Raw genomic sequence first — 115,343 nt, forward strand, 5'->3', positions numbered from 1 at the left:
AGCACCGCATCACCACGATCATGCAGCAGCTGGGGGAGCCGCTCTACGCTGCACTTGGCATTGCGCGCGACGAACTCTACGCAGGCGACGCCGAGTCCTTGCCCGATAACCCGGCCTATCAGGCGGTCGAACGGATGCTCGATGACGCCGCGGCGCTGCCCGAAACGCTCGAAGCGCTGGCCCCTCAGGCGCGCGAGTACGCCCAGCGCTTGAGCGATACGCAGGAGAACGAGGCGCTTCTGGCAGGGCTTGCCGGGCGTTTCGTCGCGCCCGGCGCCGGGGGCGACCCCATTCGCAACCCCGAGGCGGCGAGCGGGCGTAACCTATACGCCTTCGAGGCCGACAAGCTCCCCACCCAGGCCGCCTACGCCGCCGGTGAGCAGGCGTTCGATCAGCTGGTCGACGCGTTTCGAGCCGAGCACGCTGGGGAGTGGCCGCAGAAGCTGGCGTTCAGCCTCTGGTCTTCGGAGGCGATTCGCCATTTGGGATTGAGCGAGTCGCAAATTCTCCATGCGCTGGGGCTCAAGCCGGTATGGGATGCAAGCGGCCGCGTCACCGCTCTCGAGATCATCCCCCGCGAAGAATTGGGTCGACCGCGCGTCGACGTGGTGATTCAGGTCACCGGGGTCTATCGCGACCAGTTCGATAGCTTCATGCGCCTGCTGGATGATGCCATGGAGCGTTTGGCGCAGTTGGACGAGCCAGACAATCCCATCGCCGCCAATACCCAGCGCATTACCCACGCGCTCGAAGCGCAGGGCCTGGCAGCTGATGAGGCGAGACGCCTAGCCGAGCGGCGCCTTTTCAGTAACGCGCCCGGCGCTTATGGCACCGGCGTGACCGAGATGGCGTTGCGCTCCACCGAGTGGGACGACGATGGCGTGCTGGCCGAGCAGTTTTTGACCAGCAGCCGCTACGCTTATGGCGCCCAGGGGTGGGGCGAAACCCCGGCTGAGGCCAACCTGCTGGCCGAGCAGCTACGTGGAACGCAGGCCGCGATCATGTCGCGCTCCTCCAACGTGCACGGCGTGCTCTCCACCGATCACCCCTTCGAGTTTCTCGGCGGGCTCTCTGCGGCCATACGCCATCTGGATGGCGCCGCGCCGCAGCTTTTGATCACCGACGCGCGTGAGGGCGTCACGACCACGGGGCTTGCGCGCTTTTTGAGCGACGAGATGCGAGCGCGCTATCTCAACCCGCAGTGGATCGGTGCCATGCAGGCCGAGGGCTACGCGGGCACGCTCGAGGTGCTCGATGCCACCAACAACCTCTTTGGCTGGCAGGTGATGGACCCCTCCACCGTGCGCGATGACCAGTGGCAGGCGCTGTTCGATACCTACGTCAACGATACCCGCGAGCTGGGTACCAACGAGTGGTTCGAGACGCATAACCCAACCGCTCAGGCGCAGGTGCTCGAACGGATGGCCGAAGCGATTCGCAAGGGCTACTGGGAGGCCTCCGAGCAGACCCAGCAGGCATTGGCCGAGCGCTTTGAAACGCTGGAAAGCGAGTTCGATGTGGCGACGGGGGCTGCCGTCACGCGTGAGTTCATCGCCGAACTGGCGCAAGGCTTTGGCCTGCACGCAAGCGAGCCTGCCCCCTTTGAAGCGAACGCAGCGCCCGCTGAGCCCAGCGCCGCGCGTGCTGACGCTTCGCAGACCGTGGAGGGCCAGGTGCTCGAAGCCGTCGAGGTCGGCCAGCAAGAAGACGATGCGCGCCGCTGGTGGGCCATGGCGCTCATGCTGGCGCTAGTGTTGCTGGGTAGCGCCTGGCAGGCCGTCATCCCCCTTCGTCGACCCGAACGGGCGCGTGACTAATTCATCGATAAGAGCTTTGTATGCCGCTGCTAAGTGATATGGAAACCTTGTTGTACGACGCCTCGCGCGTCTTTCTCGGGCCGGTGTGGCTGCTGATCGTCGCGGCGCTGGCCTACGCGCTGGTCATGCTCGGCGCCTTTGTGGTCGAGTCCTGTCAGCGCCGCTTGGGCGTTTCGCCGCGCGCGCTTCGGCGTTATTGCGAACGCTGCTGTGAACAAAGCACCGAGCAAAACGCTGCAACGGCGTGGGTGGCCAGCGACGATCTGGAGCTTTGGATCATGCGTCGGCTCGAATGGCTGCGCATCGTATCGCGCACAGCTCCCATGCTTGGCTTGATCGCGACCATGATCCCCATGGGACCGGCGCTTCTAGCCTTAGGCGCCAACGATGCAGCCGCCGTGGGCGCCAACATGGTGGCGGCCTTTTCGGCGGTGATTTTGGCGCTGCTGGCCGCTAGCATCTGCTACTTCATCCTGACCGTGCGCCGCCGCTGGTTGCTGCAGGAGCTGCGCGACATCGAGCGTGAGCGTTCACGGGAGGTCGTGTAATGCGCTTTCTCGATGAAGAGGACAACGACCCCATGCTCTCGGTCGTCAACTTGATCGATCTGTTTTTGGTCATCATCGGCGTCTTGATGGTGGTGATTGCCCAAAACCCGCTCAACCCGTTTTCCCAGGAGCAGGTGGTGGTGATCGAAAATCCCGGCGAAGAGGACATGCGCATCACCATCAAGGAGGGCCAGGAGCTTACCCGCTACGAAGCCAGCGGTGAGGTCGGCCAAGGGCAGGGTGCACGCGCCGGGGTTACCTACCGCATGGACGACGGGCGGATGATCTACGTGCCGGAGTAGGGAGCGGTCGGGAACCTCGGCTATGCACCGTCATATCTCCTCTAGCGCGCTGGCGACGGTATCGCGGGCGTGCTGGAGCACCGAGCGCCACTCTTGAGGCGTAGGGGCAGCAAGGCCGATACCGCGTAGCAGGAATACGCCCTCAACGGCCAGAATCGCTTGGCGAATCTCCTTGCCTTTACGACTGTCGTCCTCGAAGAGGTCGAAAAGTGAACGGTAATACTCCCGCGCGGGCAGCGATTTTTCGGGCGTGTGTAGCAGCGCCGTCATCAGAAACGAGGCGCGGCGAATCAGCCGCTCGTCTTCGGTCAATGCCTCGTCGAGATAGGCCAGCAGGCGCTTTCCCTTGTGGTTCCAATTGGTACCTGCACGGCTGCGCACGGCTACTTGAACCCGATCCATTTCACGCTGAAGGGCTGCTGCGACCAGATCATCCTTGGTTGCGAAGCTGTACACCAGCCCGCCTTTGCTGATCCCGGCGCGCTCGGCCACGGCGTCCAGCGTAAAATGACGACCAGCGCTTTCCATGATCACGGCGTCGGCGGCGTCGAGGATGCGCTCCAGTGAAATTTCCTTTTTACGCGCCATCTAATCTCTCCCTTTTGCGAGCGTGCAGTCTTGGTAAGTGGCGATAGGGTGTCAAGGCCCTCTTCGCCGTGCTCACGGCGGATATAGCGTGGCTTTTTATTTTCCGACTGATCAGTCATAATTGCTCGCTCTTCCGCATAGGGTCGTTTTCAACAGCGCCCTGGCGCTATTCAAAAGGTGACGCGATGAAGATGTCGAGGCGCGGTTTTCTCTTGGCCGCCGGTACGGGTATTGCCGGTGGTGTGGTGGGTGGATTTTTGGGAGCGACGTACGGCGCCCGCCCGGGGTGGCGGCTGGAGTCGCAAATTCCGCGTGCCGAAGGGGTGGCGACCTCGACCACGTTGCCAGCCGAAGCGGACGTGGTGATCATTGGTGGAGGCATTGCCGGTATCTCCACGGCGCTGTTTTTGAACCAGAAGGGGCTTAGCACCGTCGTGCTGGAAAAGGGCGTCGTGGCGGGCGAGCAATCTAGCCGGGCATTTGGCTGGGTCTACTCCAACGGCTGGGATCTGGGCAAACTGGAACTCGCCAATCGCTCCAAGACCCTTTGGCAAGGTTTTGCGGGGCGCTTTGGTGAGGATATTGGCTTTCGTCAGACGGGTAATACCTCGCTATTGGCAAGCGACGAAGAGGTCGCCCATAGCCAAGAGTGGCTGGGTGAGGCCTTGCAGGCTCAGCCGCAGATGGACGCTCGACTGCTCACTGGGGCCGAACTCGACGCCTTGATCCCCGGTGCCGGATCGCAGTACAAGGCGGCATTACACCAACCCAGCGACGGCACCGCCGAGCCGCGCTATTCGGTGTCGCGCATCGCCCGTGGCGCCATGAGCGAAGGCGTGCACATCGTTGCGCCCTGTGCCGCGCGAACCATCGAGCGCGAAGGCGGACGCATCGCCGGAGTGCATACGGAGATGGGCTACATCCGTACGCCGAGGGTGGTGTTGGCAGGCGGTGCCTGGTCGTCGCTGTTTGCTGGCAATATGGGTGTGCACCTGCCGCAGTTGACCATTGCCTCCTCAATGCAGCGTTTGAGCCGTATCGACGCGGCCTTACCGGGGGCGGGCTACGGGCCCGATTTCGCCTGGCGCCAAATGGCTAATGGCGAAACGGCGGTGGGCGTATCGTCCAACGTAGCGCCGATCACTACCCAGAGTTTCCGTATGCTCATGGATTTCATGCCCGCGCTGAGGCATTCGGGAGATTTGATCAAAGTACGCCTGTCGAGCGATTTCTTCGCTTCACTGAGCATGAAGTCGCGCTGGTCTGCCGAGGAAACCACTCCCTTCGAAGAGGTGCGCATGTTGTCGGGTAGCGTCGACCACACTGAGGTGGACAAGGCCCTGGCCCATCTGCGCCGTGCCTATCGGCAGTACGAGCAGGCCGAGATCAAAGAGCGCTGGGGAGGGATGATCGATGCCACGCCTGACTCCACCCAAATCATCTCCGATGTACCCGATATCGAGGGGCTTTTCGTGATCACTGGGTTCTCGGGCAATGGCCTGACCACGGCACCGGCTTCGGGCGAAATGCTCGCCGAGATGATCGCAGGCGAAACGCCGACCTGCGATCCGTCTATCTATCGGTTCAGCCGTTTCACTGATGGCTCGGAGTTCGTCTTCCGCCACTAAGGCGTATCCCTTACGCCGTGACCACAGGCGCTTATTGAGTCTCTTTTGAGACTCGATGAGCGCTTTTTTCGTTTTTGGACATGCTAGCCTTTTGCACCGCTAGGCATTAAGCCGCTGTTTTATGACATGATCGGCGCCTTACACTAATGTCTAAAATGTGATCAAACCCCTTTAAAATCATTCGAGTGGCGATGATTTTCACTATGTTCGAATGTGTATGGTGTTTTTTTCGATAATGGCGATGGGATGTCGAAAAGGAAAATGGTATTTTCGCAATGGAAATTGGATCGTTGCCACGTCTTCATCGGTCAGCCCGGGCTTCGGCAGGGCAGGCGTGGAAAACGCCGCTAAAAATTAAGAAAACTTGGTTAAAAACCTCGTTCAACAGCTTAGCTAAAAACCAAAAGTCAAAACCACGGTTGGGAAACCATGCTTGGAACCATTTTTCTGCACGAAATCGCCGGTACGGCCATTCTGACGCTGCTTGGCTGCGGGGTGGTGGCCAACGTGCTGCTTAGCGGCACCAACGGTCGCGGCAGTGACAGCATCGTCATCTTCTTTGGCTGGGGGCTTGCGGTGTTCTGCGCGGTGTATGTCGCCTACGACACTGGGGCGCACATCAATCCGGCGGTCACCATTGCGCTATTGACCAGCCCCGCTACCGAATATGCCCCCGGCATTCCCATTACGCTGGCAACGACCCTCGCCTATCTGAGTGCGGAGATGATCGGCGCCTTTCTGGGGGCGGTGGGCTGCTTTCTGGCGTATAAAAAGCATTACGATGCCACCGAAGATGCTTCGTCCGTGTTGGCGACGTTTTCCACCGGCCCGGCCATCGCCTCCTACGGCTGGAACTTGGTCACCGAGATCATCGGTACCTTCGTGTTGATCTTCGTCATCATCATGTTCGGCCATACGCCTTCGGGGCTTGGGCCGCTGGCCGTGGCGCTGCTCGTGGTATCGATTGGTGCTTCTCTGGGGGGGCCGACCGGCTATGCGATCAATCCCGCGCGGGATCTTGGGCCGCGTATCGCGCATGCGCTCTTGCCCATCAAACATAAACAGGGCAGCAACTGGGCCTACGCCTGGGTGCCGATTGCCGGGCCGCTGATCGGTAGCGTGTTGGCCGGTCTCGTCGCCCATGTTTACTGATATCGTTCGATCGTCACCTTTTTGTTTTTTCCTTTAACAGCCACCGCTGGAGAGGCATTTCATGAGTCAGAAAAAATACGTTCTCGCGATCGACCAGGGCACCACCAGCTCGCGGGCAATGCTATTCGACCATGAGGGGCGCGTTGCAAGTATGGCGCAGCGCGAATTCGAGCAGATTTTTCCTCAGCCGGGCTGGGTCGAGCACTGTCCGCGCGAGATCATGACCAGCGTGCTCTCTACGCTCACCGAGGTGATCAACAATAGCGGCGTCGATGTAGCCGAGATTGCCTCCATCGGTATCACCAACCAGCGTGAAACCACGGTAGTGTGGGACAAGCACACGGGCCAGGCCGTGAGCAACGCCATCGTCTGGCAGTCGCGCCACTCGGCCGAGATCTGCGACGAGCTGCGCGAGGCGGGCCACGCCGAGATGATCCGCGAGAAGACGGGACTGGTCATCGATGCCTACTTCTCAGCCACCAAGCTCAAGTGGATCTTCGATAACGTCGCAGGGGTCAAGGAGAAGGCCGAGAAGGGCGATCTGCTCTTCGGCACCATCGATTCCTGGCTGGTGTGGAACCTTACCGGCGGTAAGGTGCACGTCACCGACGTCAGTAACGCGTCGCGCACTATGCTCTTCAACATCCGCGAACGCTGCTGGGACCCGGAGCTGCTGGCGCTGTTCGGCGTGCCCGAGTCGATGCTGCCCGAGGTCAAATCCTCGAGCGAAGAGTACGGCTGCATTCTGCCCAAGTTCTTTTTCGGTCAGGAAGTACCGATTGCCGGTATCGCCGGTGACCAGAACGCCGCTCTTTTCGGCCAAGCCTGTTTCACGCCCGGTATGGCCAAGAACACCTACGGCACCGGCTGCTTCACGCTGATGAATACCGGCACCAACGCCACGCCTTCACAAAATGGCTTGCTGACCACCGTGGCCTGGGAAGTGGACGGTACGCTGGAGTACGCCCTGGAAGGCAGCGTGTTCGTGGCGGGCTCGGTCATTCAGTGGCTGCGCGATGGCCTGCGCATGTTGGGAAAAGCCTCCGACTCGGAAGCCTACGCCGAGCGTGCCAAGGACAACGACGGCGTCTACATGGTGCCCGCTTTCACCGGCCTTGGCGCCCCCTACTGGAACTCCAACGTGCGTGGGGCCATGTTTGGGCTGTCGCGCGGCACCCAAAAAGAGCACTTCATTCGCGCGGCGGTCGAGTCGCTGGCCTACCAAAGCGCCGACGTGCTCAAGGCGATGCAGGCCGATGCCGATATCGCCCTGGCTGAGCTTCGCACCGACGGCGGCGCGATCAGCAACGACTTCCTTGCCCAGTTCCAGGCGGACATTCTTGGCGTCGATGTGCTGCGCTGCGAAGTCAACGAGACGACCGCGCTAGGGGCGGCCTATCTCGCTGGCTTGGCCGTAGGCTTCTGGAAATCTCGTGAAGAGATCACCACGCAGTGGGCCATAGAGCGCCGCTTTAGCCCCAAAATGAGCGAACAAAAGCGTGATGAGCTCTACGCCGGTTGGAAGCAGGCGGTAAACGCCACCATGGCGTTTCGCGTCGAGTCTTAAGTATTAGAGATTAGTATTAGAGATTAGTCCGCTGACTACCCCGAGGCCGCCTGCTGGGCGGCCTCGTTACGTTGTGCCGCGCGTGGGTTGGTGGCCATGGTCTTGGCCAGGCGTTCGAGCGAGAGGGCTAGTCGCTGGACGAGCCCCATCAGAAGCTCGCGCTGTTTTTCCGGCGTTTGCGCGTGGTTAGCGAGCGCTTCGTCGAGCCGGTTGCCCGCCTCGAGCACGCCGTCGGGCGCTTGCCCGCGCGCGCTCTGCTCGAACCCGGTGGCCAGAGCGCTCAGTAGCTGGCGGTGCGCACGCCGCACGAGCGGGTGCGGGGCGTCGTCGAGGCGGTCGCGCAGGCGCAGCGTCGCCGTACCCACATCGAGCCCGGTCAAGCCGAGTATGAACAGATGCCGCTGCTCTTCGGGGAGCATGTCGTCGTGCTGGGCCAGCTGCAACAGACGGTCGGCCATGCGCCCGCTAAAGCGCGTTTCGGCGCTGCGAATCGAGCGCTTGCGTAGCCCGTAAATATCTTTCGAGATGGCATCGATCAGCCGCCGTCGGCGCAGCCCAGCGCCGAGTCCTGGCAGCAGGCGAAAGCTCATCGCCACGCAGGTCAAGCCGATGATTACGGCGACCACGCGGTTGGCAAAGCTATCGAACGAGAAATCCATGCCGTTGCCGGGCATGGTGAGCAGAATGTTGAAGATGGTGAACGCCAGGCAGTAGCCCATGGTGGCGGGGTTGGTGGCGCCCATTAGCCCCAAGAACAGCGGCGTGCCGAAGACCACTGCGAGCAGGGCGAAATCGTGAACTTGGGAAAGCAGTACGTGACCGAAGAAAAAGGCGCTGGGAATGGCCGCAAGCATTCCTTTATAGAACATCATCGTGACCATGACGGGGTTGTCACGGCTGGCGAAGAACGCGGAAAACAGCGTGCCGAGGAGCATGGCGATCATGGCGCTGTTCCAGGCGGTGAGCACCCAGAAGGTGGCCAAGGCGGCAAAGACCAGGCCTGCACGTAGCGCATTGATGCCTGCGGCTAAATGATCGCGGTGCCAGGCAAGCGGCGATGAGCGCAGGCTATGGGCGCCAGGGGCGGCGATTGCCTCGCGCGCGTCGAGCATGACCATGGCATGCCCCAGGGTCTCGCGCAGGCCCAAGCGCAGGCGGCGGTCGAGCGGGGCTTGGTCCTCTTCGTCGGCACAGGCATGAACACGGTGGCGCAGGGCTTGAAGCTGCTCCCGCGCAATGGGGACGCCGGTGGCGTCTTCGGCGGCGCGAAACCCATCGGCGATCTCCTGGGCCAGGGCAAGGCTGGCCGGGGAGAGGCGCTCGGCGTGATCGTGCAGCAGCTGATGCAGGGCGTGTAGATTGGCCAAAAAGCGCAGCGTACGCCGGGTCAGCACGTGGGTGGCACGTACGCGCCCTGGCCCCTCGGGGCCTTCGAAGCGCGCGGCTTGGCTGTCGGTTTCCAGCAGCGTCAGCGCGCCTAGACTCGCACGCAGGGCCTTTTGCATCGCCGGAATGTCGTCGCTAGCGCTAAGGCGAAGCGCGGCGTGGGTCAGCGCTTCGTTGATCACGGTGTCGGCTTGGGTGGCCAGGTGCCCGCCTACATGCGAAGGCCATAGCAGGGAACTGACCAGCGTAGCGCAGATGGCCCCTAGGCTGAGTTCGGCCAGGCGCGCGACGGCAATGTCGAAGATGCCCGCCGGGGTGCTGCCGTTGGCGATCACCACGATCAGCATGGCGGTGACGGCGGCCATCAAGCAGCCGTAGGTGTAGTTATTGCGCCACAGCGAGCCGACGTAGGTGCACAGCATGATCCATAGCGTCAGCGTGATCAGCGCAGGAATTCGCGCCTGAGCGAACAGCGCCATGATGACGATACCCATCAGCGCGCCGATGAAGGTGCCGCCGAGCTGGCAGATACCTTTCTCGATGACCATGCCACTCATCGGCCGAATCTGCAAAAACGCCGCAGAGATCAGCGCCCAGTAGGGGCGTTCGAGATCGAAAAAGAGGGCAATGTAGAGCGCCAGGATCATCGCCACGGTGGTCTTGATGGCGAATTTGACCGCCGTGGCCTCGGGCATCAGGTAGGTCTTGACGAACGGGTTCATGCGCTACTCGGGCTGTTCGGGGCGAACGCGGACGGTCGCGGTCATGCCCACGCTAAGCAGCGTCTCGTCGGGGATGTGGTCGAGGGCGATGCGCACCGGTATACGCTGCGCCAGGCGCACCCAGTTGAAGGTAGGCTGTACCTGGGGCAGCAATTGCTGGTTGAGCGTGGTGTTGGCATCGGCGATGCCGCGCCCGATGCCTGCTACGCGGCCATCCAGATGCACGTCGCCGTTCATCAGAATCACCTCGGCCGGATCGCCCACGCGCACCGAGCTCATCTTGGTCTCCTCGAAGTAGCCCACCACGTAGTAAGAGTCGTCGCGAATCAGCGCCATTACTGGGGTACCGCGATTGACGAAGTTACCCGCCGAAAACTGGACGTTGAGGATGTGCCCGCTGGCGGGGGCGGTGACCAGGGCGCGTTCGAGGTCGAGCTGGGCGGCGGAAAGGTCCGCTTCGGCCTGCTGCAGGTCGGCGGCCGCTACGCGCGAGTCGACCTGGGCGATTTGTTGGTTCTCGGCACTGATTGCCCGGCTGTTGCCCAACTGATTGCGCCGATTGGCCTCGGCCTGGCTGAGCTCGAGCGTTGCTTGGCGGTGTGCCACCGTGGCCTCGGCGCTGGCTACGGCGGCAGCAAAGCGCGCATCGTCGATGGTGAACAGCGTATCGCCTTGGGCTACGTGGTCGGTGTCGGCCACGTCGAGGGTGCGCACCCAGCCCGAGACGTCTGGCGCGATGGTGATCACATCGGCGTGTACCCGGCCGTCGCGGGTCCAGGGGGTATAGAGGTAGTAGTTCCACAGCCAGATCCCGGCGGCAACGGCCAACGCGACGATGATCAATGTAAGCAGTATGCGTAGCGAGTGGCGCATCAGTAACTCTCGAGCAGTAGCGTGAATACGAAGGTGATGGTGGCGGTGAGAATGACGAACAGCGATATATCGAACCAGGCCTCGTACCACAGCGCCCGCTGGCCTACGGCCCAATGCAGCAGCGTGCGCACCACGAAGGTGGCGATGAAGCCAAGCAGCGCGTAGACCAAAAGCGGGCTGATGAAGATGCCGCCAAACGCAATTTCCTGAAGACCCATGGTGCTCCCATAGCGTTGTCAAGGCACGCACCAAGAGAGTGCGGATACGAAAAGGCTCCGCGTAGCTACAGCCACGACGCCTATATGACGATGACAGTATAGTAGGTTATCGGTGTGTACTTAATGTAAGTGGATATTACATAAGTAATTATGCGGGGTTTGCTTTTTTGCCTAGGCTTAGGTGGTCGAGTATAAGCGGTGCTCGCAGGCATATAGGCCATTGGCCCACTACACGGTAAGACGTATGCAAGCAAAGGATTCATGGTGTTGGCGAGCGGCTCTGGCGGTCGTACTGATGCTCGCTGGTTTTTCGATGGCGCTGGCGCAAGAGGAGGAGACCACCCAGTGGTTTAAGATTGACGCGCTAAACCCAGGGCTTGGGGAGGTGCCCGATGAGGTCAGCCGTGCCACCCCACGCGAAGCGGCCAGAAGCTTTCTCGATTTGACCGAGGAGGGCGACTACGCCGCTGCGGCCCACTTGCTCAATCTTTCCGAGTTGAGTGAGGCCGAGCAACAAGAAAAGGGTGGCACCCTAGCGCAGCAGCTGGCCGAAGTGTTCCAACGTGGCGACCAGCTCAACCCTTCCAACCTGCCGAGTCGCCAGGACGCCATCATCGTAGATAGCTCGGGTGAGAACCCCATGGCGGGTATGACCCGGCGCGACATCGAACTCACGTCGCTGCGCGTCGATGGTCAAGCTTACGATATACGTCTTGGTCGCTATAAGGCCGAGAACGAAGATCCGGTATGGCTGATCACGCCTGAGAGCGTCTCGGCGATTCCCCTCCTGTTCGAAGAGTATGGCCCCTCCATGCTCGAGGAGCACATTCCCGAGCGCTATAAGCAGATGCTCGGCGCCTTGATGATCTGGGAGTGGGTAGCGCTACCGCTCTTTTTACTGCTGATCGCAGGGTTTGGCTGGGGGGTATATGCTCTGGTCGGGCTGCTTGCCAAGTGGCTGCCGCCCGGTATGCGCAGTATTTTCACCGGGCGAATCAAGATACCGGTCTCCTTGATCGTCATGTCGCTGGTCACCCAGACCCTGCTCGACTACGTGGTATCGTTTTCGGCGGTGGCGACGACGACGTTTCGCGTATTGCTGATCGCTGTTGCAGCCTGGGGAGTGGGCACCATCGCCCTGCGTCTCGTCGATACGCTAATGCTCAACATGGCCAGACGGCTGGCAGGTGAGATCGACGACACCAAGCCCAAGGACGAGCGGCGCTTTCTCACCACGCTCTACGCCACACGTCGTGCCATCATCTTGGTCATGGTTTCGGCGGTATCGATCTACGTACTGAGTCAAATCCAGCTGTTCGAAACCCTGGGGCTTTCGCTACTCGCTTCGGCAAGCGTACTGGCGGTGCTGGTGGGTATTGCCGGGCAGGCGGTGCTTGGCAATATTTTGTCGTCGTTTCAGCTCTCGCTGGCCAAGCCCATCCGGATTGGAGATCTGGTCATCTTCGAGGGCGAGTGGTGCTACGTGGAAGGGATCTTCTACACCTTCATTCGTCTGCGCGTCTGGGATGAGCGGCGCATCGTCGTGCCGGTGACCTACTTCGTCTCCAAACCGTTCCAGAATCTGTCGGTCAAGAGTGCCAAAATGTATCGGCAGATGGAGGTGATACTGCACCTAAGCGCCGATATAGCGCTTTTGCGTAAGAAGTTCATGGAGTACGCCAAGGAGGAGGAGTGTGTCGTCGAGCACCACAAGCTATTGTGCTACGTTACCGGGCAAACGGCGACGACGCTGGTGGTCACCGCCTACTTCATGGCCTCTGACCCCATTTCGGGCTGGACTGCGGAGATGCAGATTCGTGAAAAACTGCTCACCTATATTCGCCGTTATCATCCCGACTGGTGGCCGCGTGAGGTGATGGTCTTGAGCCACGAGGACGTGGCCCGCGCTGAAGGCATCAAACCCCACCATAGCGTGACGGCGACGAGCGAACCCAAGCCGCCAAGCGGTGAATGAAAAGACAATGAAAGCGCGAATACAACCGCGCCCGCAGGGCTAACCTGCGGGCGCGGTTGTATGTCGAAGTAACGCCTGAACTAACGTCCAGGCGATACTCGATGTAGGACGAAGATGGCTTAGGAGAAAACCATGAAGCGCTGTTCGTCGTCGATGAAGGTCTTTTCACCGAAGGGGGCTTCGTTAGAGCCGAACGGCATTTGCGCGCGCAGCTTCCAGGAAGCGGGAATGTTAAAGGTCTCGGCAACGGCGTCGTCGATGATCGGGTTGTAGTGCTGTAGCGTCGCGCCGATGTTGGCCTCGGCCAGCGCCGTCCACACCGCGAACTGGGCAATGCCGGTGGAGTGCTCGGACCAGACCGGGAAGTTATCGGCGTAGAGGGCAAACTGCTCCTGCAAGCCTTTGATCACGTCCTGGTCTTCAAAGAACAGCACGGTACCGGCACCGGCGATGAAGCTATTGACCTTCTTCTCGGTCGGCGCGAAAGAGTCGGCGGGAACGATCTTGCGCAGCGTCTCCATGACGATCTGCCAGAACTTGTCGTGCTGCTCGCCAAACAGAATTACCGCACGCGAGCTTTGCGAGTTGAACGAGGAGGGCGCCTGACGTACCGCTTCCTTGATCAGCGCCGTGGTCTCTTCCTGGCTGATCGGTAGATCGTTGCCGATGACGTATTGGCTACGACGCTTGGTGTAGATTTCAATGGCTTTATTGGACATCAAACGCTTCCTCTTCGCTGGTGGTACTCAATCGCTGACATGGCGGGCGACGCCCGCAGGGTGAAATCGAATGTAATACAGTCAAGGGCATGAAACCACGTAGAAAAATACGTAGCTAGCGTGAAAAAAATCCTTTCGTCACTGCCCTGACGGTCGCCATTTACGACACGCTAGCGGCCTAGCCGAGTCAGACAGCGGTCGAGTGCGCCCACCAGCCAGTCGATATCCGCCTCTTGGAAGGCAAGCGGAGGACGCAGTTTGAGCACGTTGCCGTGGGGGCCCGCGACCGATGTCAACACGCGCTCCTGGCGCAGCGCCTCGATCACATCCAGCGCCAGCGCCTTGTCTGGGGTCTTGTTCTGGCGTTCGCTGACGAGTTCGAAACCGATGAAAAGTCCCGCGCCGCGCACATCGCCCACGCACTCGTGGGTCTTCTGCAGCGCTGCCAGTTCTGCCAGCACCTTGGCGCCGACCTTCTGGCTGTGCGCCTGTAGGTTTTCCTCCTTGATCGTCGTCAGCACCGCCTGGGCCGCCGCCATGGCGACCGGGTTACCGCCGAAGGTGTTGAAGTAAGGCACCTGATCGCTAAAGGCCGCGAGCACCTCGCGTTTGGCTAAAAGCCCCGAGACCGGAATGCCGTTCCCCATCGGCTTGCCGGTGGTGACGACGTCCGGCACTACGCCGTGGCGGGCGAAGCCCCAGAAAGCGTCGCCGGTACGCGCAAAGCCCGGCTGGACTTCATCGGCGATGAAGATACCGCCATTGGCATGCACCACGTCGATCGCCTGCTTCAGCACGCCCGGTGGGCCGGGCAGCACGCCGTCGGATGAGAAGATCGAGTCGGCGAGAAACCCGGCGAACTTGATGCCGTGGGCCGCCAAGTCATCGATCTGGCGCTGGATTTCGTTGGCGAACCAGGCGCCGAGATCCTCGGCATCGACGCGGTAGCGATCCGGCGGCGAGACTAAGCGGGTGGTGGGCGCCAGCGGCTGGCCGCTACCCAGCGCCGGTGACGCGCCGGACGTCAGATAGCTGGTGCCGTGGTAGGCCTCCTGACTCACGATGATGCCGGTACCGCCGCTATAGGCGTAGGCCACGCGCATGGCCAGGTCGTTGGCTTCCGAACCCGTGCACATGTACATGGCCCGGTCGATCTCGGCGGGCAGGGTAGCCAGCAGCTCGTCGGTGTAGTCGAGAATGCGCTCGTGCAGGTAGCGGGTATGGGTATTGAGCTTCTGCATCTGGTCGTGCACCGCAGCGATGACGGCAGGGTGGCAGTGGCCGATGCTGGCGACGTTGTTGTATACGTCCAGGTACTGCTTGCCCTCGGCGTCCCATAGATACTGCCCCTGGCCTTTCACCAAATGCACCGGCTCGCGGTAGAACAGACGGTAGGACTCGCCCAGTACGTCGCTGCGCCGCTGAGTCAGGCGACGAATGTCGGCGGGTAGCGCCTCGGCGTGCTCGGCGCGAAAGCTGTTGGTATCCATGATGGTCGAACGTACGGGCATAACTCCTCCTAAGCGTGGGCGCCTTACCGGCGGTGGCTGCCTCGATGATGCCACCCCCTGGCAGCGCACACTTGACCGTAGGGCGTACCCCCGCGCTTGCTTGGGTCAACTCGGCGCCGATGGCGCCGACACTGCGCGCTTGGGTCAACTCGGCATGGTGCGGGGTCAAGCGCTGCCGACTGGCGCGCGCCATGCTAGTGCCATCCAAGGACAACACAAGGAGTGACCCATGAGCGCCGAGCAGTACGACACCCTGGACGATGCCACCCTGACCCGGCTGGCCGAGCACGCCATGACGCGCTATGCGCCGCCCTTTCAGGGCGAGGTCGCGTTATTGTGCCGGTCGGAGAATGCCACCTTCGTCATTACGGCGGCGGGTAAGCGCTACGCCCTGCGCCTACATCGCGCCAACTACCACCAAAAAGCCGATATCGAAAGCGAACTTGTCTGGCTCGACGCCCTGAGCGACACCGGTATCCAGGTGCCCGAGGCGATAGCGGATGCCAGCGGTGAGCGCGTACTAACGTTGAGCCTGCCCGATGGCAGCGAGCGTCACGCGGTGCTCTTTCACTGGATGGAGGGCGAGATGCCAACCACCGAGGTGGACCCGCGCTCGTTCCACCAGCTTGGTCGCATTACGGCCAAGCTGCACGAGCACAGCCGTGGTTGGACGCAACCCGAAGGGTTTCAGCGCATCGTCTGGAACCACGCCACCATGGTGGGCCCCGAAGGGCACTGGGGCGACTGGCGCGACGCTCCGGGGCTTTCGCTCGATGATAAGCGCGTGGTCGAGACGGCCTTGCGCTACATCGACGAGGCAATGGCCGGGTTTGGCAAGGACGCCTCCCGCTATGGGCTGATCCACGCCGACCTGCGCCTGACCAACCTGCTGATGCACCAGGGCGAAACCCGGGTCATCGACTTCGACGACTGCGGTATGGGGTGGTACCTGCACGACTTGGCGGCCGCCATTAGCTTCGAAGAGCATCACCCCAACGCCGAGGCCTGGGTCGAGCAGTGGCTGAAGGGCTATGAAGACGTCATCACGCTTAGCGAAGAGGAGCGCGCGATCATTCCTAGCCTGCTGATGCAGCGCCGCATTCAAATGACCGCTTGGGTGGCCTCTCATGCCGATACCGAAATGGCCAAGAGCCTCGGCCCCGAGTGGGTGGGCCATACCGTGCGGCTGTGTAAGCGCTATCTGGAGGGCACGCGGCTCCCGATTGGTGCGTGATGCACCAGAGCTGAGCAAACGCTGAAAGGCGAGGCTTTTTAACAAGGCGTGAGAGACGAGGTTGAGCGGCGGAGGCTTCGCCACGTAAGCGAACAGATGGAGTGGCGCGAATATTGCTCGGCATTGCCATTTACTCGTTTACGTTTCAGAGGCCGCCATGTTCACCTCTTCGCTTCATCCAGCACTGATGGACGCCGCTCCCGCCACGGCTACCGGCAATCGTGGCGTGCTGTCGGCGGCGGCTTCAGGGCTTGGCAGTTTCATCACCCGTCACGGCGGGGATATCGATCACGTGTTTGGGGTCAGCGGCATTGACCCTGCGCTATTGGCGAGCCCAACGCTGAGCCTTGGGCTCGCCAACTACTGCCAGGTCATGGAAGAGGCTGCCAGCCACGCCCACTTCGATAACTTCGGCCTGCACTACGGCAAGCAGTTCAAGCCTCAGGCGCTTGGGTTGATTGGCTATATCGGGCTTTGCTCGGCCACCTTGGAGCAGGCGCTGGCCAACGTGGTCGCGGCATTTCCCTTTCATCAGCACGATACCCTGACCCGCTGGGTCGATACCGGTGAATGCTGGCGCTTCGACTACCAGGTGCGCCACGGTGCCATTCTGTGCCGCCGCCAGGACGCCGAGCTAACGCTAGGGATGATCCTCAATCTGATACGCCATGCTTTAGGACCGCACTGGGCGCCGCGCGAGGTCTACTTCGAGCATCCTCGGCCCGAACAGTGGCACGAGCACTGCAAGGTCTTCGATGCGCCGGTCTACTTCGAGCAGCCGGTCAATGCGTTAGTGATTCCCAAGCAGGATGTGCGCTGCGCCATGCCCGAAAGCGACCCCGTTCTCTTGATGGTGCTGCAGGACACCATTCGGCGGCTAAATAGCGTCACTCCCCATCAAGGCATCGTCGAGAAGACCCGCAGCCAAGTGCAGCTGATGCTGAGCGAAGGTGAGCCGATGCTTGAGCGCGTGGCCGAGCGGCTGGGGATGTCCGGTGGGTCGCTGCAGCGGCGCCTGCACGACGAAGCCGTCAACTTCTCTAGCGTGGTGGATGGTGTTCGCCGCGAGCTTGCTGCGCACTATCTGCAGCAAAGAAAGCTCCCCGTTTCCGATATGGCGCTGCTGCTGGGCTATTCCGAAACCAGCGCCTTCTCCCGCGCGTTCAAACGCTGGTTCGGCGCAAGCCCCCGCCAGTGGCGTAAGGCCGAGGAGGCTTCTCTCGCAGGTTGAGGTGGTTCTAGCGTGCATCATTAGCCAAGCGTTCCTGCGCAAGCGCCTTGGCACCGGCAATATCGACCTTGCCCGAGCCCAAGCGCGGAATCGCCTCCACCGTGAACCAGTCGCTGGGGACCATCAGCGCCGAGGTCTTGGCGTCGCGCAGGGCGGCCTTGAGCGCGGCGGCGTCTAGCGGTGTATCGCTCAATAGGACGATGCGCTCGCCCTTACCGGCATCGGGAACGTTGACCGCCAGAATATCGATCTCGGGATCGGGCAGCACCGCTTTGACCGCCGCCTCTACTTGGCCCAGCCCCACCATTTCACCGCCCACTTTGGCAAAGCGCGAGTAGCGGTCGACGATGGTCAAGAAGCCATCCTCATCGAGGAAGCCTTTATCATTGGTCACGTACCAGCGCTGGCCGTCGGCTTCATATAGCGCCTTGGCCGTACGCGCAGGGTCGTCCAGGTAGCCCTGCATTACCTGTGGGCCGTTGATCAGCACCATGCCAGCCTGATCGGTGGGCAGTTCGTCGAAGCTTTCGGGGTCGACGATCTTGACGCTGGTGCCGGGCAGCGGCATGCCGACGCTACCCACCTTGGCGCCGCGCTGCACCTGAAGATAATTGATATCCAAGGCGTCCGGCAGGTTCACCGCTGCCACCGGCGCGGTTTCGGTGGCGCCGTAGCCCTCGAAGATCGGCTTGTGGAATTTCTCCAAGAACGCTGCGCGCACGCTATCGTCGACCTTTTCCGCCCCGGCGACGACCACGCGCAAGCTGTCGAGCATTAACGGGTGCACTTTGGGGTTGCGGGCGAACAGACGTAGAAAGGTCGAGGTGGCGCACATGATGGTGGCGCGGTGTTTGGCGACCATCTTGGCGATCCCGGCGGTGTCGGTCGGGTCCGGGTGGCACACCAGCGGCAGCCCCTCGATCAGCGGCAAGAACTGATTCACCGTCATACCGAAGGCGTGGAACAGTGGCAGCGATGCCATCATCACGTCATCGTGCTCGGTATTGAGCGCATCGGACGTCTGCATGACGTTGGCCATTAGGTTGCGGTGGCTCAGCATCACGCCCTTGGGCTGCCCTTCGCTACCGCTAGAGAAAAGAATCGCAGCCGTCGCCTCGGCGTCGTGGGCGCGGCTAAAGCACAGGCGCAAGAGGGCGGTGGGCAGCAGGCGTACCGCCAGCCACGTCGCTACGCGCTCGACGCGGCCTATCGCGCTCATCAGCGTTTCCAGCTCGATCACTTGGCGCCCGGCAAATAGCGCATCAATGTCCACGCCGCGGGCGGTGAGCTTCTCGACGAAGCGTTTGGAGGTGACGATGGTATCGATCTCGGCCTGCGCCAGTGCCGCACTCAGCGCGTCGCGGCTAGCGGTGTAGTTCAGGTTCACCAGGGTCTTGCCTGCCAAGAGCGTCGCCATGTTGGCCAACACCCCGGCACTGCTGGTGGGTAGCAATAGCCCCAGGTTCTGGGTATGGCACTGATGGCGCAGACGCTTGGCAAGCATGATGCTGCCCGCCAATGCTTTGGCTGCGCTCAGCGGGCGGCTGATCGAATCCACCAGGGCAAGCTCGCCGGGGCGGCGTTTGACGCTGCGAATCCAGGCATCCGGCAGGGTGTGAAGCTCCTCCACGGCGTATTCCCAAGAGCGCGCGGCCTGCTCGAAGATGCGCCGTTTGAGCACGTCGGCTGGGGTTTGCTTGGGCAGCGCCTTACCGAAGACGACCACTACCGAGCGGTGCAGCGGGGCGTTACGCAGCGCCTTCAACTTGCTCGACGACCGCGAGAACTGGCTTCCCCAGAGCCCGCGCAGGTAGAAAGGCACGATCTTGACCTCGGGGTTGGCCATTTCGCAGGCGCGCTCGAAGCCGCGACGAAACTCGCCCAACTGCCCGGTACGGCTGATCGCCCCTTCGGGAAAGAGGCACACCACTTCGCCCGCGTTCAGCTGCTCGGCCACGGCGGCAAGCGACTGCTGGGCGTTGCTGCCACGCTCGATGGGAATGCAGCCGAGTGCCTTGAAAAAGCCGCGCAGGTACCAGCGCTCATAGATGCTCTTGAGCATGACGAAGCGCACCGGGCGCGGGCTTGCGATCTGTACCATCGCCCAGTCTACCCAACTGATGTGGTTGCCGAGCAGCAGCACGCCGCCCTGCGAGGGCATGTTCTCCAAGCCATGCACGTTCACCCGGTAGTGGCGGGTGAGCAGAAAACTGAGTAGAAAGCGCACCAAGCTTTGCGGCAGCTTGGCCACGGTATAGAGCCCGCCGACGAACGCCACCACGGCGATCACCCCGAGCAGATAGCGGCTATCCACCCCCGCCAGGGCAAAGAGCGCAGTGAGCAGCAAAAAACCTAGCATTGCCAGGTTCTGCACCCAGTTATTGGCCGCCAGCACCGTACCAAGCGTCTTTTCCCCAGCGTGGAACTGGATCAGCGCGTTCAAGGGCACGATGAAAAGCCCGCCCATGGCGCCGATGAAAACGAAGTTGAGCGCCTGGGCGACAGGCGAGGCGAACAGCGGCAGCATCCAGAGCCCCAACGATACCCCCAGTGCACCGACGGGAATCAGCCCGGTTTCGATGCGATTACGCGAGAAGCGGCTGGCTAGCATCGAGCCCAGCGCGATGCCGATACCGCTGGCGGCGAGAATACCTTGCAGCACCAACACGCTCTCGATACCCAGCGCGCCCTTGGCATAGGCGGGAAACGCCGCCAGCAGCACTTGGCCTACCGACCAGAAAGTGGCAAGCCCGATGATCGAGAGCTTGAGCACCGGGTTTTTGGTGACGATAGCGAGGTTGGTGCGCGTCGCCTTACCGTGCAGGTAGTGCGAAAACGAGAGTTTCTTCTCTGGCTCGGCGGCGCGATCCAGCGGCAGGCGGTAGAGCAGCAGCGCTTCGAGCAGGCTGTTGGCGACCAGCAGCCACCCCAGCGGCGCGATACGCCTAAGAATGTCGTCAGGCGAAGCGTTTGGGGTATCGAGGCGTAGTGCGAATAGCGCGGTAAAGGCTAGGGTGCCGGCGAGTATGGCGACGATAGTGACTGCTTGAACCAGGCCGTTGGCCTCGGCTAAGCGCGACTTACCGAAAAGCGTTTTGATCAAGCCGTACTTGGCCGGTGAGTAGAACGCCGACTGCACCGCCAAGAGCAGAGTCAAACCAAAGGCCGCCCAGAACCAGCCCGCGTAGTAGGCACCAGTGATGCCCAGGGTTATGGCCACCGCTGCCCAGGCAGAAAGGCGCAAAATGCGCACCTTCGGGTACCGGTCAGAGGCAAAGCCCGCTGGAGTAAATAGGGCAATGAAAGGCAGTAGGATCAGCGCGTTCACCAGCGCCGTCAGCGTTATCTGGGTAGTGCCATCGAAGCTTTCGAACAGGGTGTTCTGAATGACGATCTTATGACCCAAATCGATGAAGGCGTTGAGAAAGATGGCCGCCAGATACGCCCAGGCGCCGGGTAGTCGAAGCAGTCGTTGCATAGAGGTTTCGCCTTGATGGTGTGCTTGGGTCGAACTGTCGGTAATGGGAGCAAAGGATGCAACCTTGAGCTCTAAAGTAGCGCTATAGGCATATTTAAGTATCGTTATGTGCTACTTTTCATCGTCTAGCCTTTATCAGGAGAACGTCGTGTCGCAAACGGCCTCGTTACTCGATACGCTCAAGCGCCAGCTGCGTGCCCAAGGGAAAACCTACGCCGACGTGGCCGCCTGGCTCTCGCTCAGCGAAGCCTCGGTCAAGCGCATGTTCGCCGAGCGTCACGTTACCCTGGCTCGGCTCGAGTGCCTCTGTGACCACTTAAATCTCGCTTTCGTTGAGCTGGTACAGGCCATGGAGACTGAAGAGCGGCGTTTGCAGGAGCTCACCGACGCCCAGGAGCAGAGTATCGCCGACGACCACGAGCTCTTTCTGGTCGCCGTGTGCGTTATCAACGGTTACAGCTTCGACGATATCCACCGTCAGTACCAGTTGAGTGAAAGCGAATGTACCCGGCAACTGCTCAAACTCGAGCGTTTGCACCTGATCGAACTGCTGCCAGGCAACCGCATCAAGCGCCGGGTTGCGCCCAACTTTCGCTGGCGCCCTGGCGGCCCCATTCAGCGCTACTTCCAGGCGCACATCGCCAATGAGTTCTTCCGCTCGCGCTTCGATAGCGAAAGCGACAAGCTGCTGGTGCTCAATGGCCTGCTCTCCCGCGCCGGTAACGCCGAGTGGCAGCAGGCCATACAGCGCCTGGCCAAAGAGTTTCACGAGCTATGCGAGCGCGAAAGCGTCCTTCCCATCGAACAGCGCTTCGGCACCACCTCAGTGCTGGCGGTGCGCCAGTGGCAGCACGGGCTCTTTCGCCACTATGCGCGTAAACAGTGATCAGGGCGCGTTAGTATCGAGGCTTGCAGCCTGGGCGATTAGCCACTGGTGGAAACGCTCCACAGCCGGTGGCGCCTTTTCGTTGATTGGTAGGATAAGCGCATAGGAAAGCCCCGATACGAGCGGGTAAAGCTCCCCGAATGGGCGCACCAGTACACCGCTTTCCAAGCGATCTACAATCAGCGGGTAGCTCGCCAATACAACACCATGCCCCGCGATGGCTTGGTCCAGTGCCATACTGTAGAGCGAGTAGCGGCGCTGTTGGGGAAGAGCGGGCTGTGGCTTGCCTGCCTGATGAAACCACTCAGGCCAGCCCGTTGCTCCATCCGAGTTAGAAGTGCACCAGTCGACAGTCAGCAGGGTTTGAAAAAGTAAGTCTTCGGGAGCTTTGATATGCTGGGTTTTAAGAAGCTCGGGCGAACAGACCGGATAAAGTACGTCCTGGCACAGGGGGGCACTGTTGACGCCGGGCCAGGGCGGGCGGCCGTAGCGTAGTGACAGCTTTGCTCGGCTGGATCGCCACGAAGAAGGCGTTAGACGCGCATCAGCATCCAAAGAGATACGAATAAGGGGTTCGCTCTCTTCGAACGCGGCCAAGCGTGGCAAAAGCCACAGTTGCAAGAACGACGGTGGCGCGCTGATCAATAGCTCGAAATGTTCCCCAGGGCGCTGCGTTGCCTGCTCAACGCCGCTCGCGATACGTAAAAGCCCGGCTTCGACCTCCGCCGCCAACAGTTGCCCTGCTGGGTTGACTACAACACCGTTTGCTTGACGTTCGAATAGCGCCACTCCCAGGCGTTGTTCGAGTTGCTTGACCTGACGGCTGATGGCTCCAGGGGTAACGTTGAGCTGGACTGCTGCCCGCTTGAAACTCTGCTCCTTTGCGGCTTGATAAAATGCACGAAGAGCGTTTAGAGGAAGTCTTTCTATTCGCATAGGCTGATTTTTCCTGAGCCTCTGGTTGATAACTAATCGTTTGTACGACGCTGAATGCCTTGTTGCAATGGCCTTTTATTGCAGGGAGGAGAAGCCATGGGCTTCAAGCGTTCCGTTTTATCATCGAATAGCTCGCCATCTAGTCTTGTTTGCGAGCGAAAGTCGGTCGATATTCAGGCCGCTTCACTGATGGTCGTGTTTTGCCTCGTGTTAGGTTTTCAGCAGGTGGCTATCAAAGGCGTGGCTGAAGAAATATCGCCCCTAGTGCAAATTGCCCTGCGTACCTCAATGGCAACACTCATCATCATTGTGTTTGCGTGCTTCAAAGGTATTGGATGGAGAGATGTCCGTTGCCATTGGCGGCCTGGCGTGCTGGTTGGTTTGGGCTTTACCGGCGAGTTTGCTTTTCTTGCCTGGGGTCTTGGTCACTCCCTGGCCTCTCATATGTCGGTGTTTTTATATACTGCGCCTATCTTTGCCGCCTTAGGGCTTCACGCCTGGGTACCCGGTGAACAGCTTGGTAAGCGCCAGTGGTGGGGTGTTGGCCTAGCCTTTATGGGCATGGTGATCGCCATGGCCCCAGGGCAAATATCGCAGGAGCAGTGGCGAGACATTCTCTTTGGCGACTTCCTGGGACTTTTAGCCGGGCTTTGTTGGGCCGCCACTACTGTGATCATTCGTAAAAGTTCACTGTCCGAAGCTCCTGCCGAGTTGACCCTAAGTTATCAACTTAGTGTCACTGCACTTTTGCTTCTGCCCATTGCACTGTTGTCGGGCGAACTGATGGCTGCGCGATTCACCCCGCTAGCACTTTCCAGTCTAGGGTTTCAAACGCTGGTCATCTCTTGTGCCGCATTGCTACTTTGGTTCTCTTTGTTGCGTCGCTATCGCGCCTCGCAGCTTGGCGTATTCTCGTTTCTAGCACCGCTTTTTGGCGTGCTATTTGGTACGCTACTGCTCCAAGAGCCGCTGAGTGCCAATTTCTTGATAGGTGGTAGCGCCATTTTATTCGGTATCGTACTGGTTATGCGCTAAGCGACTCGAATGCGTTTCGTATTTTTCCTTTAAGAATTTTCCCTAAGAGTGTTTCTATGTCGTTATCGACGCTGTCGTTGTCGAGCTCGTTCCAGGCGTTGGTCTGTCCGTTGGATGGCCAGCCGCTCACCCTCGGCGATGGCGCCTGGCGCTGCTCGGCGGGGCATAGCTTCGATGTGGCAAAGCAGGGCTACGTCAATCTATTGCCGGTACAGAACAAGCGCTCAACGGATCCGGGGGATAGCAAAGCGATGGTGGCGGCGCGCCAGCGATTTTTAAGCGCGGGCTTCTATGCGCCGATTGCCCAGAGGGTGAGCGAGATGACGCTGCAAGAGGCGCCTCCAGCGCCGCTTCGCTGCCTGGATGCAGGCTGTGGGGAAGGGTATTATCTACGCCAGTTGGCATCACACGCCGCCAATACGCCGCTCGAGCTCGTTGGGCTGGATATCTCCAAGTGGGCGGTACTCCAAGCCGCAAAGCAGAGCCGCCGGGCGGCTGCCGAGAGCGAGCGAAGCGCCTGCTGGCTGGTAGGCAGCAACGCCAATTTGCCCATCCAAACGGCGAGTCTCGACCGGCTCTGGTGCCTATTCGGTTTCCCCGTGGCCGAGGAGTTCTCTCGCGTGCTTGCCCCTGGCGGCGTTTGGCTTCAAGGAGAAGCCGGGCCGAATCACCTGCGCGAGCTTCGGGAAATCATCTACCCGAGCCTCAAGGCCGAGCGCGATACACCCGCCACGCCGCCGCCAAGCTTTCTCTTGGGCAACGCCGAAACCCTTAGCTATCGCATCACTCTCGACACCCGCGAGGCCATCGCCGATTTGCTGACCATGACCCCGCACCTCTACCGCGCAAGCCCCGAAGGCCGCGCCCGCGCCCAAGCGCTGGATACATTAAGCCTAACGGTAGAGGTGCGTTTGACCGAATGGGTGAAGGCGGCAAACTGATGGTATTAGGCGCCTTCGTTAATGTTGGCGCCGGATGTGCCATTGTAGAAGTACGCCTGCCAAGGCGATCGCTGCGGCTAATAGAGGAAGGACACTTGGGCTTGCCTCTAGGGAAAGCCAGAGCCCGCCTAGAATAGCGCCGAGTGCGCTGCCAAGATAAAGCGCGGACTCGTTGAGCGCCACGGCTAGGTGTCCATCGCCCTGCGCGCGACGAGTGTCGAGCAGCGCGCTATTTTGCGGCACCTGCAGCGCCCAGCCTGCGCTACCCCAGAGCGCAATGGGCACTAACGCCAACCAGGGGTGCAGTGAGGCCATGAAGGGCAGTACTGCGAGGCTAATGGCCAGCAGCGCCATGATGGTTAGAGCTATGCTGGCATCGCGATATCTATCCGCCAGCGGGCCGATCAGCACACTGCCCGCAATGCCACCGAGCCCCCACACCCAGAGATAGAGCGTGATCGACACCATCGGTTCGATGTCGAACATGAACGGTGCGATGAACGTATACATGCCAAGGCTTGCCACCGCTGCCAGTAGCGATACCGAGAGAATCGACAGTGTCGCGGGGTGCTTCAACAGCGCCATTTTATGCGCCAGGGGTACCGACGCTGGGATAGGCAGGGCGGGAAGCTTGAGCAGTAGCCCGACAAACGCTATCGCGCCAAGCGTGGTGATTAGCCAAAACGCTACAGCCCAGCCCCAAAGGCCCGCTAGCTCCAGACTCAGTGGCACGCCAAGCACGGTGCCGCTGGCCATGCCTCCCATCACCAAAGCGATCGATTTACCCTGTCCCATCTTGCTACCGAGCGCCGCGCAGGCGGCGATACCCAGCGCAAGATAAACGCCAGCGCCAACACCGGCCAGCGCTCGCCATGCCATCAATAGAGGGAAGCTCGGAGCGAGGGCGCTTGCCGCGTTGGCCAAGGCAAATAACAAGAGCGCCCCTAGAAGCCCCGCGCGCTGATAGTGGCGAGGCAGTAGCGCGACCACTACCGGTGACGCAAGCCCGTAAGCCAGAGTGAACGCGGTGACCAGTTGCCCTGTTGCCGCTTGTGAAACGTCCAGCGCTTGGGCAATCAGTGGCATGAGCCCGGCGGTAGCGTAGGAAGCCATACCAAGCGCGAAGGCGCCCAGAGCGATCAGTTGAACGGAAATACGCGCCGTCTCAGAAGACGAGGAAGGTGTCATGAAGCCTCTCCATGAAGAAGGAAAGGCGTTATTCTGGCGAGGTGCTATAGGGGGTACAATTTAACCCTTTATACTATTACTAGGAGCAATGCCATGGGGGCAACGCGCGCTTTGGAGCGCACCCGCAGTGAGCTTTCCGAGTTTCTCAAAAGCCGTCGGGAGCGGATCACTCCGCAGGAGGTAGGTTTGCCCGCCGGTACGAGGCGCCGTACTCCTGGGCTCCGTCGCGAAGAAGTCGCGGCCCTGGCCGGGGTCGGGCTGACTTGGTACACCTGGCTCGAGCAAGGCCGCGAGATTCGCGCCTCGAGCGCTTTTCTCGATCGCCTAGCGAGCACGTTGAAACTGGACGCCGCCGAGCGGCGCCACCTTTTTTTGCTCGCCCACCAGCGCTTGCCTGTCGAGCCTGGCAAGACCCGCTGCGACGTGCCCCCTATCTTGCGTAATCTAATGGATGACCTGCCCCATCGGCCTGCCTATTTGCTCAATTTGCGCTGGGATGTATTGGCCTGGAATAACGCCGCCGATCGCCTCTTCGAGTTTTCGGCCAATCCAGCGCAAGAGCGCAATCTCCTCTGGTTGCTGTTTACCGATGAACGTGTCAGGGCATTGTTCGACCCCTGGGAAGCTCAGGTGAAGCAGATGCTGGGAAGCTTCAAGCGCGACGCTGCTAACGCATTCGACGATGCCCCTTTCCAATCCTTGATCGCGCTATTGAAAAATGTCTCCCCAGACTTTGCGCGCTGGTGGCCGAGCCAGGACATCGACGGCCCGTGTCTTGGTGTGCGCCATTTGCGCTTGCCTGGGGCGGGCGTCATCGACGTTGACCATACCTCGCTGATCACCGATGCCGACCGCCATTTGCGCTTGGTGTATTACGCCCCGCGTGGTGCAGCATTCAGGGCGTGGTTTGAAGATGTGTAGTGCGTTATCGACGGCTGAGCTAATGTTACGTGTCTGTAAAATCGATGTATGCGTGAGTAGGCTGCGTCAGCACCTGGGCGGCAATCCGCGCTCGCCTACGCTACTGCATACAGTGCGCCATCAGGGCTATCGGCTGAGTGTCGAACACGTGGAAAAACTATGAGGCAAGGTATTCGGCGCTGCTTACCGAAAACGCTCTACTGGCGGCTGGTGCTGATTTTGATGGTCGGGATGATCGCCGCTCAGGTATTGACTAGCAGCGTCTGGTATCAGGTGCGCCACACCGAAGCGATGGAGATTCCGCTGCGGGTGGCTGCTGCCCGTTTGGCCGATCTTCAGCGTCTGGCTAATCGCAATCCCGAGCTTTTCCAGGCCAGAATCGAGACGTTCGACCGTGACGGTTTTCATCTTTCTCTCGGGTTGCCAAGCGATGACTTCACGGGGTCTGACACCACCGCCCAATCACTTTTGAAACGTGCCTTCGCCGGACAGGGAGGCAACCCCGACGCCGTTACACTTAGGCGGGCCACGCTGATCACGGAAGATGAAGAACCGATAGGCTGGTGGGGGCTGGCCAGCAATGCCGCCTCCGAGGTGCGCTTGGAAATGACGCTGGTGCTGGATGCCGACCGTGCGTTAAACGTCGACATGCAAATGGGCCAGGGCTGGAGTAGCCGCTCGATCTTCGATGACGCCTGGGACTATTTGCTGCGCCTTTATATCGTGCGGATTGCGGTGTTGATGCTGTTGGCGTTAGTGGCGGTACGCCTCGCCGTAGGGCCAGTGAATCGCCTCGCCGAAGCAGCGCAGCGCTTGGGGAACGACATCCGCCAGCCACCGCTGCCCGACCGAGGGCCCATCGAAGTACGCCGTGCGGCAGCGGCGTTCAATACCATGCAGCAGCGGTTGGTAAAGCACCTGGCCCAGCGCACGCGCTTTCTAGCGGCCATCTCCCATGACCTACGCTCACCCATTACCCGGCTGCGCCTGAGGACCGAAATGCTCGCCGACGAGACGCTCAAGGCAAGCTTCAGGCGTGACCTGGAGAGCATGGAGTCGATGGTGGCGGCAACGCTGGATACCCTGCAGCAGCAGGGTCTGGACGAGGCATTCGAAAAAACGGACGTTGCCTCGATTCTGCGCGGCATCCAGGCCGACCAAGCCGAGCAGGGCAGGCACATCGACCTACGCGGCGAGGTGAGCCGCCCCCTCTATGCGCATCCGCAGAGTTTGCAGCGCGCGGTCAACAATCTGGTAGAAAACGCCCTGCGCTATGGGCTTTCACCCGGCGCCGAGACGAGCGTGACGATCGCCGTCGAGCAGACGCCGATGCTGCTTTGCATCAGCGTGCTCGACCGCGGCCCGGGTATCGAGGAGGAGGAACTCGGCCGCGTCACCGAGCCCTTCTATCGACTGGAGGCATCGCGTAACCGCAGCACCGGCGGCTACGGGTTGGGGTTGAGCATCGTACAGACCGTCGCCGAGGCACACCATGGCACCCTCATCCTGCGTAACCGCAAAGGCGGCGGGCTCGAAGCGCGCCTCGAACTACCCTATGGTGATCATGCTTGAGAGGTTTTAAGGATTAACCAGATGACGACACTATTGAAGGGATATCTACGCGCTTCGCTGATACTGCGCATCACCATTGCGCTGGTGCTTGGCGTTGCGGTTGGGCTCGTGGGCGGCGAGTGGGTGGACACGTGGCTTTCGCCGCTGGGCGATCTGCTGCTGCGCCTGCTGACCTTTTTGATCGTACCGATCGTGCTGTTTACGTTGATGGTGGGGGTGAACCAGACCCAAGAGGGGAGTGTGGGGCGTATCAGCCTCAAGGTTTTGGCCTACTACCTGACCTCATCGGCCTTCGCCATCGTGGTGGGGCTTTGCGTGGCCACGCTGTTGAACCCGGGGAGTAACACCACGCCAGATGAAAGCGCGAGCTTTTCGGTACCCGAGAACCCAGGCGTGGTCAGCGCGCTTTTGAACATCGTGCCCGATAACCTCTTTGGCGCGTTCACAGAACTCAACATGCTGGGCATCATCTTCACCGCGCTGGTGTTCGGTATCGCGCTTGCCAAGATGCGCCGCTCGGCGGCCCAGCGTGACGCCGGTGAGCGCCTCTACGGCGTTATCGAGGCGCTCAATGATCTAACCCTCAAGGTCATGTCCGGTGTGCTGCACTACGTGCCTATTGGCGTGTTCGCCATCGTCGCGGGAACGGTGAGTCAGCAGGGGCTGGGCACCCTGCTGGCGCTGGGCGACATGGTGCTGGTGCTTTACGCAGCGCTCGCCGTGCAGCTTCTCCTTTACTGTGGCGCGCTGCGTCTGTTCGGTGTGGGCGTGCTGGGCTTCTTTCGCGAAGCGCGCGCACCTCTGGCCACGGCCTTCGCTACGCAAAGCAGCTCCGGCACGCTGCCGCTAACGGTGAACGCGGCGCAGCGCCTGGGGATTTCGAAAAGCATCTACGGCTTTAGCCTACCGCTGGGCGCGACCATGAACATGGATGGTGCGGCGATCCGTATCGCCATCTCTGCCGTGTTTGCCGCCAACGTGATCGGTATGCCGCTCGATTTTACCAGCATGGTGCAGATCGTTTTGATCGGCACGCTGGTGTCGGTCGGCACCGCAGGCGTGCCCGGAGCGGGCATCATCATGATTGCGACCGTCTTCACCCAGGTGGGGCTTCCCATCGAAGTGGTGGGGCTCTTGACGGCCATCGATGCGCTAGTCGGCATGGGGGCGACGGCGCTCAACGTGACCGGCGACCTTGTCGGCACCGCCATTATCGACAAGAGTGAAGAGAGGCACCAGGGCTTAGCGAACGGAAGAAGCATATAAGCGAGGGAACCGTGTTCAAATTTCTTATACCGTTATCTTCGGCGGGTCTAATGGTAGGCAGCAGCGCCTGGGCGCAGGCGCCGCTGCCGAGCCAAAGTCCGCTGCCGAGTGAAAGCGCCGTTCGTGAGTATCGGGCCGAGGATGGCCACGTCAGTGATCACCAAGTCTTGCCGACGGTCTCGGTTAGCGCGCCGCGTCTGGCGCGTGAGCTTTACGCGACCCCGGCGGCGATATCGACCGTCGAGCGCGAGAGCATCGCACGTGGCCAGCAGCGCGTGCGTCTCGATGAGTCGCTGGCGGGCGTGCCGGGGGTGTATCTACAAAACCGCGACAACTTCGCCCAGGGACAGCGCATCGCCATTCGGGGTTTTGGCTCGCGCGCAGCCTTTGGCGTGCGTGGCATCACCGTTCGAGTCGATGGTATTCCCTATACGCTGCCGGATGGTCAGGCGCAGCTGGATGCCATCGATCTTGAAAGCGCCGAGCGTATCGAGGTGATTCGGGGGCCGGCGGCCGTGGCCTACGGCAACGCTGCCGGTGGGGTAATCGACATCACCACGGCGCGCGGCGATGACGCCGAAGGTTGGTACGCGCGCGCTAGCGGCGGCAGCGATGGCTACCGAAAGGCCTCGTTGCGCCACGGCGGAAGCGTTGGTGACTGGTCGCACCATATCAGCGTGTCGGCGCTGGGCGTCGATGGCTATCGCGAGCGCAGCAGTACCGAAAAGTACCTGCTCAACGCCAACGTGCGTCGCGAGCTTGGCAGCGCGCGTGCGCTCACGCTGATGCTTAACCTGCTCGAAAACCCGCGCTCACAGGACCCCGGCGCGCTGACGCTTGCCGAAGTGAGCCGCGGGCGCGATCAGGCGGCGCCCAATGCCCTGGCGCTGGATGCGGGGCAGCGCGTCGACCAGCAGCTTATTGGCCTGCACTACGAGGATCTTGCCGCAGGGCCGGGGGAGCTGCACGTGCGCGGCTTCTATTCCCAGCGCGACTTCGAGCAGCAACTGCCTTACGTGGGCGATAGCCGCCTTGGCTACCAGCGGGACTACTACGGCGGCAGCGTCGAGTATCGTCAGTCGTTCGAGACGCTGCCGATTCCGCTGAGCTATGTGGCGGGCATCGATGCGGCGCGCCAAGAGGATGATCGTTTCAGGCGCCAGGTGAGTGCCCAGGGCGCGGTGGGGGAGACGCTGGTTACCGAACGGCAAACGGCCTCCTCACTCGGGCTCTTCTGGCAGGGCGATGCCGAACTGACCGAACAGTGGCTGCTGTCGCTTGGTGCACGCTTTGATCGTGTCGCGCTGGATACCGATGACCGCTTACGCCGCGAGGGCGACGCCAGCGGCGAGCGTACCTTTACCGAGTGGAGCGGGTCGCTGGGGCTGAGTTATCGATACCTGCCCGAGCATCAGGTCTATTTCAGCACCGGCACTGCCTTCGAAACGCCGACCTTCACCGAGTTTGCCAATCCGGCAGGCGCTGGGTTCAACCCAGGTATCGAGCCGCAGAAGGCGTGGAATCGCGAGCTAGGTATGCGCGGCTATCTCGCTTCACAGGCGCTTGAGTATGATGTGGCGCTGTTCTCGGTCGAGGTGCGCGATGAGCTCGTTCCCTTCGAGCAGGGCGGGCGCACCTTCTATGAGAACGCTGGAGATACCTCGCGCGACGGCGTGGAGCTGGCGCTTGGCTGGCAGTGGGCTGACGCCTGGCGCTGGGATACGGCGCTGACGCTGGCGCGCTATCGTTTCGACCGCTTCGAGACACCAGCGGAAAGCGTCGACGGCAACCGCCTGCCGGGCCTGCCCGAGCGAACCTGGAATAACCAACTGACGTGGCAGTCAGGCGAGCGCTTCGCCACCGTCGAAGCCCAGTACGTGGGCAGTCAAGTAGCCGATAACGCCAACGAGGTGGGGGTGGATAGCTATTGGCTGGTCAACCTGCGCGCGGGTGATGGCTGGGCACTAGGGGGGAATACGTCGCTCAATGTCTTCGCGGGCGTGCGTAATCTGTTTGATCGTGAGTACTACGGTAACCTGCGTATCAACGCTAATTTCGGCCGCTACTACGAACCCGCACCCGGGCGCACCTTCTACGCCGGTATCGAAACGCGCTTCTAAAAAGCTAGACGCAACCGCGAAACCAACACGGGCAGCCCTAAGGCTGCCCGTGTTGGTTGGCGTTGCGCGTTACTCTTCGGGTAGCGCGTAGGCGATGACGTAGTCGCCCATCTTAGTGCCGAAGGTGCCGTGGCCACCGGCGGTAATGACCACGTACTGGCGGCCATCGGCGCCGGTATAGGTCATCGGAGTAGCCTGGCCGCCAGCGGGCAAACGCCCTTTGAACAGCTCTTCGCCCGTGGCGATGTCGTAAGCGCGCAGGTACTGATCCAGCGTGCCTGCCAGGAACGAGACGCCACTGGCGGTCGTCACCGGGCCGCCCAGCGCGGGTACACCAAGGTTGAGGGCGATTGGCAGGCCAAAAGGCATGCTGTCACGCGTCGTACCGTTGCGGTAGCGCCAGGTGACCTCGGCGCTTTGCAGATCGATGCCCACGCGGTTGCCCCAAGAGGGCGCTTGGCAGGGCAGGTTGAAGATCGACAGCAAAGGCCCAAGCTCGACGGCGTAGGGGGCGCCCGCGTTGGGCTGTAGGCCCTGCTCGCTGGCGGAGCCTTCGGCGTCTTCTACCTCTTCGCGCGGAATCAAGCGCGAGACGAAGGCCAGGTATTTGGCCCCGGTGAACAGCGCCTGACGTTCGGGATCGACCGCGACACCGCCCCAGTTCATCACGCCTACGTTACCTGGATAGACGATGCTGCCTTCGAGCGAAGGCGGGGTGTACTGGCCTTCGTAGCGCAGTGAGTTGAACTGGATACGACACATCATCTGATCGATGGGCGAGGCGCCCCACATGTCGCGCTCGGTCAATGGCGGCGGCAGCAGGTTTAGCTGTGATCGCGGCTGGGTCTCGGCGGTCCAGTCGCCCTCGACGGCGCCTTGGGGAGCAGGCACTTCGTCGATGGGGACGATGGCCTCGCCCGTTTCGCGATTGAGCACGTAAAGGCTGCCCTGCTTGGTCGGCTGGATCACCGCTGGCTGCACGCCCTCATCGGTGGCGAGATCGATCAGCACCGGCTGGGCGGGCATGTCCATATCCCAAAGATCGTGATGCACGAACTGATAGACCCAGGCCACTTGGCCCGTTTCGAGCTCAAGTGCGACGAGCCCGGCGCTGTAGGTTTCGTCGTTCTCGCTGCGATCGGCGCCATACTGATCAGGCGTGGCGTTACCCATGGGCAAATACACAAGCCCCAGCGCTTCGTCGACGCTGATCGGTGGCCAGACGTTGGGTGAGTTGCGCGTATAGGTCTCACCTTCGGCCAGCGGTGCGGTCTCCTCGGGGTTGCCGCTATCCCAGTTCCAGACCAGCTCGCCGGTGCGCACGTCGAAGGCGCGGATCACGCCTGAGGGCTCGTCGGTGGAGCTGTTGTCGGTAACGTGGCCGCCCAAAATCACCAGGTTTTCGGTGACGGTGGCGGGCGAGGTGGAGTAGTAGCCGCCGGGGTCGAAGCTGCCGATGTTCTGAGTCAAATCCACCGCGCCGTTCTCGCCGAAGCCTTCGCAGGGCTCGCCGGTATCGGCGTTCAGGGCAATCAAGCGCGCATCGGCGGTGGGGAGGTAAAGCCTCCGCGGGCACATGACATCGGTCTGGCTCAGCAGCGCCGAGCTCGATGTGGTGGGTACCTCACTGGGCGAGATGTCGTCGCTTCCCAGATTTACGATGCCCCGTAGCAGCGCCACGTCGATGGCAAAGGCTTGAGGGTCGGCGAACAGATCGGGTGCTTCGCCGTTATCGCTCATGTCGACGTCGTTGGCAGTATCACTGCCATAGTTGGCGGCGTCGTAGTAGGCGAGACCACGGCAGGTCATGTGCGCCCAACCGGAAAAGTCATCGGCGCCCTGGGTGCTGATCTCGGGGTCGAAGGCCCACAGGGTTTCACCGGTTTCTGGTGAGAGCGCCATGGCGCGGCTATGCGATGTACAGATATAGAGCCGATCGTTGACCTTGAGCGGGGTGTTCTGGTTAGTGATTTCAGGCGGTGAATTGGGGCGTGGTTCGTCGCCGGTTTGAATGCGCCAGACCTCCTCGAGCTCGCCGACGTTCTCAGGGGTGATCTGGGTAAGCGAAGAGTAGTGCGTGCCCGCGTTGGTGCCGCCGTAGGCTGACCAGTCGTCACCTGCTACCTGATCCGGGTTGACGCGACTGGCATCGGGGGAGGTATCGATCGTGCCCGCCAGGGCCACCGGATCATCCTTCAGGCTGATACCAGCCACCACGAGTGACGCGACGATGCTAAGCGCCAGGGCAATATTGCCGCCTTTACCCGCCAGCGGGCGCCACCAACTCACCAGCAGCAATACGATGGCAAGCAGGCAGGGGAAGGCCACGCGGGGCACGAGCTGCCACCAGTCGAAGCCCACCTCCCAAATGGCCCAGAGCAGCGTACCCAGCAGTACCAGAGCATAGAGCCAGAGCCCGGCGGCGTGTCGGCGTATTAATAGTAGGCCGCTGATGCCAACGCCCGCCCCGGCGATGGCGTAATAGGGGCTGCCACCAAGCGTTAGCAGCCAGATACCGCCAACCAGTAACCCTAGCCCGATGATAACGAGCAGGGCGCCGAGCAGGCGGCTAGGCCATGCGCGACGCGTGTGCATGTGATCTTCCATACCTTCTATCCTATGAACGTGGCAAAACGAGCAAGGTCACCAAAGTCGACCTTGGATACGTATTTTCACTCTAGTGCAGAATGGTTTGGATGCTGAGGTATCGATACATTTTATGAAGCAGTTTTTCTTTTAATGCTTAGCGCCGAGTTAGCGAAGCCAGCGATACGCCGAGAATCGACATCAGCGCCAGCGCCAATACCGGCATGATCACCGCCAGCGGCGCACGCTCGACGTAAGGCAGAGCATCGGCGAGTATCAGCCCCCATTCGGGTGACGGAGGGCGCGGGCCCAGGCCTAGAAAGCCCAGGGCCGCCAACGCCAAGGCGTTGCCGGGCAGGCGCAGCATGGCGTGGCGCAGTACCGGCCAGAAAATCGCCGGTAGTATCGAGCGCGGTATGAGGCGCAGCGCCCCAACGCCCAGTATCGGCGCAATGCGCACGTGGGGTTGCGCGCGAATCTCTGATACCAGCGCAGCGGTATGGGCCGCTAGAGGCGCCCAGGCAACGCTGGTAACGGCTATCACCGCTCCCATGGCACTAGGCCCCATCGCCGCTACGACGATAAGGGCGGCGATGGTGGGAGGCGTTGCCTTGGTGATTTCGATCGGGCCGATGGCAAGCCTGGGCATCAAGCCCACGGCAAGCCCAATGACCAGCGATATCAAGGTGACGACCACCGCCATGCCGATGGTGGAGAGTGCGCCGTGGGCGATCCGCGCCAGCACGTCGCGCCCAAGCCCGTCCGCGCCCAACGGCAACGCGATGCTCGGCGGCTGAAGGCGAAGATAGCTCGAAGTGAACGGATCACGCGGAAGCCCCAAAGCAACCAGCATCACCAACAGCACCAATACGAGCACTGGCACGATCCATAGGCGTCGATTCAGCGGCCGAGGTGCGATGGTGGCCACTGGCAAGGCACCAAGGCCCAGAGCGCGACCAAGTAGCGCCACGCGCACTAGGTTGGCAATAACGCCAATTGCCAGAGCGTTCAGCAGCAGAATAAGAATGCCGCCCTGCAGCGCTGGTAAGTCTTGGGCCGAGGCAGCGCCTAGCACAGCGCGCCCCAGGCCCGGAATCGAGAACACTTGCTCGACGGCAATTGCGCCGCCGGTCATCGCCACGATGATCATGCCGATCTGTGGCATCAGTGCAGGTAAACTACGCCGCAGCACGGCGCGGGCGATCTGGGCGCGGGTGAAGCGGGCGACCGCCCAGGTGGCGATCCAGCGCTCATGAAACGTCGCTGCGACGGCGTTGGTTAAAAGCCGCCCTAATAGCCCGCCGCCCGGTAGCCCCAAGGCGAAAGCGGGCAGCACGATGTGCATTGCACCCTGCCAGCCATAAGGCGGAAACCAATCCAGCCACACTGAAAAAACGACCAAAAAAAGGGCCGATAGCATGAACTCGGGCATAGCGGTGAGGCTTGCTGCCAACAGCCCCGAAGAGCGCGTATCCTGCCCGTTAAGGCCGCGGCGAAGTGTGGGCCAGCAGAGCAGAGCCGCCGTGACGAGCGCAACCGTGAAGGCCGCCGACATCAGCGTCAGCGACACCCCGAGAGCCTTGATCATACCGGGCAAGATCGGCGCGCCGGATATCCACGAGTGGCCCAGGTCCCCGTGTAGAAGGTTGACGAACCAGCGCTGCAGGTGCTCTACCGGCCCCAGCGCTAGCCCGAGCTGCTCCCGGATCGCCGCAAGCGTTTCCGGGCTTGGGTTCTGATCGCCCATGCGCGCACGCAGAATACTTGCAGCCGGGTCGCGCCCAGAGATCCAGGGCAGCAGCGCGATCAGCACCATGACGGCCAACAGCGTCACCCCGCGCGAAAGCGCGGGGAGAAGAGAGCTCATGTACCTGGTCATCGTACCGATCCGGTTACTCGGAAAGCGTCGTATGTTCCGTAATCAGCATGCGCTCGCGCGGGTCGCGCTCGGCATTGGCAACGGCTGTGGTTTCACCCTGAATGACGCGCTCGTGGAGCATAGGAATGGCCGCATCGGTGGCCAGAATGGCCGCTTCGGCTTCGATGATCGCTTGGCGACGCGCTTCTCCAGGTTCGGTAGCGGCGGCCTTGGCCAACGCTTCATCGACACCTGCGTCGCACAGCTGAGAAATATTGAACGAGCCGCTACAGGAGAAGTCGCTGACCATGTAGGAAACCGGGTCACCAGAGTCCAGCACGGTTGCCCGCGAAAGAATGAAAAGATCGAAGTTACCCGCCAGCGCATCGGCTTCGATATGCGCGTATTCGCGTACGTCCTGCTCGACCTCGAAGCCCGCCTGTGTCAGCGCCTGGGCAACCAAAACGGCGACTTCGGGTAATTCGGCGCGGTCGGTAAAGGTGCCTAGGGTAATGCGTGTGCCTTCAGGAGCACGAGCGGCCACATGGTCGACCGGCTGGCGCATGCCAGCTGCCCAAGGCAAAGCCGGGCCGAGCAAGCCTTGGGCTTCATCAGCGCGGCCTTCGTAGACGGTACGCACGATAGCGGCGCGGTCGATGGCTTCGCGCACGGCGGCGCGCAGCGCCGGGTCGGCCAGTGGCCCGCGCTCGGTGTTCACGTAGAGCGTGTTGGTACGCGGCATGGGCACTTCGTGAATCAAGTCGGCGTCGATCAGTGCTGCCTGGCTGACCGGCACGGCTTCGACCACCTGGGCTCTTCCAGTGCGTAGGGCGGCGCCACGTGCGGTGCCATCACCCACGTAGTCGGCGTCGATGCCCGAAAGCTTGGCGCGCTCGCCCCAGTAGTCGTCGAAACGGTCTAGATGAGCGCTGGTGACCCCATTGATGGCGGTGAGGACGAACGGCCCGGTACCGGCTTCGCGCGGGTCGATGACGCCATTATCGCCGTAGGCGCGCTCGGCCATGATGGCAAGCTGCGGGCTCGACAGGCGGTTGGGCACCAACGGGTCATCGGCTTGGGTGCGCACGATGACGGCATCGCCCTCGACCTCGGCGGTCATCTCGACGCCGTCGAGAATGCGCGGCTTGGGAACGGCGTTGGCGGCTGCCGTCAGTGAGGCTACGACGCGTTCAGGCGTTAGCGCCGTACCATCGTGGAAACGCACGTTTTGGCGCACGACGAAACGCCAGGTGTGAGTGTCCAAGCGCTCCCATTCGGTGGCCAGGAACGGCGTTGGCGTACCGTCGGCGTCGAGACGAATCAACGTTTCTGCCATTGACCAGCGTGACAATTTGAAGGCGTCGTCCGACAGGGGGCTAAGGCCCGAGCGTGGCGGCTGCAGGTGCGCCACGTGAATGCGCGGGTCGTCATGCTCCTGCGCACCGTTCTGAGCCTGACCGCTCTGGGCATGGGCGAACCCCGCAAGCGTAAGTCCGGCCAAAGCGGCGCCAATCAGTCGTTTCTTCATCGTGTTTGTCCCTTGAGTAATGTAGCGTTCAGGCAGCGGTCACTAGCGGTGGGGCGGCTTCCAGCAGTGCGCGTGTATGAGGATGTTGCGGCGTTTTTAAAAGCTCAGGCGTTGGCCGATCCTCGACCAAGCGCCCCTGCTCCATGACCATGGCGCGCTGGCAAAGCCCGGCGATGATCGATACGTCGTGAGAGACCATGACGATGGCGGTTCCGTGGGTATTGGAAAGCTCACGCAGCACATCGATGACCTGAGCGCGGATGGTCATGTCCAAGCCGCTGACCGGCTCGTCGGTCAATAGCAGCGCAGGGCGAGTGGCGATCGCTCGGGCTATCGCTACCCGCTGCGCCTGCCCGCCGGATAGCTCGTCTGGCCGTCGGCTCAGAAAGCGGTGGTCGAGCCCGACGCTTTCCAGCGCCTCTTCGGTGCGCCGTGCAATATCGCCGTCACCTCCTAAGCGCAGTAACGGTTCGGCGACCAGTTGGGCTACGTTCATTCGCGGTTCGAGCGATGCGATAGGATCCTGCGGCACATACTGTGCAGCGCGCCGATACCAGCGCAGCGCCGCGATCGAACCGGGGGCCACTGCTCGGCCTTGGTAATGAATGTGGCCCGCCTGAGGGCGCTCCAGTGCCAGAAGGCAGCGTAAAAGGCTGGATTTACCCGAGCCGGACATGCCTAGAAGCCCCAGGCGTTCGCCCGCTGCGAGATCGAAAGAGACGTCCTGCAGGGCGACCACTGGTGCTGAGCGGCGCCAACGCTTGCGAGGAGAGGGGTAGCTCAAGGATAGATTGCGCACGCAAAGCAGTGAGGTCATGCGTAGAGCCTCTCGCAGGCGATCCCGCATACCCGGGCGGATTCGATCAGGCGCTGGGTATGGGGGTGTTGAGGGGAGGTGACGAGATGCTGCATGGGACCACGCTCGACTACACGCCCTGCGTCGAGGATCAGCGCTTCTTGGCAAAGATGCGTGGCGGCGTGTAGGTCGTGGGTAATGAACAGCAATGCTGGACCGCTGGGGGCGGCAGAAACGTCATGTAGTAGGCGCAGAATCTGAGCTTGGGTCACGACGTCCAGCGCTGAGGTCGGCTCGTCGGCGATGATGACCGGCGCCTGGCAGGCCAGGGCCATGGCGATGCATACGCGCTGACGCTGACCGCCAGAAAGCTCCGCCGAGCAGCGCTTCAAGATCTGTTTGGGCTCGTGGAAACCCACCTGCGTCAACAGGGTAGCGGCCTGATCGCGCCGGGCTTTCGCTTTGAGTTTCTGGTGGCGCAGTGCGCCCTCGAGCTGATAGCCAATGGTGGCGAGCGGGTTGAGGGCTGCCAGAGTGTCTTGCATCACCATTGCCGGGCGAGCATCGAGCGGGCGGGAGAGCGCTGTGGTCGAGGTGACATCTATGGCGTTGATGGCGATGGCCCCTGACACCGTTGCATGGGACGGTAATAGGCCTAGCGCGGCTCGAGCGGTCATCGACTTACCGGAACCCGATTCACCCAACAGTGCCAAGCGCCCGCCTGGGGGTAGCTCGAAGCTGATGTCATCGAGAAGAGGGGTATTGCCGAAAGAAACGCAAAGCTTATGTACGGCAAGGGCAGAGGGTAGGGCGGGTGGCATGGTGTCTTCATAGCGAATCGATGTAACGACAGTATAACATTACATTAAAGTGAATCGAAAACAGTCTTGTCGCTGGAAGATAGGCAGACCCCTTACAACTGGTCTGCCTACATTATTACGAATGCGAAGTGAACATTAGGGTATCAAAGCTTGACGATCATCTTGCCCGTATTGGCGCCTTCGAAGAGGGCCAGGAAGGCATCTGGTGTGCGCTCGAGCGTCTCTTCCACGGTCTCTTGGTAGTCGATTTGGCCTGCCGCAACCTGCGGGCCTACCTCGTCGAGAAAGTCTGCGTAGCGGTGCCAGTGATCGGCGACGATAAAGCCCTGCATGCGTGCCTTACGCACCACCAGTTGGGAAAGGTTGCTGGGTCCTGGCGCGGGGGCCGTGTCATTGTAACTACCGATCATGCCGCACACGGCGATGCGCGCGTGCTCGTTGAGCTGCCCTAGGGCTGCTTCAAGACAGATTCCGCCGACGTTTTCGAAATAGACATCGACTCCTTCTGGGCTGGCTTGGGCGATGGCGCGCTCCAGTTCTTCGGCGTTTTTATTCCGGTAGCTCACGGCTTCGACGCCGCGCGACGCTAGCCATTCGAGCTTATGCTCGGCACCGGCGATACCGACCACGTGGCAGCCTTTCGCCTTGGCAAGCTGGACGACCAGCGAGCCCACGGCACCGCTGGCGGCACTCACCAGTACCTTGTCGCTTGATTGGCACTCGGCGATCAGGTTCAGGCCCGCCCAGGCGGTCATGCCAGGCATGCCCAGAACGCCCAAAAACGCCTGCTCGGGAACGTCGATGTTGGGCAGTTTCTGCACGCCGCTGGCGGGGAGCTGGGCGATATCCCGCCAACCGCCCATGTGGCTGACCAGATCTCCTTCTTTGAAGTGCGCGTCTTTGGAGGCGATGACCTCACCGACGGCGCCGCCTTCCATCGGTTTCCCCAGCTCGAAGGGCGCGACATAGGTGCGCTGACCGCTCATGCGCCCGCGCATGTAGGGGTCGACCGAAAGCCAGCGGTTGCGAATGCGCACCTCGCCTTCGTCAAGCTCAGGCAGCGTTTGCGTTTCCAGGGTAAATAAAGTGCGATCGGGCAGGCCAACGGGGTAATCGGTTAGCGTGAAAAAGCGCATTTGCATGTTGCCTCCTTGGGGCTCAGGCCGTGTCGATAGCGTGAGTAGATGGTTCTCTGTCGATAACGTGCGTATGTGACCGACGCTAGCCGCTGGCGTTCACCTGTCGAGGGCATAGAGAGGTGTCGGTAACGGGGCTATAAATCGTAGCGCAATAAAAAAGGGCGAACCCGGTAGGGTTCGCCCTTTGGCGCTGTTCGTCTAAGGGGTATCGCACAGTAAGGGTGCGTTATCCGTTAATCGAGCAGTGTCAGCATGACGGAGGCGGTGCCTCGGTTGATCATGCCCAATCTGCGCGCCGCGCTCTTGGAGAGATCGATGATTCGGCCTTGAACGAAGGGGCCGCGATCGTTGATCAAGACCTCGACTTCCTGGCCGGTATCGGCTCGGGTGACCAGCACTTTTGAGCCGAAAGGAAGGCTTGGGTGCGCTGCGGTCAGCTCCTGCTGATCGAAACGCTCACCGCTTGCGGTAGTGGCGCCTTGGAAACGGTCACTATAGAAAGAGGCCGTACCTTCCTGAAAATCTCCTTGTTCGTCTGCGGCGGCTTGCCCCGCTGACATGGCCAGGAGAAGGGCCATTGCGACAGTGGAAAAGAAGCGTTTACTAGCTCCCATCGGGTGTTCCTCAAGTGTCGTATCGCATAAGTGCTTGCTTCAATGAGGGGCCAAATGGCTAGGGGATAGTAACGACCATGCTGGTAATCGGCAAGCTTTGCGAAGATCTACGCAGATGTGCGACGTTAACGTCATTTTCTCAATGTGCGTTCTTTTCTTTGCTATCAGCGAGTTATCCGTCGCGATACAGAAATAAGGAAATAATTGCGCTGTCAACGAAAACAGCGAATCACGATAGAATTTTCTCGCATATAAGACGAATAATTGTTAGCGTTTTAAGCTTGTTCGACTACCTCGATGATCAAGGATGGGTACATGGCGAAGTCTTCCGCACTCTCTCTCGTTTTAGTGGCAGCGGGCGGTGTCGTGGTCGGTTTTTTGGGCGCCCAGGCACTACAGAGCCAGGGCCCGAATACTACCAATGATACGGCCGATGGTTCGGTATTGGCGGGGCTCGATACACTAACGTTGGGCGAACGCACCCAAGGTGAAATTACCTCGGCCAGCGAATTTAGCGGCAGCGACGGCAGCCGTTTCGAGCGCTTCGCGCTGAGCCTTGAAGAGGGCGATCTCATCGAGGTAGCGCTCAGCGGCTCGCTCAATGGACGCGTTGCTCTGTTCGATGACCAGCTTACGCTTCTTAACGCCGCCGAGACCGTGCGTTACCGCACCGATGCAGCGGGTGACTACATGGTCGTGGTCAGCGGTGCCGACGCTCAGAGCTTCGGTCCTTTCCAAGTGCTAAGCCGCACCATCGAACTTAGCGACAGCGATATTCTAGAAGTCGGCACGCCGCTGGATAGCTGGCTCCAAGGGCAGAGCAAGGCCTATACCCTGACTATCGAAGAAGCGGGCCTTTACCAGATCGACATGCGCTCTGACGAGCTCGATGCCTACCTCGAAGTTTCAGGCAATGGCGTCGATGCGCGTGATGACGACAGTGGCGAAGGCTACGACGCTCGCGTGCGCTCCTATCTCGAGCCGGGTGAGTACCAGGTCAATGCCACGACCTCCTATGGCGAAAGCAACGGCATTTACACTATCTCGGCCGAACCCTATGAACTGCCCAACGGCGCCGAACTGCAAAACTCAGGCACCCTGACCACAGGTGATGAAATCACCGGCTGGTACAGCGGCTCGAGTTTGAGCTACGACGTCGAAATCGACGAGGCGGGTCTCTACCAAATCGATATGATCTCCAGCGACGTCGATGCCTATCTCGAACTCGAAGGCCCCAACGGCTACTACCGCGAAGACGATGACGGCGGCGACCAGCTCAACGCCCGTATCTCCGACTTCCTTGAGCCGGGTACCTATCAGGTGACCGCGCGTACGGCCTATAACGACGGCTCTGGCCTCTTCACGCTTGGCGTCGAAAATCGCGAACTGCCGGGCGACGGCGAACTCAATAACTCAGGTACGCTCACGCCCGGTGAGTCGTTCAACGGTTGGTACAGCGGCCAGGATCTGAGCTATGAGCTCAACATCGAAGAAACCGGCCTCTATCAGATCGACATGACCTCCGATGACGTCGACGCCTACCTCGTAGTCGAAGGCCCCAACGGCTACTACCGCGAAGACGACGATGGCGGCGACGGCTATGACGCCCGCGTGGCCGATTTCCTCGAGCCCGGCACTTATCAGGTCACGGCGCGCACGGCATTCGGTACCGGTAGCGGCCTGTTCACCCTTTCGGCTGAGTCGCGTGAACTGGAAGGCGATCAAGAACTGCAAAACGGTGGCGCCGTCGACATTGGCGAGACGATTTCGGGTTGGTACACCGGTGAAGTGCTGAACTACGATCTAGAGATCACCGAGACGTCCGAAGTCACCATCGACATGCGCTCTCGCGACTTCGACGCCTACCTCGAGTTTGCCGGTGAAGGCATGAATGAAAGCAACGACGACGGAGGCAACGGCACCGATGCCCGTTTGGTGCTCACACTTGCTCCTGGCAACTACACCATCGGCGCGCGTGGTTTCAGCTCGCAAGGCAACGGCTTGTTCACTCTTGACGTGGCCGCCGAGCCCACCGAGGCACAACCGCAGCTGTAAGCTATTTGCGCACTCCTTTTAGGTAGTAACGCTAACGCCCTTATCGGTTTTCCGATAGGGGCGTTGTTATTGTCGATGTGCTCTGCTTAGTTGCTTTTATTAACGCTATGTAACAATTATGTTATTAGCGAAGGCCAATTTGTAAGAGATCTCTTACAAGCTTGTAAGACATTGCCGTCAAATGCCCTTTTTGGGTTGCGCTTGCGCTTTGGATGCTTACTCTAATGGATTGATTTCCATTTAGTGAGCCACCAAGAGCAGCGTCAGCGTGCTCTTTCAGGGAGGAAGCATGAGCGCGCAGGGCGGCCTACAGTTCACCTTGACCCTACCCGGCGTCGAGGACGCGGCGGTGATCGATTTCACTCACACCGAGGCACTCTCCACGCCCTTCGAGACCCGCATCGCCTTTGCCAGCCGCGAGGGTGGCCTCGATGCCGCGGGCTTGCTCGAACGCGACGCTACTCTCACCATCTGGCAAGCGGGCGAGGCCCTGCGCGTCATCCACGGCGTGGTCAGCGAGTTCGCCCAGGGCGATCGCGGTCACCGGCGCACCTTCTATTCGCTGACCCTACGCCCCGCCCTCTGGCGGCTCTCGCTGCGCCAGAACGCGCGCATCTTCCAGCAGGTCTCGCCGCTCACCATTCTCAACACCCTCTGCCAAGAGCGCGGCATCGAGGACGTTACCTTCGCCGTCACACGCGAACCCGAGACCCGTGAGTACTGCGTTCAATACCGCGAGAGCGATCTTGCTTTCTTCGAGCGCCTGGCCGCCGAAGAGGGGCTTTTCTACTACCACACTTTCAGTGACGAGGCTCACCGCCTGGTCATCACCGACGACCCCCGCGCCCAAGAGCACCTGGGCGCGCGCCCCTACCACAGCCGCGCGGGCGGCACGGCCCCCGAGCGCCACGTCCGCGCGCTGCGCCAGGTCGCCCGCCTTGCCACCGCCTCGGTCACGCTCAAGGACTACAGCTTTAAAAACCCCGCCTATGCGCAGCTGCACGCCCACGAGGGCCCCGACGTCGAAGCCCACGGCCAGCGCAGCGACTACGAACACTTCGACTACCCCGGACGCTACAAGCGCGACGCTTCCGGCCAGCCGTTCACCCGCGTGCGCCTAGAGCATCTGCGCCGCGAGGCCCTGACCGCCGAGGCCCACACCGACCTCCCCGAGCTCGCTCCCGGCGTGCGCTTTCAGCTCACCGATCACGACAACGCCGAGCTCAACCGCGACTGGCAGCCCATCCGCATCACCCACCACGGCGAACAGCCCCAAGCCCTGGAAGAGGACGGTATCCTCCAGACGGACGGTGACAGCACCACAGGCGGCATGACCCGCTATCACAACCAGGTCACCCTTATTCCCGGCGATACCCCCTGGCGCGCCACCCCGACCCCCAAGCCCCGCGTCGACGGTCCGCAAATCGGCTTTGTGGTCGGCCCCGAGGGCGAAGAGATCCACTGCGACGAGCATGGCCGGGTCAAGGTCCAGTTCCCCTGGGACCGCTACGCCGAACCGGACGACACCGCCAGCTGCTGGATCCGCGTCTCCCAAGGCTGGGCCGGAGGCGGCTACGGTAGCGTGGCGCTTCCGCGCATCGGCCACGAAGTCGTCGTCTCCTTTCTCGAAGGCGACCCGGACCAGCCGCTGATCACCGGGCGGACCTACCACGCCGTCAACACGCCGCCGTATTCGCTGCCCGAACACAAGACCTGCACGGTGCTGCGCACCCAAAGCCACAAGGCTGAGGGCTTCAACGAACTGCGCTTCGAAGACGAAGCCGGGGAAGAGCAGATCTGGCTCCACGCTCAAAAAGACCTGGAGTTACTGACCCTTAACGACCGCACCGAAGAAATTCGCAACGACAGCCACCTCAAGGTACACAACGACCGCATCAGCGAGATCGACAGTGACGATCATCTGACGGTGCAGGGCCAGCGCTTCACGCACACCCAGGGCGATCAGCATCTAGAGGTCAACGGCACGCTGCACGTCAAGGCAGGCCTGGGCTGGCTCAGCGAAAGCGGCCGCGAGTTCCACGCCAAGGCCGGGCACAAAGTGGTACTGGAAGCCGGTAGTGAGATCACCCTAAAAGCAGGCGGCAGCTTTCTGAAAATCGACCCCAGCGGCATCACCATTGTCGGGTCCCAGGTGAAGATCAATTCCGGCGGAAGCCCGGGTAATGGGAGCGGGCAGGCGGTGGAAGGGCCGTTGCTACCGGGGCGGGCCATGGCGGAAGTGCATGAGGCCATACCGCATGTCACTCACGAGGCGTTACTCGAAGCATCAGCTGTAGAAGCCAGCATTGTGCAGTTATGCCAAAAGCAAACAGATGGTAGTTGTCCTTTGGATGACTGCCCGTGCCGGGGTAAAACCAGCTAATGCGTTATACATCCAGACTGCCACAGAGTAGAAATCGTCGTTATTGGTTGGTCGATACCAGTACGTTGCCTGAAGGGGAGGTTCTTCGCTGTTTCTATCTCTCAACACAGCAGCCCTCTTTCCGTTGGCTCTACGATGGCACGCCTTACCAATCAGTACGCGATAGTGGTCCCGTGTTGTTGGATATTACACACGAAGATACCGTTTTACAGAAATATGGTAATGCCTGGGCAGGGCGCGTTGCTTCAGTGCTGATGGATACACCTGAATTGCTGGACGATTTACAAACGCGTTTGGCGAACCGGTTGCTAGTAGAGACATCCGCACAGGGAGTAGGGCTTTTTCGTTTTCACGAACCTGCCGCTTTACATCTGTTGTTAGGAGAAGGGCTGCTTTCATTGGCCCAGCGCTTCAGCTTGATGGGGCCAAGTACGTGCTGGTACTGGCCATTTGCGAAGCATCAAGATCGCGTTACCTATGAGCTGTGTTATTCATCAGACGTCACCCGTATTCCTGAGCACAAGCCATTCCGCTTTGACGCCGAGGTGCAAAAAAGATTAGCAGGTATAAGACATTTTTCGCGCTTGCTGCCTGTACTGGGAGAGGCGCTTCACAACTTTGAGCTTTATGCGCTTGAGAAAGAGACGACGCACTTATGGCAAGCGATAGAGCGGTATTGGAGCGCCTCACTGGATGCAAACCAGCCGCGTAAAAAAGTCATCGACCATCTCCGTTTTATGCTTTTCAACAGCCATACGCTCGATCAATTCGTAGATCGGCTCAATATGAAGATGGAAAACAAGTCCTCTCTTGGTGCATCGACATGACAAAGGAACCGGGAATGTCACAGAACCACGCATGCAGCCCTAAGAAAATTTATCTAGAAGTGACAGGGCAGCACGACGATAACGCCCAGAATGAATATTGGCTTTATCAACGTGAGGATGCCGTTGAGCTTCTGGCCGAAGGCGATGCGTCGGAGGGACGCTTTGGCCCTATTGTCGAGACGCAACAAGAGTTTTTAGAAGAAGAGCTCATCGGTCATCGTCTGGTGCAGAAGATAGGCGATATCGAGGTTACGCTGCTGCAAGCAGATGAGATAACCCAATGTGGCCTCATTCCTCAACGACGTGCATTCCAGCATAATCTAATGGTATCCACCGTTCCTATGCTGTACCTCGACCACCAAGAGTTGGCGGTAGGGCCTTGCCGCGGTGGTTTTATCTATGTATTTCTAAATGGCCGACTGATTCGTGAGTTGGTATCCACGCGTCTTGAAAATGAACCAGTACAGTTCGTCGATAGTGATATCGCCGCTTATCGTGAACAAAGTGAGGTACCGACAGTACGTGAATTTACTGGTCCCGCCTTGGCTCATGTGCACTTACCTCTCAAGCTCAATGGCGCAACCCCTGACGTACGTCTAGCCTTTTCCGACCACCCTTGGCCTTGGGCGCATATCGAACAATTAGAAGCTCATCCAAGCTTAATAGAAAAGCGTTGCCAGCCTTTTGCGTTGAATGAGCCCGCCGTTACGGTCATGTTAGAGGGTAGGGGACAAAACCTCTATCAACAGGGACTTGTTGTCAATCGCGATGAGTGCGCGGGTAAAGCGTGGCTGGACTGGTTGCCACCCATGCGAGCACGTGACGCCGTATATGAACAGGCGTGGGGTAGCCCGCGTGACTATATTGAAGACCCCTCGGCGGAAGGCTGGAACGCACTGCTTGAGCAGCTTGCCTCCGAGCGTTCTTTCTTCGATTCCGATGAGCAGGAAGTCGCGCTTCCCGATATCGATATGGAGCGCCGTCAGCGTAATTTTTCTCCCGCCCTGCGAGGCACCTTACTGCAACAGTGGTGCAACCCTCTGCGCCCGGACGAAGAGCAGGCCGAGGAATCGCAACTGGCGATTATGCCAGCACCTGCCGCCACGGAGGACTGCTTAGCGCAGCTACGTGATCAACAGCTCTGCTGTATTTTTCTTCGCGACCCTAAACAAGTCGCCGAGCATCTCATCGCTGATATACAAGCAACGACCGAGCTGCTGATGGTGCTGGCAGAAAGCATGAAATACCACCCGCATGGTGCTTCGGCAGAGCTGGTACATGCCAACTGCTTCATGGCAGAAGGGCCTGATGGTGAAAGTAACCCGCGCTATCTTGACGACTGGCTGGACCGTCGGCTGGATAGAAGCCGAGCAAGTTTGTTTTCACGCTTAGTCAAAATCGAAGAGCGGCGCTTGGCGCGGCTACGGCGTGATGAAGCGCTATCCTCTCTTGCGGATTTGCTCAACGATACCTCGCCGGGAGCACTAACGCATACGCTTTACGATGCCATGCTGTTCGATGACATTAATCTACTCGAACCTTATGTCATTCTCGCGCGCAGTATCGATATTCTGCTGAACGGAACTAAACCCTTCGACCCCAAAGGAACCACAGAAGAACTCAGCGATTATCAATCAACTGAGGATTGTCGCTCAACTCTTGAAAGCTTGTATAAGGGTGAACATCCTGCCTCAGCGCTGTTGTTCAAGCTGGAGCTATGTGTTGCGGACAATGGCTGGGGAGAAACTTACGAGCGAGATTTGGATCGCATCAGGCAGGCTTCACAGCAAATACTTTCCCAAGAAGCCAACGCTGCCACTATGACAGCGGATGATCTGCTGGCTCTTCAAAACCAGCTAGTCGAAGAAACCAATACCACTGCAAGTATCATGCGTCAGCTGCTCAATGGTGCCGATGCTGTAGTACTTAGTACGCTACCGCCACTCATCGCTGCAATTCCATGGCTTAACCAAGGTCAGGTTATGGAGATTAATATTGCCTCGGACTATGCTGATTTGAAGGGGGCTTTAGGTGGAGGTCTATCGTTCAAAGCAGAACTGATGGACGGTAAAGTAGTTTGGCTGGCACCGCGAGATTTTCAGATAGTGACCGCTGAAATGGCGCAAGCAAGTGCCGCCGTACAGGCTACTGCAACCACCAATGTACTAGGCGGCAATGTGGTGTCTTCGCCAGGCAACCAGACTGTTCGGATTACTGGCCAGGAAACAAGCGAGTGGCGTTTTAATAGTGCGCGTTCAGGATATACGGCTTTTTGGGCTGTTTTAGTTTTTTTAGAGTCTATTAATACAAGTGAAAGCAGTGTTAAAATGATTTCTAACCCTGGTGTGAAAAGTCTTGTAAATTTTGGTAGTGCTTTTTTTGATGCCTTTTTGCTTAGTGCTCAAGGGCTAAAGCTTGCTAATAGCCAATGGGGATGGGCTGTTAAAACTAATAATTTTCTTGATAAGCCTTATCCAAGGTCAGACGCTTGGCAAGAAGCTATGGGCGATGCAGGAAAGCTTCGTGGCTTAGCGACGCTTGGTGCTGGCTTACTTACTACTATGATTGTGGCTAACGATGCTTATCAACTAGCTCAGCGCGGTGAACAGCGAGCTGCACGATTGAGCGCAGCCCAGGCTGCCGCGATGGGGATCGCAACTTTTTACGGATCAGGCTTCGGTGCCGCAGCCAGCCGTGTGTCTGAGGCTAAATTATTGCGATATCAGCTTGCTAATCGCATATTGGGCTGGGTGGGTACATCAAGGCCCGTACCAATAACCGTCATTAGTCTTGTAGCCTCTGTTTTTTTTCAATACCTAGCCACTAATAGTCGCGATGATGGTTTTTCACTTTGGATGCAGTATGGCCCCTTTGGCAGCCGTCGCAATGAATTAGAGCCTCGCTTGTCTCAACTTGAGGCCCAGGAGGGTGATCAAGATTCAGATGCAATTCATGGTTATCTTAAGCAGCTGGAAGGATCTACCCCTCATCAAGCTTATCTTTTTCTACTCCAAGGATTGTATAATACCTATGCGGAACTGATATCACCTAGGAGTCTTATAGATATATCTCCGCGTTTTTCTGATTGTGATATTGCAGTAAAAATAAGCTGCGCTGGACTACGCTACGGTGAGTTTCAACTTCCTCCATTAGGATTTAGCGCCGATTACTTGGCGCCAGTACCTGATATGGGATTTACCTATCAGTACTACCCTGTTGTTAAAAAGCAACGATTATTGGCTTTTATAGAGAGGGAAGATGCTGAAGATAGTGCAGTTCGTTACCTTGGTATCAACTTGCCTCGTGAATGGCGGCGCATGGGGATCCCCAGTTCATCTCTAGGCGTTGATCCACGCTGGATAAGAAATCACTATGTAGATTTTCAACATGAACCGGATTACACACGTGAGTACCACCAAAAAGCTAGCCTTGTACGTTTATATTTTGATGATTTGACGGGGCAGGGCAGTATTCAGTTCTGGGATCGAACTAGCAGAACCTATCAGCCAATTGAGGACGAAATGACTTTCACTACGCACCCATCGTCGTTGACTTGGGTATGGAACCAGCAGGGAGGCAGTCGATGAGTTTAAAAAGCGAACCATTTACGCCCGCTGAGTGCTATGCCGACACCGCTTATCGTGCCAATGCTATCCCCGAGCAAAGCTATGCCCCTCAAAACGATATGCTGCGCGGACGTATCTTAGAAGCTCGCTTGCCCTGGGGAAGTTGTTTAAATGTAAACCCTACCACTTACCAGTACTCTGAGAGCTGGTTTCGGGAATATCAGCATATTGGTGATGATTATCATGATTATACGATGATAAATGAAAATCGCTGGTCAAAGCGGGTTAATGAAGATATAGGTATAATTTATAGTTTTTTGCGTTTTATTTTTGTTATCTATTCTCATGGATTTAGCTTTGTTCGAGCGGGTGGAGGGGCAGGAGGGGGAGTTTTATTTACTGGCATCGCAATATTTACAGGTTTAGTGGGTACGATAGGGCAGTTCTTTGTAGAGGAACCTCAGTTTCCTTTTGCGCTTTTGGGAGTTCCGCTGTTTGTTACAATTTTTTGTGGTATTGCAACACTATTTCTTATGCTTTGGGAAAAGCATGAATTAAAGTTTTACAAAGGTAACCGTAATTGGTCAGATGACTATGCCTTCTGTCGTCGCACCGGCATGGTCAAGTCATTTCGAGGGGACTTTCCCTTTTACGAGTTCGATCCCTACATCGAAATGACGGTCGGTACCCAGGGCTCACAGTTTCATTCGTTCAAGGTGATTCATCGCTATCCGCATCGTAGCCAAGATCCTCATTCCAAAAATACGCTGGAGTTCAGTTTTACCGTTGATGGCAGTATTGCCCAACTATATGCCATGTGGGACATGCTGCAGCGCTACATGGACGTCTCACAGCCGCTTCCGGATGTGCCGCAGCTAGAACCCTTCCGCCATCTCGACCCCACGACTAAAGCTTATGACGAGGCGGGTAAGCGTGGCCGCCCTGCGACGTACTGGCGCGATCTGTATGCCAATAGCAGCGACGAAGAACTCAAGGCGCTGCGCGAGGCGCACCGCGCCGAGGTAAATGGCACTATCTGGGGCGGCCGCCCAGATCTGATGGAACTCTCCGTGCCCAACTACCGAGAAACCCGCAAGGGTGAACCTGAAGACGTCAATGACTTTGGCCGGTTTCCCTGGAAAACGGGCAAGTTCGTTGATCGGCCGGAAGCGACCCCGTCTGTGGGCTCGACGGATCACCCGCAAGATGATACGCCGCGCTGATGGCTTATCCATGAGACTCAATGGCTTTGCATACGGGGGAGGCAGCGATGCCTTCCCTGGCACATGTATGATCGAGCACGCGCTCTATGCTCAAAGAGGGTATGACGTTGGCATCACCTTGCACAGCAAGCACACAGAATGGCGCGATAGCGAATACTGATTCCCAACTCATTGAGGAAGACATGACTTTTACCACACACCCCGCGTCATTGACCTGGGTATGGGGCAAGCAGGGAGGCCGTCGATGAGTTTAAAAAGCGAACCATTTACGCCCGCTGAGTGCTATGCCGACACCGCTTATCGTGCCGATTCTATCCCAGAGCAGAGCTATGCTCCTCAAAACGATATGCTGCGTGGGAGGATATTGGAAGCGCGCCTGCCTTGGGGAAGTTATTTGCATTTAAATCCTACTATCTATCAGTATTCAGCAAGCTGGTTTAGAGAGTACAAATATATTGATAAAGACTATCATGACTATACTATGATAAATGAAAGACGTTGGTCGCAGCATGTTGTTGAAAACTTAGGTTCTTTATACCGAGTTTTTAGGTTTTTAATTTTCTTATATTCGCATGGTTTTAGCCTTATTCTTCCGGGAGGAGAGGGGCGCGCTGGAGGAGGGGTTTTCTTTTCGGTAATTACAGCCGTATGTACTATATTATTTGTTTTTGCTGCAGACACACTGCTGCAGGCTTTCACTCCTCTAGCTATTATGTTGTCTATTTGTAGCTTGGCTACTGTTATTCTCTTTTTTTGGGAAAAAAATGAGCTAAAATTTTATAAGCGAAACCGTAATTGGACGGAAGAGTTAGCCTTCTGTAGAAGTACGGGTATGGTAAACACCCCCGGAGGAAAACTCTTTTTTTATGAGTTCGATGCTTATATCGAGATGACAATTGGCGCCCAAGCTTCGCAGTTTTACTCGCTTAAGGTGATTCACCGTTATCCTCATCGCAGCCAACAGCCTCATACTAAGGATCCGCTCGAATTTAATTTCACCGTCGATGGCAGTATTGCCCAACTATATGCCATGTGGGACATGCTGCAGCGCTACATGGACGTCTCACAGCCGCTTCCGGATGTGCCGCAGCTAGAACCCTTCCGCCATCTCGATCCCACGACTAAAGCTTATGACGAGGCGGGTAAGCGCGGCCGCCCTGCGACGTACTGGCGCGATCTGTATGCCAATAGCAGCGACGAAGAACTCAAGGCGCTGCGCGAGGCTCACCGTGCAGAAGTGGACGCAACCGCTTGGGGCGGTCGCCCAGATTTGATGGAGCTTTCCGTGCCCAACTACCGAGAAACCCGCAAGGGTGAACCTGAAGACGTCAATGACTTTGGCCGGTTTCCCTGGAAAACGGGCAAGTTCGTTGACCGGCCGGAAGCGACCCCGTCTGTGGGCTCGACGGATCACCCGCAAGATGATACGCCGCGCTGATGGCTTATCCCTAAGTCTCCATGGCTTGCACACGGGGAGGGCAGCGCGACCGCTCAGTAGGTGACTGGCGCAGCCTTGGGAAAACTAGTTATGAAGTCGAAGGCAGCGTGGGCGTAGGCGCCAGTGCGGACTTCAAACTGGGCAGGGACAACGGCAAGTTCGTACTTCGCATCTCCGGTAAGGTGGTCGCCTTGGCGGGCGTGGGCGGAAAGCTCAGTTTCGAGCTGGACCCCGCTTACCTCGATTTATGGCTGGCGATGCTTTACCGCGCTTACCGGGATAATCACTACGAAATGCCGACCTGGATTACCCCGGAAGCTGAAAGCCTCCTAGGCAAGTTTAGTTTCCTGTATGCCACCGTGATGCTAAGCGGAGGGTTGCTGGCTGCACGTGGCTTGGAACAGGTCGATAACTTATTTACCGAATTGGCCGGTGGGCAGAATGCTGGGCCGATAGCGTTCGTAATGGCAACGCGCGATGGTGAGTATTTAGAGCAAATGAAGGAATGGGTGCAAAAACTCACCCCTAAAGCGTTAGGAGCTCTATTACATGTGCTCACGAATACGCCTCGAGGGTTCAAGGCTGAAAGTGAGATCAAAACGGCGCAACAAGCACAGGACTTCCAGCAGATCGCCATCTCGAAATGCCTGGAGTGGATCGTGGATGGCGTGACGACAGGGCAGTACGGCAGTTGCCGCTTTGATATGCAATCGTCAACGCCTGACCAGCCGGCGCAATACCTGTTTACCAAAGCCGTGGCCCGCATGACGGTTGGGGGTGAGTCGAATAGTAGCAGTCAGCTATCTGTGTCATCGCAGCCGCGAGAAGGATATGAAAACACCATTGTGAGCGGGTACATTGACCGCGAAGAAAAAACGCCTTATCAGATAGGGCTCGCACGTTTGGAGGGCTTTATGGATAGACACTCTAGTGCCAGGAACCCGGATCTTATATACGCACTACGCAGTTATAGTATTAACGTCGAGCGCTTAGGCTCCGTAGACTGTAGCCAAACATCATGACGTTGACATGAGTGAAGAGATTAAAATGCAAACATCGACGTTGAAACCGTTAGCGACGCTCGCTCTATTGATAAGCATGCTGGTATCCAGCGCCAATGCAGTGGCGTTCGACGAAGACACCCAGGCCGTCAAGAACGAAGGTATGCGGCTCTATAACTCTTATCAACGTTCTAAAAGCGAGCCGTACCTGACAACGGCAGCAGAAGCGGGGGACGTCGAGGCCATGTACTACTTGGGTGAAGTGTATCGCCTACGACATATGGGGTTAACGAATGATGCCATGAACTGGTATTACCAGGCCGCACAGCACGGCGAGCCCTACGCCATGCTGCGTCTCCATTCGGGCGGTGCCTGCCAGCTGGGTGATGTTTGCCCCGAAAATGGCGATGACTGGCGTGGAGCGGCCCTTGAGGAGACCCTGCCCAAGGCGGAAGACGGCGACTCGGAGGCCATGATGGCGCTCTACTCTATTTATGCCGCGTTAGGAGATATGGGTGCTGCCAATCATTGGTTGTTAGAAGCGGCTGAAGCGGATAATACCTATGCGCAAGACTGGCTGGGACGTCAAATCATTGGTGATCAAGAAGAATACAGTAATGATACCGAGCGTTTTGAAGCTGCCGAGGTCTGGTTTCGTCGTGCGGCAGAGCAGGGCTACGGACCTTCTTTGAAAAACATATCGTCCGTATCATTGCATTTGGGGCGTTCAGAAGAGGCTTATGAATGGCTGGTAAGAGCATCTAATGCTGGGTTGGTGGATGCAAGATTAGGTATTGCATGGTGTTATTTAGATCCTGGTCGCGATGCTCTTTGTGTTAATGAGCAAAATACGGCAGCAGGGACAGGTATTCTTGAAGCTATGATAGAAGAAATTAACAAAACTGAAGTTCAATTCTTGCTAGACAATGTGGCAGAACCACTTACAGGAGAGCAACGCGAAGTAGCCAACGAGATTAAAGCCGAATGGCTAAATCATAAACCTCCACTGTCCTACTTCCCTGATAAATTTGGTTTTTAATGAGAAAGTGTCTTTACCGCACTTTATATTGCCTCACCGCCGTCATTGCCCTGACGGCGGCCATACCCTCCTATTCGCTCGATGAAGGCACCTAGTGACCTTCCCCCGAAATAAGACATGCGGCTTCTTGGAAAAGAATCTCGACGTTAATCGAGCTACGTCGCATAAGAAACTAGCCCCCGCCAGATACCGGGCGGGGCTATGCTGAAAGGTTACTTCGCGTATTTAGGCCACCACGCCCCCTTAACGTCCCGCCTGTAAACACCCAACGATGACCAGTAGGGCGGCGGTGGGTAGGCGCCAGTCGAGTTCGCTGAGTCCGCTAAGTACCAATAATAGCGCGGCGAGAATCGGCACGCCGTAGGCCAGGCTGCCTACCAGATTGGACTTACCGTGGCGCAGGGCGGTGTCCCAGGCGACCATGGCAATGCCGTAGGGACCAAGCCCGAGGGCGATGCCTGCTAAGAGTGTGGCGCCGTCAGGTAGGGTGGTATCGCCTTCGAACAGAGCGCTGGCGGCAGTAGCGAGTGCGCAAGCAATCAGCAAAAGCCGTGGTAGGAGAGCGGCGATGGCGACGGGGGCAAGCTGACCGACCCAAGAGTAGAGCGCCCAGCAGCACGCGGCTAGAACGGCCAGCGCGTAACCTGGCCCTGCGGCTTGAAGCCCCGATCCTGTACCGAGCGCTTGGGGCAGCATCAGGATGGCCGCACCGCCAAAGGCGATCAGCGCGCCGGTAAGGCCTGCCAAACGCAGGCGCCCTAGCTGGCTCCACTGGCTTAGCAGAACGAAAAGTACGGGCCAGGTATAGGTAATGAGTGCGGCTTCGGCGGCGGGCGCGTGGCGCATGCCGAGAAAGTAAGTGCTCACCGCACCCACGATCAGTAACGGCATGCCACCCCATAGCAACACCTTCCAGCGTAGGGGCAAGGCATCCGCGCGTGTTTTTCGGCTCATTGGCAGGCTCGCAAGCGCGCCTGCGAGCAGCGTGAGGGCGGTCAGGGCAATAGGCGACATCGCCTGGGCGCGATCGGCAAGCAGCGGGGCCAGGCTCCACATCGCCACCGCGATCAGGGCAGCGCCAAGGCTGTACCAACGGGTCGTCGAAAGAGAGAGGCTTACGCGTTGCATATCGTGCTCCTTGCAGCAGGCCCTTATTGAGATGTGCATATCTAAATGACGTATGGGGTTACCCTGCGATGCAGCATACTCGGTTGCCACTTATCATGATAACGATCATTTATGATATAAATGATCAAGGATGATGATGTTTAGATGTGCAGCCGATCACGCCAATGAGGTGTCGCATGCGTGCTCCAACCTTCGATCTGACGCTTTTGCGCACGTTAGTGGCGATTGCCGATACCGGCAGCGTAACGGCGGCGGCCACGCGGCTGGCTTATACCCAATCGACCGTGAGCATGCAGCTCAAGCGGCTGGAATCTCAGCTCGATATGGTCCTTCACGAGCGCGAAGGTAGGCGCGTTCGCTTCACCCCGGAAGGGCAGCGCTTGCTCGCCCACGCGCGGCGCTTACTCGCGCTCAACGACGATGCCTGGGCCGATATGCAGGCGCGCCAGGTGACGGGGGAACTCAAGCTCGGCATACCCGAAGATTACGCAACGCTTTTGCCGTCGGTGTTTACCTACTTTCACCAGCTCTACCCGGCGGTGGGGCTCGAAGTGATCTGCGGTACCAGCGCCGATCTCGTGGCGCGTGCCAAACGCACCGAACTCGATTTGGCGCTGGTGACGCGTCAGCGTAACTCGCCCGGAGGCGAGGTGATTCGGCGCGAACCCTTGATCTGGGCCGTCGGCGTGCACCAGCAGCCCTCGTTGAGCGATCCCATTCCGCTTGCGCTCTACTCGCCAGGGGCCGATGTGTTTCGGGAAATTGCCGAGCAGGCGCTTCAAGCGGCCGGACGCGATTGGCGCGTGGCCTATACCAGCCAATCCATGGCCGGGTTGGCGCCCATCGTCACCGCCGGGCTTGCCGTCGTGGTGGTGACGCGTAGCATGCTCACCCCGCTTTTACGTCCGCTGGACGAGAACAGCGGCTTGCCGCCGCTGCCGAGTATCGAGCTTGCGCTTCACCGCGCGCCGCACCGGCCTAGCGAGCCAGCGCGGCGGCTAGGCGAATTGATTCGCGAACAGTTGGCTGCTGCGGTCAATCTCTGACTACACTGGAAAAGCCTCTTCCAGCAGCGCTGGATCAGGGGTTAGGTGTTTTCTGGCGCCGCCTCGTGCGGCGTTTTTTTCGTCGGGGGAGAGCGGCATGCACGAGCTGGATCACTATATCTATCCGCATCGGGTGCTTCACTGGTTGGTCGCGGTGGGCGTGTTGTTGGCGCTGGCAAGTGGGCTAACCATCGGTTTCATGGGCTTCGAGCGGGTGTATGCGCTACTGGGCAATGCGGGTACCAACGTGTTTTACGCCGGGCATAAAACGCTGGGCGTACTCCTTTTGCTGTTGATGACGCTGCGCATCGTTACTCGCGTCGCCTTCGTGGTGCCCGATCACGATCCGCCGCTTTCCGCCTTCGAGCGCGTACTCAGCACCGCCGTTCACCATTTGCTCTATGCCTGCCTTGTGATCATGCCGATTCTGGGCTGGCTCGCCACTGCCAGCGGCGGTTATCCGGTCGAGTTTTTCACCTGGCATCTGCCCGGGCTAATCGGCGAGCATCCGGCCCTATCCGAAACCCTATATGCCTGGCACGCCCGCGTTGGCTGGGCCATCGTCGTGCTGGTCGTGCTGCACCTGTGTGGCGCGCTCTATCATTGGCGTATCAAGCGCGATCAGGTTATGACGCGGATGAGCCTGTTCGATTAAGGCGCTTTTACTCTTCTGAAGCGTTTTTACTTACCCTTCATCTGAATGGTAATAATTTTTATTTTGTAGGTGATGGTTTACCATGCGGCGCTCATAGCGGCGGCTACTGGTCGCGCTTTGCCCTTCATCGTTATTCGCTACGACCTAGGACACTGCATGGAGCTGTTACGGCTGGTTTTCGTCTCTTATCGTTGGCCCTTCATCGGCGCCGTTTTGCTCAGCCTCGCAAGCGCTGGATTGGGGGTTGGCATCATTGCCTTCATCAACCAGCGGCTGATCGAGGTGGGTGGGGCAGCAGGGGCGTTGATGCCACTGCTTGGCCTGCTGGTACTACTGCTGGCCGTGACGCTGGGTACGCAGCTGGCCCTTACTTTGCTTGGCCACCACTTCGTTTTCGATCTGCGCGCGCGCTTGGTCAAACGTATTCTCGACACCGATATCGAGCGGTTGGAGCAGGTGGGTAGCCCTACGCTTCTGGCAAGTCTCACCAGCGACGTGCGTAATATCACCATTGGGTTCGTGCGCTTGCCAGAGCTTGTGCAGGGTGTGGTGATCACGCTGGCATCGGTGGCGTATCTAGGCTGGCTGTCGCCGCGCATGGTGGTGATTACGGTGCTATGGATGGCGGCGACCATGGGCGTTGGTTGGCTGCTGATCTCGCGGGTCTACCGCCATCTGAAACTCGTGCGTGAAAGCGAGGATGCGCTCTACAAGGATTTTCAGTCGGCCATCGATGGACGCAAAGAGCTCGCGCTCAACCGCGACCGCGCGCGTCACTTCTTCGAGCAGGAGTATCTGGCCCATGCCAACACGTACCGCTACCACATCGTCCGGGCCGATACGTACCACCTGAGTGCGGGTAACTGGTCCAATATCATGATGCTGGGCGCCATTGGCGTGGTCTTCTTCATGGCCAACGGGCTTGGATGGGCGAGCGCGAGTGTGGCGGCCACCTTCGCGTTGACCCTGCTGTTCATGCGCACTCCCTTGATCCAGGCCGTTGGCGCCTGGCCCACGTTGATCAGCGCCCAGGTCGCCTTCGATAAGCTCAAGAGTTTGGCACTGGCCGACTACCATGCCGAGTTTGGCCGCGATGATGCTTGGCGTGATTGGCAGACGCTGGAGCTGGTCGACGTCACGTACCGCTACCCGGCGGGGGAGAAGGGCGAAGGGTTTGCCATTGGTCCGGTTAGCCTTCGTTTGACGCGCGGCGAGCAGGTCTTTTTGATCGGCGGTAACGGTAGCGGCAAGACGACGTTGGCGCGGCTCTTGACGGGCCTCTACCGCCCCATGAGCGGTTCGATTCTGGTCGATGGAAAGCCGCTGTCCGCCGACGAGTGGGAGGGACTGCGCTGCCGCTTCGCCAGCGTGTTCACCGATTTTCACCAGTTCGACCGCGTGATGGGGCCGGGCGGTAAAGCGGCAGACCCGGCACTAGTCGAGGAGTGGCTGACGCGCCTGCAAATGCGCAATAAGCTGGTTTGGGAAGAGGCGCGAGTGGTCAATACGGAGCTTTCCCAAGGCCAGCGTAAGCGCTTGGCGCTTTTACTCGCGGTGGCGGAGGAGCGCGATATCTTGCTTCTCGACGAATGGGCGGCCGATCAGGACCCGCAGTTCAGACGGCTGTTCTATCGCGAGCTGTTGCCGCGCTTGCGAGCAATGGGCAAAACGGTGTTCGCCATCAGCCACGACGATAGCTACTTCGTACACGCCGACCGCCTGCTCGAAATGGCCCACGGCGAGCTTTTCGAACTGACCGGCGATCAGCGCGAGCGCGCCAGCAGTGACGCCGTTGCGCAGATAGCGCGCTGAAAAGAGAAATAAAAGGCTAAGGGAAAGAAAACGCTAAGGGAGAAAAGAGCCTAGCGGCGTCGGGCGCTGCGGTCACAGCCCTCAAGCGGGCAGTTGCCGCAGACGCCGAACTGGGGCAGCAGATAGCGCAAGCAGCAGATTTTACGTACTCGCTTCTCCTCGCCGCCTTCCTTGCTTGGAAGCCGCCGGATCGGCTGAAACAGCGGGTTGCGGGTGCCGTCATCGAAGGTCTTGGTGTCGAGCAGGGCGCGTGCGGCGGCCACGGCCTCGGCATGCGCCATGGGGTGCTCGGCCAAGGCGTTGGCGTAGTAGTCGAAGTAGCCACCCGCGTTACTCCAAAAGACCCGTGGGGCGGCACCTGAGATGGCTGCCAAGCGCTCGATCAGCGGCGCCCAGTGGCCCTCGATCAGCGTAGCGAAACGCTGGCGCGGATCGTGGGTGGTCAGCGGCGTGCCTTCGTGGGCAAGCCAGAGCTGCTGCGATGCCCCCTCCTCATTGAAGATAATCTGCGCCTCATCGAGCCCGACCGGCAGGTCGCGGTTGAGTAGCAGATTGCCTGCGAGGGTGGCAATGGTGAGACAACTAAAATGCCAGCGCGACCAGATGGAGACGATGGCCCGGCGGTCGCCATCGGGGTACTGCGCGGCAAAGGCGGCGAGATCGTTTTCAAGCCACGCCTGCTCCCGCCAGCGGGAGACGTTGAGCGCGTTCAGCGGCGCTTTACCGCCCACCTGAGGCGCAATGAAACCGGCCAGCGGGCCGATATAGCAGTCGGCGAGCGTTGGCGTGAACGTTTCGGGCTGGCGTAGCGCGGCAGGCATGGCGAGCTCCAGCGGGCGGAGTGAGAATGGATGCAGAGGATAAGCGATAATCAGTCGCGACTAAAGGGGTGGGAAGCCAAATTATTCCTGTCACCTTCGCGTGAGCGCTCATGCAGCGCGCCGCTTAGCAGCTCGGCAAAGCGCTGGGCCGAGGGAAAGCCGCCAAAGCTCCAGACGGCAGGCAGCACGATGACCTCGCCTGCGCGCACTGTCGGCAGGTGCTGCCACAGCGCGTTGCCCGCTAGGCTTCGCTGGGTGTCATCGGGAACGGGCTCCACTACCACCAGCGTTGCCGCCTCATAGTGCAAAAGCTCGGCAAGCTCGATGGTGCTAAACCCCCATTGGTTCGTCGCGCCGGTCCAGGCGTTTTCGAGTCCCAACCGCGTCAGTACCTCATCGAACAGGCTATCGTGACCGAAAATGCGTAAGTGGCGGTCGTCGATGAACTGTACGACGAGTAGCTCGAGCGGCACTGTGTCTTCTGCAAGCGTTGCGCGAAGCGCGCTAAGCTGCGTTTCGGTTTGATCGATCAGCGCCTCGCCCGCCTGCGGCGCATCGATGAGTTCGGCAAGCTCCTGCGTGGTACGGGTCAGACGCGCCCAAAGCGATAGCGTATCGCCATCGTAGGTCGCAAGCGCCGTGACGGGAGCGATGGAGGCAAGGGTATCGCTCATGCGCAGGTAGAGCGGTGAGAGCAGAATGGCATCGGGAGCGAGGTGCCCCAGAAGCTCGCGGTTGGGCTGGGCGCGTAGGCCAATATCGCGCGTGGCAGTAGGAATATGCTCTGCGCCCACCCATTTCTGGTAGTGCGGAATCTGCGCAAGCCCCGCTGGCGGCGCGCCTAGAGCGATGAGCGTTTCGGCTAGCGTCCAATCCAGGGTTGCGATCGCGGGGGCGGCGGTACTGGCGTGTGCATTTGCCACGCTGAGCCACAGCATGAAAACGACTGCCGTGGCGCGCACGGCAAGGTGTTTCAGATGCATCATTGGGCAATGGCGATATGGTGCTGGCCGTTGGGGTGCGGTATGACGTGCATGGGCAGGCCGTAGATCGCTTCCAGGTTGGCGGCGGTCATCATCTCAACGGGCGTGCCATGAAGGAGCAGACGGCCGCTGTGTAGCGCCAGTAGCTCGTCGCAGTAGCGCGAAGCCATGTTGATGTCGTGCAGTACGATGATCACCGCAAGGTCGAGCTCGTCACACAAACGGCGCACCAGCGCGAGCACTTCCACCTGATGGGCAATATCGAGGGCGGCGAGCGGCTCGTCGAGAAGCAAGAAGCGGCTACCCTGGGCGAGCAGCATGGCGAGCCAGACTCGCTGGCGCTCACCGCCGGAGAGCGTATCGACCAAACGATCGGCGAATGCCTCTGTGTGGGTTAGGGCGATGGCACGCTCGATAGCGTCTTTATCGGCGCGGGTATGGCGCCCGAAAAGCCCATGCCAAGGGTAGCGGCCAAAGCCGACCAGCTCGCGGCCGGTGAGGTTTTCGGCGCTGGGCAGATGCTGAGGCAAGTAAGCGACTTGGCGGGCGAACTCCCGGTTGCCCCAGGTATCGAGCGAGCGGCCGTCAAAGACGATCTCGCCGCTGCTAACGGGCTGCTGCTGAGCCAATAGCTTGATCAGAGTCGACTTACCCGAACCGTTGTGGCCAATCAGCCCGAAGACCTTGCCTTGAGCGAACCGGTGATCAATGGGGTGGAGAAGGCGCTTGCCGTTGACCTCGAAGGTGGCGCCCCGTACCTCGAACATGTTCGCTCCTGCCTCAGACGATCGAAAAGGGCGTAGTCTAGCCCCAATGATTATCATTTTTAAGAGGGCGTGAGCGGATTATTACCCACGGGCAGCGCGTCGGCGCTTTACAACGCGGGTCGAATCCCTTTAAATTGATATGTTATTACTTATCATTTTGCGCTGCACTCATCTCTTTTTTGCTTGGCGGCGCCCCGTTAGGAGCCATGATGAAGAAGAACATTCATCCCCAGTATGACTACGTCGTCTTTCGTGATACCAGCTGCGGCGAAACCTTTCGCATCCGCTCCACGGTGACGTCCAACCAAACCATCGAGTGGGAAGATGGCAAGACCTATCCGCTGATCGACCTCGACGTCTCCAGCGCGTCCCACCCTTTCTATACCGGCGAGCAGCGTCGCGTCTCCTCCGAAGGCCGTGTAGCGCGCTTCCAGCAGCGCTTCGGTGCGCTCAAGCGCAAGACCTCGGGCCAGTAAACGCTCACGTAGGTTATGCCAGCGGCGCCTTAGGGCGCCGTTCTGCTATCTGTCGCTTTAAAGGGGCTAGAGGGAAGCACTTTGGCTGCTCAGCGAAGCGAAAGGCGCGGCGGTATCACGTCGCCAAGATAAAATTGTAGTGATAATTCTTATCAATTAATATCGTCGCTTTTCCATGTCGAGCGCCGACTGCTAGGTGCTCACGATTCGCTTTCGGTGTGCCATGCCCTCCAACTCTTCTCGCGCTACTCCCCTTTTGGTTTGTGCTCTCATGAGCGTACCTTTGTGGGGGCTTTTCGCTTGGGCGCTTGCTCACCAGGGCTTGGGCGTAAGCCTTGAGGCGCTGTGGGCGCCGGATACCGAGGATATTCCCCAACTGCTCTTGCACTTTACCTGGTGGCCTAGGCTCTGCATGGCGCTGCTGGCGGGGGCGGGGCTGGCGCTGGCGGGAGTGCTGATGCAGCAGGTGCTACGCAACCCCTTGGCCTCGCCCACGACGCTTGGGGTGGCCAGCGGTGCCAATTTGGCGTTAATGGCCGCGACACTGCTGGCGCCTGGGCTTTTGACCTTTGGGCGTGAGTGGGTCGCGCTTGCTGGCGGCGGCGCGGCCGTGGCACTGGTGTTCGCGCTGGCATGGCGACGCGGGTTGGCGCCGATGGTGGTGGTGCTCGCGGGGCTCGTGGTCAATCTCTATCTGGGCGCACTCGGCACGGCGCTTTTACTGTTCAACCATGAAACCCTAGCGGGCTTACTGATTTGGGGGGCGGGCTCGCTGGCGCAAAACGGTTGGGACGACGTACTGACGCTGCTGCCTCACTGGCTGATAGGATTGGCCGCCGCGCTCTTGCTGCTCAAGCCGCTCAACGTGCTGGAGCTCGACGATGCCAGCGCCAAGAGTCTGGGTATCTCGCTTAAGTACCTGCGTTTTGCGGGGCTGGGGCTTGCGGTGTTCATTACCGGCAGCGTAGTCAGCGTCGTGGGCATTATTGGTTTCATTGGCTTGGCGGCGCCCAACATCGTACGCATGGCCGGTGCGCGGCGCTTAGGTGAGCGCGTAGGTTACTCCATGGCGCTGGGGGCGGTGCTACTGGCGACCACCGATCTCGCGCTGCAGCACCTAAGTGGCATCTTGCCGACCTTGCTGCCTACGGGTGCTGTGACCGGCGCGCTCGGTGCGCCCCTACTGCTGTGGCTGATCCCTCGCTTGAAGCTTCAGGGCGACCGCCCGCCGCAGGCGCCCACGGCGTTTCTCAAGCGTCACCCACACCCTGCTCGGTTGGCGCTCTGGCTGGCGGCGGGGTTGCTGCTTGCCGCCATTTTAGGGCTTGGCTGGGGGCAGGGGAGTGCGGGGTGGTATTGGCTCTCGCTGGATGATCTTGCGGTACTCGATTGGCGCTCGCCGCGCGTTTTGGCAGCGGCGGCCAGCGGCTTGATGCTGGCGCTGGCGGGCACGCTGCTGCAGCGGCTCTCGGCCAACCCCATGGCGAGCCCCGAAGTGCTGGGGGTGAGCGGAGGCTGCGCCATCGCGCTGATCGTGGCGATCTATACGCTGCCCGCGCCATCGAGCGCGACGCTGATCGCCATCGGCACCTTGGGAAGTCTGGTGACCTTGGCGGGGCTGGTGGCGCTCAACCGTAAGAGCGGTTTTTTGCCCGACCGCTTGCTGTTGACGGGGGTGGCCATCACGGCCCTCTTCGATGCCGTGCGCAGCGTGCTGCTCGCCGGTGGCGACCCGCGCGGGCAGCAGGTGATTGCGTGGCTGGCTGGCTCGACCTATTACGTCGACTTGCCCAGTGCTTTCATCGTTGGCGGTATCGCGATTGTGTTGGCGGCAATATCTTTGCCGTTTGCCCGCTGGCTGGACCTTCTGCCTCTGGGTGCGCCCACCGCACGCGCGCTGGGCGTGGGGCTCGATCGCGCGCGTTTGGTCTTACTGCTGCTGGTTGCGCTCTTGACCGCCTGCGCCACGCTGGTCGTGGGGCCGCTCTCTTTCGTCGGCCTTTTGGCGCCGCACATGGCGCGGCTAGTAGGCTTTTCGCGCGCGCGCTGGCATCTGCTTGGCGCCGGGCTCATCGGCATGTTGCTCATGGTGCTGGCCGATTGGGTCGGCCGCCAAGCAATGTTCCCCTACGAAGTCCCGGCAGGGCTTATCGCCACGCTCATTGGTGGCGCTTACTTCATGTGGGGGCTGCGTCGCCTTTGAGCCCCTGCTGTAGCTTAAAATAGTCGCCAATGGCTTCGATGACGCGCTCGACCATGGCGTCATCGATATCCCGGTGCAGTACGAAGCGCGTTGAGTAGACGACCTCGACGAGGATGTCGCGCTGGGCAAGCCACGCCTTGAGCGCCTGTTCGTGGCCTTCAGGAAAGCGCGCGAACACCATGTTGGTAGCGTGTGACGTCACCTCGACGCCCGCCAGTGCGCGTAGCCCTTGGGCCAGGCGTTCAGCGCGGCGGTGGTCGTCGGCAAGGCCTGCCACATGGTGATCGAGGGCGTGCTGGCAGCCAGCGGCGATGATGCCCGCCTGACGCATCCCGCCGCCAACGGTTTTACGCCAGCGGCGTGCCTTAGTGATAAACGCTTTTGATCCCACTAGCGCCGAGCCGATCGGGGCGCCAAGCCCTTTGGAGAAACACAGCGATACGCTATCGAAGGGCGCGCAGAGCGTATCGATATCTGTCTGGGTGGCCACGGCAGCGTTGAAGAGGCGGGCACCGTCGAGATGGGTATTCAAGCCGTGCTGACGAGCCAGTGCGACGGCGCCTTGTACGTAGTCGGCGGGCAGCACCTTACCGGCAATGGTGTTTTCCAGCGCGAGCAGGCGGGTGCGGGCAAAGTGGGCGTCGTCGGCTTTGACCGCTGCGGCGATCTTTTCCAGCGGTAAGGTACCGTCGGGGGCGTTCTCGATGGGCTGGGGCTGAATGCTACCCAACACGGCTGCGCCGCCGCCTTCGTAGCGGTAGGTATGGGCGTTTTGGCCGACTATATACTCGTCGCCGCGCTCGCAGTGGGCCATGAGCCCTACCAAATTACTCTGGGTGCCGCTTGGGAACAGCAGCGCGGCCTCCTTGCCGGTGAGCTCGGCCAAGTGCTCCTGAAACGCATTGACGCTCGGATCATCACCCCACACGTCATCGCCGACGGGCGCTTGGCTCATGGCGTCGCGCATGGCGGGCGTGGGGCGGGTGACGGTATCGCTACGCAGATCGATCATCTCTTCTTCCTCATGCCGATTTTTCTCCTGCTGGTTTTTGTAATACTCGTGGTAACCAGGCCCCGCCGAGGAGGTGGTTGGACTATGGTAAGGGGTAGGAACGACGACTTTTGCAAGGGAACGCAATGGATCTCAAGAGTGGCTACCCGTTCTGGGCAGTAAAAAATGGCCTGTTGGCTACTTTCCCACAGCTCACCCACGATCATCAATGTGACGTGGCGATCATCGGTGGCGGGATTACCGGCGCCTTGATCGCGGATCGGCTCAATCGCGCCGGGTATCACGTCGTCGTGCTCGAACGTCGGGACATCGGTTGGGGCAGCTCGGCGGCGAGTACGGCGCTGCTGCAGTACGAAATCGATACCCATATGACCGAGCTTGCGGCCCGCTATGGTGAAGATAACGCCGTGTTGGCCTATCGCGGCTGTGCGGCGGCCATCCTTCATCTAGAGCGGCTGGCGGCGGAGCTGGGTGATGTGGACTTCGCGGCACAGCAAAGTCTCTACTTCGCGAGCGAAGTAGGGCACGTCGAGGCGCTGCGTGATGAGCTCGAACTGCGCAAGCGTCACGGCTTCGACGTGGCCTGGCAAACACCGGATATGATCGAGCGCGAGTACGGCTTTCGCGCCGCAGGCGGAATATTGAGCCAGCTGGCTGCCAAGATCGATCCGTATCGTATGGCGTATCAGTTGTTCGAGCGCTTGGTGCGCCGGGGCGGCGAGGTGTTCGATCGCACGACGGTAACTACGCTAACGCCCGAGGCTGACGGCGTGACGCTGACGCTGGGTAATAGCGGCGCCACGCTGCGCTGCCGTCATGTGGTGCTGGCCGCTGGATACGAGGCCCAGCGCTGGCTGCCCGAGCCCGTAGCGGCCAACCGCAGTAGTTACGCCTTCGTCACCGACCCGCTGCCGCGCGATGTGCTGGGTAAACTGAACGACACCTTGATATGGGAGTCGGCCCGGCCCTATCTCTACCTGCGCACGACCGGGGAAGGGCGGCTGCTGATCGGAGGGGACGACGATGACGAGGACATCCCCGAGCGGCGTGACCGCCTAGTAATGCAAAAGGCCGAGGGCCTGGCAAAGCGAGTCGAAGGAATGTGGCCGGGGCTTGAGATTACCCCGACCTTTGCCTGGGGCGGCACCTTTGCTGAAACCGACGATGGCCTGCCCTATTTCGGCCCCCACGATACTCTTGGCCCGCGAGTGCTCTTTGCCATGGCCTACGGTGGGAATGGGATCACCTATAGCATGATGGGCACGTCGCTTCTGAAGGCATACATCGAAGAGGCCGAGCATCCTCTACGTGCGCTTTTCTCTTTTGATCGCCGCGCGTTACAGTGCGCCTGAAACCCCGGGTCGCTGAGAGGATGGTAACGCCATGAGCCCGACACTCTACCTACGTGCCCTAGAGCGCAACGATCTGCGCTTCGTTCACGAACTCAACAATAACCAGAGCATCATGTCGTACTGGTTCGAGGAGCCCTACGAATCTTTCGACGAGCTAGAAGAGCTCTATAACAAACACATCCACGACAACGCCGAGCGTCGCTTCGTGGCTCAAGATGGGGATGGGAACGCCATTGGGCTCGTGGAGCTCATCGAGATCGATTACATCCACCGCAGCGCCGAATTCCAGATCATCATTACGCCCATGTACCAGGGCAAAGGGTTTGCCCGGCAGTTGATCAAGCAAGCGCTGCACTACTCCTTCACCATTCTCAATTTGCATAAGGTGTATCTGATTGTTGCGGTCGAGAACGTCAAGGCGATCCATCTGTACGAAGAGACAGGATTCATCGAAGAGGGGCATCTGGTGCAGGAGTTCTTCATCAACGGCCGCTATCGCGACGTCAAGCGCATGTACATCCTGCAAGAGGCTTATTTGCGCGGCCAGCCCGCCGAAAGCGCACTGGCCGCGCCGATAACCACAGCGTAGAGCGCCGCTTATTGCGCCGTGCGCAGGTAATCGAGCAGCGCTGCCTCGGCGTTGATGTGTGCTTGCGCACGCTGGGCCCAAGCGCACAAGACGTCGTCGCTGGTGAGGTTCGCATCGTCAAGATGGGTGGACATGGCATAACTCCTGGAGCAAAGGGAAGAGGGTGAGTTTTTGTTATAAGCGGCATCCGCAGTTCTATGCTGCAGTGCACAAGGGGCGCAGAGTTTAAACCGTTAGCGTGCAAATTTCCAGCGCGTCTGGCTGACACGCCTGACTGGCGCCGCTTGACTGACGTGGCTTGGCTGAAGTTGCTTAGCCAGAGCAACCGTTTAGCCGGAGAGAAGTGATTAAACCCATATGAGCGAACGAGCGCAGAGGAGGTGGCGACGATTGCCCAGCCTCACTCAAGCAGCGCACGCTGACCGCCCATAGCGCTCACCTGCCAGCGCGCCAAGCGCCACCACGCCTGCAGCACTTCGTCATCGCGCTCGCACGCACTCGATGGAAAAATGGGGTTCGATTCGGTAGCAAACCAGTCGATAGGGAACATAGGGCCTCCGGTATCAGCGTCGTGTGATTGCCTTGAGCATGCTCGTCAGACCAGTATAGCGCCGTTTTGTTGCATTGCAGCATGAGCGATGTCTGCACGACCGTCCATCAGCAACTATGGTGTAACTGTGCTTTAACGACGCTTTAAAGCGATCACAGCTAATCACTCTCGCATGCGAAAGGAGTCGCCAATGAGCATCAACGTTGCCAGTATCATGGTCGATATTCTCCAGAATGCTGGCGCCAAGCGCTGCTATGGCGTTGTGGGGGATACGCTCAACCATTTCACCGACGCGCTGCGTCAAAGCGATATCGAATGGATTGGCGTGCGCCACGAAGAGGTGGGCGGCTTTGCCGCCGGAGGCGAGGCTTATATGACCGGCGAGTTGGCGCTCTGCGCAGGCTCCTGTGGCCCCGGGAGCCTGCACTTCGTCAATGGCCTGTTCGAATCCCATCGCAACAACGCCCCCGTGGTGTTTATCGCGACCCAAGTCGCCATGGCGGAAACGGGGTCGGCCTTTCCTCAAGAAGTCGACCAAAGCCAGGTATTTCGCCAGTATTCGGTGTTCTGCGAAACCCTGACCTCCCCTGAGCAGGCGAGTCGCATGACCGCCCTGGCAGCGCAAACGGCGCTTGCCAAGCGTGGCGTAGCCGTCATCATCGTACCGGGCGACGTCTTTGCCCAAACGCCGAAGGACGAGCGCTCTTTCCAAGCGCATCGGTTCGACTATTCATTGCGCCCCAGCGCCGAGGCATTAGTGCCTGCGGTACGCGAGCTCAACAAGGGCGGAAAGATCACGCTATTTGCCGGGGCAGGCTGCGAAACAGCGCGGGATCAGGTGATCGCGCTGGCGCAAAAGCTCAAGGCGCCCATCGCCTGGACCTCGCGTGCTAAGGACTTCATCGAGCATGACAACCCTTATCACGTCGGTATGACCGGCGTTTACGGCCTCGAGGGTGGCTACAAGGCGGTTGCTGAGTGCGACACACTGGTGCTACTGGGCTGTAACTTCGCCTTTGGCCAGTTCTATCCCGAAAACGCCCATATCATCCAGGTCGATCACGATGCCGGGCAGATCGGTAGGCGAACGCCGGTCGATACCGGCATCATCGGTTCCATACGCGATACCTGCGAGGCGCTGGTTCAGACCGTCAAAGAGAATACCAGCGAGCGCTGGCTCGATAAGTGCCGCAAGCACTATGCGCACTCCTTGGAAAAGTCGGCGCATCGCTCCAAGGATAAAGATCTCATTCATCCCCAAGAGCTAACCCTGGAGATCGACCGTCAGGCCTCGCCCGACGCTATTCTCACCGCCGACACCGGCAGCGTGAACGTTTGGATGCTGCGCCATATCCGCCCGCTGGGCGAACGGCGTACGCTGGCGAGCCTGCAGCATGGCACCATGGCCAATGCGTATCCTCAGGCGCTGGGTATTCAACTGGCATATCCCGAGCGCCAGGTCATTGCCATGTGCGGCGACGGTGGCCTGACCATGCTGCTGGGCGATCTGCTGACCCTGGTGCAGCATAAGATTCCGCTGAAAATCGTTGTCTACAACAACCGCTCGCTCAGCTTCGTCGAGTTGGAGCAGAAAGTAGCCGGGCTTTTGGATGCCTACACCGAGCTGCAAAACCCCGATCTCGGTCGCGTGGCCGAAGCGATTGGCATGTGGGGTAAGCGCGTCACCGACGAGCAATCCCTCGAAACGGCCGTTGCCGAATGGCTGGCGCAATCGGGGCCGGCGCTATTGGATGTCGCCGTCAATCCTATGGAGTTGGTCATGCCTCCCAAGGTGGAAGCAGGGCAAGTGGCGTCTACCGCGCTTTACTCCACCAAGGCCGTGCTAAGCGGTCGCATGGATGAAGTCGTGCATTTGGTGAAGAGCAATTTTCTCAAACCTTGAGTAAGCGTTATTAAAGCCTAGGCGCCTCAAGGTGGCGTTTGGGCTTTGACTGTTGTTCGCCTCCATGCTCCTTGGCTGAATAGCCGTTCTAAGCAAGTACTTAAACTTTCGTCTAATGCTGCTAACGTGGCGCCATCGTCTTCTACTTTGGTTTAAATTTCACTCTCTTGGCTTGCATGCTTATCTGCATCCCAGTACGTTCTAGTTTGTATGATGTATGACTTATTGAATTTCAATGCTACGAGCTGTAGGACAGTTCGGCATTCGCGCTAGAGCGCAAGGCAAAAGGGGATGATGACGTGAAATTTTCACAAGAAGCAGTAAAGGCAGCAGTAGGCGATGGTTTGCTCTCTTTCCCGATCACCGATTTCGACGGCCAGGGTGAGTTCGACGAGCAGAGCTACCGTAAGCGTTTGGAGTGGTTCATTAGCCACGAGATTTCGGCCGTGTTCGTTGCCGGGGGTACGGGCGAGTTCTTCAACCTGACGCTGGACGAATACCGTCGCATCGTGCGCGTTGCCGTCGAAGTGGTCGATGGCAAGCTGCCCGTAATTGCTAGCGCCGGTCTGAGCGTAGGCGCCGGTAAGGCGTTCGCCAAGGCGGCGGAAGAAGAGGGCGCCGACGGTATCCTGCTGATGCCTCCCTACCTCACCGAGTGCCCGCAGGATGGCCTGGTCGATTATGCTCGCCAGATTTGTGATTCGACCTCCATCAGCGTCATCTACTACAACCGTGCCAATGGTATTCTCAACGCCGAGTCCGCTCAGGCGCTTGCCGATGCGTGCCCCAACCTCGTGGGCCTGAAAGATGGCAAAGGCGACATCCAACTGCTGAACAAGATCATCAAGCGCGTAGGCGATCGCCTGGTGTATGTCGGCGGCGTACCCACTGCTGAGATCTTTGCCGAGGCCTACCTCTCCATCGGGGTCAACACGTACTCGTCGGCGGTATTCAATTTCGTCCCCGACATGGCCGTGAGCTTCTACAAAGCGCTGCGTAAAGGCGATAGCGCAACGGTCAAGCAGCTAACCAACGACTTCTTCATTCCCTTCGTCGATCTGCGTGACACCAAAGCGGGCTACGCGGTGAGCTTGGTGAAAGAGGGCGCTGGCATCATCGGTCGCCCGGCTGGCAGCGTGCGCGCGCCCCTGACCATGCCGACGGCAGCAGAGCGCGAAGCACTCGTCAAGCTGATCGAAAAGGTCAAGTAACACGTCTTTGTGCTGATACACGCTTACAAATAGAACAGCCGATTACGATAGAGGTGGAGTCATGAAGATAGCGAAAAGAGCAACGACCTTGCTAAGCGTTGGCGTCGCGGCGCTTTCCCTAGGGCTTGGCAGTATGGCGGCAATGGCCGATGGCCCTTTGCGCGGTAACGTGCGCGTTCTTATCGGTTCGACGTCGACAGGCGGTGATACCTACCAGAACGCTAGCATCGTGGCCGAACGTTTGGCCGAGCATCTGGGCTTGAACATCAAGGTGGATGCGGTGGGCGCAAGCTCGGCGTTTCGTACGCTAAGCCGTGATTCACGCGGCAATACGCTAATGATCTTCCATGACCAATCCTATCTCGGCCATGTCTATGGCGTGCAGGGGTACGACGATATCTTCGAAGAGTACCGGGTGGGGCCGACACTGGCGGTCAACCCCGGTAATGCCTATCTCGTGCCCAAGAACTCGCCCTACGAAACCCTCGATGACATCATCGAGGCGGTAGGTAACGGTGAGACGGTTCGTGTCGCGATCCAGCCTGGTGGCGTCTCCGAAATCGGCTTCAGCGCGTTGAAGAATGCCATCGCGCTCGAGCATCCCGGTCAAGAAGACAACCTGGTGGCGATCAATACCGGCTCACAGTCCGATAAGAACCAGCAGCTCTTCGATGGTCAGGCCGACATGATCAGCGGCACGCTGCAGGCTAACGAGCAGTACACCCGCCTGCCGGAAGACGATCAGAAAGCCATGCGCTTCGTATGGTTGACGGCGCGCCAGAGCATCATGGAGCAGTCTCCGGAAGAGGGGCTTGGTCAGACCTCGCGTGAGCAGCTTCTCGAATACGTCGAACCCAACGTGCAAGTTCCGATGGGCGATGGTGAGAATTTCACCTTCGATAAAGAGTTCTTCTTCCTCTACAACCGCGATATGGATCCTGCCATCGTCGAGCAGATCGATACCGCGCTCGCCGAGATCTATGCCGAAGGCGAGATTCAAAACGTGCAACAAAGTTTGTTCTTCATTCCTAACTTCATGCCCTCCGATGAAGCTGAGGCGCATCTGCACGACAAGATGACGCGTTACCAAGAGATCATCGACAACCTTCAGTAAGTAAGTGAGCAGTGCCGGCGACAGCGTCTTGTCGTCGGCACGCTACTGCATGTTCCAGGAGTTGGTATGGCATCAGGTCTTTCGGATCTACTCAGCGTCTCGATCGATTTTGAGACCTCCCACCTGTTCTTTCCCGCCATCATTCACTGGCTGTTGGCAGGATTGTTCGCGTTGGTGTTGGTATTGAAAGTGGCGCCTTTTCTGGCAGCGGTGAAAAGAGGCGAGCGCACGCTTCCTATCTTCGGCGAATCGATGGATGTCATGCGCTTTTTTGGCACCCTCGCACTGATCGTTGCCTATTTCTACTTGATGGCGGTCGTGGGTGACCTGTTCCCCTATACCGGCTATGGCTTCTTGTTCGTATCGATGGGCTTCGTACTGCTCATGTCGCTTTTGTATCTACATGTGTGGAGCCGAAAAAACCTCATCATCGTCGTCGTTAACGCCGTCGTCGCTCCCAGCTTGGCGTGGTTCGTGCTCGCTAAGCTATTCACCATCACTCTTCCGTGACCGAGGCGAGCGCTATCATGGAATTTCTATCGCTATTCGACCTGACTTTCTTTCTACTAGCGGCATTTGGCACGCTGGTGGGCGTTATCTTTGGCGCCATTCCTGGTATGACGGCGACCATGGCCGTGGCCGTCTGTTTACCCTTAACCTACGCACTCGGCTTGCACCACGGCCTGGCCTTACTGCTGGGGCTTTACGTGGGCGGTATTTCAGGCGGCATGGTGCCCGCCGTGTTGCTCAACATTCCCGGCACGCCTTCGTCGATAACGACCACCTTCGACGGCTACCCCATGGCGCGCAAAGGCCAGGGTGAAAAAGCGCTACGTATCTGCGTGATCGCTTCGCTGGTCGGCGGGCTGATCAGCGCGCTCGTGCTCTTCCTTTTTGCTCCTGTCCTTGCCAACTTCTCGATCAAGTTCTCCTACGTGGAGAAGTTTCTTATCATCTTGCTGGCGCTCAGCGTCATTGCTTCGCTGTCTAGCAGCATGCTGATCGGTATTTTTAGCGGCGTCATCGGTATCTGGCTGAGCCTGATCGGGGATTACAGTATTTCCGACGGCGGTAATGGCCATACGCGTCTGATGTTCGACTTCATGGAGCCCTACCTTTTCGAAGGCTTCTCGTTGCTGCCGGTATTGATCGGTATTTTCGGCGTGGCCACCATTTTACTCGAAGCCGAAAAAGGGGTGAAAAGCGATCTAACCCACGAGCGCGTCAAGGTATCCAAGAGCGATGGCGCAGGGGCGCTCGCGGCCTTCAAAGGCCGGTTCACCAACCTGACGCGCTCATCTTTCATCGGCACCTTCGTGGGCATGCTGCCGGGTGTAGGGGGCAGCGCCGCGTCGGTTCTGGCGTACACCCAAGAGAAAAACCTCTCTCGCGATACCTCACAGATGGGTAAAGGTGCGCCGCAAGGGCTCATCGCCTCTGAATCGGCCAATAATGCGCTGACCGGCGGGGCGCTGATTCCGCTGCTGTCACTGGGTATTCCTGGCGATGCCACCACGGCGGTACTGATCGGTGCGTTCACGCTTCAGGGCATTCAGGTCGGGCCGCTGTTCATCCCCGAAAATACCACCACCTGGTACGTCATGATGACGGCGCTGGTGTTTGCCAACATCGTGATGTTCTTCTTGATGTTCTATGCCATCAAGTACATCGCCAAAGTGGTCATGGTGCCCAAGCATATTCTGTTCCCCCTCATCGTGATGATGTGCGTCGTTGGAGCATATGCCATCAACTACGGCATCATGTTCGACGTCTGGACGCTTCTGATCTTCGGGGTGTTGGGCTATCTGATCCAGAAGATAGGGCTCGAAGTCGCGCCGCTGATCATTGGCTTCATCCTCGGTAGCCAAGCGGAGGTCTACTTCGTCAAGAGCCTTGAGTCCTTCGGCACCTACACCATCTTCTTCACACGCAGCCCCATTGCCATGGTGCTGTGGGCCTTGATCGCGGCCTCGGTTCTCTTTTCGATCGTGATTCGACTAAAAGCACGTAATAAAACGACGACACAAACGCCATAGACCGCTGGCAAGTAATTTGTTTTGGGAGATGACATGACAGACGCAACGACACAGCCACGGGTGATCAAGGTTCACCCCCAAGACAACGTAGCCATCGTCGTGCAGCGCGGTGGGCTGGCCGAAGGCGTCAGCGTGGAAGGTGGTGTCGTGACCCGGATGCCCATCCCACAGGGGCATAAGATCGCTTTGGTGGATTTTGCCGAGGGCGACACCGTCATTCGTTACAACGAAGTGCTTGGCACGACGCTCGAGGCGATTCCCCGTGGCGGTCATATCAACGAAAACAACGTGCGTTTGCCCGTTCCCCCCGCGTTGAGTGAGCTGCCGCTGGCAACGCGCGCAGCACCGGAGGTCGAGCCCTTGGAAGGCTACACTTTCGAGGGCTTTCGCAACCCCGACGGCAGTGTGGGCACTAAGAACGTGTTGGGCATTACCACCAGCGTGCAGTGCGTAGCCGGAACGGTCGATTATGTCGTTGCCCGCATTAAGCGCGAGCTACTGCCACGCTTTCCCAACGTCGATGACGTGGTCGGGCTCAACCACACCTATGGCTGCGGTGTTGCCATCAATGCACCAGCGGCCATCGTGCCCATCCGTACGCTCAAGAATATCGCGTTGAACCCCAACTTTGGCGGTGAAGTGATGGTCATCGGTCTTGGCTGCGAAAAGCTTCAGCCATCGACGCTGCTGCAGGACCGCCCCGTCAGAATCTATGAAAATACCGGCGAGGCCGATCCCGAGGCCAACGTACTAAGCCTTCAGGACGAAAGCTTCGAAGGGTTTGGTGAGATGGTCGACGGCATCATCGCCATGGCCGAGCGCCATCTCGAACGGTTGAATCGCCGCCAGCGCGAAACCTGCCCGGCGTCCGAGCTTGTCGTGGGAATGCAGTGCGGCGGCAGCGACGCCTTCTCCGGCGTGACGGCCAACCCGGCCGTTGGCTTTGCTACCGATTTGATCGTACGGGCAGGGGGCAGCGTCATGTTCGCCGAGGTGACCGAGGTGCGCGATGCCATCCATCTGCTCACTCCGCGCGCGATCAATAAAGAAGTAGGGCAGGCGCTGATCGACCAGATGGCCTGGTACGACGACTACCTGGCGCAAGGCAAAACCGATCGCAGCGCCAACCCTTCGCCGGGCAATAAAAAGGGTGGGTTGAGCAATATCGTCGAGAAAGCGCTGGGCTCGGTCATCAAATCGGGTAACTCCCCCATCGTCGACGTTATCGGCCCCGGCGAGCGACTACGCCGCAAAGGGCTCACCTTCGCCGCCACGCCCGCCAGCGACTTCATCTGCGGCACGCTACAGCTCGCCGCAGGCATGAACCTTCAGGTATTCACCACCGGCCGCGGCACGCCCTATGGGCTCTCCATGGTGCCAGTGCTCAAGGTCTCGACCAACTCGCAGCTGGGGCAGCGCTGGCACGACATCATCGACCTGGACGCAGGCCGTATCGCCACCGGCGACGCCACCATCGAACAAGTCGGCTGGGAGCTTTTCCACCTGATTCTGGATGTCGCCAGCGGTCGCAAACAGGCAGCAGCCGATCGCCTGGGTATTCATAACGATCTGGTGCTGTTTAATCCGGCGCCGGTGACTTAGACCCTCCTTCTATTTATTCACCTAGCAAAAAAAGAGAGTCAATGAGCATGTTGCCAAAAATTACATCAATGAAAGTAGTACCAGTTGCTGGTTACGATGGTTTTTTGCTAAACCTGAGTGGCGGTCATGCCCCCTGGTTTATTCGCTGCGTGGTGATTCTCGAGGATAGTGCGGGTAATAAAGGGGTAGGGGAAATTCCTTCAAGTGAGGGCATTCTTAAGGGGCTGGAGCAGTGTCGCAGTCTCGTCGAGGGGTCCTCTATCAATGCATTCAAGCAGACGTTGAACAGCGCTCGAGCGATGCTGGCTAAAAATGGTCGTGAAGAGCGTGGTCGCCAAACATTCGATTTACGTGTTGCAGTTCATGTTATTACCGGCCTTGAATCAGCGCTTTTGGACCTATATGGCCAAGCAGTAGGTCTTCCTGTCGCCGACCTACTAGGACAGTACGGTCGTCAGCGTGATGAGGTTGAGGCGCTCGGCTATCTGTTTCTTCTAGGGGACCCGAGCAAAACCGACCTGCTTTATCCGAAAGTAGCGTCACCAGTAGATGCCTGGGATGAGGTGCGCTATCAAAAGGCGCTGACACCGGAGGCGGTAGCTGAGCTTGCTAAGGCCGCTTATGAACGATACGGCTTTAAGGACTTCAAACTCAAGGGTGGCGTATTGCGTGGTGAGGCAGAAGCCGACTGCATCCGTGCACTACATGAAGCCTTCCCCGACGCACGTTTGACCCTCGACCCCAACGGTGCCTGGAAGCTCGACGAAGCTGTACGCGTACTGGAGCCGATTAAGGATCTTTTGAGCTACGCCGAAGATCCTTGCGGCCAGGAGGAGGGCTATTCGGGACGCGAGACCATGGCCGAATTCAAAAAGCGTACGGGGCTGCCCACTGCAACCAACATGATCGCGACCGATTTCAAGCAGTTGCAGTACGCAGCCCAGCTCAATGCGGTCGATATTCCACTAGCCGATTGTCATTTCTGGACGATGCAGGGAGCGGTCATGGTGGGCGAGCTTTGCAACGAATGGGGCATGACCTGGGGCTCGCACAGCAACAACCACTTCGATATCTCGCTTGCGATGATGACCCACGTAGCGGCAGCGTGTCCGGGTGAAATCACCGCGATCGATACCCACTGGATCTGGCAGGACGGTCAGCGTATCACTAAAGAACCGTTCTTGATCCGGGAGGGAAAACTAAAGGTACCAAACACTCCAGGACTGGGCGTCGAACTTGATGATGAAAAGATGATGGAGGCGCATCGGCTGTATAAAACGCTGGACGTAACCCAACGTAACGACGCTATGGCGATGCAGTATTTGATTCCGGGCTGGGAATTCGACCCTAAGCGTCCGGCGCTAGTGCGCTGACCAACGAATTAGTTGACGGAAAGCGGCTATTTAGCCGCTTTCCTCGTTTTGACTGTTGACATCAATCAATTGTGATCAGCGTCTGTAAGTATTGTAGGTACTTAGCGAGCGCAATAGCTGTTGTCGCATGACGTCATGGGCTTCCTGAGCGTCTCTGCTTAATACCGCGTCCAATATGGCGCCATGCTCGATCTTCAACAGTTCCAGGTAGCGTTTAGTGGCAATTGAGTTAAGCTCCATAGGCATTAAATTGGCCCTGGCTACCATGGCTTGACCCAGCTGTAGATAAACAGCGAGAAATACCGGATTCTTGGAAGCCCTGGCGATGCTTATGTGGAAAGCAGCATCTTCGCGGCTGCTTGGCTTTCCGCTATCACAAGAATCAGCAAATTGACGATAGGCCTGCACCATGGCGTGTCGGTCTTGATCATCGTATCGCTCAGCTGCAAGTGCTGCTGCATCGGGTTCGAGAGTAAGCCGAAGCTCGAGTGTATGGAGAATATCTTCTACCGTCTCGTAGCGAATTCTCTGCTCGGGCTGCGTATGCGTTCTGTATGCCTGGATGACTCGGGTACCGCTCCCGCGCCGTCTTTCGACCAACCCCATGGATTCGATGTAGCTAATGGCTTCGCGGATAACGGTTCGGCTAACGTCGAAGCGCTCGCCTAGTACTTTCTCAGTGGGAAGCTTTTCATTGACGGGAATGTCACCGCGCTCGATGAGCGTTATGAGCGTGCTGGAAACCTGTTGGGCCAGTTCGGTTCGGCGTTGAATAGGCTCGATAGCAAGCTCGGTCATAACGATGGGTATCCCTCTATTTAATTTAATGTCAGCAGCCGCTTAACTTTCATAGTGCCAAGTCATTGTGTCTCTTCACGAACGAAACTGCTGATGGGCAGTACGCCACTGCACTGCCTGCTCCGATAGGCTCCAGCCCAAGCCGTGAGTTTGGGGGACGTGCATATGTCCTGAGGCGATGACGAGACGCTCGTTGAATAGTGGCTCAAGCCACTCGATGTGCTCGACCCAGGTTTCATGAGGATACGCTGCTGCAAGGTGTACGTGAATCTCCATGACGAAGTGCGGCGCCATCTTGAGCCCCAATCTCTCCGCCCGAGAGGCGATTTTCAAAAACGGCGTGATGCCACCTACGCGAGGTGCGTCGGGCTGGAGGTAGGTCACGGCGCGGTGATCCATCAGCTGATCATGCTCTGCTTGGCTACTAAGCATTTCGCCCGTGGCGATGGGCGTGCTGAGACGCTGGGTCAATGATGCGTGGCCGGCGTAGTCATAGGCACTCAGCGGCTCCTCAATCCAGGTCAGATCGAGCGACTCCAGTGCTTGGCCGACACGTAGCGCCTGAGCATGGTCCCACTGCTGATTGGCGTCGACCATGAGGGGTGTTTGGTTGCCGACGAGTTCACGAATATGCCGAACGCGCTCGATATCTTTTTTAGCGTCCGGTTGGCCCACCTTCAGCTTGATGCCGCCCATGCCATTGGCCAGAGAGCGTTGAGCATTCTCGACGACGTCCTCGATGCTGGCCGAAAGATAGCCGCCAGACGTGTTGTAACAAGGAATCTTTTGGCGATAAGCGCCTAGAAGATTCGCCAACGACAGCCGGGCCCTCTTGGCTTTCATATCCCAGAGCGCGATATCGAAAGCGGCAATGGCCTGAACGGAAACCCCGGTCCGCGATACCGAGCCTCCAAGCCAGGCGAGCTTTTCCCAAAGCCTTGGGATGGCATGGCTGTACTCGCCTAAAAGCGCTGGAGCGAGCTCGAGCGCATGGGCATAGAGTGCCTGACTACCGGCTCGCAGTGAGTAGCTAAAGCCAATGCCGTGCTCTCCGCCTACGGTATGCAGCTCGACAACGAGCACTTCCACGCTTTGCAATGGCTGCTGCTTTCCAGTCAGCACTTTGGCATCGCTGACGGCCTGCGGCATGGGAACCTGGTAAAGAGCAATTTCGACGTTATCGATACGATCCTGTGTGGTTGAACGCGTTATATCCATGACCATTCCTTCCTATTGTTATATGGGCAAATCGATCAAGCATTCTCCCTAGAGAGGGCTATTGACTCACTCGTTGAAGGGCGTGAGGCGCTTCGATACTGTGCGCTTGCAGATAGGGTGTGAGGTTTTCGAATATGGCGTTTTCGAGCGGTATACCGTCATCGTGGCGTATTTTCGAAAGCTCGCGCGCCCGATCACCGGGTAAACGAATGGGGGAATCCGATGTACTTCGGCTGGCGCGAGAAGCATCGACCATCCAGTCGGTCTCTTGTAGAAAGGCTTCTTTCCCTCCAAAGGCATCGGGGTCGATGATATGAAGCATGATGCCCTCGTTCTTCTCACCGCTGGCCTTGCCAAAACCAGGCAAAGCAAGGGACATCACATTCACCAGCATCGCCAGCGAATAGCCTTTGTAGCCATGGGTCATGCCCCCCAGAGGTAAAATGGTGCCGGGCGGGTCGGTGAACAAGGCGTTAGGATTGCGGGTTGGTTTGCCTTCATTGTCCTTGAGCATCTCCGAAGGCAGTTGTTCGCCGCGTTCGAGCGTCTGCTTGACCAAGGCGTTACTGCAAAGCGATGTCGTCGTATCGATGAGTATTGGCGCACCGGAGGTGGGTATGCCGGCAGCGATGGGGTCCGTCGTGAGCACCGGGTCGATGCCGCCGAAGGGCGCGACGGAGCGCACCTTGGAATCGGTCGCCCATAGAATGCCGATCAATCCGTGCTCTACGATGGAGGTCAAATGTACGTTAAGAGCGCCAACGTGATGACTGCGTCGGATGCCCAGCATCATGGAGCCATACTGTTTGGCTCGCGGTATGGCGAGTTCGATACCTCGTTGCAGTACCCAGTGTCCGGGAAGCAGGCGCGCATCCCATAGCGCGCAAGGTCCACGGTCGGAGATAACCTCGGGCTCTCCATCGGTCACCATGTTTCCTTGGCGAATATCCGCGAGGTAGCGGTTCAGCATTCGAATCCCATGCGTATCGTGGCCCATGAGATCGGCTTCGATCATTTTATTGGCCACGATTTGAGCGCGTGAGGCTTCTAAGCCGCTACTAATGAAGCAGCGTTTGGCAAAGTGAATGAGGTCTTGGGGAGTGTAGTGGGGCTGGTGTGTCATGAAAGGCCTCGAGTAGCTTGCTGTTTTTTAGCTTTACGCTTGTCGAAGACAAGGGGAAGCAGAACAAAGAGGATTGCGGCGAGTAGGAAACAGGCGCTAATTGGATGCGTGATGAAGATCGAATAGTCGCCTCCAGAGAGCGTGAGTGACTGGTTCATGGCGTCTTCCATGATGGAGCTGAGTATCAGGCCCAAAATCAGCGGAGCTGGCGGGAAGCCAAAACGATCAGCGGCAAGACCGATAATCGCAAAGATCAGCGCGATGAGAATGTTCGAGGTCGTTCCGGCAATGGCGAAGAGACCGGCCAAAGAGAAGGCGGCAATGATTGGAATCAGTAGCGTATCGCGTAAGCGAGCCAGTGGAACGGCCATCATCGAACCTACCCAGCCGATGGGCAGAAAGAGGAAGTTCATCAAAAACGTCGTGACGAAAATGACGTAGATGATGTCGACATGGTCTCTAAAAAGCAGAGGGCCGACGGGAAGCCCGTGAATGATAAAGCCCCCGATCATCACCGCCGCAAATTGATCGCCAGGGATGCCAAGTGTCAGCGTTGGGATGAGTGAGCCACCTGGCGTTGCATTATTGGCCGACTCCGATGCAATGACGCCTTCTTCGGCACCTTGGCCGAATTTTTCCGGTGTTCGTGAGGCACGCTTCTCGACGTTATAGGCAGCAAAGGCCGCGATATTACCGCCCGCGCCTGGAAGGAAACCGACGAAGGTGCCAATCAAGGAGCCCCGTAAGAGCGTTTTCCAACGTTTGAGAATGCTTTTGACCCCGGGTAGGCGCATGCGCGTATCGGCTGTTTCTGCGCTCGAGAAGCTAATAGTGGGTTTATCGACGCTGGTATTCATGGCCTGGAATACCTTAACCAGTGCGAACAGCCCGACAACCGCAGGTAGCAGGGGCATGCCGCCTGCCAAATCATTGACGCCAAAGTGGAAACGGAAATCACCGAAGGCATCGATGCCTACCGTGCCCAGTATGAGACCGAAAATACCCGCCAAAGCGCTCTTGGTCAGATCCGTGTTAAGTGAAATGACAGCGGCCATGCCAAAGATCGTCAGCGCAAACATTTCTGGGGGCCCAAAGCTCAGCGCGACTTTGGCAAGCTGCAGAGCACCTGCGGCTAGAATGATCGAGCTGATCACGCCACCGATGATCGATGAGATTGTGGCCCAGCCAATCGCTTTGCCGCCTTGGCCATTGCGAAACATCGGGTGACCGTCGAAGGTCGTGGCGACCGAGCCTGGCGCACCGGGAATATTGAGTGTGATGGCTGTGAGCATGCCACCGTAAAGGCCGCCCCCCATCAGCCCAATCATGATGACGAAAGCGGTATCGGTAGGCAGTGAATAGGTCAAGGGAAGCAAAAGGGCTAATGCCAGCGTGCTGGTCAGCCCTGGGATGGCGCTAAAAAGCGAGCCAAGTGCCACACCCACGACCAACGCCAGCAGATTGTAAGGTTGCATCACCGTCAAGATGGCATCGAGAAATCCACCCATCGTCGTACTCCTGTTAGAAAAGAAGGCTTTCGGGCATGGGGACATCGAGTAGCACGAGTAGTCCATAGGCCAGGGAGGCCGAACCAAGGGGTAATAAGAGCGTTTCTAGCCAGGTAGGCTTTGAACGCCTTAGCAATAGCGCATAGACAAAGAGCAGCAAGAAGGTGCTAACCCAGATGCCCACGCTCATGACGGTGTAGATGTAGGCAAGCGTGGCCAGCATGCCAAGGCCGATGCGTACTTTCCAAAACGCTGTACCCGGTGTGGCTTGAACGGGGCGGCGCACCACTAGCAGGAGAGAGAGCAGTAGCAATAGCCCGCCCAGCATGGTGGGAAACGTCGATGACCCCACGGGGAACCCCGGAGGGGCACCAGGAAGCTTGAGTGCCATGAACAGAAATATCGCACTGAATAGGGCCATTACTAAGCCAATCACACGGTCATTGATCGATTGTGTTTGCATGGCGAGCCTTGCTTTGTTGCCTGGAAGGTGACGCCGCCCTTATTCATGAAACGTCAGGTTCTCGAAAGAATCCCGTAGGACGGCGTGATGAATACGGGCGGCGAAACGGAAGAAATATTCCCACCGCCCTGGGCGTTAGCGTATCTGTTGGGAAATGGCTTCTAACGTTGGGACGGTTTCGTCGAAAAGCTGCTGAGTGTCTTCGCCACTTAAATAAGCCGGGGAAACGTTGACCTCTGACGACCAGTTTTGAAACGCCTCGCCGTGCCATGTCTCGCTGAAAGCATTGCGTAGGTAATCAACGATCTCATCGGGCGTGTCTTTAGGGGCAGCTAGGGCGCGGAAACTGTTGAAGACGATGTCCATTCCTTCTTCTTGTGCGGTGGGTACATCGGGCAGCGCTTCGCTACGTTCATCGGAAAACTGCAGGATGACCTTAAGCTCTGGCCGGTCACGTACTTCTGGTACATCGGAGAACGTCGCCTTTACATTTCCGCCCAGCAGAGCAGCGATGCTCGCGGCTCCACCCTGAAATGGGACCAGGGTCGCGGTGAAGTCGGCTTCCTCCTGGAGCTGGACAGCCGCAATGTGGTGCATGCTGCCAAAGCCACCCAGCGCAATGGACATATCGTTCGATGCTTTGGCTTGCTCGACGAAGTCAGCCCAGTTTTCGATATCGGAGTCGGCGGGAACGGCAAGCACCTGAGGATAGCGCGAGATAGTGATCAGCGGCGTGAAGTCGCGATAGTCGACAGAGCCGCCGCGCGCGCTCAGCAGGAGAAGGTCGTAGGTAAGCGCCGATAGATTATAGCCGTTCGCCCTGGCATTGGCAGCTTGTACCCAACCAACGGTACCACCGCCACCCGTTACATTGGTGACGTTGAAATTTTGGCCGATATCGTCGGCAGCAAAATTGAGAAAGCCGCGAATGGTGACATCGGTGCCACCACCGGCGCTCCACGGCACGATGACGCTAATGGAACGGTTGGGGTAGTCGTCGCTACTCCAAGCGTAGGATGGGATGAGCGTGGCGAAAGAGAGGGTGATTGCTCCGAGCGTTTTACGCATGGCGAGCTCCTTGTTATTAGGTCTGGGTAAGCGCGAATTTCATTTTTGTATGACAACTATTTGGTTTTTCTTTTTCTTGATCAATGCAACATTGGTCTTAATTTATTTATAATATTGTTTTTAAAGCAAAAAATTTTTATTTTCCTGTATAATTTGTATTATTTTTAAAGGCCTTATGATGCTTTGGTCAGTCATTTTAGCTGCTGGAAAGGCGATTGAACGGGACGTATATGATTGATTATGCAAAATATGAAGGTCGTGTGTGTTGGAAAACTAGAAGGCGGGATCGTGAGTTTCAGCGGGTTCTTTTAAGTGGAGGAGAGACTATTTGCTGGGATACCACGCATCTCGGATGCAAGTGCCACACGCAACAGATGGAAAAGCGCTCTAGGGGATGAGTGCTAAGTTTTAAGTGGCATAAGTGGACTTTTGTCGAATGTTCAAGCCTTAGCTGTGCTGCCAAATTACGGCTGTATGATTAATGACATATGACTTTTAAAATTTCGTTTGAAAGATAACTAAAACGCACATCACCATACGGGGTAACAACAATGAAAAAGATCAACAAGCTGGTCATGGGCGCCGCATCATTTTCTTTCCTGCTGGCTAGCAACGTAGCACTGGCCCAGGAGTTCAGAGGTCCCGTTCGCATCGTCGTGCCGTTTGCTCCAGGCGGTACGTCCGATATTTTGGCACGCTACATAGCACCCGAGCTTTCCGATGCGATTGGTCAGCCTGTCATCGTGGAAAACAAGGCCGGAGCAGGCGGTAACATTGGGGCCGATTTTGTCGCCAAGGCTGACCCCAACGGCCACACGCTGTTATTGTCCGATCTTACTGCGCTGTTAGCCGCACCAAGCGTTCTGCCAAGTGTGGCCTACGATATCGAGAATGATCTCGACCCCGTCACGATGGTGTCCTACTCGCCCTACGTATTGGGGGTGTCACAGCGTAACGAATTTGAGAGCTTTGATGACCTGATCGAGTACTCGCTTGAAAATCCGGGGCTTTTGTCGGTAGCGACCTCCGGAGTAGGAGCTAATAACCACATTACTACTGAGCGGCTGATTCAGGATCAGAACGTAGACTGGACTGTCATCGCCTACCGTGGAGGGTCTGACGCGACCCGAGCTGTCGTTTCCGGTGAGAGCGATATGCTGCTCAACGGCACTACAGCATCGCTGCCGTTTGTGCTTAGCGGTCAGATGAACGCGCTGGCCGTGACTGGTGAAGAGCGCCTTGAAGACCTGCCCGACGTGCCCACCTTTCGAGAGCTCGGTCTACCCGGCGAGCTCGATGGCACCTATCAGGGCATTCTGGTCACCGCCGGTAGCCCTCCCGAGCTCGTCGAGCGCCTTCAAACAGAGCTCGCGAGCATCCTGGCCACGAACGACATTCAAACAAAAATCGCCGAGCAGGGTGGCCAGGCCCGGCCATCCTCATCTCCCGACGAGCTTCGCACGTGGATGACCGAGCAGAAGAGTGAGCTTTCTGACTTCATCGAAAGCGCAGGTATCGGCCAGTAACGTTTGGTACGACGTCCCAATGGATTCATCGACTCACGGGCCAGTCCCGCCTTCCTGGGCGGGACGCTCGCATTGACGAGACGAGAAACGCATCATGCAAAGGTTGATCAATCGAGACTTTCTGGCGGGGCTTATGTGCCTGGTCATCGCGACACTGGTGCTTTTACAGGCGCAGGCGTACGACATGGGTACCTTGAGAAACATGGGGCCTGGCTACTTGCCACGGTTTCTCGGAGTTTCTCTGGCGGTTCTTGGCCTGATCACGATGGCGTTTTCCGCTAAAACGGCGATGGCGTTTCCCGCGCTCAACTACAGAGCACTTGTCTGCATTACCGTAGGGATCATCGCATTTGCATACTTGATGCGCCCGGCGGGGTTGTTCATTGCGACTATTGTGCTGGTTTATATCTGTGGTCTTAGCGAGCGTCGATTCAGGCCCGTGAAGCTAGGTATTCTGGCGCTGGCGCTGTGCCTGATGTCTTACCTGGTCTTCATCTTGAGCCTCAACATGCCCATACGCCTTTTTCCTTGGAGCTTCTGATGGAGATTCTCAATAACTTGGCACTTGGCGTATCCGTCGCGTTCACGATCGAAAATCTGATGTACTGCGCCCTGGGCGTGACGATCGGCATGCTCATCGGTGTGATTCCCGGGGTAGGTCACCTAGCGGCTATCTCCATGCTCCTGCCGCTGACCTATTACGTACCGGCCACTACGGCGTTGGTTATGCTAGCCGGTATTTATTACGGCGCTCAGTACGGCGGTTCGACTGCGGCAATACTATTGAATTTGCCCGGTACGCCTTCGTCATCCGTGGTGTGTCTGGACGGATACCCGATGACCAAACAGGGGCGTGCCGGCGTGGCCCTGTTCATGACCACGATTGCCTCCTTCGTGGGAAGCTTCATCACCGTGATCGTACTGGCGGCCTTCGCGCCGCCGCTGGCGGATTTCGCGATTGCGTTTAACTCCGCCGACTATTTCGCCATGATGTTGCTCGGCCTCGTGGCGGCGGCCATTCTCGTACAGGGCAACCCGGCAAAAGGGTTGGCGGCGGTGGTGTTCGGGCTACTGCTTGGCATTGTGGGCACCGACGTCAGTACCGGCATCCAGCGCTATACCTTTGGGCTGACGTTTCTTTACGACGGTCTCAACATCGTGGCGATCGCGATGGGCATCTTCGGCGTGACCGAAGTCGTGGCCAACGTGGGCAAGGTGATTCAGGTCAAAAGCGACCAGAAAATTACGTTTAGGTCGCTCTTGCCGACTCGGCGTGATCTAAAGGAGAGTTTTTTCCCCATCCTGAGAGGGACCGGGATCGGCACGGGGATCGGTGTTTTGCCGGGTACGGGAACCTCGATCGGCTCGTTCATCGCTTACGCGGTCGAGAAAAAGGTGTCCAGACACCCGGAAAAATTCGGTAAAGGGGCGATCGAGGGGATCACCGCGCCTGAAAGTGCCAATAACGCTGCTGCACAGTCGGCGTTCATTCCTACCTTGACCCTGGGTATACCGGGGGACGCGGTGATGGCGTTGATGCTGGGCGCACTGTTGATTCATGGTATTACGCCGGGGCCCAGCGTGATTTCCGATAACCCGGATCTGTTCTGGGGCCTGGTCATCAGCTTTCTGATCGGCAACGTGATGCTGTTGATCCTCAATATTCCGATGGTGGGGCTCTGGGTCCGGTTGCTGAAAATTCCCTACCCGATTCTGTATCCCTCAATCATTCTCTTCATCGTGATCGGTGTTTACAGCATCAACTACTCCGACATGGATATTATGCTGGTGGCCTTGTTCGGCGTCATCGGGTGCGTGTTCTTGCTGCTGGGCTTCGAGCCTGCGCCTTTGCTTTTGGGATTCATTCTGGGCCCCATGATGGAGGAGAACTTTCGCCGCGCGATGCTGTTGAGCCGTGGTGATCTGATGGTATTTCTGGACAGGCCCGTGAGTGCGACCTTCTTTGCCATGATTGCAGCGCTGATTGTGTGGTCGATCTATTCCGCTATCAGAAAAAAGCGGGTAGCGGTGGCAAAGGAGTTTTGATCGGGGATTAAAGCGATAAAGTCCCGGGGGCTGATTCATTGTATTAGCCCCCGGAGGGATTCATCAATCTCTTGTGTTAAAGCGAAAGGCGATGTGTCCGCCTTTAGTTAGTCTAAAGTCTAGAGGTTATATTGTATGATGTATGACAATATCGATGGGAATCATTAGCGCCGCTGGCATTCTCTTGATGCCCCCTTACCTAACCGAGTGCTCGCAAGACGGCATCGTTGAGTATGCGGCGAGCGTGTGTCAATCCATCGATTTGGGCGTCATCTATTACAACCGTGCCAACGGTTACCTCAACGTCGATGCGGTGAAATCGCTCGCCGATCGCTGTGTCAGGGCGACAGCGATTTCGTCCGTAAGGCGATGCGCGACTTTTTCATTCCCTTCGTCACGCTGCGCGACACCACGCCAGGCTATGCGGTGAGTCTCGTCAAAGCGGGCGCAGGTATCGTGGGCTATCCCGGTGGCAACGTGCGCGCGCCGCTGACCATGCACAACGACGAGCAAATGAGCCAGCTGAAGAAACTGGTCGAAAACGCCAAGTTGCTTTGATCAGGGATTGCCGAGACCTGACAGGTAGAGCCCACATTCGTGCGGGCTTACCCTGGGCATTTTTGAAAACAAGAGTCTATGTGTCGATAGACTGACGGAGACGTTTATGCCAAGCCACAATACGCCTACGATTACTGAAATGCGCGTAATTCCGGTTGCCGGGCGCGACAGTATGTTGCTCAATATCGGCGGTGCGCACTCTCCCTACTTCACGCGTAATCTGGTCATTCTCAAGGATAACGCTGGTAATGTGGGAGTAGGCGAAGCGCCTGGTGGCGATACGATTCAGCAGTCGCTCGAGCAGGCGCGCGAGCTCGTGATCGGTCAACCGATCGGTAAGCTGCGCTCAATGGTCAACACGCTAAACAACGCCGGGCGTAGCGCGGATTTCGAGGATTTCGGCAAGGGTTCCTGGACGTTCGAGCTGCGCATCAACGCCGTGGCCGCGCTCGAAGCGGCGCTGCTCGATCTGATGGGCAAGTTTCTGGGCGTGCCGGTAGCCGATCTTCTTGGCGATGGCCGCCAGCGCGACAGCGTCGAAGTGCTGGGTTATCTCTTCTTCGTGGGTGATGGACACGCAACGCCGCTGGATTTTCGCCGTGGCACCGACGGCCTGAACCATGAGTGGTACCGCCAGCGCGACGAGGCCGCGATGACGCCCCAGCGCATCGTCGAACTCGCCGAGGCGGCACAGGATCGCTATGGCTTCAAAGATTTCAAGCTTAAGGGCGGGGCGCTGCCCGGCGAGCAGGAGATCGAAGCGGTCAAGGCGCTGCACAAAGCGTTTCCCGAGGCACGCACGACGATCGATCCCAACGGGGCCTGGTCGCTGCAGGAAGCCATCTCCCTTTGTAAGGATTTGCACGGCGTGATCGCGTATGCCGAGGACCCATGCGGACCCGAACAAGGCTTCTCCGGTCGCGAGATTCTCGCCGAATTCCGTCACGCGACCGGTTTGCCCGTGGCCACCAACATGGTGGCGACCAATTGGCGGGAAATGGCCCACGCGCTGCAGCTTCGCTCGGTCGATATTCCGCTGGCAGACCCGCATTTCTGGACGCTTTCAGGGGCGGTTCGCGTTTCGCAACTGTGCCAGGATCATGGTATGACCTGGGGCTCGCACTCAAACAATCATTTCGATATTTCACTGGCCATGTTCGCCCATGTTGGCGCGGCGGCGGTGGGGCGTACCACCGCGCTAGATACCCATTGGATCTGGCAGGAAGGCGATGCACGCCTGACCCACAATCCGCCGGAAATCGTGGAGGGTAAAGTGGCGGTCACCGACGCTCCCGGCCTGGGTGTCGATGTCGACATGGACGCCATCGAAAAAGCGCACGAGCTTTATCGCAGCCTGCCTGTGGGTGGCCGTAACGATGCGACTGCCATGCAGCACCTTATCGACGGCTGGACCTTCGATCCCAAGCGACCTGCGCTTGTTCGCTAAACTTGAAGTTCGGCCGGGCATTGCTTGCGCGGTGCCCGGGTTCTAAAGCCCGAGTAAGAGGTAGATCAATAATGAAAAAACTACTAGGTGGTTTCACGCTCGCTATTGGTTGTATCGCCGCAGGTCAAGCTTTCGCTGACTATCCCACGAAGAATATCGACATGATCGTGCCCTTCTCTGCCGGCGGCGGTAATGACACGTTCGTCCGCGCGCTTCAACCGCTGGTGGAAGAGCAACTGGACGGCACGCTGGTCATCCGCAACATCGCTGGCGGCGGCGGGGCGGTAGGAATGTCGCGTGCCGTGGCATCACCGGCCGATGGCTACACGCTGCTGGCCGCGAGCAACGCGATGCTGACCCTCGAGGCGATGGGCACCGTACCGTTTACCCACGACGACTTCGATTTCATCGCCAAAATCATCGAAGAGCCGTACCTGATCGCGGTAAGCAGCGAAAGTCCCTACCAGGATATCGAAAGCCTGGTCGAGGCTGCTCAGTCGGACTCGGTTCGCGTGGGTGCCTCGGGTGTAGGCTCGTCGGCCTACATCACAGCCAATGCGATAGCTAACCGTACCGAGTCTAACTTCAATTTGATTCCTTATCCTGGCGGCTCGGAAGCGATTTCGGCGGCGATGGGCGGACACGTCGAAGCCGTCGTTCTGGGGGGCGCCGAACTGCGCTCTGCGCTGGAATCAGGTCGACTGAAGGCGCTGGCCACCACCTACGCCGAGCGTAGCGATAACCTGCCAGACGTACCGACCTTCCAGGAATCCGGATATGACCTGACGCTGACCGTATGGCGTGGCATTGCCGGTCCGAAAGGTCTGCCCGATGAGGTGAAGCAGGAGTGGATCGCCGCTATCCAGCAAATCGTCGAGGATGGCTCCTACGAGCAGACGGCCAACAACCTGGGCACTGAGCTCGCACCGCTCTACGGCGATGAGCTCGAAGCCTTCATTGACGAGTCGGCCGCTACCATGCGTGAAGCGGCGGGCGATTTGGCGAACTAAGTCTGGCTCTCTCGCGCTGTTGGGCAAGCCTTGTCGGCAGCGCGATCGTTTCGGGCTACTCATTTGGCTAGGGAGTGACCAGCTAACATGACGCAACGCGATATCGGTAAGCCTTTATTTAATGTTGTGCTGATCATTGTATCGGCGAGTGTATTTGTCGCGGCATCAGCGTTTCCCAACGTCAATATTCCTGGCGACCTGTCCGCTGCCTTTTTTCCTCAGCTGCTTTCGGCGCTGATCTTCATCTTTGCCATCCCGTGCCTGATCAAGGATTTCCAGGAGTGGAGAACGGGCGACGTTACCGCGTCTTCGTCCTCGATCAGTCTTGCACGCGCCGCAGGCCAATGGCTTTTTGTCATCCTGTTATTGATCGCTTATGTCTACGCCTTCGAACGGCTGGGCTACATGATCAGTACGGCGCTGTTCATCTTTTTCTGCGTCGTTGGACTTGCAGTGCTGAGCGGAACCTGGGGCACGCTTTCCATCGCCGGAAAGAGCAAGGCGCTCGCGGGAGCACTAGTTTTCGCGGTCGTGCTTGCCGTGGCGATTTTTTACGTCTTCACCGACCTTTTCAAGATTCCGCTCCCGACGTGACCGGATATCCTAATTTGAGACTCAGGAGGCTTACATGATTTCCGGTTATCTCGACGGCCTGGGAATGGTGCTACAGCTGAGCACTCTGCTGGCGATCGCGGGCGGGACGCTCTTGGGTATCGTCATGGGCGCGCTACCGGGGTTGACCTCTGCCATGGCCATCGCGCTGCTTTTGCCGGTGACCTTCGGCATGCCCCCGGTGGCGGGTATCGGCATGCTGTTGGGCGCTCTGTGCGGCGCGGGGGCCAGTGGCTCTATCCCCGCCGTTCTTTTGAATATTCCGGGAACGCCTTCGTCAGTGGCGACCACCTTCGACGGTTTCCCGATGGCTCAGAAAGGCGAAGCCGGACGGGCGCTAGGCCTGGCCATCGTGGCATCCTTCTTCGGCGGTGTTGCCAGCATGGTCATCCTCAGCCTGCTGGCACCGCCCATTGCAGAATTTGCGCTGCGCTTCGGCCCAGCAGAATACTTTTCGCTGAGCATCTTCGGTCTGGTCATCATTGCTTCGGTGGCAGGCAAATCGCTGCTCAAGGGACTGATCGCCGGCATGATCGGCTTTTTGATCTCGACGGTCGGTACCGACCCGATCACTGGCGTGGGACGCTTCACGTTCAACGAGCTATCGCTTTTGACCGGGGTCAACCTGTTACCCGCGCTTATCGGTCTTTTCGCGGTTTCTCAGGTGCTCAAGGATACCTTCGAATACGATCCCAATGAGCGATTGAAAGAGAGTGGTCACCGGATCGATATCGCGCGTCCTCGCTTTCTCGAAACCCTGAAACACTGGAAGGCTGTAGTGATGGGGATTATCTCCGGTTCGATCGTTGGCCCCATTCCTGGCGCCGGTGGGAGCATCGCTTCCCTGGTCGCTTATGACCAGACGCGACGCTTCTCGAAAACGCCGGAAAAGTTCGGTACCGGTCACGCGCCGGGTATCGTGTCCGTCGAAAGCGCCAATAACTCACTGCTGGGCGGGGCGCTCATTCCTACGCTGGCGCTCGGTATTCCGGGGGAAGCGGCCACGGCAGTACTGCTGGGGGGGCTCATGATCCAAGGAATCACACCGGGCCCCATGCTGTTCGCTGATCAAAGTGGCACCGTCTACGGCATCTTTCTAGCTTACCTGCTGGCCAACGTCTTCATGCTATTGATCATGTGCTTGGGCATCAAGTTGTTCATTCGGGTGTTGATGGTGCCCCGAAAGCAGCTCTTGGCCGCCATACTGGTATTCTGTTTCATCGGGGTCTACGGTGTCGATGGCGATGTCTTCAACCTTTACCTGATGCTTGGGTTCGGGGTGCTGGGCTATTTTCTCAATCGTTACAACTTCGGTACCGCGCCTGTCATTCTAGGGCTCATTCTGGGGCCGATCGCCGAGTCCAATCTGCGTCGAGGCCTTCAATCCTTCGAAGGCGATTGGACGCCATTCTTCACGCGACCGATCAGTGTCGCCTTTCTGATCGTGGCGATCGGGCTACTGGCACTAACCTTGTGGCAGAACTATCGCTCCAACCAGCAAAGCACACCCGCTGGAGATGACAGCGTTTGATAGCCATCAAGGCAGCTGACAGTGTGCGGTGTGGCCAAATCGCACACTGTCGATATTGGCAGCATGGCGCCAAGTGCGGAGTTGCTGATATTGATACGGAGTACCTGGCTGGGTAATCGTCCCGCCGGGCAACATTCTCATCGCAGGAGGCAAGATGAATCTAACAGGTGAAATGCTGATCGGACAGAAGGCTGTCAAAGGCTCTCGTGATCCCATTCATGCCATTAACCCGGCGACCAATGAGCGATTGGAGCCCGGTTATGCTGGCGGTACTCAAGCCGACGTGGAAAATGCATGCCAACTTGCGTGGGAAGCTTTTGATCGCTATCGCGAAACGTCGCTCGAAGATCGCGCCACATTCCTCGAAACCATCGCCGATGAAATCGAAGCGCTAGGCGACGCGCTTGTCGAGCGCGCCGTAGCTGAGTCCGGCTTGCCCCAGGCGCGCATTCAGGGCGAACGAGGCCGAACTTGCGGTCAGCTTCGGTTGTTCGCCAAAACCGTTCGCGCCGGCGAATGGCTCGATGTTCGCGTCGACCCCGCCATGCCTGATCGGCAGCCGATGCCGCGCGCCGACCTGCGACAGCGCCACATCGCGCTAGGACCTGTTGTGGTCTTCGGTGCCAGCAACTTTCCTTTGGCCTTCTCGGTCGCCGGTGGTGATACCGCGTCAGCGCTCGCTGCGGGCTGCCCGGTCATCGTCAAGGCGCATGCCGCGCATCCGGGTACCGGCGAGCTCGTTGGCCGCGCGATTCAGGCGGCGGTCAAGAAGTGTGGCCTGCCCGAAGGAGTATTCTCGCTGATGTTCGGCTCGGGCCGCGAAGTGGGTACGGCGCTGGTCAGCGACGAGCGTATCAAGGCCGCCGGTTTCACCGGTTCGCGCAGCGGTGGCATCGCGCTTTGGAAAGCCGCGCAGTCGCGTCCGGAGCCGATCCCGTTCTACGCCGAAATGAGCTCCATCAACCCGGTCTTCCTTCTACCGGCGGCGCTCAAGGCGCGCGGCGAGGAGATGGGCAAGGCGTTCGTGGGTTCGCTCAACATGGGCGCAGGCCAGTTCTGCACCAACCCGGGCCTTGTGATCGCCATCAAGGGTCCGGAGCTTGACGTCTTCATTAAGGCGGCGGGCGAAGCCGTCAAAGAAAGCAGCGCGCAAACCATGCTGACGCCGGGCATTTTTGAAGCTTACGAAAATGGCGTGAAGAGCCTGCAGGATAGCGGTAAGGCTCAGGAAGTAGCGCGTGGCCAGAAGGGCGAAAGCCCGAACCAGTGCCAGACGGGGCTGTTCAAGACCAGCGCACAAGACTTCCTGGCAAGCCATGCGCTTCAGGACGAAGTCTTCGGCTCGACGTCGCTGGTGGTCGAGTGTGCCGATGAAGCCGAGCTTAAGAAGGTCGCCGAGCATCTCGAAGGCCAGCTGACCGCAACGCTTCAGATGGACGATGCGGACCTGGACGCCGCGCGCAAGCTTCTGCCGACGCTCGAGCGCAAGGCAGGTCGTATTCTGGTCAACGGCTGGCCGACCGGCGTCGAAGTGTGCGACGCCATGGTCCACGGCGGCCCGTTCCCGGCTACCTCCGACTCGCGTACGACTTCGGTTGGTACTGCTGCGATTTTCCGCTTCCTGCGCCCAGTCTGCTATCAGGACCTGCCGGAAGGGCTACTGCCAGACGCGATCAAGAACGACAACCCGCTCAAGCTGCGGCGTCTGCTGGACGGCAAGCGTGAAAAGTAAGCAGAGTATTTTATTGACTAGTAGTTAATGCCATAAAGGCCACCTCCGGGTGGCCTTGTTTTAGTCTGGATGTTTCAGGAAGCGCTAACGTAGTTTGCAGGTATAGAAACCATATATTCCATATGGAGGACTCAATGGCAGAAGTAAGCTTTGATGCTTTGAATAGCACACTTGAAAAAGCGCTCTTGAATGCGGGCTTGAATGCAGAGCAAGCTAAGGTTTGTGCGCGAATTCATTCAGAGAGTACACGTGACGGTGTGCATTCACACGGTATAGGGCGTATTCCCCGTTTTATTGATTATGTTGAACGTGGTTGGGTGAATGTTAATGCCTCTTCTAACTTGGTGCATAAAGTCGGTGCAATTGAAGTGCTGGATGGCAACATGGGTATAGGCGTGACTAATGCACTTGATGCAACTGAACGCGCTATAGACCTTTCCAAAGAGCACGGTATGGGCATTGTTGCCTTACGTAACACTACGCATTGGATGCGTGGAGGGAGTTATGGTTGGCACGCGGTAGAGCGAGGGCTAGCTACCATTATGTGGACAAACACGGAGTCCTGCATGCCTGCTTGGGGGGCGATGTCACAGTCCATTGGTAATAATCCACTGGTTATGGCTGTGCCACATCAAGATGGTCCGCTTGTGCTTGATATGGCGATGTCACAGTTTTCATATGGAAAGCTGCAAACGCTGAAATCCAATGATGAGTCTCTGCCTGTCGATGGTGGTTTTGACCAGCAGGGCCGCTTAAGCCGGGATCCAGCTGCCATAGCAGAAACGAGACGGCTTTTGCCAACGGGGTACTGGAAAGGGTCGGGGCTGGCTATATTGTTAGATGCTATGGCAGCCATGCTTTCAAGCGGACGTCCTACTCATGACATCGACAATGTCAAGCAGGGAAGTGGAGGCGGAAGCTGCCAGATTTTCATGGTATTCGATCCAAATCAAATTTCAGGGCAAGCAACCTGCGAAGCAATCGTGGAAGGCATTAAAACTCACCTTGCGTCAGCTGAGCCTGGCGAATCTGGAAAAACTGTACGCTGGCCAGGTCAATCTACATATAGTCACCGGCATTCAAATGATTTATTGAATATTGATGATAGCTTGTGGCGAGCTGTTTGTGATTTGGCGAGTTAGTATTTAGTGGCTATTTGAAAATAGCAATGAGCAGGATGTTAAATTTAAAGTTATAAGTTTGAAAAGAGATCATGCCGGTAATCCAAGTTTTTAATTTAATATCAATGTGGGTTGCCGGTACTAAATCATCTGTTTACTGGGAATGCTACAGAACCCTCGGTTTTTTATAGCTAAGGTTTTAAATTTATAGGTTTATGTTAGTGGCTTAGTGGGGGAATGGTGTTTTCTGATTGTTCAAGCCTTCACACAGCCTAGGCTGCGAAATGCATTATTTTATTTGCAACTGAATTAAGGATTGTGATAAGAGACGTTTCTGTATGGTGAAGGGGGCGTGTACTTGCTCGCTCGGGCCTCGGATACCATACGATCGCCCACGAACCGCCGCTTTTACGTTAAAGTGCCGGGATTCAACTATAAAGGAATGGATGGCGGGTATGGCCAGGCAAGCATCAGAAATCGCAACTTTCAAGGTAAATCGGCTTACCCAGCAGGGAAGCCTGGCGGTTCACGTGGCTGACCAATTGGAAACGCTGATTGTGCGGGGAGAGGTGGCTGTTGGTGATAAGCTTCCTACCGAGAACAGTCTATGTGAGTCATTTGGTGTTAGCCGCACGGTTATTCGTGAAGCTATTACGCATCTCAAATCGTTAGGATTGGTGGAAACCCGCCGCGGCGTAGGGACCACGGTACTACGTGCCTCGAAAATTGAGGCGCTACCTGCCGAGCGTATTAACCCTACTACGGTTGAAGATATTCTCCACCTCTTGGAGCTGCGCTTGGCGATCGAGCCGAGTGCGGCGGAGCTGGCAGCACAGCGTTATGATAGCAGTGATCAAATGCGGCTTGAAAGTCAGTTCAATGCATTTACAAGTGCATACGCTGCGCATTCTCAGGCCCGAGAAGAGGACTACCAGTTTCATTTTGCCATTGCTACTGCAACAAAGAATCCTTTCTTCAAATCCTTTTATGAGCAGTGGAGCGAGGGAGTAATACCTCGTGCCAAATTGATTACCAGCGAGATTAATCCGCTCTCGTCACAGCGCTATCTCGAGCGTGTACAGCAGGAGCATGCACGAATACTTTCGGCGATCCTATCGCGCGATAGTAAGGCAGCCTACAACGCTATGCAGCAGCACCTCAGTCGCGCTCGTGACACCTATAGCCAGTACAGGGATCAAACTTAATCTTCTACTGAAAACTATATTTCTAGACTTATTCGGTAATCACTACACTTTGTTTATTAAAGTCTTAATTGTCCAGCCTATAGAAAGGCCTGGTCAACTGTGCTCGTAAAATCGCATGGCTGGCCTAGAAGGCCTTTTCGATAGTCCCAGGTAACGTATAGGGCTGCTGATAACCTTGCGATTCTGCTGATGCGCGACCATAGTTTATATTAGTAAAAATGAATGTAAATGAGCTTTTATATGTCAAGCCCAGAACTAAATTCCCTGTTTTTTCATATAATAAATATTCATTTTTTTCAGTAACTTGCGGTGGTTTTTTTGAGTGTGTCAGTTTGAGATAAAAGCTAAATGAACGAGTAATGTAGTTCCTTGGGCTGGGAATCAAACAAATCCCTTTATTATGATTGAAGTGGTCATTTTTAGCTCGGTTTTTGTTCCTTTTAATCCACTGTTTTTTTTGTAATTTAGAATTTTTAATTCATTTTTTGATTTCTTCGATCATTTTTGTAGGAGTTATGACTTTGGTCTAAAGCGCCTGTTTGGCACTTGCTTCGAATTCACGAATTCTCTAGCTTATGGTTACTGTCTTGTATGATGTAAGACAAGCATGCTTTTTCTCTTTTAGTGGATGATCCTTGCTTATAAGGAGAGATTTAAAAAAGATGGTTTTATTTCTCTGTTTAAAGGCTTTTAGTCTCTGTGTTAAAAGGGAGTGGTAACTCGTAGTTTTACGCCTAAATAATTAATCGATAGTTTTCGATTAACCGATGACTGAAAACGCAACGTCGAACTCAAAGGTGTTAACGATGAAAACAAGAATGACCTTTCGCCATGCCACCATCGCCACCGTCAGCGTATCGCTGCTTGCCGCAGCGGTATCCGCGCAGGCGGCCAACTGGCGGGGCTGGAATATCCATCCGGATGGTTACCCAAATACCGTTGCGCTCGAGGCTTTTGCCGAGGCAGTGGCGGACAGAACAGAAGGGCGTGTTTCTCCGCGTATCTACAATAACGCGGTGCTGGGCGATCAGTCGGATGCCATCGAGCAGACTCGTAACGGTGCGCTCGATTTCGCCAACTTCAACATGGGGCCCATGGGCCCGATCGTTAACAAGACCAACGTCTTCTCACTGCCGTTTTTATTCACCGATATCGATCAAATGCATACGGTGATGGACGGTGAAATAGGCCAGCGTTTCGCCGATGCGCTAGAGGAGAAGGGACTCGTGGTGCTCTCCTGGTTCGATTCTGGAGCACGTAGCATCTACAACACGCGTCGTCCCATCAATACGCCGGAAGACGTTCAGGGTCTGAAGGTTCGGGTCATGAACAACGATCTCTACGTCGAGATGATGGAGGCCCTTGGCGGCAACGCTACCCCCATGGCTTACGGCGAGGTGTATCAAAGCTTGACCACAGGTGTGTTGGATGGCGCAGAAAATAACTTCCCCTCTTTCGAATCCAGCAACCACTACGAAGCGGCGGAGTACTTCTCGCTGACCGAGCACCTGATCATTCCCGAGTGCCTGTGCGTAGCCAAAGCGAGCTGGGAGAAGCTCTCGCCGGAAGATCAGGAGATCGTGCGCGAGGAGGGCATGGCCGCATCGGAAATGCAGCGCGCGCTGTGGGTCGAGAGTTCAGATGAAAGCCGCCAAATCGTGTTGGATCACGGCGTGCAGATCAACGAAGTCGAGGATAAGGCGGCGTTCCAGGCGCTAATGGAGCCGATCTACGAGCGCTTCATCGCCAATAACCCCGGCACCGGTGAGCTCATCGAAGAGATTCGCGCCGTCGAGTAACTCGCTAAAGGACATGCGCTGTGAGCATAGACGTTGAAACATTGACCGAACGAGACGCAGTCCTCAAAAGCGGCCCACTGGGCCGCTTTCTGGATGGGGCGGCCAACCTGTGCATTCTCGTGGCGGGCATCATGCTGGTCTTCGTGATCGCCATTTTCGGCTGGCTGGTCTTCGGACGCTACGTGCTCAACAACACACCTACGTGGGTCGAGCAGGCTTCGCTTGTGTTGATCATCTACATCACCTGCCTGGGCGCCGCCGCTGGGGTCAGGTATCAAAGCCATTTGAACATCGACTTTCTGCGCGAAAGCGCGCCAGGGGCATTGCGTACGCTGATGTTCATCGTTTCGGATCTTTTCATTGTGGTCTTTGGCGGCTTCATGGCGTTTCAAGGGTGGCGTTTAGTAACCACCAACCTTGAGCGTGCCATTCCCATGATCGGCCTATCCGAAAGCTGGCGGGCGGCGCCGCTGGTGATCTGCGGTGTGCTGATTGCGCTGTTTGCCGGGGCTAACATTCTGCAGCGTTTGCAGTCGCGTCATTCTAAGGGGGCCTAAGCCATGGGGCTTGTCATTCTGTTTGGTATCTTCTTTTTAGGTCTCTTGGTCGGGGCGCCGGTTGCCTTCGCCGTGGGCCTGGCGGCGGTAGTGACGTTCTTGTATGAAGGGTTGCCGCTGTTCGTTGCCTTCCAGCGCATCCTCTCGGGTATCTCGGTGTTCTCGCTGCTGGCCATTCCCTTTTTCATCTTCGCCGGTGAATTGATGCTGCACGGCGGTATCTCGACGCGACTGGTGCGCTTGGCCTCGGCCATGGTGGGCAAAATGCGCGGCGGGCTTGGCATGGTCAATGTCAGCTCTTCCATGCTATTTGGCGGTATCTCCGGCTCGGCGGTGGCGGATACCTCAGCGTTGGGATCACTGCTGATTCCGGTAATGAAGGAGAAGGGCTACGACGCCGATTACGCGGTGAATGTCACGGTGACTTCATCGGTGGCGGGTGTGGTCATTCCGCCGAGCCATAACATGATCCTTTACGCCGTGGCAGCGGGGGGCGGGATATCGGTCACCCAGCTTTTCATGGCGGGGATCGTGCCGGGCATTTTGATGTGTTTGAGCTTGGCCGTGGCGGCCTACATCGTGGCGGTCAAGCGTGGCTACAAAGGCGAGGCGTTTCCCGGTTGGCAGGCGCTCTTCGTCAGTTTGGCGGCTTCGCTGCCTGGGCTGATGACGGCAGTGATCATCGTGGGTGGGGTCCTGTCGGGCATTTTGACGGTGACCGAATCCGGTGCTTTTGGGGCCATCTATGCCATCCTCGTGACCGGGCTGGTCTATCGCGAGCTCAAGTGGGCCTCGTTCAAGGCGGCGGTGGTTCAGTCGGTCAAAACTACCTCGCTGGTCATGATCCTAGTGGGCTGTGCCTCGGCATTTTCCTACCTGCTCGCGCTCTATAACGTGCCGGAAATGCTCACCACCGGTTTGATCGCCATCTCCGACAAGCCCGTGGTCATTTTCCTGCTGCTGAATCTGATTCTGCTGGTGCTGGGCATGATCATGGACATGGCAGCCTTGATTCTGATCTGTACGCCCATCTTCCTGCCCGTTGCGATGCAGTTCGGCATGGACCCTATCCAGTTCGGCATCATCATGATGATGAACCTGGGCCTTGGCCTGTGTACGCCGCCGGTGGGCGCCTGCCTGTTCGTTGGCTGCGTGATCGGCAAGATCAAGATCGAGCAAGCCGTACGTACTATTTGGCCGTTTTTCCTGGCGCTGTTCGTTGCCTTGATGCTGGTGACCTACGTGCCGACGATTTCACTCACGCTGCCAAGCCTGTTCCGTTGACGGGAGATCTTCGATGAAAGTAACCGCGGTGAAGACGCATATTCTCGATCACGAGCTGGAAACCGCCTTTGAGAGCGCGTCGATGTCCTTCATCCGCCGCCAGCACTGTTTGGTGGAGGTGATCTGCGACGACGGCACTATCGGCTGGGGAGAGTGCTTGGGGCCCGCCAAGGCGAACGCCGAAGTGGTCAACACCTACGCGCAGTGGCTCCTAGGGCAAGATCCGCTGGAGACTGAAAAGATTTGGCTCGCGCTCTATAACCGTTTACGCGACCAGGGCCAGCGAGGGCTGACCATGACCGCGCTCAGCGGAATCGATATTGCGCTTTGGGACATCAAGGGCAAGCACTTCGGTGTCTCGATTTCCACTCTGCTGGGAGGGCGCTTTCGTGACGCTGTGCGCGCCTACGCCACCGGCTCGTTTCGCCGCGAGGGAGTCGATCGCATAAGCGACGTAGCAGCAGAGGTAGCGCGCTACCGTGAAGAGGGCTTCCACGCCGTCAAGATCAAGATTGGTTTCGACGTGGAGGAGGATCTTCAGGTAATCGAGGCGGTGCGTGAGGCCATCGGACCTGAGCTGCGTTTGATGATCGATGCCAACCACGGCTACGACTACCTGGAGGCCATCGAGGTCGGCAGGCGCGCGGCGGCGTTCGGCGTCGACTGGTTCGAAGAGCCGGTGCTGCCAGAGCAAATTGGCACCTATGAAGCCGTGCGCGTCGGTCAGCCGATCCCCGTGGCCAGCGGCGAGAACTGGCACGGCCGTTACGCCATGCACGAGCCGCTTTCCCGCCGCGCCATCGATATCGTCCAGCCGGATATTTGCGGCGTGGGTGGGTTCAGCGAAATACGCCGGGTAGTCGATATGGCCGCCCTGCACGGCGTGCGCTTAGTCCCCCACGTATGGGGCACGGCGGTGTGTCTCGCGGCAAGCTTGCAATTCATGGCGGCGCTGCCTCCTAACCCACCCCGAGGCAGGCCAATCGAACCCATCATGGAGTTCGATCGCACCGAGAATCCCTTTCGCCAAGCCGTGGTGAAGACACCCCTTGAGCATCACCAGGGTGTCGTCACGATTCCCAACGGGCCGGGGCTCGGTATCGAGATCGACCGTGAGGCGTTGGCTCGCTACTGCATGAAGGAGATATAGGTATGTCGATACCTGCAAATACGCGTCAGCTCGAAGGCCCCCTGCCAAAGCTTGCCGCGCCAAAGGGGGCGACAGACTGCCATATGCATATTTACCTACCGGGATACAGCGCCCAGCCAGGTGGGCCTGATATTAAAGAGCTGGCTACGGTAGAGGATTATAAGATCGTACAACGGCGGCTTTCATTGGATCGGGTCGTCGTGACCCAGTCCAATGCCTATCAATTCGACAATCGGGCTGTACTCGACGCCGTAGCCCAGATGGGGCAGGCGAGCGCCCGAGCGATCGTCGCCGTTCGACCTGATGCCTCGGAAGCCGATATCGAGGAGTTTCATGCCCAAGGTGCGCGTGGTGCTCGCATCATGCAGTTGCCGGGCGGCGCGGTAGGGATAGATCGGCTGGCCGAGGTCGAAGCGCGCATACGAGCGTTTGGCTGGCACTTGATGGTTCAGTTTAACGGTCGCGAAATTAATGACTATCTCACTACGCTCAAGGCCATTCAAACGGATTACATCATCGATCATATCGGCAAGTTCATGCCCCCTGTCTCGGCTGATGACGTGCGCGTCGATCATATTGCTGAGCTTCTGGATCGCGGCAATGCATGGATCAAAATATGCGGTGGCTACGAAACGAGCCTGACGGGCGGGCCGCACTACGAGGATGTGGGCCCGGTCGCGAAAAGGCTGATCGAGCATGCGCCCGAACGTGTCCTCTGGGGGTCGAACTGGCCCCATGTGGGTGTGCCGCGTGAGCACTATCCGGACGATGCCGAGCAGCTTGATGTATTACTGCGGTGGGCCTCGCCCAGCGTTCGGCAAAAAATTCTGGTCGATAACCCGGCCAAACTGTACGGCTTTTAAGCTTGAAAGGGTACAGATAACGACGCATCAACCCTGAGCACTAAAAATACTGTTTTATATAAAAGGAATGTCAAGGAGCCCTCATGTTGAATCGTCTTCTCGTTACCGGCGCGGCCGGTGGCTTAGGCAAGAGCCTGCGACCGCATCTCGCTACATTGGCCAAGCAGGTGCGTCTTTCTGATATTGCACCTTTGGACAGCGCGCAGTCTCACGAAGAGTTGATTCAGGCCGATTTAAGCGACAAACAGGCGGTCGCGGAACTGGTACGCGGCTGTGATGGCATCGTTCACTTAGGGGGGATGTCGGTCGAGAGCCCGTGGGATGCGATTTTGAGTGCGAATATCGCGGGCACCTATAACCTTTACGAAGCCGCACGGCTGAACGGTAAACCGCGCATCGTATTTGCCAGCTCCAACCACGCCATAGGCTTTTATGAACGCCATCAGCGCATCGACAATCAAGTACCCCAGCGGCCAGATTCGCTATATGGCGTCTCGAAGTGCTTCGGTGAGAATCTGGCGAGTCTCTACTACAACAAGTTTGGTGTCGAAACGCTAAGCGTGCGTATTGGCTCATGTTTCGACAAGCCTGCAGATACGCGCATGATGGCGACCTGGCTGAGCTTGAGCGATTTTGTTGCGCTATTGACGCGTGCCTTCGCCACTCCACGTTTAGAGCACACCGTAGTCTACGGTGCCTCAAATAATGCAGAACAGTGGTGGGACAATCGGCACGCTGGTTTTCTTGGCTGGGTACCGCGCGATAGCTCAGAGCCATGGCGCGCAGAAACCGAACACCACGATCGTGAGCTAGACAGTAACGATGCTGCCGTGCGCTACCATGGCGGTAAATTTACATCGATTGGGCATCCCGACGACCGCGAGTAGCGCTTACGTTACTACCTATGCCTGCCACAAATGAAGGAAAGTGAGCATGAGCGAAGACATCACGCTATCTCTCGACGACGCCCAAGCCCTAAGCCTCGATGTTCTCCAGCACAACGGCTTTAGCCGCGCCCATGCCGAGGCTATCACCCGTAGTGTCATGGCGGCGCAGCGCGATGAGTGCCACTCGCACGGCCTGTATCGGTTGATTGGTTGCGTACACACGGCGCTAAACGGCGGGATCGATACGCAGACTGAACCAGAGATCGTCGATAAGGCACCCAGCGTGGTCATCGCCGATGCCCGCCAAGGATGCTCCTTGCTGGCGTTCGAAAAGGGCAGCGCGCTATTGGTCGAAAAAGCTAAGCGCACCGGTATCGCGGCGCTGGGTATCACTCACTGTTTCCACTTCTCTGCGCTGTGGCCCGAAGTGGAGGCGCTATCGAGCCAGGGCGTCGTCGCCATCGCCATGACCCCGACGCATGCTTTCGTGGCACCGGCGGGCGGTCAGCGCCCACTCCTGGGCACCAACCCCATCGCCTTTTCGTGGCCGCGACCGGACGGTACGCCCTATACCTTTGATTTTGCCACCAGTGAGGTCGCCAGAGGCGAGATCGAGCTCCACCGGCGGGCAGGGAAAACGATTCCCGATCACTGGGCCATGGATGCAAACGGCGAGCCGACCACCGACCCAACGGCCGCGTTAGCAGGTGCCATGCGCACGTTCGGGGGCTACAAAGGTTCGGCCCTATCGACCATGATCGAGCTGCTGGCAGGGCCCTTGATCGGCGAAGTCTTGGGTCATGAAACCCAGGCAGCGGGTCCAGAGAGCACTGCCAAACCGTTTCACGGTGAGCTGATCATCGCGCTCTCCCCACACGTTTTCCTGGGCCAGGATTGCGATCATCACCTGCAGCACGCCGAAACCCTGTTCGAGCAGATCTTGGGCCAAGGGGCGCGGCTGCCATCCCAGCGCCGCTACGAGGCGCGGCAACGTAGCCTGTGCGACGGCGTTACGATACCGCAAGCGCTCTATGAGGAGATCAGGCGTTTAGGGTCGCGCTGACGCTCTCGTTTTATTGGGTGACTAGCCGTTCATTTAGTAACTAGCTGCCCGCACGATGGCGCCGCCCAGCGCCGGTCGGCGGTGAAAACGACATCGCAGACCATGGGCGAGTGGTGGGTGCGAATCTCCTGGTCGATGCGCTCGCGTAGCTGGTCCAATTGGGTGACCTCTTGGCCTTCGCTCTGTTCGGGCAGCACCACGTGCACCATGACGTAGAGCATGCGCCCCGGGCGCACCATGCGCACACGAATCTCTTCGGTGGGGGTATCGGCCAGGGCATGGGCGATGGCATCACGCACGGGGGCGGCGATACTGGCGGGTGGCGTCTTGTTCAATAACTCCTGCAAGGCTTGAGTGGCCATCCGCACCGGAACGCCAAGGCAAAGCAGCACGACCGCTATGACCAGAATCGGGTCAATAAAGGGGACGAAGGTCTGCCAGTCGAGCCATTTCAACAGTAAGACGAGGCAAAATGCCGCCAGCACGGCGGCTGAAATGATGCTATTGACCACCCAGTTGAGCTTGTCGGCCTCGATCAAGGGGCTTCTCACATGGCCAAGGCTTTTGTGCATCGTCCAGGCAGTGAACGAGCAGGTCGCCGTGGCAAAGAGCGCGTAAACGATGGCAAGGCCTGCATCGATGTCCCGGCCACCGCTGAGAAGGGCGGCGACTGCGTCCACCAGGGCAAAGATGGAAACACCGAGAATCAACAGCCCCTTGCACAGATTGACCAGCGATTCGAAGTAGGTATACCCAAACGGGTAGGCATCGCTATCGGGTCGGCTCGCCAAGCGGCTGACCTTGATCGTTACCAGTGCAATGGCGAAATAGATTAGGTTAAAAAGCCCATCGAGCAAAATGGCCTGGGAATTGGATAGAAGCGTCGCCGTAATGCCCGCCGCCCCGATCACCAGCGCCATCAAGGCCGATACGACCAGCGCCCCCGATTCCGTTTTCATGCCATGCCCCTGTCGTAACTTAGAGAAAAGTGCGCCAGAGAATAGCAACTTTTGCGCCTCATCGCCGTAGGCGGCGCTACACTCAGGTGCAGGATGATGGCCTTCAGGGAGATAGAAGGAAATGCCGCTCGCCATGGTAAGCCCCCCCGCAGTACCCACGCAGCCCCGGTTTGCGTTACTCAAACCCGAAGACGCGGCCGAACTGCTGGCGTTCGAAGTCGCCGAGCGTGCCTGGTTCGAACGCTATGTGGAAGCACGTGACCCGCGCTTTTACTGTCCTCAAGGGGCGGTAAAACATATTATCGAGTGTTTATCGCTGCACGCGCAAAACCGTATGCTGCCGCTGTTGATTCGCTGTCGCGAAGGTCGCCTGATTGGCCGCGCCAACTTAAAACAGATCGATCAAACACGTGGCACGGCACAAGTGGGCTATCGGCTTGCACGTAACGCCTGTGGGCGAGGCATTGCCCAAAAGGCGCTACGTCATTTGCTCAAGGAGGCTCGCTGCACCTACGGTTTACATCTACTCTCGGCCTACGCCTCGGTGGAGAACCCCGCGTCGCAACGCGTACTCGAAAAAGCTGGGTTCAAAGCCCGCCAAAAGCTACCCGGCCATTCGCTCGTCGCCGGACAGCGGCTCGATTGCTGGGCGTATCAGTGCAAGCTTGGCTGAGTTAGGTCGCGATCCATACTTCATTGCCGTTAAAGCCCACGCGCCAGCTGCGCAGCTTCACGTTCTCATCCTCCAGGCACTGCCCATCTTCTAGGCGAAAGTGCTGTTTGTAGAGCGGGGAGGCGACAACGGGGACGCCTTTGAGACTGCCGACGATGCCGTAGGCCAGGACGTTTGCGTTGGAAAAGGGATCGGCGTGCGCGATGGCGTAGAGCTCGGGCGTGTGTCCCGGCAGATAGAAAAGCGCAACCTGGGCGGCGCCGCTGGGCGCTTCGAGCCAAGCGGCAACGCCGGAAAAGGGCACTAGGTCGGCTTTGGCGCAAAGCCGCTGCCAAGTGGCTACGTTGGCGGGGAGTTCGAGAGCTGTCGTGGTCATGGTAAAACCTCTTGTGGGTTTTGGTGCTACAAGTGTGATGGTGGGGCGCGTTTTAATGGCTGCTCGTCACCGCCGGACGCGGCTGGCCACGCTCGGAGGTCATGATGATCGAGGGGTCCGGACGGGCGTCGTTGACGAAGCTTCTAAAGCGCTTGAGCTTTTCTGGGTCGTCGATGGCGTTGGCCCATTCGCACTGGTAGTGATCCACTACGTGCTGCATCTGGCGCTCTAATTCGGCGCCAAGCCCCAGGCTATCGTCCAGAATCACCTCCTTGAGGTAGTCGAGCCCGCCGTCGAGGTTCTCACGCCACACCGAGGTGCGCTGTAGCCGGTCGGCGGTGCGAATGTAGAACATCAACAAGCGGTCGATGGTGCGGTAGAGCGCTTCATCGTCAAGGTCGGTGGCGAAGAGTTCGGCGTGTCGCGGGCGCATGCCGCCGTTGCCGCAGACGTACAGATTCCAGCCGTTTTCGGTGGCGATCACGCCGATGTCCTTGCTCTGCGCTTCGGCGCACTCGCGGGTGCAGCCAGAAACACCGAACTTGATCTTGTGCGGCGCGCGCAACCCTTTGTAGCGGTGCTCGAGCTTGATCGCCATGCCAACGCTATCCTGCACGCCGTAACGGCACCAAGTGCTGCCCACGCAGGATTTTACCGTTCTCAGTGACTTGCCGTAGGCGTGGCCGGTTTCGAAGCCTGCCGCGATCAGCTCACCCCAGATGGCGGGCAGATCCTCCAGGCGCGCGCCGAACAAATCGATCCGCTGGCCGCCGGTGATCTTGGTGTAAAGCGCGTACTTCTGGGCGACCTGACCCAGCACTACCAGCTTGTCTGGCGTGATTTCACCGCCTGCGATACGCGGCACCACCGAGTAGGTGCCGTTTTTCTGCATGTTGGCCATGAAGGTATCGTTGGTGTCCTGCAGTGGAATGTGCGCGGCATCGGTGATCGGCTCGTTGAAGCAGGAGGCCAGAATCGAGGCCACCGCCGGTTTGCAGATATCGCAGCCAAGCGCATGAGCGCCTTTTGCGCCGTGCTTCTCGATCAGCTCGCTAAAGGTCTTGATACCTTCCACGCGGACGATGTCGTAGAGCTCTTGTCGGGTATGGGCAAAGTGCTCGCAAAGCGATTTGTCGACCTCCACCCCGCGGGCTTCGAGCTCGAAATCCACCACGCTCTTGAGTAGCGTGGCGCAGCCGCCGCAGCCGGTGCTCGCTTTGGTCGTACCCTTGATCGCGGCAAGGTCACTCGCGCCGCCTTCGATAGCGCTGCAGATGCCGCCCTTGGTTACGTTATGGCACGAGCAGATCATGGCCGTGTCCGGCAGGGCGCCAGGGCCGAGCAGGGGGGCATCCGATGTGTTGGGCAGGATCAGCGAGGCGGGCTCCGCTGGCAGTTCGATGCCGTTGGCGTAGTACTGCAAGAGGGTATCGTAGGCGCCGTTGTCGCCGACCAGCATGGCGCCCAGCAGCTTCTTGCCGTCGCTGGACACCACGAGCTTGCGGTAGACCTGTTTGAGCGGGTCGAGGTAGCGAAACATGCGCGCACCGGGGTTTTGGTTACCGTGGGCATCGCCAATGGCGCCCACGTCCACACCCAGCAGTTTCAGCTTGGTGCTCATGTCGGCACCGGTAAAGCGTGTCTCGCCGCCGAGCAGCGTGGCCAGCGCCGCCTTGGCCATTTGATAGCCTGGCGCGACCAGGCCGAAGATGCTCTGGTTCCACAGGGCGACTTCACCGATGGCGAGAATCGCGGGGTCGCTGGTTTGGCAGGCGTCGTCGATGACCACACCGCCGCGCTCACCAATGGCCAGGTCACAGGCGCGGGCGAGTTCGTCGCGTGGGCGAATGCCGGCGGAGAACACGATCAGATCGGTCTCGAGCACCTTGTCGTCTTGGAACACCATGCGCAGACGGCTGCGCTCGCCTGCTTCGATGCGCTGGGTAGCGCGTTCGGTAAGCACCTGCACGCCCAGCGCCTCGATCTTCTCTTTCAACAGCTCCCCGCCCTCGGCGTCTACCTGCATGGGCATCAAGCGCGGAGCGAACTCGACCACGGCGGCGTCCAGATTGAGCCCGCGCAGGGCGTTGGCGGCTTCGAGCCCTAGAAGCCCGCCACCGACCACCACGCCATTGGAGGCGTGTTCGGCAGCGGAGCGAATGGCATCGAGATCGTCTAGGGTGCGATAGACGAGGCAGCCGTCACGCTCGCGGCCCTCGATGGGCGGCACGAACGGATAGGAGCCGGTGGCGAGCACCAGGCGGTCATAGCCGTAGCGACCGCTTGACGTCACTACTTCGCGCGCTTCGCGGTCGATGGCCGTGACGGCCTCGCCGCTTCTGAGCGTTACGCCGTGGCGAACGTAGTAATCGGCATCGCAAAGCGCCAGCGTTTCGGCGTCGCTGCCGTTGAAGTAGTCGGAGAGGTGCACGCGATCATAGGCGCGCTGGCGCTCTTCGCCGAAGACGGTAACGCTAAACTGCTCGAGGGCATCGGCTTCGACGAGTTGCTCGACCAAATGGTGGCCGACCATGCCGTTACCGATGATGATGAGGTTGAGTTTTGTCGCGGGTGTCATGATCAGGCGGCCTCAACGATGGAGGTGGATGGAGTGGGCGAAGAAGAGGTAGACGCAGAGGAGTTAGATGTAGAAGAGTTAGATGCAGAAAGAGCCGACGAGCCGACACTCGCGTCACCCAGTGCGCTGGCATCGGCCTCGCCAAACAAGAGGCCTCGGCGGCAATCGCTTATATCGCTGTGTTCGAGAGCGAGCTTGAAGTACCAAGGCCCCATGCGCGTATCGCCATAGAGCACTGCGCCTTCGATGCGGCCATTGCGAAGCAATAAGCGGCGATAGTCGCCGGTGCCGCCATCGACGTAGCGCAGTATCTCGTGCTCTTCGCTCGCTTCGGTTGGGCCAAAGGCGTAAAGCGTAATGCCGCTGACCTTGAGCCGCGTTGCCGTGGGCGCTTCGTGATAGCGCGCTTCGCCGCGCCCGGCCAGGTGGTCGGCGAGTACCTCGACCTGACGCCAGATGGGCTCGACCAGGCCATAGGTATGGGTGTCGAACTGACAACACTCGCCCAGGGCATGAATCCTCGGGTCGGAGGTGGTCAAGGTGTCGTCGACGACGATGGCGCGCTCGGTGGCAAGCCCTGCGGCCTGACCCAGCTCAGCGTTGGGCGTAATGCCCATGGCGACGATGACCCGCTGACAGGGCAGCCGCTGCCCATCTTCCAGCACCACGGCGGCCACGCGGCCCTCTTCGTTATCGCTCTCGAAGCGGCTTACGCGTGCGTTCATACGCAGTTTTAGCCCACGGGAGTTGAGCTCGTCGGCCAGAAGTTCGGCGGCGGTGGCATCCAGCTGGCGGTTGAGCAAATGAGCACCGCGTTGGAGCACGCTGACCTCGACGCCGCGCTTACGTAGCCCTTCGGCGGCCTCGAGCCCGAGAAGCCCGCCTCCGATGACGATACAAGGGCCCTTGGCGGGGTCGATGGCGGCCAGGCGGGATACGTCCTCCAAGGTACGAAAGCCCTCGATACCAGACAGCGTGCTGCCCGGAACCGGCGGCAGGGCAGGGCGTGAGCCGGTTGCCAGTACCAAGCGGTCGTAGGTGAGGGTGCGCTTGGTGGTAATGACGTGGCGTTGCTTGCGATCTAGGCGTTGAACCTGTTCATCCAGGTACAGCGTGATGCCGTGGTCGGCGTACCACGCCTCGTTTTGTAGCGCCAACCCCACGGGGTCGATTTCGCCAGCCAACAGCGGCGAGAGCAGGATGCGGTTGTAGGCTGGCTGCGCTTCGGCGCCAATAACGGTGATGTGCGCTGGTCGCGTGGGCGCCTCTGCCAGCGCTTGGATAAGCCGGTGCGAGGCCATGCCGTTACCGACGATGACTAGATGGTCGATGGCAAAAGGGGATGCAGATGACATGATCGAGCTCCTCTGCCTGGGCGGCGGTCGTCGTGAAAGTCGTGACCAACAAAAAAGCCCCTGATGAGTGCATAAAGGAGACATTCGCCTTCGTGCACTCATCAGGGGCTTCGTTGCCCGGTCGCCAAGTCCTGCCTGCGGGCAGGAAGAACGACCGTCATTGATCGTTCGCGAAGTACGCCAATACGTACTGGGTGATGAATCTTCGCTAAGTACCAGCAAGTGTGCGGCCAATGTTCGCGCTTAGTAAAATTTAAACAGTAGGATCAGTGGGTTGCTGATGGAAGATAAGGGGGAGGGCAGCGTCTTGTTAGTCAGGAAAGGGTGAGAAAGTGGGCTGTCTGCACAGCCATGGTGCGCAAAGGGATAATTTTGCACCCGAAGTTTTCAAGAGATCCCACTTGTGGCGATGTCAATGACGTTTCTCTTTTTCCCATAGTGATGATTTCAATGACTTTTTATCGGCTAGGTCAGGGTTGGCGTAGCGCTTGCTCTATCTCGGGTAATAAGCAACAAGGCTCATTGCGGCTTATTTGGCACAACAATCCCAATACGCACGACTCGTCAGGCGAACAACAAGGCCAACGCTGACGACGAAGGTGTAAGTAACAAATGTGCCTGCATAAATCGTGAATCCGACACCGGTGCAGGTGTCCCTGAGACAACGGCGTCCAGGCTGGCTTCTTTCGAGGCCCGCTTGGACGCTTTTTGCGTTTTGCGCGGGAGAAAATGCCAATGCAACACGCCGATACGGCCTGCCAGATCAAGACCACCTGCCCCTACTGCGGTGTGGGCTGCGGCGTGATCGCAAGCGTCGAGGGCGAGCGCGTCACCCACGTCGAGGGCGATGGCGAACACCCCGCCAACTTCGGCAGGCTCTGCGTTAAGGGCTCGGCGCTGCACGAAACTTTGGGCGAGCGCGGGCGCTTGACCACCCCGTTGGTCGATGGCCGTCCCACCGACTGGGATACCGCCCTGGATACCCTTACCGCGCGCCTGCAGGTAATTCGCCAGCAGCACGGCAACGCTTCGGTGGCGGCCTATCTCTCCGGGCAGCTGCTTACCGAGGACTATTACGTCGCCAACAAGCTCTTCAAGGGCTTTTTGGGCACCCCACACTTGGACACCAACTCGCGGCTCTGCATGGCTTCGGCCGTGGCCGCCTACAAGCGTTCGCTGGGCGCCGATGCCGTACCCTGCAACTACGAAGATCTCGAAGAGGCCGAACTGGTCGTGCTGGTGGGCAGTAATTTGGCCTGGAATCATCCGGTGCTCTATCAGCGCCTCAAAGTGGCCAAGACGCGCAACCCGCTCATGCGGATCGTGGTGATCGACCCGCGCGTCACCGATAGCTGTGAAATCGCCGATCTTTACCTTGGGCTCAAACCAGGCAGCGACGCGCTACTGTTTAATGGCTTGCTTGCCTGGATGGCGGCCACTCACCGAGTGGATACGCTCTATGTCGAAGCGCATACCGAAGGGTTTGTTGAGGCGCTCGATATGGCCAAGGCGACAGCAGGCGATATCGCGACGGTGGCTCAAGCCTGCGATCTCGACCCTGAACGCCTGGAGACCTTCTACTACTGGTTCGCTAGCCAGCTTCACGTCGTTACGCTCTACTCCCAGGGCATCAATCAGTCCACCAGCGGCACCGACAAGTGTAACGCCATCATCAACTGCCACTTGGCGGGCGGCAAGATCGGCCTGCCTGGGGCGGGGCCGTTCTCCATCACCGGCCAACCCAACGCCATGGGTGGGCGCGAGGTAGGCGGGCTCGCCAATCAGCTGGCTGCGCACATGGACTACCACTTGCCTGGCGCGCTCGATCGCGTGAGCCGTTTTTGGTCGACGCAGACCCTGGCTGCGGTACTGCCCGAAGCGCCGGGCTATAAAGCCATCGAGCTTTTCGACGCCATCGAGCGTGGCGAGATCAAAGCACTTTGGGTAATGGCGACCAACCCCGCCGTCAGCCTACCCGATGCCGCCCGCGTGCGCCGTGCGCTAAATGCCTGCCCGCTGGTGATCGTTTCCGAATGCGTCAGCGACACCGACATGCTGGCGTATGCGGATATCGTGCTGCCTGCGACCGGCTGGTCGGAGAAGGAGGGCACGGTGACCAACTCGGAGCGGCGTATTTCGCGCCAGCGCGGACTTCTTCCGCCCCCCGGTGAGGCGCGCCATGACTGGTGGATCATCTGCGAAGCGGCCAAACGGCTGGGCTTTGGCGAGGCCTTCGGCTACGCCCATCCGTGGGAAATCTTCGATGAGCACGCCCGGCTGTCTGGCTTCGAGAACGAGGGAGAGGGCAAGCGACTATTCGATATTTCCGCGCTGGTGGGGCTCGGGCATGAAGGTTATGAGCGCCTCTCACCGATCCAGTGGCCGGTAACGGCAAACGCTCCCCACGGCACTGCGCGCCTGTTCGAAGAGGGCGTCTTTCCTACGCCCAGCGGCCGGGCGCACCTTCTTCCCGTGACGCCTCGTCCGCCCGAGCAGAAAGTAAGCGATGCCTACCCGCTGCGCTTGAATACCGGGCGCATTCGCGACCAGTGGCACACCATGACACGCACCGGCCGCGCGCCACGATTGATGAACCATCGGCCAGAGCCGTATATCGACGTACACCCCGAGGATGCGGCCACCTATGGTATTAGCGACCAGCAGCTGGCAGTATTGGCGGCCCCGCACGGTCGCTATCGGGGGCGCGTACGAGTAGCTAATGCCCAGCGCCGTGGTGAAGTATTCATTCCCATGCACTGGAGCGACGTGCACAGCCGTGAAGCACGTAGCGGCGCGTTGATCGAGGGCTTGACCGACCCCGTGTCGGGGCAGCCCGAGAGCAAGCAGGGCGCGGTGAGTTTGGCGCCGCTTTCGGTTGCCTGGGAAGCCACGCTGCTCTGCGCCGATGATGTGACACTAAACGAAACGGCTCTGGCGCTCGACTACTGGACGCGCATCCCGATGCAGGGTTGCCAGCGCTGGCAGCTTGCCGACGCCCGCCCCGTGCATGACTGGCTGGCGCAGACGAGCGCCTGGCAGCTCGCGCCCGCCACGCTGTGGTGCGAGGATGCTGGCGAAGGCCGCTTTCGCGCTGCGGGTATCGTCGATGGGCGCCTGCGCTGGTGGCTGATGATCGCGCCGCCGCGTGAGCTGCCCGGCCTTGCCTGGCTAGAAGCGCGCTTCAATGCGCCAACGCTGGATGACGCCTCGCGCCGCCGCCTGCTCGCTGGCTGCGAAGATGGTGCGGCAGATACGGGCCCGGTGGTGTGCAGCTGCCACCAAGTGGGCCAAGCCGCCATCGTACGTGCCATTCGCGCTGGCGATACCAGCGTCGAAGCGTTGGGCGCGCGGCTAGCTTGTGGAACCCAATGCGGCAGTTGTTTGCCTGAACTTAAGACCCTGATAGAAGAGGAGCGCCGCCATGCGCACGCTGAGCAAGCGTCTAGCCCTGAAATGGCCTGAAGCCGTCCTACGCGTTGCCCAAGGCGTAGCCGCGTTTCCGCGTGCGCTGATCGGCGCCCGTGCGCCGGTATCGCCCACGCTCAAACTCGAAGGCAGCTGCCGTGAGGGTGAGGTGTATCTCGTAGGCGCGGGCAGCGGCGACATGGAGCTTTTGACCCTCAAGGCGGCGCGCCTATTGATGCAGGCCGACGCCGTGGTCTATGACCGCTTGGTGGGGGACGACGTACTCGGGCTGATTCCGCTCAGCGCCGAACGTTACTACGTCGGCAAAGCCAGCGGGCACCACAGCATGCCCCAGGCCGATATCGGCGCGTTGATGGTCAAGCTCGCCCGCGAGGGTAAGTCGGTCGTGCGTTTGAAAGGCGGTGACCCCGGCGTCTTCGCGCGGATGGGAGAGGAGCTCGCGGCGCTGGCCGAGGCCAACGTAGTGGCGCATATCGTGCCCGGCATTACTGCTGCTTCGGCGGCGGCGGCTACCATGGGTATTCCGCTTACCGACCGTGGTCACGCGCAACAGCTGCGCTTCATCACCGCCCAGCTCTGCCGCGAAGGCGGCACCCCCGATTGGCAGGCGCTAGCGCGGCGCGACGAGACGCTGGTGTTCTATATGGGCCTCTCCAAGGTAGCGGCGATCTGCCATGGCTTGCGTGAGGCGGGTCTGCCCGATGACTGGCCGATCATGCTCGTCGCCAACGCGAGCCTACCGAATCAGCAGGCGCTGATCGGTACGCTGAGTGACATGCCCGCGCGCCTTGAGGCCAGCCCCTTACCGTCGCCCTGCGTCATCATCGTGGGCAGCGTGGTCAGCTGTGTGGCCCAGAGCCCGGCCAATGCGCTCGCCCTAGCGAGCCTCGTCGAAGCGGTCGACCCGGCGTAGCGTCGGGAACAGCCGCATCCATACGCCTACCACCGCCAGCGTGCCCACGCCGCCAATCACGGCGGCGGGCACCACGCCGACGCCTGCCGCCATGCCCCCAGCGCGAAACTCGCCAAGCTCATTGCTCGAACCGATAAAGAGCATGTTGACTGCGTTCACCCGCCCGCGCATCGCATCGGGCGTGGCCAGCTGAATCAGCGTTGTACGCACGTAAACGCTGATCATATCGGCCGCCCCGGCCACCAGCATGGCCACCATCGATACCCAGAACAGCGTCGACAAAGCGAACACCAAATTGGCAATGCCGAAGACGGCCACGGCGGCGAACATCACGTGCCCAGCCCGACGTTTAATGCCCCACACGCCAAGATAAAGCCCCATCATGAGGGCGCCGACGGCAATCGCGCTGCGCAGCGCCCCCAGCCCTTCCGGCCCCACCTGCAGTACTTCCTGAGCGTAGATCGGTAGCAGCGCGACCACCCCGCCCAGCAACACGGCAAACAGATCCAGCGAGATCGCCCCCAGGATGATCGGCTGATGACGAATGTAGCGAATACCGGCCGAGAAGCGCTGCCACGCCGTGCCTTCGAGCACGCTCTTTTCGGCCCGGCGCACCGGTACCAACAGCAGCAGTAACAGGGCGCCAACGAAACAGCCTAGGCACACGGCGTAAGCCAAGCGCCCGCCGCCCACGCCATAGAGCACACCGCCCAGCAGCGGCCCCCCGATGACCGCGACCTTCATGATCGCGCTGTTGATGGCAATCGCCTGGGCCAGTTGAGCACGTGGCACGATATTGGGTAGCAGGCTCTGCAGGGTAGGGCCGGTAAAGGCACGCGCGCAGCCAAATAGCGCCAGTACCAGATAGAACTCCACGACGCTTTCGTGCCGAGCCGTGGCAAGCGCTAATAGCAGCGCGCTACATATTCCCTGTACGGACCAGCTCAGTTGCAAGATACGCTTACGCGAAAAACGGTCGACCACGTCCCCAGCAGGCAGGAGCAGCAAGAACATGGGTAAGAACTGGGCAAGCCCCACGTAGGCGAGCGACATCGGATCACGGGTGATGTCGTAGACCTGCCAGGCAACGACGATCGCCTGAATCTGCATGGCAAAGACGGCCGCCAAGCGCGAGAGTAGAAAACTCAAAAATCCTGGCTGACGGTGAATAGG

96 protein-coding genes (2 of these 96 running past the window's edge) are annotated in these 115,343 nt (G+C 58.7%); 62 read left to right on the forward strand and 34 right to left on the reverse strand.

The features are described 5' to 3' along the window. The 3 genes in view from cobN to LLY24_RS04325 are tightly spaced (at most 20 nt apart) and all read left to right on the forward strand, a layout consistent with a single transcriptional unit that may run on beyond the window. Positions 1-1,817, forward strand: partial view of a cobaltochelatase subunit CobN gene (cobN, locus tag LLY24_RS04315; protein WP_259035051.1) — the final stretch only. The gene continues 2,134 nt to the left of window position 1, outside the view; only the last 1,817 of its 3,951 coding nucleotides appear in the window; the start codon falls outside the window, past its left edge; its stop codon occupies positions 1,815-1,817. Positions 1,818-1,837: 20 nt separating this feature from the next. Further along, positions 1,838-2,365 (forward strand): MotA/TolQ/ExbB proton channel family protein, encoded by a 528-nt coding sequence (locus LLY24_RS04320; protein ID WP_259035052.1) that lies wholly within the window; start codon positions 1,838-1,840, stop codon positions 2,363-2,365. Next, on the forward strand, positions 2,365-2,667 hold the full coding sequence (locus LLY24_RS04325; RefSeq protein WP_259035053.1) for a DUF2149 domain-containing protein: 303 nt from the start codon (positions 2,365-2,367) through the stop codon (positions 2,665-2,667). Before LLY24_RS04320 ends, LLY24_RS04325 begins: the two co-directional genes overlap by 1 nt. 30 nt (positions 2,668-2,697) lie before the next feature. Here LLY24_RS04325 and LLY24_RS04330 read toward each other — a convergent pair whose 3' ends face one another. Beyond that, positions 2,698-3,255: a TetR/AcrR family transcriptional regulator gene (locus LLY24_RS04330; protein WP_259035054.1), complete on the reverse strand. Its 558-nt coding sequence runs from the start codon at positions 3,253-3,255 to the stop codon at positions 2,698-2,700. 185 nt (positions 3,256-3,440) lie between these two features. Between LLY24_RS04330 and LLY24_RS04335 the strand changes: the two genes are divergently transcribed. From LLY24_RS04335 to glpK, 3 genes are all read left to right on the forward strand, one after another. After that, entirely contained in the window at positions 3,441-4,883 is a 1,443-nt protein-coding gene (locus LLY24_RS04335) for an NAD(P)/FAD-dependent oxidoreductase (protein WP_259035055.1), read from the forward strand. 429 nt (positions 4,884-5,312) lie between these two features. Continuing rightward, on the forward strand, positions 5,313-6,035 hold the full coding sequence (locus tag LLY24_RS04340; protein ID WP_259035056.1) for an MIP/aquaporin family protein: 723 nt from the start codon (positions 5,313-5,315) through the stop codon (positions 6,033-6,035). A 61-nt stretch (positions 6,036-6,096) separates the two neighbouring features. Further along, positions 6,097-7,602, forward strand: coding sequence for a glycerol kinase GlpK (gene glpK, locus LLY24_RS04345; protein WP_259035057.1), 1,506 nt, complete (start codon positions 6,097-6,099; stop codon positions 7,600-7,602). Between the two features lie 35 nt (positions 7,603-7,637). On the opposite strand, the gene LLY24_RS04350 is transcribed toward glpK, so the two are convergent. The 3 genes from LLY24_RS04350 to LLY24_RS04360 are packed head-to-tail and all read right to left on the reverse strand — an operon-like array spanning position 7,638 to position 10,801. Further along, the gene (locus LLY24_RS04350; protein WP_259035058.1) at positions 7,638-9,710 is read right to left on the reverse strand and encodes an FUSC family protein; all 2,073 of its coding nucleotides are present in this window, start codon (positions 9,708-9,710) and stop codon (positions 7,638-7,640) included. Positions 9,711-9,713: 3 nt separating this feature from the next. Further along, entirely contained in the window at positions 9,714-10,583 is an 870-nt protein-coding gene (locus tag LLY24_RS04355) for an efflux RND transporter periplasmic adaptor subunit (RefSeq protein ID WP_259035059.1), read from the reverse strand. Continuing rightward, entirely contained in the window at positions 10,583-10,801 is a 219-nt protein-coding gene (locus tag LLY24_RS04360) for a DUF1656 domain-containing protein (protein WP_259035060.1), read from the reverse strand. Before LLY24_RS04360 ends, LLY24_RS04355 begins: the two co-directional genes overlap by 1 nt. Positions 10,802-11,045: 244 nt before the next feature. Here LLY24_RS04360 and LLY24_RS04365 point away from each other — a divergent pair, with 244 nt between their 5' ends. After that, positions 11,046-12,776, forward strand: coding sequence for a mechanosensitive ion channel family protein (locus LLY24_RS04365; RefSeq protein ID WP_427854533.1), 1,731 nt, complete (start codon positions 11,046-11,048; stop codon positions 12,774-12,776). 119 nt (positions 12,777-12,895) lie between these two features. Here LLY24_RS04365 and LLY24_RS04370 read toward each other — a convergent pair whose 3' ends face one another. Next, entirely contained in the window at positions 12,896-13,495 is a 600-nt protein-coding gene (locus LLY24_RS04370) for a nitroreductase family protein (RefSeq protein WP_259035062.1), read from the reverse strand. A gap of 170 nt (positions 13,496-13,665) precedes the next feature. Beyond that, positions 13,666-15,006, reverse strand: coding sequence for an aspartate aminotransferase family protein (locus LLY24_RS04375; protein WP_259035063.1), 1,341 nt, complete (start codon positions 15,004-15,006; stop codon positions 13,666-13,668). Between the two features lie 44 nt (positions 15,007-15,050). Between LLY24_RS04375 and LLY24_RS04380 the strand changes: the two genes are divergently transcribed. The 3 genes from LLY24_RS04380 to qhpR all read left to right on the forward strand — a co-directional run bounded on the left by LLY24_RS04380 (position 15,051) and on the right by qhpR (position 17,471). Next, entirely contained in the window at positions 15,051-15,239 is a 189-nt protein-coding gene (locus tag LLY24_RS04380; protein ID WP_259035064.1) for a hypothetical protein, read from the forward strand. Next, entirely contained in the window at positions 15,236-16,240 is a 1,005-nt protein-coding gene (locus LLY24_RS04385; protein WP_259035065.1) for a phosphotransferase enzyme family protein, read from the forward strand. The genes LLY24_RS04380 and LLY24_RS04385 overlap by 4 nt, the downstream gene beginning before the upstream one ends. A 157-nt stretch (positions 16,241-16,397) precedes the next feature. Then, positions 16,398-17,471, forward strand: a complete 1,074-nt coding sequence (gene qhpR, locus LLY24_RS04390; RefSeq protein ID WP_259035066.1) for an AraC-like transcriptional regulator QhpR — start codon at positions 16,398-16,400, stop codon at positions 17,469-17,471. Between the two features lie 7 nt (positions 17,472-17,478). Here qhpR and LLY24_RS04395 read toward each other — a convergent pair whose 3' ends face one another. After that, positions 17,479-20,949, reverse strand: coding sequence for an acyl-[ACP]--phospholipid O-acyltransferase (locus LLY24_RS04395; RefSeq protein WP_259035067.1), 3,471 nt, complete (start codon positions 20,947-20,949; stop codon positions 17,479-17,481). 148 nt (positions 20,950-21,097) lie between these two features. On the opposite strand from LLY24_RS04395, the gene LLY24_RS04400 reads away from it, so the two are divergent. Next, complete coding sequence (locus LLY24_RS04400; protein ID WP_259035068.1) at positions 21,098-21,835, forward strand: XRE family transcriptional regulator; 738 nt, start codon at positions 21,098-21,100, stop codon at positions 21,833-21,835. Here the strand turns inward: LLY24_RS04400 and LLY24_RS04405 are convergent, their stop codons facing one another. Next, on the reverse strand, positions 21,836-22,771 hold the full coding sequence (locus LLY24_RS04405; RefSeq protein WP_259035069.1) for a LysR substrate-binding domain-containing protein: 936 nt from the start codon (positions 22,769-22,771) through the stop codon (positions 21,836-21,838). Between the two features lie 96 nt (positions 22,772-22,867). Here LLY24_RS04405 and LLY24_RS04410 point away from each other — a divergent pair, with 96 nt between their 5' ends. Beyond that, positions 22,868-23,806, forward strand: coding sequence for a DMT family transporter (locus tag LLY24_RS04410; RefSeq protein ID WP_259035070.1), 939 nt, complete (start codon positions 22,868-22,870; stop codon positions 23,804-23,806). 56 nt (positions 23,807-23,862) lie between these two features. Continuing rightward, positions 23,863-24,747 carry a putative RNA methyltransferase gene (locus LLY24_RS04415; protein WP_259035071.1) on the forward strand — a complete coding sequence of 295 codons (885 nt, stop codon included), beginning with the start codon at positions 23,863-23,865 and terminating at the stop codon, positions 24,745-24,747. A gap of 18 nt (positions 24,748-24,765) precedes the next feature. Here LLY24_RS04415 and LLY24_RS04420 read toward each other — a convergent pair whose 3' ends face one another. Further along, the gene (locus LLY24_RS04420; RefSeq protein WP_259035072.1) at positions 24,766-25,935 is read right to left on the reverse strand and encodes an MFS transporter; all 1,170 of its coding nucleotides are present in this window, start codon (positions 25,933-25,935) and stop codon (positions 24,766-24,768) included. A gap of 93 nt (positions 25,936-26,028) precedes the next feature. On the opposite strand from LLY24_RS04420, the gene LLY24_RS04425 reads away from it, so the two are divergent. From LLY24_RS04425 to LLY24_RS04445, 5 genes are read left to right on the forward strand one after another with little or no spacing between them, the layout of a single operon-like run. Then, on the forward strand, positions 26,029-26,856 hold the full coding sequence (locus LLY24_RS04425; protein WP_259035073.1) for a helix-turn-helix transcriptional regulator: 828 nt from the start codon (positions 26,029-26,031) through the stop codon (positions 26,854-26,856). A gap of 52 nt (positions 26,857-26,908) precedes the next feature. Next, positions 26,909-27,019: a helix-turn-helix domain-containing protein gene (locus LLY24_RS04430; protein ID WP_259035074.1), complete on the forward strand. Its 111-nt coding sequence runs from the start codon at positions 26,909-26,911 to the stop codon at positions 27,017-27,019. Next, positions 27,016-28,428, forward strand: coding sequence for an ATP-binding protein (locus tag LLY24_RS04435; protein ID WP_259035075.1), 1,413 nt, complete (start codon positions 27,016-27,018; stop codon positions 28,426-28,428). The genes LLY24_RS04430 and LLY24_RS04435 overlap by 4 nt, the downstream gene beginning before the upstream one ends. A gap of 21 nt (positions 28,429-28,449) precedes the next feature. Next, positions 28,450-29,694: a dicarboxylate/amino acid:cation symporter gene (locus LLY24_RS04440; RefSeq protein WP_259035076.1), complete on the forward strand. Its 1,245-nt coding sequence runs from the start codon at positions 28,450-28,452 to the stop codon at positions 29,692-29,694. Positions 29,695-29,744: 50 nt separating this feature from the next. Continuing rightward, positions 29,745-31,814, forward strand: coding sequence for a TonB-dependent receptor family protein (locus LLY24_RS04445; RefSeq protein ID WP_282563383.1), 2,070 nt, complete (start codon positions 29,745-29,747; stop codon positions 31,812-31,814). Between the two features lie 69 nt (positions 31,815-31,883). On the opposite strand, the gene LLY24_RS04450 is transcribed toward LLY24_RS04445, so the two are convergent. The 7 genes from LLY24_RS04450 to LLY24_RS04480 all read right to left on the reverse strand — a co-directional run bounded on the left by LLY24_RS04450 (position 31,884) and on the right by LLY24_RS04480 (position 41,156). Beyond that, the gene (locus tag LLY24_RS04450) at positions 31,884-34,409 is read right to left on the reverse strand and encodes a glucose/quinate/shikimate family membrane-bound PQQ-dependent dehydrogenase (RefSeq protein ID WP_427854534.1); all 2,526 of its coding nucleotides are present in this window, start codon (positions 34,407-34,409) and stop codon (positions 31,884-31,886) included. A 148-nt stretch (positions 34,410-34,557) separates the two neighbouring features. After that, a complete protein-coding gene (locus LLY24_RS04455; protein ID WP_259035078.1) occupies positions 34,558-36,267 on the reverse strand; it encodes an ABC transporter permease subunit in 1,710 nt (569 codons plus the stop codon). A gap of 25 nt (positions 36,268-36,292) precedes the next feature. After that, complete coding sequence (locus LLY24_RS04460; protein ID WP_259035079.1) at positions 36,293-37,786, reverse strand: ABC transporter substrate-binding protein; 1,494 nt, start codon at positions 37,784-37,786, stop codon at positions 36,293-36,295. Between the two features lie 28 nt (positions 37,787-37,814). Continuing rightward, entirely contained in the window at positions 37,815-38,603 is a 789-nt protein-coding gene (locus tag LLY24_RS04465) for an ABC transporter ATP-binding protein (RefSeq protein WP_259035080.1), read from the reverse strand. Further along, entirely contained in the window at positions 38,600-39,403 is an 804-nt protein-coding gene (locus LLY24_RS04470; RefSeq protein WP_259035081.1) for an ATP-binding cassette domain-containing protein, read from the reverse strand. Before LLY24_RS04470 ends, LLY24_RS04465 begins: the two co-directional genes overlap by 4 nt. Positions 39,404-39,546: 143 nt before the next feature. Next, the gene (locus tag LLY24_RS04475) at positions 39,547-40,545 is read right to left on the reverse strand and encodes an NADP-dependent oxidoreductase (protein WP_259035082.1); all 999 of its coding nucleotides are present in this window, start codon (positions 40,543-40,545) and stop codon (positions 39,547-39,549) included. A 230-nt stretch (positions 40,546-40,775) separates the two neighbouring features. Next, positions 40,776-41,156, reverse strand: coding sequence for a septal ring lytic transglycosylase RlpA family protein (locus LLY24_RS04480; RefSeq protein WP_259035083.1), 381 nt, complete (start codon positions 41,154-41,156; stop codon positions 40,776-40,778). A gap of 315 nt (positions 41,157-41,471) precedes the next feature. Between LLY24_RS04480 and LLY24_RS04485 the strand changes: the two genes are divergently transcribed. The 8 genes from LLY24_RS04485 (at position 41,472) to LLY24_RS04520 (ending at position 54,688) form a co-directional block, all read left to right on the forward strand. After that, complete coding sequence (locus LLY24_RS04485) at positions 41,472-43,211, forward strand: COG1361 family protein (RefSeq protein ID WP_259035084.1); 1,740 nt, start codon at positions 41,472-41,474, stop codon at positions 43,209-43,211. A 289-nt stretch (positions 43,212-43,500) separates the two neighbouring features. Continuing rightward, on the forward strand, positions 43,501-45,594 hold the full coding sequence (locus tag LLY24_RS04490; RefSeq protein WP_259035085.1) for a type VI secretion system Vgr family protein: 2,094 nt from the start codon (positions 43,501-43,503) through the stop codon (positions 45,592-45,594). Beyond that, complete coding sequence (locus LLY24_RS04495) at positions 45,594-46,421, forward strand: DUF4123 domain-containing protein (RefSeq protein WP_259035086.1); 828 nt, start codon at positions 45,594-45,596, stop codon at positions 46,419-46,421. Before LLY24_RS04490 ends, LLY24_RS04495 begins: the two co-directional genes overlap by 1 nt. 14 nt (positions 46,422-46,435) lie before the next feature. Beyond that, positions 46,436-50,008, forward strand: coding sequence for a hypothetical protein (locus LLY24_RS04500; protein ID WP_259035087.1), 3,573 nt, complete (start codon positions 46,436-46,438; stop codon positions 50,006-50,008). Then, complete coding sequence (locus LLY24_RS04505; RefSeq protein WP_259035088.1) at positions 50,005-51,210, forward strand: hypothetical protein; 1,206 nt, start codon at positions 50,005-50,007, stop codon at positions 51,208-51,210. The genes LLY24_RS04500 and LLY24_RS04505 overlap by 4 nt, the downstream gene beginning before the upstream one ends. A 244-nt stretch (positions 51,211-51,454) precedes the next feature. Beyond that, on the forward strand, positions 51,455-52,648 hold the full coding sequence (locus LLY24_RS04510; protein ID WP_259035089.1) for a hypothetical protein: 1,194 nt from the start codon (positions 51,455-51,457) through the stop codon (positions 52,646-52,648). Positions 52,649-52,755: 107 nt separating this feature from the next. Beyond that, positions 52,756-53,670 carry a hypothetical protein gene (locus tag LLY24_RS04515; RefSeq protein WP_259035090.1) on the forward strand — a complete coding sequence of 305 codons (915 nt, stop codon included), beginning with the start codon at positions 52,756-52,758 and terminating at the stop codon, positions 53,668-53,670. Between the two features lie 7 nt (positions 53,671-53,677). Beyond that, complete coding sequence (locus LLY24_RS04520) at positions 53,678-54,688, forward strand: tetratricopeptide repeat protein (protein ID WP_259035091.1); 1,011 nt, start codon at positions 53,678-53,680, stop codon at positions 54,686-54,688. Between the two features lie 243 nt (positions 54,689-54,931). Here LLY24_RS04520 and LLY24_RS04525 read toward each other — a convergent pair whose 3' ends face one another. Continuing rightward, a complete protein-coding gene (locus LLY24_RS04525; protein WP_259035092.1) occupies positions 54,932-55,816 on the reverse strand; it encodes a DMT family transporter in 885 nt (294 codons plus the stop codon). Positions 55,817-55,992: 176 nt separating this feature from the next. Here LLY24_RS04525 and LLY24_RS04530 point away from each other — a divergent pair, with 176 nt between their 5' ends. The 3 genes from LLY24_RS04530 to LLY24_RS04540 all read left to right on the forward strand — a co-directional run bounded on the left by LLY24_RS04530 (position 55,993) and on the right by LLY24_RS04540 (position 59,329). Further along, complete coding sequence (locus LLY24_RS04530) at positions 55,993-56,862, forward strand: LysR substrate-binding domain-containing protein (protein ID WP_259035093.1); 870 nt, start codon at positions 55,993-55,995, stop codon at positions 56,860-56,862. Positions 56,863-56,959: 97 nt separating this feature from the next. After that, positions 56,960-57,517: a cytochrome b gene (locus LLY24_RS04535; protein WP_259035094.1), complete on the forward strand. Its 558-nt coding sequence runs from the start codon at positions 56,960-56,962 to the stop codon at positions 57,515-57,517. Between the two features lie 156 nt (positions 57,518-57,673). Continuing rightward, complete coding sequence (locus LLY24_RS04540; RefSeq protein WP_259035095.1) at positions 57,674-59,329, forward strand: multidrug ABC transporter permease/ATP-binding protein; 1,656 nt, start codon at positions 57,674-57,676, stop codon at positions 59,327-59,329. Between the two features lie 50 nt (positions 59,330-59,379). Here LLY24_RS04540 and fhuF read toward each other — a convergent pair whose 3' ends face one another. Genes fhuF through LLY24_RS04555 form a run of 3 tightly spaced genes read right to left on the reverse strand, consistent with a single transcriptional unit; the run spans position 59,380 to position 61,900 of the window. Further along, positions 59,380-60,150 carry a siderophore-iron reductase FhuF gene (gene fhuF, locus LLY24_RS04545; protein WP_259035096.1) on the reverse strand — a complete coding sequence of 257 codons (771 nt, stop codon included), beginning with the start codon at positions 60,148-60,150 and terminating at the stop codon, positions 59,380-59,382. A gap of 50 nt (positions 60,151-60,200) precedes the next feature. After that, positions 60,201-61,133, reverse strand: coding sequence for an ABC transporter substrate-binding protein (locus tag LLY24_RS04550; protein ID WP_259035097.1), 933 nt, complete (start codon positions 61,131-61,133; stop codon positions 60,201-60,203). After that, positions 61,133-61,900 (reverse strand): ABC transporter ATP-binding protein, encoded by a 768-nt coding sequence (locus LLY24_RS04555; RefSeq protein WP_259035098.1) that lies wholly within the window; start codon positions 61,898-61,900, stop codon positions 61,133-61,135. The genes LLY24_RS04550 and LLY24_RS04555 overlap by 1 nt, the downstream gene beginning before the upstream one ends. 209 nt (positions 61,901-62,109) lie before the next feature. Here LLY24_RS04555 and LLY24_RS04560 point away from each other — a divergent pair, with 209 nt between their 5' ends. Together LLY24_RS04560 and fhuB are read left to right on the forward strand one after the other, a co-directional pair. Next, entirely contained in the window at positions 62,110-62,376 is a 267-nt protein-coding gene (locus LLY24_RS04560; protein ID WP_259035099.1) for a type B 50S ribosomal protein L31, read from the forward strand. 223 nt (positions 62,377-62,599) lie between these two features. Continuing rightward, the gene (gene fhuB / locus LLY24_RS04565) at positions 62,600-64,579 is read left to right on the forward strand and encodes a Fe(3+)-hydroxamate ABC transporter permease FhuB (protein WP_259035100.1); all 1,980 of its coding nucleotides are present in this window, start codon (positions 62,600-62,602) and stop codon (positions 64,577-64,579) included. On the opposite strand, the gene ltaE is transcribed toward fhuB, so the two are convergent. After that, entirely contained in the window at positions 64,554-65,591 is a 1,038-nt protein-coding gene (ltaE, locus tag LLY24_RS04570; RefSeq protein WP_259035101.1) for a low-specificity L-threonine aldolase, read from the reverse strand. The two genes, fhuB and ltaE, sit on opposite strands and share 26 nt — an antisense overlap. A gap of 125 nt (positions 65,592-65,716) precedes the next feature. On the opposite strand from ltaE, the gene LLY24_RS04575 reads away from it, so the two are divergent. Together LLY24_RS04575 and speG are read left to right on the forward strand one after the other, a co-directional pair. Continuing rightward, entirely contained in the window at positions 65,717-66,943 is a 1,227-nt protein-coding gene (locus LLY24_RS04575; protein ID WP_259035102.1) for an NAD(P)/FAD-dependent oxidoreductase, read from the forward strand. A gap of 31 nt (positions 66,944-66,974) precedes the next feature. Beyond that, entirely contained in the window at positions 66,975-67,532 is a 558-nt protein-coding gene (gene speG, locus LLY24_RS04580) for a spermidine N1-acetyltransferase (RefSeq protein ID WP_259035103.1), read from the forward strand. Positions 67,533-67,540: 8 nt separating this feature from the next. On the opposite strand, the gene LLY24_RS04585 is transcribed toward speG, so the two are convergent. Both LLY24_RS04585 and LLY24_RS04590 read right to left on the reverse strand, forming a co-directional pair. Then, the gene (locus LLY24_RS04585; RefSeq protein WP_259035104.1) at positions 67,541-67,666 is read right to left on the reverse strand and encodes a hypothetical protein; all 126 of its coding nucleotides are present in this window, start codon (positions 67,664-67,666) and stop codon (positions 67,541-67,543) included. 266 nt (positions 67,667-67,932) lie between these two features. Continuing rightward, complete coding sequence (locus LLY24_RS04590; protein WP_259035105.1) at positions 67,933-68,082, reverse strand: hypothetical protein; 150 nt, start codon at positions 68,080-68,082, stop codon at positions 67,933-67,935. Between the two features lie 190 nt (positions 68,083-68,272). On the opposite strand from LLY24_RS04590, the gene LLY24_RS04595 reads away from it, so the two are divergent. The 7 genes from LLY24_RS04595 to LLY24_RS04625 all read left to right on the forward strand — a co-directional run bounded on the left by LLY24_RS04595 (position 68,273) and on the right by LLY24_RS04625 (position 77,321). Next, positions 68,273-69,985, forward strand: coding sequence for a thiamine pyrophosphate-dependent enzyme (locus LLY24_RS04595; RefSeq protein ID WP_259035106.1), 1,713 nt, complete (start codon positions 68,273-68,275; stop codon positions 69,983-69,985). Positions 69,986-70,284: 299 nt separating this feature from the next. Then, positions 70,285-71,196, forward strand: coding sequence for a 5-dehydro-4-deoxyglucarate dehydratase (kdgD, locus tag LLY24_RS04600; RefSeq protein ID WP_259035107.1), 912 nt, complete (start codon positions 70,285-70,287; stop codon positions 71,194-71,196). A gap of 61 nt (positions 71,197-71,257) precedes the next feature. Further along, positions 71,258-72,310 (forward strand): type 2 periplasmic-binding domain-containing protein, encoded by a 1,053-nt coding sequence (locus tag LLY24_RS04605; protein ID WP_259035108.1) that lies wholly within the window; start codon positions 71,258-71,260, stop codon positions 72,308-72,310. A gap of 66 nt (positions 72,311-72,376) precedes the next feature. Next, complete coding sequence (locus tag LLY24_RS04610) at positions 72,377-72,820, forward strand: tripartite tricarboxylate transporter (RefSeq protein WP_259035109.1); 444 nt, start codon at positions 72,377-72,379, stop codon at positions 72,818-72,820. Positions 72,821-72,837: 17 nt separating this feature from the next. Further along, on the forward strand, positions 72,838-74,346 hold the full coding sequence (locus tag LLY24_RS04615) for a tripartite tricarboxylate transporter permease (protein WP_259035110.1): 1,509 nt from the start codon (positions 72,838-72,840) through the stop codon (positions 74,344-74,346). A 33-nt stretch (positions 74,347-74,379) separates the two neighbouring features. Further along, a complete protein-coding gene (gene garD, locus LLY24_RS04620; protein ID WP_259035111.1) occupies positions 74,380-75,948 on the forward strand; it encodes a galactarate dehydratase in 1,569 nt (522 codons plus the stop codon). 47 nt (positions 75,949-75,995) lie between these two features. Beyond that, positions 75,996-77,321, forward strand: a complete 1,326-nt coding sequence (locus LLY24_RS04625) for an enolase C-terminal domain-like protein (protein WP_345799642.1) — start codon at positions 75,996-75,998, stop codon at positions 77,319-77,321. A gap of 75 nt (positions 77,322-77,396) precedes the next feature. Here the strand turns inward: LLY24_RS04625 and LLY24_RS04630 are convergent, their stop codons facing one another. The 6 genes from LLY24_RS04630 to LLY24_RS04655 all read right to left on the reverse strand — a co-directional run bounded on the left by LLY24_RS04630 (position 77,397) and on the right by LLY24_RS04655 (position 83,499). After that, positions 77,397-78,119, reverse strand: a complete 723-nt coding sequence (locus LLY24_RS04630) for a FadR/GntR family transcriptional regulator (RefSeq protein ID WP_259035113.1) — start codon at positions 78,117-78,119, stop codon at positions 77,397-77,399. Positions 78,120-78,194: 75 nt separating this feature from the next. Further along, entirely contained in the window at positions 78,195-79,337 is a 1,143-nt protein-coding gene (locus LLY24_RS04635; protein WP_259035114.1) for an L-talarate/galactarate dehydratase, read from the reverse strand. A gap of 58 nt (positions 79,338-79,395) precedes the next feature. Further along, entirely contained in the window at positions 79,396-80,460 is a 1,065-nt protein-coding gene (locus LLY24_RS04640; protein ID WP_259035115.1) for an Ldh family oxidoreductase, read from the reverse strand. After that, positions 80,457-81,968, reverse strand: coding sequence for a tripartite tricarboxylate transporter permease (locus tag LLY24_RS04645; protein ID WP_259035116.1), 1,512 nt, complete (start codon positions 81,966-81,968; stop codon positions 80,457-80,459). Before LLY24_RS04645 ends, LLY24_RS04640 begins: the two co-directional genes overlap by 4 nt. Positions 81,969-81,981: 13 nt before the next feature. Next, the gene (locus LLY24_RS04650; protein WP_259035117.1) at positions 81,982-82,431 is read right to left on the reverse strand and encodes a tripartite tricarboxylate transporter TctB family protein; all 450 of its coding nucleotides are present in this window, start codon (positions 82,429-82,431) and stop codon (positions 81,982-81,984) included. 135 nt (positions 82,432-82,566) lie between these two features. After that, positions 82,567-83,499, reverse strand: a complete 933-nt coding sequence (locus LLY24_RS04655; protein WP_259035118.1) for a tripartite tricarboxylate transporter substrate binding protein — start codon at positions 83,497-83,499, stop codon at positions 82,567-82,569. A 551-nt stretch (positions 83,500-84,050) separates the two neighbouring features. Here LLY24_RS04655 and LLY24_RS04660 point away from each other — a divergent pair. The 19 genes from LLY24_RS04660 (at position 84,051) to LLY24_RS04750 (ending at position 103,890) form a co-directional block, all read left to right on the forward strand. Next, positions 84,051-85,025, forward strand: coding sequence for a Bug family tripartite tricarboxylate transporter substrate binding protein (locus LLY24_RS04660; protein WP_259035119.1), 975 nt, complete (start codon positions 84,051-84,053; stop codon positions 85,023-85,025). Between the two features lie 94 nt (positions 85,026-85,119). Beyond that, a complete protein-coding gene (locus LLY24_RS04665; RefSeq protein ID WP_259035120.1) occupies positions 85,120-85,566 on the forward strand; it encodes a tripartite tricarboxylate transporter TctB family protein in 447 nt (148 codons plus the stop codon). Continuing rightward, positions 85,566-87,071 carry a tripartite tricarboxylate transporter permease gene (locus tag LLY24_RS04670; protein ID WP_259035121.1) on the forward strand — a complete coding sequence of 502 codons (1,506 nt, stop codon included), beginning with the start codon at positions 85,566-85,568 and terminating at the stop codon, positions 87,069-87,071. The genes LLY24_RS04665 and LLY24_RS04670 overlap by 1 nt, the downstream gene beginning before the upstream one ends. Before the next feature lie 187 nt (positions 87,072-87,258). After that, complete coding sequence (locus tag LLY24_RS04675; protein WP_259035524.1) at positions 87,259-87,501, forward strand: hypothetical protein; 243 nt, start codon at positions 87,259-87,261, stop codon at positions 87,499-87,501. After that, positions 87,441-87,629: a hypothetical protein gene (locus LLY24_RS04680; RefSeq protein WP_259035539.1), complete on the forward strand. Its 189-nt coding sequence runs from the start codon at positions 87,441-87,443 to the stop codon at positions 87,627-87,629. Before LLY24_RS04675 ends, LLY24_RS04680 begins: the two co-directional genes overlap by 61 nt. 106 nt (positions 87,630-87,735) lie before the next feature. Then, positions 87,736-89,076 (forward strand): enolase C-terminal domain-like protein, encoded by a 1,341-nt coding sequence (locus tag LLY24_RS04685; protein WP_259035122.1) that lies wholly within the window; start codon positions 87,736-87,738, stop codon positions 89,074-89,076. Between the two features lie 71 nt (positions 89,077-89,147). Next, positions 89,148-90,086: a tripartite tricarboxylate transporter substrate binding protein gene (locus tag LLY24_RS04690; protein WP_259035123.1), complete on the forward strand. Its 939-nt coding sequence runs from the start codon at positions 89,148-89,150 to the stop codon at positions 90,084-90,086. 87 nt (positions 90,087-90,173) lie between these two features. Then, a complete protein-coding gene (locus tag LLY24_RS04695) occupies positions 90,174-90,680 on the forward strand; it encodes a tripartite tricarboxylate transporter TctB family protein (protein ID WP_259035124.1) in 507 nt (168 codons plus the stop codon). A gap of 34 nt (positions 90,681-90,714) precedes the next feature. After that, positions 90,715-92,229 (forward strand): tripartite tricarboxylate transporter permease, encoded by a 1,515-nt coding sequence (locus LLY24_RS04700; RefSeq protein WP_259035125.1) that lies wholly within the window; start codon positions 90,715-90,717, stop codon positions 92,227-92,229. Between the two features lie 154 nt (positions 92,230-92,383). Then, complete coding sequence (locus LLY24_RS04705; protein WP_259035126.1) at positions 92,384-93,961, forward strand: aldehyde dehydrogenase (NADP(+)); 1,578 nt, start codon at positions 92,384-92,386, stop codon at positions 93,959-93,961. A 134-nt stretch (positions 93,962-94,095) separates the two neighbouring features. Then, on the forward strand, positions 94,096-95,103 hold the full coding sequence (yiaK, locus tag LLY24_RS04710; protein WP_259035127.1) for a 3-dehydro-L-gulonate 2-dehydrogenase: 1,008 nt from the start codon (positions 94,096-94,098) through the stop codon (positions 95,101-95,103). Between the two features lie 434 nt (positions 95,104-95,537). Continuing rightward, positions 95,538-96,287 carry a FadR/GntR family transcriptional regulator gene (locus LLY24_RS04715; protein WP_259035128.1) on the forward strand — a complete coding sequence of 250 codons (750 nt, stop codon included), beginning with the start codon at positions 95,538-95,540 and terminating at the stop codon, positions 96,285-96,287. An 806-nt stretch (positions 96,288-97,093) separates the two neighbouring features. Then, positions 97,094-98,086 (forward strand): TRAP transporter substrate-binding protein, encoded by a 993-nt coding sequence (locus LLY24_RS04720; RefSeq protein WP_259035129.1) that lies wholly within the window; start codon positions 97,094-97,096, stop codon positions 98,084-98,086. 20 nt (positions 98,087-98,106) lie between these two features. Further along, positions 98,107-98,643, forward strand: coding sequence for a TRAP transporter small permease (locus LLY24_RS04725; protein WP_259035130.1), 537 nt, complete (start codon positions 98,107-98,109; stop codon positions 98,641-98,643). 3 nt (positions 98,644-98,646) lie between these two features. After that, entirely contained in the window at positions 98,647-99,927 is a 1,281-nt protein-coding gene (locus tag LLY24_RS04730) for a TRAP transporter large permease (RefSeq protein ID WP_259035131.1), read from the forward strand. 13 nt (positions 99,928-99,940) lie between these two features. Beyond that, positions 99,941-101,077, forward strand: a complete 1,137-nt coding sequence (locus tag LLY24_RS04735; RefSeq protein ID WP_259035132.1) for a mandelate racemase/muconate lactonizing enzyme family protein — start codon at positions 99,941-99,943, stop codon at positions 101,075-101,077. A gap of 2 nt (positions 101,078-101,079) precedes the next feature. Continuing rightward, positions 101,080-101,940, forward strand: a complete 861-nt coding sequence (locus tag LLY24_RS04740) for an amidohydrolase family protein (protein ID WP_259035133.1) — start codon at positions 101,080-101,082, stop codon at positions 101,938-101,940. An 83-nt stretch (positions 101,941-102,023) separates the two neighbouring features. Beyond that, complete coding sequence (locus LLY24_RS04745) at positions 102,024-102,827, forward strand: NAD-dependent epimerase/dehydratase family protein (RefSeq protein ID WP_259035134.1); 804 nt, start codon at positions 102,024-102,026, stop codon at positions 102,825-102,827. Between the two features lie 46 nt (positions 102,828-102,873). Beyond that, the gene (locus LLY24_RS04750) at positions 102,874-103,890 is read left to right on the forward strand and encodes an Ldh family oxidoreductase (protein ID WP_259035135.1); all 1,017 of its coding nucleotides are present in this window, start codon (positions 102,874-102,876) and stop codon (positions 103,888-103,890) included. Between the two features lie 29 nt (positions 103,891-103,919). Here the strand turns inward: LLY24_RS04750 and LLY24_RS04755 are convergent, their stop codons facing one another. Continuing rightward, entirely contained in the window at positions 103,920-104,849 is a 930-nt protein-coding gene (locus LLY24_RS04755; protein WP_259035136.1) for a cation diffusion facilitator family transporter, read from the reverse strand. 133 nt (positions 104,850-104,982) lie between these two features. On the opposite strand from LLY24_RS04755, the gene LLY24_RS04760 reads away from it, so the two are divergent. Next, the gene (locus tag LLY24_RS04760) at positions 104,983-105,522 is read left to right on the forward strand and encodes a GNAT family N-acetyltransferase (protein ID WP_259035137.1); all 540 of its coding nucleotides are present in this window, start codon (positions 104,983-104,985) and stop codon (positions 105,520-105,522) included. 1 nt (position 105,523) lies between these two features. Here LLY24_RS04760 and nirD read toward each other — a convergent pair whose 3' ends face one another. Genes nirD through LLY24_RS04775 form a run of 3 tightly spaced genes read right to left on the reverse strand, consistent with a single transcriptional unit; the run spans position 105,524 to position 109,831 of the window. Then, entirely contained in the window at positions 105,524-105,898 is a 375-nt protein-coding gene (nirD, locus tag LLY24_RS04765; protein WP_259035138.1) for a nitrite reductase small subunit NirD, read from the reverse strand. A 52-nt stretch (positions 105,899-105,950) separates the two neighbouring features. Further along, on the reverse strand, positions 105,951-108,476 hold the full coding sequence (gene nirB, locus LLY24_RS04770) for a nitrite reductase large subunit NirB (RefSeq protein WP_259035139.1): 2,526 nt from the start codon (positions 108,474-108,476) through the stop codon (positions 105,951-105,953). Between the two features lie 2 nt (positions 108,477-108,478). Beyond that, positions 108,479-109,831: an NAD(P)/FAD-dependent oxidoreductase gene (locus LLY24_RS04775; RefSeq protein WP_259035140.1), complete on the reverse strand. Its 1,353-nt coding sequence runs from the start codon at positions 109,829-109,831 to the stop codon at positions 108,479-108,481. Positions 109,832-110,566: 735 nt separating this feature from the next. Between LLY24_RS04775 and LLY24_RS04780 the strand changes: the two genes are divergently transcribed. Together LLY24_RS04780 and cobA are read left to right on the forward strand one after the other, a co-directional pair. Further along, positions 110,567-113,293 carry a nitrate reductase gene (locus LLY24_RS04780; protein WP_259035141.1) on the forward strand — a complete coding sequence of 909 codons (2,727 nt, stop codon included), beginning with the start codon at positions 110,567-110,569 and terminating at the stop codon, positions 113,291-113,293. Continuing rightward, the gene (cobA, locus tag LLY24_RS04785; RefSeq protein ID WP_259035142.1) at positions 113,253-114,170 is read left to right on the forward strand and encodes a uroporphyrinogen-III C-methyltransferase; all 918 of its coding nucleotides are present in this window, start codon (positions 113,253-113,255) and stop codon (positions 114,168-114,170) included. The genes LLY24_RS04780 and cobA overlap by 41 nt, the downstream gene beginning before the upstream one ends. Here the strand turns inward: cobA and LLY24_RS04790 are convergent. Continuing rightward, positions 114,135-115,343, reverse strand: the 3' portion of a protein-coding gene (locus LLY24_RS04790) for an MFS transporter (protein WP_259035143.1). 48 nt of this gene lie beyond the right edge of the window; the window shows 1,209 of its 1,257 coding nt (coding positions 49-1,257); the start codon falls outside the window, past its right edge; the stop codon is at positions 114,135-114,137. The two genes, cobA and LLY24_RS04790, sit on opposite strands and share 36 nt — an antisense overlap.

The sequence above is a fragment of the Halomonas dongshanensis genome (genome assembly GCF_024790395.1).
GTDB classification, from domain to species: Bacteria; Pseudomonadota; Gammaproteobacteria; order Pseudomonadales; family Halomonadaceae; genus Vreelandella; species Vreelandella dongshanensis.

What these genes read in the sequence shown, in the direction of transcription:
- LLY24_RS04320 (WP_259035052.1), top strand. Translation starts at nt 1,838, where the DNA reads ATGCCGCTGCTAAGTGATATGGAAACCTTGTTGTACGACGCCTCGCGC.
- LLY24_RS04325 (WP_259035053.1), top strand. Translation starts at nt 2,365, where the DNA reads ATGCGCTTTCTCGATGAAGAGGACAACGACCCCATGCTCTCGGTCGTC.
- LLY24_RS04330 (WP_259035054.1), bottom strand. Translation starts at nt 3,255, where the DNA reads ATGGCGCGTAAAAAGGAAATTTCACTGGAGCGCATCCTCGACGCCGCC.
- LLY24_RS04335 (WP_259035055.1), top strand. Translation starts at nt 3,441, where the DNA reads ATGAAGATGTCGAGGCGCGGTTTTCTCTTGGCCGCCGGTACGGGTATT.
- LLY24_RS04340 (WP_259035056.1), top strand. Translation starts at nt 5,313, where the DNA reads ATGCTTGGAACCATTTTTCTGCACGAAATCGCCGGTACGGCCATTCTG.
- glpK (WP_259035057.1), top strand. Translation starts at nt 6,097, where the DNA reads ATGAGTCAGAAAAAATACGTTCTCGCGATCGACCAGGGCACCACCAGC.
- LLY24_RS04350 (WP_259035058.1), bottom strand. Translation starts at nt 9,710, where the DNA reads ATGAACCCGTTCGTCAAGACCTACCTGATGCCCGAGGCCACGGCGGTC.
- LLY24_RS04355 (WP_259035059.1), bottom strand. Translation starts at nt 10,583, where the DNA reads ATGCGCCACTCGCTACGCATACTGCTTACATTGATCATCGTCGCGTTG.
- LLY24_RS04360 (WP_259035060.1), bottom strand. Translation starts at nt 10,801, where the DNA reads ATGGGTCTTCAGGAAATTGCGTTTGGCGGCATCTTCATCAGCCCGCTT.
- LLY24_RS04365 (WP_427854533.1), top strand. Translation starts at nt 11,046, where the DNA reads ATGCAAGCAAAGGATTCATGGTGTTGGCGAGCGGCTCTGGCGGTCGTA.
- LLY24_RS04370 (WP_259035062.1), bottom strand. Translation starts at nt 13,495, where the DNA reads ATGTCCAATAAAGCCATTGAAATCTACACCAAGCGTCGTAGCCAATAC.
- LLY24_RS04375 (WP_259035063.1), bottom strand. Translation starts at nt 15,006, where the DNA reads ATGCCCGTACGTTCGACCATCATGGATACCAACAGCTTTCGCGCCGAG.
- LLY24_RS04380 (WP_259035064.1), top strand. Translation starts at nt 15,051, where the DNA reads ATGATGCCACCCCCTGGCAGCGCACACTTGACCGTAGGGCGTACCCCC.
- LLY24_RS04385 (WP_259035065.1), top strand. Translation starts at nt 15,236, where the DNA reads ATGAGCGCCGAGCAGTACGACACCCTGGACGATGCCACCCTGACCCGG.
- qhpR (WP_259035066.1), top strand. Translation starts at nt 16,398, where the DNA reads ATGTTCACCTCTTCGCTTCATCCAGCACTGATGGACGCCGCTCCCGCC.
- LLY24_RS04395 (WP_259035067.1), bottom strand. Translation starts at nt 20,949, where the DNA reads ATGCAACGACTGCTTCGACTACCCGGCGCCTGGGCGTATCTGGCGGCC.
- LLY24_RS04405 (WP_259035069.1), bottom strand. Translation starts at nt 22,771, where the DNA reads ATGCGAATAGAAAGACTTCCTCTAAACGCTCTTCGTGCATTTTATCAA.
- LLY24_RS04410 (WP_259035070.1), top strand. Translation starts at nt 22,868, where the DNA reads ATGGGCTTCAAGCGTTCCGTTTTATCATCGAATAGCTCGCCATCTAGT.
- LLY24_RS04415 (WP_259035071.1), top strand. Translation starts at nt 23,863, where the DNA reads ATGTCGTTATCGACGCTGTCGTTGTCGAGCTCGTTCCAGGCGTTGGTC.
- LLY24_RS04420 (WP_259035072.1), bottom strand. Translation starts at nt 25,935, where the DNA reads ATGACACCTTCCTCGTCTTCTGAGACGGCGCGTATTTCCGTTCAACTG.
- LLY24_RS04425 (WP_259035073.1), top strand. Translation starts at nt 26,029, where the DNA reads ATGGGGGCAACGCGCGCTTTGGAGCGCACCCGCAGTGAGCTTTCCGAG.
- LLY24_RS04435 (WP_259035075.1), top strand. Translation starts at nt 27,016, where the DNA reads ATGAGGCAAGGTATTCGGCGCTGCTTACCGAAAACGCTCTACTGGCGG.
- LLY24_RS04440 (WP_259035076.1), top strand. Translation starts at nt 28,450, where the DNA reads ATGACGACACTATTGAAGGGATATCTACGCGCTTCGCTGATACTGCGC.
- LLY24_RS04445 (WP_282563383.1), top strand. Translation starts at nt 29,745, where the DNA reads ATGGTAGGCAGCAGCGCCTGGGCGCAGGCGCCGCTGCCGAGCCAAAGT.
- LLY24_RS04450 (WP_427854534.1), bottom strand. Translation starts at nt 34,409, where the DNA reads ATGCACACGCGTCGCGCATGGCCTAGCCGCCTGCTCGGCGCCCTGCTC.
- LLY24_RS04455 (WP_259035078.1), bottom strand. Translation starts at nt 36,267, where the DNA reads ATGAGCTCTCTTCTCCCCGCGCTTTCGCGCGGGGTGACGCTGTTGGCC.
- LLY24_RS04460 (WP_259035079.1), bottom strand. Translation starts at nt 37,786, where the DNA reads ATGAAGAAACGACTGATTGGCGCCGCTTTGGCCGGACTTACGCTTGCG.
- LLY24_RS04465 (WP_259035080.1), bottom strand. Translation starts at nt 38,603, where the DNA reads ATGACCTCACTGCTTTGCGTGCGCAATCTATCCTTGAGCTACCCCTCT.
- LLY24_RS04470 (WP_259035081.1), bottom strand. Translation starts at nt 39,403, where the DNA reads ATGCCACCCGCCCTACCCTCTGCCCTTGCCGTACATAAGCTTTGCGTT.
- LLY24_RS04475 (WP_259035082.1), bottom strand. Translation starts at nt 40,545, where the DNA reads ATGCAAATGCGCTTTTTCACGCTAACCGATTACCCCGTTGGCCTGCCC.
- LLY24_RS04480 (WP_259035083.1), bottom strand. Translation starts at nt 41,156, where the DNA reads ATGGGAGCTAGTAAACGCTTCTTTTCCACTGTCGCAATGGCCCTTCTC.
- LLY24_RS04485 (WP_259035084.1), top strand. Translation starts at nt 41,472, where the DNA reads ATGGCGAAGTCTTCCGCACTCTCTCTCGTTTTAGTGGCAGCGGGCGGT.
- LLY24_RS04490 (WP_259035085.1), top strand. Translation starts at nt 43,501, where the DNA reads ATGAGCGCGCAGGGCGGCCTACAGTTCACCTTGACCCTACCCGGCGTC.
- LLY24_RS04495 (WP_259035086.1), top strand. Translation starts at nt 45,594, where the DNA reads ATGCGTTATACATCCAGACTGCCACAGAGTAGAAATCGTCGTTATTGG.
- LLY24_RS04500 (WP_259035087.1), top strand. Translation starts at nt 46,436, where the DNA reads ATGTCACAGAACCACGCATGCAGCCCTAAGAAAATTTATCTAGAAGTG.
- LLY24_RS04505 (WP_259035088.1), top strand. Translation starts at nt 50,005, where the DNA reads ATGAGTTTAAAAAGCGAACCATTTACGCCCGCTGAGTGCTATGCCGAC.
- LLY24_RS04510 (WP_259035089.1), top strand. Translation starts at nt 51,455, where the DNA reads ATGAGTTTAAAAAGCGAACCATTTACGCCCGCTGAGTGCTATGCCGAC.
- LLY24_RS04520 (WP_259035091.1), top strand. Translation starts at nt 53,678, where the DNA reads ATGAGTGAAGAGATTAAAATGCAAACATCGACGTTGAAACCGTTAGCG.
- LLY24_RS04525 (WP_259035092.1), bottom strand. Translation starts at nt 55,816, where the DNA reads ATGCAACGCGTAAGCCTCTCTCTTTCGACGACCCGTTGGTACAGCCTT.
- LLY24_RS04530 (WP_259035093.1), top strand. Translation starts at nt 55,993, where the DNA reads ATGCGTGCTCCAACCTTCGATCTGACGCTTTTGCGCACGTTAGTGGCG.
- LLY24_RS04535 (WP_259035094.1), top strand. Translation starts at nt 56,960, where the DNA reads ATGCACGAGCTGGATCACTATATCTATCCGCATCGGGTGCTTCACTGG.
- LLY24_RS04540 (WP_259035095.1), top strand. Translation starts at nt 57,674, where the DNA reads ATGGAGCTGTTACGGCTGGTTTTCGTCTCTTATCGTTGGCCCTTCATC.
- fhuF (WP_259035096.1), bottom strand. Translation starts at nt 60,150, where the DNA reads ATGCCTGCCGCGCTACGCCAGCCCGAAACGTTCACGCCAACGCTCGCC.
- LLY24_RS04550 (WP_259035097.1), bottom strand. Translation starts at nt 61,133, where the DNA reads ATGCATCTGAAACACCTTGCCGTGCGCGCCACGGCAGTCGTTTTCATG.
- LLY24_RS04555 (WP_259035098.1), bottom strand. Translation starts at nt 61,900, where the DNA reads ATGTTCGAGGTACGGGGCGCCACCTTCGAGGTCAACGGCAAGCGCCTT.
- LLY24_RS04560 (WP_259035099.1), top strand. Translation starts at nt 62,110, where the DNA reads ATGAAGAAGAACATTCATCCCCAGTATGACTACGTCGTCTTTCGTGAT.
- fhuB (WP_259035100.1), top strand. Translation starts at nt 62,600, where the DNA reads ATGCCCTCCAACTCTTCTCGCGCTACTCCCCTTTTGGTTTGTGCTCTC.
- ltaE (WP_259035101.1), bottom strand. Translation starts at nt 65,591, where the DNA reads ATGATCGATCTGCGTAGCGATACCGTCACCCGCCCCACGCCCGCCATG.
- LLY24_RS04575 (WP_259035102.1), top strand. Translation starts at nt 65,717, where the DNA reads ATGGATCTCAAGAGTGGCTACCCGTTCTGGGCAGTAAAAAATGGCCTG.
- speG (WP_259035103.1), top strand. Translation starts at nt 66,975, where the DNA reads ATGAGCCCGACACTCTACCTACGTGCCCTAGAGCGCAACGATCTGCGC.
- LLY24_RS04585 (WP_259035104.1), bottom strand. Translation starts at nt 67,666, where the DNA reads ATGTCCACCCATCTTGACGATGCGAACCTCACCAGCGACGACGTCTTG.
- LLY24_RS04590 (WP_259035105.1), bottom strand. Translation starts at nt 68,082, where the DNA reads ATGTTCCCTATCGACTGGTTTGCTACCGAATCGAACCCCATTTTTCCA.
- LLY24_RS04595 (WP_259035106.1), top strand. Translation starts at nt 68,273, where the DNA reads ATGAGCATCAACGTTGCCAGTATCATGGTCGATATTCTCCAGAATGCT.
- LLY24_RS04605 (WP_259035108.1), top strand. Translation starts at nt 71,258, where the DNA reads ATGAAGATAGCGAAAAGAGCAACGACCTTGCTAAGCGTTGGCGTCGCG.
- LLY24_RS04610 (WP_259035109.1), top strand. Translation starts at nt 72,377, where the DNA reads ATGGCATCAGGTCTTTCGGATCTACTCAGCGTCTCGATCGATTTTGAG.
- LLY24_RS04615 (WP_259035110.1), top strand. Translation starts at nt 72,838, where the DNA reads ATGGAATTTCTATCGCTATTCGACCTGACTTTCTTTCTACTAGCGGCA.
- garD (WP_259035111.1), top strand. Translation starts at nt 74,380, where the DNA reads ATGACAGACGCAACGACACAGCCACGGGTGATCAAGGTTCACCCCCAA.
- LLY24_RS04625 (WP_345799642.1), top strand. Translation starts at nt 75,996, where the DNA reads ATGTTGCCAAAAATTACATCAATGAAAGTAGTACCAGTTGCTGGTTAC.
- LLY24_RS04630 (WP_259035113.1), bottom strand. Translation starts at nt 78,119, where the DNA reads ATGACCGAGCTTGCTATCGAGCCTATTCAACGCCGAACCGAACTGGCC.
- LLY24_RS04635 (WP_259035114.1), bottom strand. Translation starts at nt 79,337, where the DNA reads ATGGATATAACGCGTTCAACCACACAGGATCGTATCGATAACGTCGAA.
- LLY24_RS04640 (WP_259035115.1), bottom strand. Translation starts at nt 80,460, where the DNA reads ATGACACACCAGCCCCACTACACTCCCCAAGACCTCATTCACTTTGCC.
- LLY24_RS04645 (WP_259035116.1), bottom strand. Translation starts at nt 81,968, where the DNA reads ATGGGTGGATTTCTCGATGCCATCTTGACGGTGATGCAACCTTACAAT.
- LLY24_RS04650 (WP_259035117.1), bottom strand. Translation starts at nt 82,431, where the DNA reads ATGCAAACACAATCGATCAATGACCGTGTGATTGGCTTAGTAATGGCC.
- LLY24_RS04655 (WP_259035118.1), bottom strand. Translation starts at nt 83,499, where the DNA reads ATGCGTAAAACGCTCGGAGCAATCACCCTCTCTTTCGCCACGCTCATC.
- LLY24_RS04660 (WP_259035119.1), top strand. Translation starts at nt 84,051, where the DNA reads ATGAAAAAGATCAACAAGCTGGTCATGGGCGCCGCATCATTTTCTTTC.
- LLY24_RS04665 (WP_259035120.1), top strand. Translation starts at nt 85,120, where the DNA reads ATGCAAAGGTTGATCAATCGAGACTTTCTGGCGGGGCTTATGTGCCTG.
- LLY24_RS04670 (WP_259035121.1), top strand. Translation starts at nt 85,566, where the DNA reads ATGGAGATTCTCAATAACTTGGCACTTGGCGTATCCGTCGCGTTCACG.
- LLY24_RS04675 (WP_259035524.1), top strand. Translation starts at nt 87,259, where the DNA reads ATGCCCCCTTACCTAACCGAGTGCTCGCAAGACGGCATCGTTGAGTAT.
- LLY24_RS04680 (WP_259035539.1), top strand. Translation starts at nt 87,441, where the DNA reads ATGCGCGACTTTTTCATTCCCTTCGTCACGCTGCGCGACACCACGCCA.
- LLY24_RS04685 (WP_259035122.1), top strand. Translation starts at nt 87,736, where the DNA reads ATGCCAAGCCACAATACGCCTACGATTACTGAAATGCGCGTAATTCCG.
- LLY24_RS04690 (WP_259035123.1), top strand. Translation starts at nt 89,148, where the DNA reads ATGAAAAAACTACTAGGTGGTTTCACGCTCGCTATTGGTTGTATCGCC.
- LLY24_RS04695 (WP_259035124.1), top strand. Translation starts at nt 90,174, where the DNA reads ATGACGCAACGCGATATCGGTAAGCCTTTATTTAATGTTGTGCTGATC.
- LLY24_RS04700 (WP_259035125.1), top strand. Translation starts at nt 90,715, where the DNA reads ATGATTTCCGGTTATCTCGACGGCCTGGGAATGGTGCTACAGCTGAGC.
- LLY24_RS04705 (WP_259035126.1), top strand. Translation starts at nt 92,384, where the DNA reads ATGAATCTAACAGGTGAAATGCTGATCGGACAGAAGGCTGTCAAAGGC.
- yiaK (WP_259035127.1), top strand. Translation starts at nt 94,096, where the DNA reads ATGGCAGAAGTAAGCTTTGATGCTTTGAATAGCACACTTGAAAAAGCG.
- LLY24_RS04715 (WP_259035128.1), top strand. Translation starts at nt 95,538, where the DNA reads ATGGCCAGGCAAGCATCAGAAATCGCAACTTTCAAGGTAAATCGGCTT.
- LLY24_RS04720 (WP_259035129.1), top strand. Translation starts at nt 97,094, where the DNA reads ATGAAAACAAGAATGACCTTTCGCCATGCCACCATCGCCACCGTCAGC.
- LLY24_RS04730 (WP_259035131.1), top strand. Translation starts at nt 98,647, where the DNA reads ATGGGGCTTGTCATTCTGTTTGGTATCTTCTTTTTAGGTCTCTTGGTC.
- LLY24_RS04735 (WP_259035132.1), top strand. Translation starts at nt 99,941, where the DNA reads ATGAAAGTAACCGCGGTGAAGACGCATATTCTCGATCACGAGCTGGAA.
- LLY24_RS04740 (WP_259035133.1), top strand. Translation starts at nt 101,080, where the DNA reads ATGTCGATACCTGCAAATACGCGTCAGCTCGAAGGCCCCCTGCCAAAG.
- LLY24_RS04745 (WP_259035134.1), top strand. Translation starts at nt 102,024, where the DNA reads ATGTTGAATCGTCTTCTCGTTACCGGCGCGGCCGGTGGCTTAGGCAAG.
- LLY24_RS04750 (WP_259035135.1), top strand. Translation starts at nt 102,874, where the DNA reads ATGAGCGAAGACATCACGCTATCTCTCGACGACGCCCAAGCCCTAAGC.
- LLY24_RS04755 (WP_259035136.1), bottom strand. Translation starts at nt 104,849, where the DNA reads ATGAAAACGGAATCGGGGGCGCTGGTCGTATCGGCCTTGATGGCGCTG.
- LLY24_RS04760 (WP_259035137.1), top strand. Translation starts at nt 104,983, where the DNA reads ATGGTAAGCCCCCCCGCAGTACCCACGCAGCCCCGGTTTGCGTTACTC.
- nirD (WP_259035138.1), bottom strand. Translation starts at nt 105,898, where the DNA reads ATGACCACGACAGCTCTCGAACTCCCCGCCAACGTAGCCACTTGGCAG.
- nirB (WP_259035139.1), bottom strand. Translation starts at nt 108,476, where the DNA reads ATGACACCCGCGACAAAACTCAACCTCATCATCATCGGTAACGGCATG.
- LLY24_RS04775 (WP_259035140.1), bottom strand. Translation starts at nt 109,831, where the DNA reads ATGTCATCTGCATCCCCTTTTGCCATCGACCATCTAGTCATCGTCGGT.
- LLY24_RS04780 (WP_259035141.1), top strand. Translation starts at nt 110,567, where the DNA reads ATGCAACACGCCGATACGGCCTGCCAGATCAAGACCACCTGCCCCTAC.
- cobA (WP_259035142.1), top strand. Translation starts at nt 113,253, where the DNA reads ATGCGCACGCTGAGCAAGCGTCTAGCCCTGAAATGGCCTGAAGCCGTC.